106 protein-coding genes, 2 tRNA genes, 2 pseudogenes and 1 riboswitch (2 of these 111 cut by a window edge) are annotated in these 111636 nt (G+C 62.8%); of the genes and pseudogenes, 59 read left to right on the top strand and 51 right to left on the bottom strand.

The genetic code is table 11. The features are described 5' to 3' along the window. Positions 1-312, bottom strand: the start of a protein-coding gene (gene glyA, locus ACIP1G_RS06600; RefSeq protein WP_400734838.1) for a serine hydroxymethyltransferase. Its footprint begins 942 nt before the window's first position; the window shows 312 of its 1254 coding nt (coding positions 1-312); it begins with the start codon at positions 310-312; its stop codon lies beyond the left edge, outside the window. Between the two features lie 295 nt (positions 313-607). After that, positions 608-4438 carry an EAL domain-containing protein gene (locus tag ACIP1G_RS06595; protein ID WP_400734836.1) on the bottom strand — a complete coding sequence of 1277 codons (3831 nt, stop codon included), beginning with the start codon at positions 4436-4438 and terminating at the stop codon, positions 608-610. A 248-nt stretch (positions 4439-4686) separates the two neighbouring features. Here ACIP1G_RS06595 and ACIP1G_RS06590 point away from each other — a divergent pair, with 248 nt between their 5' ends. The 3 genes from ACIP1G_RS06590 (at position 4687) to gdhA (ending at position 8698) form a co-directional block, all read left to right on the top strand. Beyond that, positions 4687-5091 (top strand): hypothetical protein, encoded by a 405-nt coding sequence (locus tag ACIP1G_RS06590; RefSeq protein ID WP_400734834.1) that lies wholly within the window; start codon positions 4687-4689, stop codon positions 5089-5091. A gap of 284 nt (positions 5092-5375) precedes the next feature. Further along, positions 5376-7043 (top strand): energy-dependent translational throttle protein EttA, encoded by a 1668-nt coding sequence (gene ettA / locus ACIP1G_RS06585; RefSeq protein ID WP_016392862.1) that lies wholly within the window; start codon positions 5376-5378, stop codon positions 7041-7043. A gap of 314 nt (positions 7044-7357) precedes the next feature. Then, positions 7358-8698 (top strand): NADP-specific glutamate dehydrogenase, encoded by a 1341-nt coding sequence (gene gdhA / locus ACIP1G_RS06580; RefSeq protein WP_400734832.1) that lies wholly within the window; start codon positions 7358-7360, stop codon positions 8696-8698. Positions 8699-8839: 141 nt separating this feature from the next. Here gdhA and ACIP1G_RS06575 read toward each other — a convergent pair whose 3' ends face one another. From ACIP1G_RS06575 to ACIP1G_RS06560, 4 genes are all read right to left on the bottom strand, one after another. Further along, positions 8840-9337: a GreA/GreB family elongation factor gene (locus ACIP1G_RS06575; protein ID WP_400734830.1), complete on the bottom strand. Its 498-nt coding sequence runs from the start codon at positions 9335-9337 to the stop codon at positions 8840-8842. A 67-nt stretch (positions 9338-9404) separates the two neighbouring features. Continuing rightward, a complete protein-coding gene (locus ACIP1G_RS06570; protein WP_400734828.1) occupies positions 9405-9761 on the bottom strand; it encodes a hypothetical protein in 357 nt (118 codons plus the stop codon). 251 nt (positions 9762-10012) lie between these two features. Next, positions 10013-11866 (bottom strand): DUF4105 domain-containing protein, encoded by a 1854-nt coding sequence (locus ACIP1G_RS06565; RefSeq protein ID WP_400734826.1) that lies wholly within the window; start codon positions 11864-11866, stop codon positions 10013-10015. A gap of 74 nt (positions 11867-11940) precedes the next feature. Beyond that, positions 11941-12429 (bottom strand): DUF3015 domain-containing protein, encoded by a 489-nt coding sequence (locus ACIP1G_RS06560; protein WP_012270426.1) that lies wholly within the window; start codon positions 12427-12429, stop codon positions 11941-11943. 263 nt (positions 12430-12692) lie between these two features. Here ACIP1G_RS06560 and ACIP1G_RS06555 point away from each other — a divergent pair, with 263 nt between their 5' ends. The 5 genes from ACIP1G_RS06555 (at position 12693) to ACIP1G_RS06535 (ending at position 17528) form a co-directional block, all read left to right on the top strand. Then, the gene (locus ACIP1G_RS06555) at positions 12693-15131 is read left to right on the top strand and encodes a Lon protease family protein (RefSeq protein WP_400734824.1); all 2439 of its coding nucleotides are present in this window, start codon (positions 12693-12695) and stop codon (positions 15129-15131) included. A gap of 160 nt (positions 15132-15291) precedes the next feature. Continuing rightward, a complete protein-coding gene (locus ACIP1G_RS06550; protein WP_400734822.1) occupies positions 15292-15630 on the top strand; it encodes a hypothetical protein in 339 nt (112 codons plus the stop codon). Between the two features lie 193 nt (positions 15631-15823). Continuing rightward, positions 15824-16312: a TIGR00645 family protein gene (locus ACIP1G_RS06545; protein ID WP_003247486.1), complete on the top strand. Its 489-nt coding sequence runs from the start codon at positions 15824-15826 to the stop codon at positions 16310-16312. A 207-nt stretch (positions 16313-16519) separates the two neighbouring features. Then, positions 16520-16825, top strand: coding sequence for a DUF6482 family protein (locus ACIP1G_RS06540; RefSeq protein ID WP_400734820.1), 306 nt, complete (start codon positions 16520-16522; stop codon positions 16823-16825). Positions 16826-16910: 85 nt separating this feature from the next. Beyond that, positions 16911-17528 carry an FKBP-type peptidyl-prolyl cis-trans isomerase gene (locus ACIP1G_RS06535; protein WP_201201723.1) on the top strand — a complete coding sequence of 206 codons (618 nt, stop codon included), beginning with the start codon at positions 16911-16913 and terminating at the stop codon, positions 17526-17528. Positions 17529-17670: 142 nt separating this feature from the next. On the opposite strand, the gene ACIP1G_RS06530 is transcribed toward ACIP1G_RS06535, so the two are convergent. The 3 genes from ACIP1G_RS06530 to ACIP1G_RS06520 form a co-directional block, all read right to left on the bottom strand. Beyond that, the gene (locus ACIP1G_RS06530; RefSeq protein WP_003256316.1) at positions 17671-17916 is read right to left on the bottom strand and encodes a hypothetical protein; all 246 of its coding nucleotides are present in this window, start codon (positions 17914-17916) and stop codon (positions 17671-17673) included. A gap of 84 nt (positions 17917-18000) precedes the next feature. Next, complete coding sequence (locus ACIP1G_RS06525) at positions 18001-18342, bottom strand: zinc ribbon domain-containing protein YjdM (protein ID WP_346643356.1); 342 nt, start codon at positions 18340-18342, stop codon at positions 18001-18003. Between the two features lie 188 nt (positions 18343-18530). After that, positions 18531-19499: a polyprenyl synthetase family protein gene (locus ACIP1G_RS06520; RefSeq protein ID WP_400734818.1), complete on the bottom strand. Its 969-nt coding sequence runs from the start codon at positions 19497-19499 to the stop codon at positions 18531-18533. Positions 19500-19743: 244 nt separating this feature from the next. Between ACIP1G_RS06520 and rplU the strand changes: the two genes are divergently transcribed. The 5 genes from rplU to ACIP1G_RS06495 all read left to right on the top strand — a co-directional run bounded on the left by rplU (position 19744) and on the right by ACIP1G_RS06495 (position 23439). Beyond that, positions 19744-20058 (top strand): 50S ribosomal protein L21, encoded by a 315-nt coding sequence (rplU, locus tag ACIP1G_RS06515; RefSeq protein WP_003247466.1) that lies wholly within the window; start codon positions 19744-19746, stop codon positions 20056-20058. Positions 20059-20096: 38 nt separating this feature from the next. Next, entirely contained in the window at positions 20097-20354 is a 258-nt protein-coding gene (gene rpmA, locus ACIP1G_RS06510) for a 50S ribosomal protein L27 (RefSeq protein ID WP_003247464.1), read from the top strand. A gap of 188 nt (positions 20355-20542) precedes the next feature. Then, complete coding sequence (gene cgtA / locus ACIP1G_RS06505) at positions 20543-21769, top strand: Obg family GTPase CgtA (RefSeq protein ID WP_132846718.1); 1227 nt, start codon at positions 20543-20545, stop codon at positions 21767-21769. Positions 21770-21854: 85 nt separating this feature from the next. After that, positions 21855-22973 (top strand): glutamate 5-kinase, encoded by a 1119-nt coding sequence (gene proB, locus ACIP1G_RS06500; protein ID WP_400734816.1) that lies wholly within the window; start codon positions 21855-21857, stop codon positions 22971-22973. 22 nt (positions 22974-22995) lie between these two features. Beyond that, positions 22996-23439, top strand: coding sequence for a CreA family protein (locus tag ACIP1G_RS06495; RefSeq protein WP_085617292.1), 444 nt, complete (start codon positions 22996-22998; stop codon positions 23437-23439). Between the two features lie 130 nt (positions 23440-23569). Here ACIP1G_RS06495 and mksF read toward each other — a convergent pair whose 3' ends face one another. The 3 genes from mksF to mksB are packed head-to-tail and all read right to left on the bottom strand — an operon-like array spanning position 23570 to position 28387. Continuing rightward, positions 23570-26404 carry an Mks condensin complex protein MksF gene (gene mksF / locus ACIP1G_RS06490; protein WP_400734814.1) on the bottom strand — a complete coding sequence of 945 codons (2835 nt, stop codon included), beginning with the start codon at positions 26402-26404 and terminating at the stop codon, positions 23570-23572. Continuing rightward, positions 26401-27108 carry an Mks condensin complex protein MksE gene (gene mksE, locus ACIP1G_RS06485; protein ID WP_400734812.1) on the bottom strand — a complete coding sequence of 236 codons (708 nt, stop codon included), beginning with the start codon at positions 27106-27108 and terminating at the stop codon, positions 26401-26403. The genes mksF and mksE overlap by 4 nt, the downstream gene beginning before the upstream one ends. Continuing rightward, positions 27098-28387, bottom strand: coding sequence for an Mks condensin complex protein MksB (gene mksB / locus ACIP1G_RS06480; RefSeq protein WP_400734811.1), 1290 nt, complete (start codon positions 28385-28387; stop codon positions 27098-27100). Before mksB ends, mksE begins: the two co-directional genes overlap by 11 nt. A 285-nt stretch (positions 28388-28672) precedes the next feature. Between mksB and ACIP1G_RS06475 the strand changes: the two genes are divergently transcribed. Genes ACIP1G_RS06475 through can form a run of 3 tightly spaced genes read left to right on the top strand, consistent with a single transcriptional unit; the run spans position 28673 to position 30595 of the window. Further along, positions 28673-29452 (top strand): energy transducer TonB, encoded by a 780-nt coding sequence (locus ACIP1G_RS06475; RefSeq protein ID WP_400734809.1) that lies wholly within the window; start codon positions 28673-28675, stop codon positions 29450-29452. After that, on the top strand, positions 29449-29904 hold the full coding sequence (gene rimI, locus ACIP1G_RS06470) for a ribosomal protein S18-alanine N-acetyltransferase (protein WP_400734807.1): 456 nt from the start codon (positions 29449-29451) through the stop codon (positions 29902-29904). The genes ACIP1G_RS06475 and rimI overlap by 4 nt, the downstream gene beginning before the upstream one ends. A 52-nt stretch (positions 29905-29956) precedes the next feature. Further along, positions 29957-30595, top strand: coding sequence for a carbonate dehydratase (gene can, locus ACIP1G_RS06465; protein ID WP_400734806.1), 639 nt, complete (start codon positions 29957-29959; stop codon positions 30593-30595). 55 nt (positions 30596-30650) lie between these two features. Here the strand turns inward: can and ACIP1G_RS06460 are convergent, their stop codons facing one another. Next, positions 30651-31340 (bottom strand): NYN domain-containing protein, encoded by a 690-nt coding sequence (locus ACIP1G_RS06460; RefSeq protein ID WP_400734805.1) that lies wholly within the window; start codon positions 31338-31340, stop codon positions 30651-30653. 281 nt (positions 31341-31621) lie between these two features. Here ACIP1G_RS06460 and ACIP1G_RS06455 point away from each other — a divergent pair, with 281 nt between their 5' ends. Continuing rightward, the gene (locus ACIP1G_RS06455) at positions 31622-32206 is read left to right on the top strand and encodes a D-Ala-D-Ala carboxypeptidase family metallohydrolase (RefSeq protein ID WP_400734803.1); all 585 of its coding nucleotides are present in this window, start codon (positions 31622-31624) and stop codon (positions 32204-32206) included. Here the strand turns inward: ACIP1G_RS06455 and ACIP1G_RS06450 are convergent. Next, complete coding sequence (locus ACIP1G_RS06450) at positions 32146-33063, bottom strand: LysR substrate-binding domain-containing protein (protein WP_400734802.1); 918 nt, start codon at positions 33061-33063, stop codon at positions 32146-32148. The two genes, ACIP1G_RS06455 and ACIP1G_RS06450, sit on opposite strands and share 61 nt — an antisense overlap. A 246-nt stretch (positions 33064-33309) precedes the next feature. Between ACIP1G_RS06450 and ACIP1G_RS06445 the strand changes: the two genes are divergently transcribed. Both ACIP1G_RS06445 and ACIP1G_RS06440 read left to right on the top strand, forming a co-directional pair. Continuing rightward, positions 33310-33924: a LysE family translocator gene (locus ACIP1G_RS06445; protein WP_400734800.1), complete on the top strand. Its 615-nt coding sequence runs from the start codon at positions 33310-33312 to the stop codon at positions 33922-33924. A 628-nt stretch (positions 33925-34552) separates the two neighbouring features. Beyond that, complete coding sequence (locus ACIP1G_RS06440; RefSeq protein ID WP_400734799.1) at positions 34553-35011, top strand: hypothetical protein; 459 nt, start codon at positions 34553-34555, stop codon at positions 35009-35011. Positions 35012-35212: 201 nt separating this feature from the next. Here the strand turns inward: ACIP1G_RS06440 and ACIP1G_RS06435 are convergent, their stop codons facing one another. From ACIP1G_RS06435 to ACIP1G_RS06420, 4 genes are all read right to left on the bottom strand, one after another. Then, entirely contained in the window at positions 35213-35980 is a 768-nt protein-coding gene (locus ACIP1G_RS06435; protein WP_400734797.1) for a TorF family putative porin, read from the bottom strand. A gap of 97 nt (positions 35981-36077) precedes the next feature. Continuing rightward, entirely contained in the window at positions 36078-37820 is a 1743-nt protein-coding gene (locus ACIP1G_RS06430; RefSeq protein WP_400734796.1) for an amidohydrolase, read from the bottom strand. A 79-nt stretch (positions 37821-37899) separates the two neighbouring features. Next, entirely contained in the window at positions 37900-39117 is a 1218-nt protein-coding gene (mhpT, locus tag ACIP1G_RS06425; protein WP_400734794.1) for a 3-(3-hydroxy-phenyl)propionate transporter MhpT, read from the bottom strand. Positions 39118-39420: 303 nt separating this feature from the next. Then, positions 39421-39873, bottom strand: a complete 453-nt coding sequence (locus ACIP1G_RS06420) for a MarR family winged helix-turn-helix transcriptional regulator (RefSeq protein WP_400734792.1) — start codon at positions 39871-39873, stop codon at positions 39421-39423. 186 nt (positions 39874-40059) lie between these two features. Here ACIP1G_RS06420 and ACIP1G_RS06415 point away from each other — a divergent pair, with 186 nt between their 5' ends. The 4 genes from ACIP1G_RS06415 (at position 40060) to ACIP1G_RS06400 (ending at position 45474) form a co-directional block, all read left to right on the top strand. Next, a complete protein-coding gene (locus ACIP1G_RS06415; protein WP_400734790.1) occupies positions 40060-40890 on the top strand; it encodes a p-hydroxycinnamoyl CoA hydratase/lyase in 831 nt (276 codons plus the stop codon). Positions 40891-41013: 123 nt separating this feature from the next. Continuing rightward, complete coding sequence (locus ACIP1G_RS06410; RefSeq protein ID WP_400734788.1) at positions 41014-42462, top strand: aldehyde dehydrogenase; 1449 nt, start codon at positions 41014-41016, stop codon at positions 42460-42462. A 154-nt stretch (positions 42463-42616) separates the two neighbouring features. Next, positions 42617-44497: a feruloyl-CoA synthase gene (locus ACIP1G_RS06405; RefSeq protein ID WP_400734786.1), complete on the top strand. Its 1881-nt coding sequence runs from the start codon at positions 42617-42619 to the stop codon at positions 44495-44497. 113 nt (positions 44498-44610) lie between these two features. Continuing rightward, the gene (locus ACIP1G_RS06400; protein WP_400734784.1) at positions 44611-45474 is read left to right on the top strand and encodes an amidohydrolase family protein; all 864 of its coding nucleotides are present in this window, start codon (positions 44611-44613) and stop codon (positions 45472-45474) included. Between the two features lie 242 nt (positions 45475-45716). Here the strand turns inward: ACIP1G_RS06400 and ACIP1G_RS06395 are convergent. From ACIP1G_RS06395 to ACIP1G_RS06385, 3 genes and pseudogenes are all read right to left on the bottom strand, one after another. Next, positions 45717-45854, bottom strand: a pseudogene (locus ACIP1G_RS06395) (integrase); the annotation flags it as partial. A 129-nt stretch (positions 45855-45983) separates the two neighbouring features. Further along, positions 45984-46060 (bottom strand) — tRNA-Met (locus ACIP1G_RS06390). Positions 46061-46193: 133 nt separating this feature from the next. Continuing rightward, a pseudogene (locus ACIP1G_RS06385) lies at positions 46194-46889 on the bottom strand (FecR domain-containing protein); the annotation flags it as partial. A gap of 191 nt (positions 46890-47080) precedes the next feature. Between ACIP1G_RS06385 and ACIP1G_RS06380 the strand changes: the two are divergent. The 3 genes from ACIP1G_RS06380 to ACIP1G_RS06370 all read left to right on the top strand — a co-directional run bounded on the left by ACIP1G_RS06380 (position 47081) and on the right by ACIP1G_RS06370 (position 49861). Further along, complete coding sequence (locus ACIP1G_RS06380) at positions 47081-48295, top strand: MFS transporter (RefSeq protein ID WP_400734782.1); 1215 nt, start codon at positions 47081-47083, stop codon at positions 48293-48295. A 187-nt stretch (positions 48296-48482) separates the two neighbouring features. Continuing rightward, positions 48483-48620, top strand: coding sequence for a hypothetical protein (locus ACIP1G_RS06375; RefSeq protein ID WP_400734780.1), 138 nt, complete (start codon positions 48483-48485; stop codon positions 48618-48620). Positions 48621-48703: 83 nt separating this feature from the next. After that, a complete protein-coding gene (locus ACIP1G_RS06370) occupies positions 48704-49861 on the top strand; it encodes an MFS transporter (protein WP_400734778.1) in 1158 nt (385 codons plus the stop codon). 151 nt (positions 49862-50012) lie between these two features. On the opposite strand, the gene ACIP1G_RS06365 is transcribed toward ACIP1G_RS06370, so the two are convergent. Both ACIP1G_RS06365 and ACIP1G_RS06360 read right to left on the bottom strand, forming a co-directional pair. After that, the gene (locus ACIP1G_RS06365) at positions 50013-50969 is read right to left on the bottom strand and encodes a FecR domain-containing protein (protein ID WP_400734776.1); all 957 of its coding nucleotides are present in this window, start codon (positions 50967-50969) and stop codon (positions 50013-50015) included. Then, entirely contained in the window at positions 50956-51471 is a 516-nt protein-coding gene (locus ACIP1G_RS06360; protein WP_400734931.1) for a sigma-70 family RNA polymerase sigma factor, read from the bottom strand. Before ACIP1G_RS06360 ends, ACIP1G_RS06365 begins: the two co-directional genes overlap by 14 nt. A 168-nt stretch (positions 51472-51639) precedes the next feature. On the opposite strand from ACIP1G_RS06360, the gene ACIP1G_RS06355 reads away from it, so the two are divergent. The 3 genes from ACIP1G_RS06355 (at position 51640) to ACIP1G_RS06345 (ending at position 56012) form a co-directional block, all read left to right on the top strand. After that, positions 51640-52266 (top strand): DNA-3-methyladenine glycosylase family protein, encoded by a 627-nt coding sequence (locus ACIP1G_RS06355; protein WP_400734774.1) that lies wholly within the window; start codon positions 51640-51642, stop codon positions 52264-52266. A gap of 219 nt (positions 52267-52485) precedes the next feature. Further along, a complete protein-coding gene (gene ada / locus ACIP1G_RS06350; protein ID WP_400734773.1) occupies positions 52486-53544 on the top strand; it encodes a bifunctional DNA-binding transcriptional regulator/O6-methylguanine-DNA methyltransferase Ada in 1059 nt (352 codons plus the stop codon). Positions 53545-53600: 56 nt separating this feature from the next. Continuing rightward, positions 53601-56012 (top strand): DUF3772 domain-containing protein, encoded by a 2412-nt coding sequence (locus tag ACIP1G_RS06345; RefSeq protein WP_400734772.1) that lies wholly within the window; start codon positions 53601-53603, stop codon positions 56010-56012. Positions 56013-56117: 105 nt separating this feature from the next. Here the strand turns inward: ACIP1G_RS06345 and ACIP1G_RS06340 are convergent, their stop codons facing one another. After that, positions 56118-57335 (bottom strand): DUF3422 domain-containing protein, encoded by a 1218-nt coding sequence (locus ACIP1G_RS06340; RefSeq protein WP_400734770.1) that lies wholly within the window; start codon positions 57333-57335, stop codon positions 56118-56120. Between the two features lie 336 nt (positions 57336-57671). On the opposite strand from ACIP1G_RS06340, the gene ACIP1G_RS06335 reads away from it, so the two are divergent. Then, positions 57672-57962: a DUF1778 domain-containing protein gene (locus tag ACIP1G_RS06335; RefSeq protein ID WP_400734768.1), complete on the top strand. Its 291-nt coding sequence runs from the start codon at positions 57672-57674 to the stop codon at positions 57960-57962. Beyond that, the gene (locus tag ACIP1G_RS06330) at positions 57920-58438 is read left to right on the top strand and encodes a GNAT family N-acetyltransferase (RefSeq protein WP_400734766.1); all 519 of its coding nucleotides are present in this window, start codon (positions 57920-57922) and stop codon (positions 58436-58438) included. The genes ACIP1G_RS06335 and ACIP1G_RS06330 overlap by 43 nt, the downstream gene beginning before the upstream one ends. A 60-nt stretch (positions 58439-58498) precedes the next feature. Here the strand turns inward: ACIP1G_RS06330 and ACIP1G_RS06325 are convergent, their stop codons facing one another. The 3 genes from ACIP1G_RS06325 to ACIP1G_RS06315 form a co-directional block, all read right to left on the bottom strand. Continuing rightward, the gene (locus tag ACIP1G_RS06325) at positions 58499-59929 is read right to left on the bottom strand and encodes an aldehyde dehydrogenase family protein (RefSeq protein WP_400734764.1); all 1431 of its coding nucleotides are present in this window, start codon (positions 59927-59929) and stop codon (positions 58499-58501) included. A gap of 13 nt (positions 59930-59942) precedes the next feature. After that, complete coding sequence (locus ACIP1G_RS06320; protein ID WP_400734762.1) at positions 59943-61442, bottom strand: purine-cytosine permease family protein; 1500 nt, start codon at positions 61440-61442, stop codon at positions 59943-59945. A 94-nt stretch (positions 61443-61536) separates the two neighbouring features. After that, complete coding sequence (locus tag ACIP1G_RS06315; protein ID WP_400734760.1) at positions 61537-61926, bottom strand: YybH family protein; 390 nt, start codon at positions 61924-61926, stop codon at positions 61537-61539. 692 nt (positions 61927-62618) lie between these two features. Between ACIP1G_RS06315 and ACIP1G_RS06310 the strand changes: the two genes are divergently transcribed. The 8 genes from ACIP1G_RS06310 to ACIP1G_RS06275 all read left to right on the top strand — a co-directional run bounded on the left by ACIP1G_RS06310 (position 62619) and on the right by ACIP1G_RS06275 (position 71387). Next, on the top strand, positions 62619-63638 hold the full coding sequence (locus ACIP1G_RS06310; RefSeq protein ID WP_400734758.1) for a transporter: 1020 nt from the start codon (positions 62619-62621) through the stop codon (positions 63636-63638). A 113-nt stretch (positions 63639-63751) separates the two neighbouring features. Then, positions 63752-64372 carry an isochorismate family cysteine hydrolase YcaC gene (gene ycaC / locus ACIP1G_RS06305; RefSeq protein WP_010951959.1) on the top strand — a complete coding sequence of 207 codons (621 nt, stop codon included), beginning with the start codon at positions 63752-63754 and terminating at the stop codon, positions 64370-64372. A 209-nt stretch (positions 64373-64581) separates the two neighbouring features. Next, a complete protein-coding gene (gene ppk2, locus ACIP1G_RS06300; protein WP_400734756.1) occupies positions 64582-65400 on the top strand; it encodes a polyphosphate kinase 2 in 819 nt (272 codons plus the stop codon). A gap of 36 nt (positions 65401-65436) precedes the next feature. Next, positions 65437-66633, top strand: coding sequence for a monovalent cation:proton antiporter-2 (CPA2) family protein (locus ACIP1G_RS06295; protein WP_400734755.1), 1197 nt, complete (start codon positions 65437-65439; stop codon positions 66631-66633). 40 nt (positions 66634-66673) lie between these two features. Further along, complete coding sequence (locus tag ACIP1G_RS06290) at positions 66674-67771, top strand: AI-2E family transporter (protein ID WP_400734754.1); 1098 nt, start codon at positions 66674-66676, stop codon at positions 67769-67771. Between the two features lie 13 nt (positions 67772-67784). After that, positions 67785-69299: an efflux transporter outer membrane subunit gene (locus ACIP1G_RS06285; protein WP_400734752.1), complete on the top strand. Its 1515-nt coding sequence runs from the start codon at positions 67785-67787 to the stop codon at positions 69297-69299. Then, on the top strand, positions 69296-70387 hold the full coding sequence (locus ACIP1G_RS06280; protein WP_400734750.1) for an HlyD family secretion protein: 1092 nt from the start codon (positions 69296-69298) through the stop codon (positions 70385-70387). Before ACIP1G_RS06285 ends, ACIP1G_RS06280 begins: the two co-directional genes overlap by 4 nt. Further along, entirely contained in the window at positions 70377-71387 is a 1011-nt protein-coding gene (locus ACIP1G_RS06275) for a DUF2955 domain-containing protein (RefSeq protein ID WP_400734748.1), read from the top strand. Before ACIP1G_RS06280 ends, ACIP1G_RS06275 begins: the two co-directional genes overlap by 11 nt. Positions 71388-71534: 147 nt before the next feature. Here ACIP1G_RS06275 and ACIP1G_RS06270 read toward each other — a convergent pair whose 3' ends face one another. The 10 genes from ACIP1G_RS06270 to ACIP1G_RS06225 form a co-directional block, all read right to left on the bottom strand. Continuing rightward, complete coding sequence (locus tag ACIP1G_RS06270) at positions 71535-73247, bottom strand: SulP family inorganic anion transporter (RefSeq protein ID WP_400734746.1); 1713 nt, start codon at positions 73245-73247, stop codon at positions 71535-71537. Positions 73248-73559: 312 nt separating this feature from the next. Continuing rightward, on the bottom strand, positions 73560-74030 hold the full coding sequence (locus tag ACIP1G_RS06265; RefSeq protein WP_400734744.1) for an OsmC family protein: 471 nt from the start codon (positions 74028-74030) through the stop codon (positions 73560-73562). 266 nt (positions 74031-74296) lie between these two features. Then, a complete protein-coding gene (ychF, locus tag ACIP1G_RS06260) occupies positions 74297-75397 on the bottom strand; it encodes a redox-regulated ATPase YchF (protein WP_400734743.1) in 1101 nt (366 codons plus the stop codon). A 24-nt stretch (positions 75398-75421) separates the two neighbouring features. Continuing rightward, positions 75422-76006 carry an aminoacyl-tRNA hydrolase gene (pth, locus tag ACIP1G_RS06255; protein ID WP_012270476.1) on the bottom strand — a complete coding sequence of 195 codons (585 nt, stop codon included), beginning with the start codon at positions 76004-76006 and terminating at the stop codon, positions 75422-75424. A 79-nt stretch (positions 76007-76085) separates the two neighbouring features. Continuing rightward, on the bottom strand, positions 76086-76679 hold the full coding sequence (locus tag ACIP1G_RS06250; RefSeq protein WP_400734742.1) for a 50S ribosomal protein L25/general stress protein Ctc: 594 nt from the start codon (positions 76677-76679) through the stop codon (positions 76086-76088). 120 nt (positions 76680-76799) lie between these two features. Continuing rightward, complete coding sequence (locus tag ACIP1G_RS06245; RefSeq protein WP_003247410.1) at positions 76800-77741, bottom strand: ribose-phosphate pyrophosphokinase; 942 nt, start codon at positions 77739-77741, stop codon at positions 76800-76802. Positions 77742-77789: 48 nt separating this feature from the next. After that, positions 77790-77864, bottom strand: a tRNA-Gln gene (locus ACIP1G_RS06240). 21 nt (positions 77865-77885) lie between these two features. Further along, on the bottom strand, positions 77886-78746 hold the full coding sequence (ispE, locus tag ACIP1G_RS06235) for a 4-(cytidine 5'-diphospho)-2-C-methyl-D-erythritol kinase (protein WP_400734741.1): 861 nt from the start codon (positions 78744-78746) through the stop codon (positions 77886-77888). A 4-nt stretch (positions 78747-78750) separates the two neighbouring features. Further along, positions 78751-79368 (bottom strand): lipoprotein insertase outer membrane protein LolB, encoded by a 618-nt coding sequence (lolB, locus tag ACIP1G_RS06230; RefSeq protein ID WP_012270479.1) that lies wholly within the window; start codon positions 79366-79368, stop codon positions 78751-78753. 4 nt (positions 79369-79372) lie between these two features. Then, positions 79373-81094: a tetratricopeptide repeat protein gene (locus tag ACIP1G_RS06225; RefSeq protein ID WP_400734740.1), complete on the bottom strand. Its 1722-nt coding sequence runs from the start codon at positions 81092-81094 to the stop codon at positions 79373-79375. A 682-nt stretch (positions 81095-81776) separates the two neighbouring features. Between ACIP1G_RS06225 and hemA the strand changes: the two genes are divergently transcribed. The 6 genes from hemA (at position 81777) to ACIP1G_RS06195 (ending at position 87127) form a co-directional block, all read left to right on the top strand. Then, positions 81777-83054, top strand: a complete 1278-nt coding sequence (hemA, locus tag ACIP1G_RS06220; protein ID WP_400734739.1) for a glutamyl-tRNA reductase — start codon at positions 81777-81779, stop codon at positions 83052-83054. Beyond that, complete coding sequence (gene prfA, locus ACIP1G_RS06215) at positions 83051-84133, top strand: peptide chain release factor 1 (RefSeq protein WP_400734738.1); 1083 nt, start codon at positions 83051-83053, stop codon at positions 84131-84133. Before hemA ends, prfA begins: the two co-directional genes overlap by 4 nt. Beyond that, the gene (gene prmC / locus ACIP1G_RS06210) at positions 84133-84963 is read left to right on the top strand and encodes a peptide chain release factor N(5)-glutamine methyltransferase (RefSeq protein WP_400734737.1); all 831 of its coding nucleotides are present in this window, start codon (positions 84133-84135) and stop codon (positions 84961-84963) included. The genes prfA and prmC overlap by 1 nt, the downstream gene beginning before the upstream one ends. After that, positions 84957-85712 (top strand): molybdopterin-synthase adenylyltransferase MoeB, encoded by a 756-nt coding sequence (locus tag ACIP1G_RS06205; RefSeq protein WP_400734736.1) that lies wholly within the window; start codon positions 84957-84959, stop codon positions 85710-85712. Before prmC ends, ACIP1G_RS06205 begins: the two co-directional genes overlap by 7 nt. Next, positions 85705-86502: a glutamate racemase gene (gene murI, locus ACIP1G_RS06200; RefSeq protein ID WP_400734735.1), complete on the top strand. Its 798-nt coding sequence runs from the start codon at positions 85705-85707 to the stop codon at positions 86500-86502. Before ACIP1G_RS06205 ends, murI begins: the two co-directional genes overlap by 8 nt. Before the next feature lie 106 nt (positions 86503-86608). Beyond that, positions 86609-87127 carry an acyloxyacyl hydrolase gene (locus ACIP1G_RS06195; RefSeq protein WP_400734734.1) on the top strand — a complete coding sequence of 173 codons (519 nt, stop codon included), beginning with the start codon at positions 86609-86611 and terminating at the stop codon, positions 87125-87127. Between the two features lie 138 nt (positions 87128-87265). Here the strand turns inward: ACIP1G_RS06195 and ACIP1G_RS06190 are convergent, their stop codons facing one another. From ACIP1G_RS06190 to ACIP1G_RS06170, 5 genes are all read right to left on the bottom strand, one after another. Further along, complete coding sequence (locus tag ACIP1G_RS06190; RefSeq protein WP_400734733.1) at positions 87266-87964, bottom strand: SDR family oxidoreductase; 699 nt, start codon at positions 87962-87964, stop codon at positions 87266-87268. Then, a complete protein-coding gene (gene phrB / locus ACIP1G_RS06185) occupies positions 87961-89403 on the bottom strand; it encodes a deoxyribodipyrimidine photo-lyase (RefSeq protein WP_400734732.1) in 1443 nt (480 codons plus the stop codon). Before phrB ends, ACIP1G_RS06190 begins: the two co-directional genes overlap by 4 nt. Continuing rightward, complete coding sequence (locus ACIP1G_RS06180; RefSeq protein WP_400734731.1) at positions 89394-90293, bottom strand: MerR family transcriptional regulator; 900 nt, start codon at positions 90291-90293, stop codon at positions 89394-89396. Before ACIP1G_RS06180 ends, phrB begins: the two co-directional genes overlap by 10 nt. After that, on the bottom strand, positions 90283-91251 hold the full coding sequence (locus tag ACIP1G_RS06175; RefSeq protein ID WP_400734730.1) for a YbgA family protein: 969 nt from the start codon (positions 91249-91251) through the stop codon (positions 90283-90285). Before ACIP1G_RS06175 ends, ACIP1G_RS06180 begins: the two co-directional genes overlap by 11 nt. A 100-nt stretch (positions 91252-91351) precedes the next feature. Next, positions 91352-92338, bottom strand: coding sequence for an NAD(P)/FAD-dependent oxidoreductase (locus ACIP1G_RS06170; RefSeq protein WP_400734728.1), 987 nt, complete (start codon positions 92336-92338; stop codon positions 91352-91354). Positions 92339-92525: 187 nt separating this feature from the next. Between ACIP1G_RS06170 and ACIP1G_RS06165 the strand changes: the two genes are divergently transcribed. Continuing rightward, entirely contained in the window at positions 92526-93431 is a 906-nt protein-coding gene (locus ACIP1G_RS06165; protein WP_400734727.1) for a TIGR01777 family oxidoreductase, read from the top strand. A 13-nt stretch (positions 93432-93444) separates the two neighbouring features. After that, positions 93445-94458, top strand: a complete 1014-nt coding sequence (gene hemH, locus ACIP1G_RS06160; RefSeq protein ID WP_400734725.1) for a ferrochelatase — start codon at positions 93445-93447, stop codon at positions 94456-94458. Between the two features lie 114 nt (positions 94459-94572). Here hemH and ACIP1G_RS06155 read toward each other — a convergent pair whose 3' ends face one another. Together ACIP1G_RS06155 and upp are read right to left on the bottom strand one after the other, a co-directional pair. Next, positions 94573-95847: a uracil-xanthine permease family protein gene (locus ACIP1G_RS06155; RefSeq protein ID WP_400734724.1), complete on the bottom strand. Its 1275-nt coding sequence runs from the start codon at positions 95845-95847 to the stop codon at positions 94573-94575. 2 nt (positions 95848-95849) lie between these two features. Beyond that, complete coding sequence (gene upp / locus ACIP1G_RS06150; RefSeq protein ID WP_400734722.1) at positions 95850-96488, bottom strand: uracil phosphoribosyltransferase; 639 nt, start codon at positions 96486-96488, stop codon at positions 95850-95852. Positions 96489-96650: 162 nt separating this feature from the next. Here upp and ACIP1G_RS06145 point away from each other — a divergent pair, with 162 nt between their 5' ends. From ACIP1G_RS06145 to ACIP1G_RS06130, 4 genes are all read left to right on the top strand, one after another. Next, entirely contained in the window at positions 96651-97208 is a 558-nt protein-coding gene (locus ACIP1G_RS06145) for a hypoxanthine-guanine phosphoribosyltransferase (protein WP_400734721.1), read from the top strand. 2 nt (positions 97209-97210) lie between these two features. Beyond that, positions 97211-97684, top strand: coding sequence for a WbuC family cupin fold metalloprotein (locus ACIP1G_RS06140; protein ID WP_400734720.1), 474 nt, complete (start codon positions 97211-97213; stop codon positions 97682-97684). A gap of 60 nt (positions 97685-97744) precedes the next feature. Further along, positions 97745-98215, top strand: coding sequence for a hypothetical protein (locus tag ACIP1G_RS06135; RefSeq protein ID WP_400734718.1), 471 nt, complete (start codon positions 97745-97747; stop codon positions 98213-98215). Positions 98216-98283: 68 nt separating this feature from the next. Beyond that, a complete protein-coding gene (locus ACIP1G_RS06130; protein WP_201207385.1) occupies positions 98284-98574 on the top strand; it encodes a PA4642 family protein in 291 nt (96 codons plus the stop codon). 160 nt (positions 98575-98734) lie between these two features. Here the strand turns inward: ACIP1G_RS06130 and mqo are convergent, their stop codons facing one another. Both mqo and ACIP1G_RS06120 read right to left on the bottom strand, forming a co-directional pair. Next, complete coding sequence (gene mqo, locus ACIP1G_RS06125; RefSeq protein ID WP_400734717.1) at positions 98735-100243, bottom strand: malate dehydrogenase (quinone); 1509 nt, start codon at positions 100241-100243, stop codon at positions 98735-98737. A gap of 599 nt (positions 100244-100842) precedes the next feature. Beyond that, positions 100843-101076 carry a hypothetical protein gene (locus ACIP1G_RS06120; protein ID WP_400734715.1) on the bottom strand — a complete coding sequence of 78 codons (234 nt, stop codon included), beginning with the start codon at positions 101074-101076 and terminating at the stop codon, positions 100843-100845. A gap of 219 nt (positions 101077-101295) precedes the next feature. Between ACIP1G_RS06120 and ACIP1G_RS06115 the strand changes: the two genes are divergently transcribed. Next, on the top strand, positions 101296-101880 hold the full coding sequence (locus ACIP1G_RS06115) for a YajG family lipoprotein (RefSeq protein WP_400734713.1): 585 nt from the start codon (positions 101296-101298) through the stop codon (positions 101878-101880). A gap of 170 nt (positions 101881-102050) precedes the next feature. Here the strand turns inward: ACIP1G_RS06115 and ACIP1G_RS06110 are convergent, their stop codons facing one another. Next, a complete protein-coding gene (locus tag ACIP1G_RS06110; RefSeq protein WP_400734711.1) occupies positions 102051-102257 on the bottom strand; it encodes a hypothetical protein in 207 nt (68 codons plus the stop codon). Positions 102258-102417: 160 nt separating this feature from the next. On the opposite strand from ACIP1G_RS06110, the gene ACIP1G_RS06105 reads away from it, so the two are divergent. After that, entirely contained in the window at positions 102418-102678 is a 261-nt protein-coding gene (locus tag ACIP1G_RS06105) for a hypothetical protein (RefSeq protein ID WP_400734710.1), read from the top strand. Positions 102679-102797: 119 nt separating this feature from the next. On the opposite strand, the gene ACIP1G_RS06100 is transcribed toward ACIP1G_RS06105, so the two are convergent. After that, a complete protein-coding gene (locus ACIP1G_RS06100) occupies positions 102798-103967 on the bottom strand; it encodes a 1-acyl-sn-glycerol-3-phosphate acyltransferase (protein WP_400734708.1) in 1170 nt (389 codons plus the stop codon). A gap of 122 nt (positions 103968-104089) precedes the next feature. Between ACIP1G_RS06100 and ACIP1G_RS06095 the strand changes: the two genes are divergently transcribed. From ACIP1G_RS06095 to ACIP1G_RS06080, 4 genes are all read left to right on the top strand, one after another. Continuing rightward, complete coding sequence (locus tag ACIP1G_RS06095; RefSeq protein ID WP_400734706.1) at positions 104090-104272, top strand: CPXCG motif-containing cysteine-rich protein; 183 nt, start codon at positions 104090-104092, stop codon at positions 104270-104272. After that, entirely contained in the window at positions 104272-104532 is a 261-nt protein-coding gene (locus ACIP1G_RS06090; protein WP_172220030.1) for a putative signal transducing protein, read from the top strand. The genes ACIP1G_RS06095 and ACIP1G_RS06090 overlap by 1 nt, the downstream gene beginning before the upstream one ends. 15 nt (positions 104533-104547) lie before the next feature. Then, entirely contained in the window at positions 104548-105168 is a 621-nt protein-coding gene (locus ACIP1G_RS06085; protein WP_400734704.1) for an SOS response-associated peptidase, read from the top strand. Between the two features lie 179 nt (positions 105169-105347). Continuing rightward, positions 105348-106166 carry a M48 family metallopeptidase gene (locus ACIP1G_RS06080; RefSeq protein ID WP_400734702.1) on the top strand — a complete coding sequence of 273 codons (819 nt, stop codon included), beginning with the start codon at positions 105348-105350 and terminating at the stop codon, positions 106164-106166. A 144-nt stretch (positions 106167-106310) separates the two neighbouring features. On the opposite strand, the gene ACIP1G_RS06075 is transcribed toward ACIP1G_RS06080, so the two are convergent. From ACIP1G_RS06075 to ACIP1G_RS06065, 3 genes are all read right to left on the bottom strand, one after another. After that, positions 106311-106892: a TMEM165/GDT1 family protein gene (locus ACIP1G_RS06075; protein ID WP_400734929.1), complete on the bottom strand. Its 582-nt coding sequence runs from the start codon at positions 106890-106892 to the stop codon at positions 106311-106313. A gap of 91 nt (positions 106893-106983) precedes the next feature. Beyond that, positions 106984-107121: riboswitch (yybP-ykoY riboswitch) on the bottom strand. 39 nt (positions 107122-107160) lie between these two features. Then, positions 107161-108159 (bottom strand): methyltransferase, encoded by a 999-nt coding sequence (locus ACIP1G_RS06070; protein ID WP_400734700.1) that lies wholly within the window; start codon positions 108157-108159, stop codon positions 107161-107163. Between the two features lie 53 nt (positions 108160-108212). Then, on the bottom strand, positions 108213-109178 hold the full coding sequence (locus ACIP1G_RS06065) for a 2-hydroxyacid dehydrogenase (RefSeq protein WP_400734698.1): 966 nt from the start codon (positions 109176-109178) through the stop codon (positions 108213-108215). Positions 109179-109489: 311 nt separating this feature from the next. On the opposite strand from ACIP1G_RS06065, the gene ACIP1G_RS06060 reads away from it, so the two are divergent. Beyond that, on the top strand, positions 109490-111172 hold the full coding sequence (locus ACIP1G_RS06060; RefSeq protein ID WP_400734697.1) for a fatty acid--CoA ligase: 1683 nt from the start codon (positions 109490-109492) through the stop codon (positions 111170-111172). Positions 111173-111502: 330 nt separating this feature from the next. After that, positions 111503-111636, top strand: the 5' portion of a protein-coding gene (locus ACIP1G_RS06055; protein ID WP_400734695.1) for a DUF1302 domain-containing protein. It continues 1786 nt past the right edge of the window; 134 of the gene's 1920 nt are visible here — the first part of the coding sequence; its start codon is at positions 111503-111505; the stop codon falls past the right edge of the window.

The raw sequence follows: 111636 nt of genomic DNA, 5'->3' as shown, positions 1-111636 counted from the left end.
GGCAGCGTTGGCCTGGGAGCCAGCGTGCGGCTGGACGTTGGCGTAGTCGGCGCCGAACAGCTCTTTGGCACGGTCGATGGCCAGTTGCTCGACGACGTCGACGTACTCGCAACCACCGTAGTAGCGCTTGCCTGGGTAGCCTTCGGCGTACTTGTTGGTCAGCACCGAGCCCTGGGCTTCCATGACTGCCGGGCTGGTGTAGTTTTCCGAAGCGATCAGCTCGATATGCTCTTCCTGGCGCAGGGCTTCTTGCTGCATGGCTTCGAAGAGCTCGGCGTCGTACTTGGCAATGGTCAAATCACGGCTGAACATGGCGGTCCTCAAGGATCGGGGGTGAGTTAGGCGGGCATTCTAACCGATTGATTCGCGGCTGGCATATGAAGTGGCATCAAGTCGCGGACCAATGGGCCTCATGTTGCATCCCGCGCCGTGTCTGGGCTGGGCGGGCATGGTAGTTGACTCAAAGGTCCGTTTTTAGTGCCGGATTTTGCCGCAACACCGTCCCTGTGGGAGCGGGTTCACCCGCGAACACCGGCAAAGCCGGTGCCATCCACCGTGTTGCCTTCTTCGCGGGTGAACCCGCTCCCACAGGGACGGTGTTGCGGCATCAATGGAACATGAACAATGTCTCGTTGGCGAACTGCGCCTCGAACTGATGCGCCGGCATCGGCCGCCCGAACAGGTAGCCCTGCACTTCGTCACAACCGTGCTCGCGCAGAAACTCCAGCTGTTCGTGGGTTTCCACGCCCTCGGCGATTACCGCCAGGTTCAGGCTGTGGGCCATGGCGATGATCGCCCGGGCAATCTGCGCGTCCTGCTCACCTTCGGGCAGGCCGTCGACGAAGGTGCGGTCGATCTTCAACACGTCGATGGGGAACTGCTTGAGGTAGTTGAGCGACGAGTAGCCGGTGCCAAAGTCGTCCACTGCAATGCTCAGGCCGAGGTTTTTCAAGCTGGCCAGAATCTGCAGCGCCTCGTTCACCTCGCGCATCAGGATACTCTCGGTCAGCTCCAGTTCCAGGCAGGCCGGCGGCAGGCCGCTTTCTTCCAGAATGGTGGCGATGCGTGTGCCCAACTGGCCATCGGAGAACTGCCGCGCCGAGATATTCACCGACACCTTCGGCACGCGCACCTTGGCCTTGTGCCAGGCCTTGAGCTGGCGGCTGGCCTCGCGCAGCACCCAGTCGCCCACGTCCACCACCAGGCCCAGTTCTTCGATTACCGGGATAAAGTCACCCGGCGGCACCAGGCCGCGGCTCGGGTGGCGCCAGCGCAGCAGCGCTTCGGCGCCGGTCAGGCGCTTGCCGTCGCCACTGAACTGCGGCTGGTAGTAGAGGATGAACTCGTTCTGCTCCATGGCATGGCGCAGGTCGCTTTCCAGCTCCAGGCGTTCCAGGGCGCTGGCGTTCATCTCGGCCTGGTAGAACTGGAAGTTGTTCTTGCCGCGCTCCTTGGCGTGGTACATGGCGGTGTCGGCGTTTTTCATCAACTGGCTCAACTCGCCGCCATCCTGCGGGCTGAGGGCGATGCCGATACTGGCGGTGACGAAGAACTCGCGGTTTTCCAGCACGAACGGCCGCACCAGGCTGCCGAGGATGTTCTCGGCCACATGGATGGCGCGGTTAAGGGCCATTTCGCGGGTGGGGCGCGGTTGCAGCAGCAGGGTGAACTCGTCACCCCCCATGCGCGCCACGGTGTCGTCGTCATCCACGCAGGCCAGCAGGCGCAGGGCCATGTCCTTGAGCATGCGGTCGCCGGCGGCATGGCCGAGGGAGTCGTTGATCGGCTTGAAGCGGTCCAGGTCGAGGAACATCAGCACCACCCAGGCCTTTTGCCGTTCGGCCTGCTGCAGGGCGTTGTACAGGCGGTCCTGGAACAGCGTGCGGTTGGGCAGGTGGGTGAGGGCGTCGTAGTAGGCCAGGCGGTGAATGCGCTGTTCGCTGGCCTTGCGTTCGCTGATATCAGTAAAGAAGCAGACGTAGCTGGCCAGGTCGCCTTCGTCGTCCAGCACCGCGGTAATGCCAACCCAGGCCGGGTAGTGGTCGCCGTCGCGGCGCTTGAGCCACACCTCGCCCTCCCAGCTGCCGCGCTGGTGCAGTTGCTTGACCACGTAGCGCAGGTGACCTTCCTGCTGATGGTCGACCGTGAGCATGCCGGGCAACTGGTCGAGCACTTCGCTGACGGCATAGCCACTGACCCGGCTGAACGCCTCGTTGGCCTGGACGATATAGCCGGCCGGGTCGGTGATGAGGATCGCCGAGGTGGAGTGCTCGAATACCGTTGCCGCCATGCGCAGGTCTTTTTCGGCGCGGCGTTGCTGGCTGATGTCGCGGCCCACCCCGAGCACGCCTTCAAAGCGTTCTTCATCGTCCCACACCAGCACCAGGCGCAGTTCGATGGGGATCTTGCGGCCGTCGGCGCGCAGGCAGTCGAACAGGAACAGCTGGCTGGGCAACTGGCCGCGCAGTTGGGTAAGTTGGGCTGGGTCGCCGATGGCCTTGCTGACGCGCTCCATCAGGCTGTAGATGCCGGTGAGCTGGGCCGGGTTGGCGACGATCGATTGCCAGCCGTTGGCGAAAATCCAATCGGCCTGGTAGCCCAGCACACTCTGCACCGAGGGGCTGACATAGTTGAGCTTGAGCAGGTTGTCGGTGGAGAAGATCACGTCGCTGATGCTTTCGGCGAGCATGCGGTAGCGCTGTTCGCTGTCGCGCAGCGACTGGCTGGCCTCGATCTGCACCGTTACGTCCTTGCCCACGCCGATGATGCGCGTCACCAGGCCATCGGCGTCGCGGGTCAGCACCTGTTCGCGGATGTCATAGCAGCACCAGTTGCCATCGCGGTGGTGGAAGCGCAACTGGCAGTGCAGTGGCTGGTCATGGCCGCTGTCGCGCTGCTGCTGGCGCAGTGCCTGGTAGTGCGCTGCGTCTTCGGGGTGCAGCAGCAGCTCCCAGAAGCGGTCGCCCATCTGCGCCAGTTCGGTACGGTCGTAGCCCAGGGTCTGGCCGAGGTGGCGGTTGCTGAAGATCATCCGCTGGCTGAGCACATCCTGCACGTACAGTTGGTCGGGCACGGTGCGCACCACATCCGACCAGAAGCTTTCGCGCTCCAGCAGCGACAGTTCCACCTGCTTGCGGCTGGTGATGTCGCTGATGCTGAGGATCACCGCCTGGTAGTCGCGGCGCTGTTGCGGCAGGCGTGCCATCAGCCACAGGTGCAGTTCGCCGCCCAGCGGTGCTGGCAGGCGCACTTCCAGCTCCAGCAGCGGGCGCTGTTCGATCAGCGCGTCGATCAGTTGCATGCCAACGCTGTCGCGGCCATCGCCAGTGCCGTCGATCAGGCGCTGCCAGGCACCTTCGTGGCTGTCGATGTTCAGCAACTGGCGCGCCACCTGGTTGACCTCGGTGATCTTCAGTTCCAGCAGCAACGAGCGGCGCAGGTTCGAGTCCAGGGCCAGGCTGTGCTTGAGCGCGGCGCGGTTGCGCAGGTGGTAGCGGTCGAGTTGGCCGGGCAGGCTGGACAGGTCGAGCACGCACAAGGCCACGCCGGTGCCTTCGAAAATTTCATGGTAGCGCCGGCGGTCTTCCTGCAGCGCACGCTGGCGCCGGCGCATGTTGATCAGGGCCAGCACCGGCAGCAGGGCGCAGACCAGCACCAGCAGGCATTTGCCGAGCAGTGCTGGCAGCAGCTTCTGCTGGGCCAGCTTGGCGTCGAACAGGCCACGCAGCTGCCAGGTGCTGTTTTCGATGAAGGCCAGCATCACGCTTTGCAGCGGATCGTTGCTGGTGTTGGTCGGCGCATGGCGCTGCAGTACTTCGCCGCTGCGGCTGTTTTCCAGCAGCCACAGCGGGTGGCCGGCGCCATCCAGGTGGGCGGTGAGGGTGCTGTAGTAGCTGGGTGACAGGCGCAGCAGCCAGAAGCCGCGGTCCTGTTCGGTGGCCTGGCGCAGCAACAGGTACAGGGTGCTGTTGTCGGCCGAGTTGCTGAAGAAGTACGGGCGGCCCTGGTTCAGGGTAAGCAGCTCTTCAAGCAACTGGCGGTCGGGGCTGCCGGCCAGGCTGTCGGCCCGCACCTGCCCGGCGCTGTCCAGCCAGGCCACGCTTTGCAGGGCCGGCAGGCGCTCGCGCAACGTGCCCAGCAGGTTGGGCAAGGCTGTGGGCGCTGGCGCATTGACGTAGGGCTGCACCACATTCACTGCCTGCTGTGCCTTGAACGCCATGTTCAGGCTCAGGTGGTCGGCCAGTTCGGCGGTGGCGTCCAGGCTCTGCTTGCGCTGGTCGGTCTGGGTATGGTTGAACTGGGCGAACAGCTGCCACAGCAGCAGGCCCAGCAGGATCAGGGCCAACAGCGCCAGTGCACCCTTGATAGACCCGCGCAGGGCAGCAGCGGGCGCCGGTGCCGGGGAACGCAATGACGACGGATGAGTTAGGTTGGTCAAGCGTTGATCCTGCGATTGGGCTGGCGATGGCAGGGATGGATCATGCACGGTGTGTGCCGATGCCTGGCGGCTGGACCGCGGTGGCGCACTATAAGGCCGGACACCCGAAACGGGCTAGCATGCCTAGGATTATGGCAAAGTGCCAGTCGTGATGACCGATGGCGCCTGCCCGGTGGTTCGGCAAGCCCCTGCAACCTGTGCGAGAATAGCGCCCGCTTCACATGACAACGCATCGGAGATGTTCGCTTTTGGTTACTCACTTTTCCTCCAATGGCCTCGATTCCGCCTGCGGGCGCAGCAGTCAGACCCTTGTCAGCACTGCCGTGACCGAGGACGTATCCTGCAAGTCTTGCCAGCGTTCGCTGAGCAAACCCGAGGCGGCCGCTGCCGCCAAAAGCAAGACCCCATCGCTGGCTGAACTGCGCAAGACCGCCAAGGCGGCAGCAGAGCCGGCAGTTGCCGTGGCTGCGAGCAAGCCTGCTGCCAAGGTTGTCAGTACTGTGCCTGCGGCTGCCAAGCCGGCCAAGGTTGCCGAGCAGCAGCCTGCCCGCAGTGGCGGCTTCAGTGTGAAGGCCGCCTGGGCCGCGCGCCTGGCCGAGCAGGGTGACCAGTGCCGGTTGCCACGGGGCAAGGCCAGGCAGCGTCACGTCTGAGTCATCCCGTTTGCTGTGCTGGCCTCTTCGCGGCTAAAGCCGCTCCTACATGGGTACGCGATCCCCTGTAGGAGCGGGTTCACCCGCGAAGAGGCCGGTACAGGCCATAAATTTCCCCCAGGGATCACCCCGATCCCACCCCACCATCGACCCCTCCTATGCAACGCCGCGCGTTGGCGTAGAATGGTCGACTTTGTTCAATGACACCCCGTAAACACATCCCCCTGGCCAGCGTGCCGGGGCGATCGTCGATGTCTTTACCTATCTGATTAGAGGGCTTGGTTTTGGCTCAATACGTCTACACCATGCATCGGCTGAGCAAGGTCGTGCCGCCGAAGCGGGAAATTCTCAAGAACATTTCCCTGTCGTTCTTCCCTGGCGCCAAGATTGGCGTGCTCGGCCTGAACGGCGCCGGTAAATCGACCCTGCTGCGGATCATGGCGGGCGTCGACAAGGAATTCGACGGCGAAGCCCGTCCGATGCCCGACATCAACGTTGGCTACCTGCCACAGGAACCACAACTGGACCCGAACAAGTCGGTTCGCGAAGTGGTCGAGGAAGCGGTCAGCGTCATCAAGGACGCCCAGGCCCGCCTGGACGAGGTCTACGCCGCCTACGCCGACCCGGATGCCGACTTCGACAAGCTGGCCGCCGAGCAGGCCAAGCTGGAAGCCATCCTGCAGGCCGCCGATGGCCATAACCTGGAGCGTCAGCTGGACGTGGCCGCCGACGCCCTGCGCCTGCCGGCCTGGGACGCGCGCATCGAGCACCTGTCTGGTGGTGAAAAGCGCCGTGTGGCCCTGTGCCGCCTGCTGCTGTCGGCCCCCGACATGCTGCTGCTCGACGAACCAACCAACCACCTGGACGCCGACTCGGTGGCCTGGCTGGAGCGCTTCCTGCACGACTTCCCGGGCACCGTGGTAGCGATTACCCACGACCGTTACTTCCTCGACAACGTCGCCGGCTGGATCCTGGAACTGGACCGCGGCGCCGGCATCCCGTACGAAGGCAACTACTCGGGCTGGCTGGAAGCCAAGTCGGACCGCTTGGCGCAGGAATCCAAGCAGCAGAGCGCCCACGAAAAGGCCATGAAAGAGGAACTGGAGTGGGTGCGTAAAGGCGCCAAGGCTCGTCAGTCCAAATCCAAGGCCCGTCTGCAGCGCTTCGAAGAAATGCAGTCGCAGGAATTCCAGAAACGCAGCGAAACCAACGAGATCTACATCCCGGCCGGTCCGCGTCTGGGCGACAAGGTCATCGAGTTCAAGAACGTCACCAAGGGCTACGGCGACCGCGTGCTGATCGACAACCTGTCGTTCGCCATGCCGAAAGGCGCCATCGTTGGCGTAATCGGCGGTAACGGTGCCGGTAAATCGACCCTGTTCCGCATGCTGATGGGCAAGGAACAGCCGGACTCGGGCAGCATCGAGATCGGTGAAACCGTGCAGCTGGCCTGCGTGGACCAGAGCCGTGAAGACCTGGACGGTGGCAAGACCGTGTTCCAGCAGGTTTCCGACGGTTCCGACATGATCCGCATCGGCAACTACGAGATCCCGTCGCGTACCTACGTTGGCCGCTTCAACTTCAAGGGTGGCGACCAGCAGAAGTTCGTCAAGGACCTGTCCGGTGGTGAGCGTGGCCGCCTGCACCTGGCCCTGACCCTGAAGGAGGGCGGTAACGTCCTGCTGCTCGACGAACCGTCCAACGACCTCGACGTCGAAACCCTGCGTTCGCTGGAAGAAGCCCTGCTGGACTTCCCAGGCGCCGCGATCGTGATTTCCCACGACCGTTGGTTCCTGGACCGTGTGGCTACCCACATCCTGGCGTACGAAGACGACTCGAACGTGGTGTTCTTCGAGGGTAACTACACCGAGTACGAAGCTGACCGCAAGAAGCGCCTGGGTGATGCTGCTGCCCAGCCGCACCGGGTACGGCACAAGAAGCTGGCCCAGTAAGCTAGCTGTTTGATGCACAAGAATGGGGCCCCTGGTGGCCCCATTTTTGTGCCTGGCTGAAAACGGCGCTGGCTTCTTCGCGGGTGAACCCGCTCCTACAGGGAAACCTGCTGCCTCAAGCCCTGTACAAGGCCCTTGTAGGAGCGGGTTTACCCGCGAAGAAGCCACCAGCGAAGCTTGATTTTGTATACATTTATAGAAACGCACCAAATAATTTCAAAAAAACGACATTTCGCCCTATTCCGGTGCGATTGCTTCTTGGTACATTCCTGAAAAAAACCAATAAGTCCAAACCCTTCGGTGAGATGTCTACCATGATCGAATCTGTCGACAATTTCCTTGCGCGCCTTCAACAGCGTGACCCAGGCCAACCAGAGTTCCACCAGGCGGTGGAAGAGGTGCTGCGTACCCTGTGGCCGTTCCTTGAAGCCAACCCTCACTACCTGCAGTCCGGCATCCTCGAACGTATGGTCGAGCCGGAGCGTGCCGTGCTGTTCCGCGTGTCCTGGGTCGATGACCAAGGCAAGGTGCAGGTCAACCGCGGCTACCGCATCCAGATGAGCAGCGCCATCGGCCCATACAAGGGCGGCCTGCGCTTCCACCCGTCGGTGAACCTCAGCGTGCTGAAGTTCCTGGCCTTCGAGCAGGTATTCAAGAACTCCCTGACCTCGCTGCCCATGGGCGGCGGCAAGGGCGGCTCGGACTTCGACCCGAAAGGCAAGAGCGACGCCGAAGTCATGCGCTTCTGCCAGGCGTTCATGAGCGAGCTGTACCGCCACATTGGCGCCGACTGCGACGTACCGGCCGGTGACATCGGCGTGGGCGCCCGCGAAATCGGCTTCATGTTCGGCCAGTACAAGCGCCTGGCCAACCAGTTCACGTCGGTGCTGACAGGCAAGGGCATGACCTACGGCGGCAGCTTGATTCGCCCGGAAGCCACCGGCTACGGCTGCGTGTACTTCGCCGAAGAAATGCTCAAGCGCCAGGACAAGCGCATTGATGGCCGCCGCGTAGCGGTGTCCGGTTCGGGCAACGTTGCCCAGTATGCCGCGCGCAAGGTCATGGACCTGGGTGGCAAGGTGATCTCGCTGTCTGACTCCGAAGGCACCCTGTACGCTGAAGCCGGCCTGACCGACGCCCAGTGGGACGCGCTGATGGAGCTGAAGAACGTCAAGCGTGGCCGCATCAGCGAGCTGGCCGAGCAGTTCGGCCTGGAGTTCCGCAAGGGCCAGACCCCGTGGAGCCTGCCGTGCGACATCGCCCTGCCGTGCGCCACGCAGAACGAACTGGGCGCCGAAGACGCCCGTACGCTGCTGCGCAATGGCTGCATCTGCGTGGCCGAAGGCGCCAACATGCCGACCACCCTTGAGGCTGTGGATATCTTCCTGGACGCCGGTATCCTGTACGCCCCAGGCAAGGCCTCCAACGCCGGCGGCGTGGCCGTGTCGGGCCTGGAAATGTCGCAGAACGCCATGCGCCTGCTGTGGACTGCCGGTGAAGTGGACAGCAAGCTGCACAACATCATGCAGTCGATTCACCATGCCTGCGTGCATTACGGTGAAGAGGCCGATGGCCGCGTCAACTACGTCAAAGGTGCGAACATCGCCGGCTTCGTGAAAGTGGCTGATGCGATGCTGGCGCAGGGCGTGGTCTGATCTGACATCGCCGGGGCCGCTTTGCGGCCCATTCGCGGCGCAAGGCCGCTCCTACAAGGGACCGCGACAGCTTGACTGATCGCGGTCCCCTGTAGGAGCGGCCTTGTGTCGCGATGGGCTGCAAAGCAGCCCTCAGGGCCCTCAACCCTCACCCAAAATCTCAACCACTTCGATCACCTGCTCCCCCACCGGCCGCCGCCAAACCACTTCATCCCCAACTCCAGCGCCCAGCAAAGCCCGCCCCAACGGCGACCCCCAGTTGATCAACCCCCGCGCCGCATCCGCCTCATCCTCGCCCACCAGCCGCACCTCATGCTCCTGGTCCTGCGCATCGGCAAACCGCACCCGGCTACCAATCTGCACCTTGCTCTGCGAGGTCGCCGCCGGCACCACCTGTGCACTCTGCACCCGCGCGCTAAAGTAGCGCAGGTCGCGCTCGGTATCGGCCAGCCGCTGCTTGTCGCCACGCTCGCCCTGAGCCTGCAGCTCACTGCGCAGGGCATGCAGTTCGGCCACGCGCGCTTGCAGCTGGCGCAGGCCACTGGCGGTGACGTAGTTGGGTTGTTCGCTGACACGTCGCTCAACCGGTTGGTCGGCCTGGGCGGCGGCCTGGTCTTCGTTGACGAATGCTCGGCTCATGCTGGGCCTCCTTGTGCAGGAGACCATGATGGCAGGCCGCCGGTTTCAAGGGATGTCCGTTTGCGACTCAGTTGTGGCGATAGGCCTTGGCGGCGCCGCGGTCCTTTTCCTGTTCCCATTCGCGGTCGCGCTGGTCCCAGAAGCGCTCGTGGTACTGGCGCTGTTCTTCGCTGTTCTGCATGGCCTGGCATTGGCGGAAGCCATCGTCCCAGCCGGTTTCGTACTGGCGCTCGTGCAGGTAGCGCGGCACGTCCTTGCGGAAGTTGCCGACCATCATGGCGGCCGCCTGGTGGCCGCTGCTGCAGCCGTCCTGGTAGCCATCGGCATAGGCGGGGGGATAACCATGGTTGACCATCTGCTCGTGGGTGGTTTCGCAACCTGACAGCAACAACGCAATGCACACGCCGAACCAGTACCGCGACATAACCACAAAACCCTCCAGTTGATAGTGGAAAGTCTAGGTGGCGATTTGTCGAGGAGGCGTCAAAACAGTGTCAAAGAGTTGCTTGGGTCACATTTGCTGAGCCTCGGCGCGGTCGGTGTAGGAGCGGCCTTGTGTCGCGATAGGGCCGCGAAAGCGGCCCCGGCAATCTCTGTATGATTGCTGAGATCCGGGGGCGCTTCGCACCCCTTTCGCGACACAAGGCCGCTCCTACAAAGTACGCGTGAGCCTGATTAGTAGTGATACCACTTCAACTCCAGCATCACCTCGTTCTGCGCCGTAGCCAGGTGGCTGAACTCCCGAGAAGCACTCAACCTCACCCCCAGGTTCTGGCTGATTTCCCACTGCTGATTAAGGCTCACACTACGGCGCACCTCACCATTGGTGAAATAATCGCCCTTGGCCTCCAGCGTCATGTTGCCCAGCCCGTTACGCCAAAGCAGCCCGCCATTGAAGCCCGCTGCCGGGGCGATGAACTGGGCGAAGTCATTGTGATGCTCGACCCGCACCGTGCCCAGGGCAAAGCCCAGCAAGCCATCGGCCAATTGCCAGGTACCGCCGGCCCCGCCATTCACATGGCTCACCAGCACTTCGTCATCATGCTTGCCCGGCACCCGCTCCAGCCCGCCAGCCACTTGCCACGACCAGGGCTTGAGCAGGTCGTTGCGTGGCGTCAACGAGCGGATGGTGGCCAGGTCCAGGCGCTGCACCTGCCAGTCGTTGCCCTCGTACTGGCGCACCTTCAGTTGCAGGATCTCGATCTGCGCACCCAGCGGGAAGCCATAGGCGTTGTCATTCAGGTCGTGGTAGGCCATGCGCAGCCCGTACTCGGCGTAGGCGCGGTCTTCGCGGGTGCCCACGCCCAATTGCCAGGTGCGGGAGTCATGGCCGTCCTCGGGCAGGCCAGGGCGTTCGATCTGCAGGGGCGGCGGTGGGTTGCTGTTGATCGCCCGCAGCAGCTCGAAGCTGCGTTTGGCCTGCCCTGGGTCGCGTTCCTGGCCATTGGCCCGGTAACGCTCCAGGCGATACGCGGCATCCTGCACCAACGCCTGGCGTTCGCGGGGCAGGGCCTTGAACTCGGGGCTTTGTAATTGCGTGGTGTCGGCGCTCACTGCCAGTACTTGGCGCTTTTCGCTGTGGTCCAGTGGCTCGGCCCGGGCCAGCAATTCACGTTCGCGAGAAGGGCGGTAGGTCTCGCTGGCGACCATGCCGGACTGCTTCACGGCTTTTACCGTGTCGGTGGGGATGGCAGTCAGCGGGAACTGCGAGGTCAGGTCCAGGCTCGGCCGGGCCACCTGCAGCAGTTCCAGCAGGCGATACGAGCAGTTTTCGTCGAAGAAGAAGTAATCGAACTGGATCTGCTTCAGCTCCCACACATGTTCGACCATGCGCCCGGTTTCTTCCGGGGTCAGGTCCAGTTCGTATTCCCACAGGTCGCGGTTTTCCAGGCTGCGGTATTCGGACAGTTTTTCCTGGTAGGGCATCAGCGCGAACAGGCCCGGGTAGCCGCCCATCAGGCCTTTCCAGGCGTACAGGATGCTGTTGTCGCTGCCTTCGATGTAGGCACCGAAGTTGATCGCGTAGCTTAGCAGCGTAGTGTTGTCGCTGCGGGTGTTGGACTGGTCGATGCGCAGCAGGGTGTGGCCGAACATTGACGACGGGCTGTTCAGGTAGGCCGCCGGGAAGATCAACGCCGCGCTGTGCGGGTCGATCGACTGGTACCAGGTCTTGAATTCCTGGCAGTCGGGTTGCGGCAGGTCCTGCAGGTCGAGTTGTTCGCGCAGCCAGCGGGTGCGCGCCGGGAACACGCATTGGGCGTGCTTGTCGCCAAGGCTGGCCGGGGCATACAGCGCATCGACCGTGGCTTGCAGCTCCTGGTCCGGGTGGTGCGCGCCGTCCTTGGCAAGGAAAAACGCATCATCGTCCACATAGCTTCGCCAGCCGCCAAGCTTGGCGGTTTCGTAGTGACCAATGGCAATCCAGTAGGGGGTGTTGGCCAGTTGCTGGAGACGGCCTTGATCCAGCACGGGCGCGGCATGAACAGGGGCGCAGGCACATAGCGCCAGGGCAGCGAGGCGTTTGAGCATATCGGGCAACTACTTCTTAACGATGCCGGAAAAAGGCGAAACCCGCCCCAGGGGTGGGGCGGGAGCAGCAGTACTTAGGCCTCGGTAGCGTATTTGGCCAGGCGTGGGTCGCTCTTCAGAACGGCCAGGGTGTTGCTGTGGACAGTTTCGGCAGTGACGTCGGCACTGCTGAAGATCTGGTTGAAGTGCTGGTGGGTGACCGAGTTGAAGTAGCCGCGGTCTTCCGGGGCCACACCGAGAACCACGGCATAGGTGGTCAGTGCTTCGCCCTGGCCCATGGCCATGTCTTCGGACAGCTCGTTCATCATGCCGTTCATGGCGAACCAGGACTTGCCGCCATAGGTCAGCGAAGCCTTGGTGGAGCAGCCGTTGGTGCCGGAAGTCATGCCGAAGGTGGCGTTACCGGAGGTGCCGTTGGTGGTAGAAGCCAGGAAGTGTGCCGGAGTGCCGCGCTGGCCTTCGAATAGCATGTTGCCCCAGCCGCAGTTCGGGCCGCCTGGCGCTTCAGCCATGGCGTTCAGCGAGACCACGGTGAACAGAGTACCCAGAAGAATCCGTTTCATAGCATTTGTTCTCTATTTGACTTAACCAAGGGTCAGGGTTTCTGGCAACTCGGTTGCCAGGTCGGGAAAGCATTTCACCCACCCGCGCAGCTTGGAGTTTAGGCACGATCTAAAGGTTGCGTTGTTGATTGCGAAAAATTTGCTGCTACATGACTTGCACTGCCTGCGACCGGCTGCGACATAAAGTCCCGTGGAGCCTTGCAAGGCGCGCGCGGGCAGCGCCAGAATGCTGCGTATCTGCCCCGCCGAAGTAAGGAAACCCAATGCCCGATCCTGTCGCTGCGCGCCTGCGTCTCGCGCCTGAAGCCCTGACCCGGCGTTTCTCCCCCGAGCAGTTTGCCTTTACCCATACCGACGATCTGGAGCCGTTTCGCGGAGTCCTGGGCCAGGAACGTGCTGTCGAGGCCCTGCAGTTCGGCGTGGCCATGCCGCGCCCCGGTTACAACGTATACGTGATGGGCGAGCCCGGTACCGGGCGCTTCTCGTTCGTCAAGCGCTACCTCAAGGCCGAGGGCAAGCGCCAGCACACCCCGGCCGACTGGGTTTACGTCAACCACTTCGACGACACCCGCGAGCCGCGTGCACTGGAGCTGCCGTCCGGTAGCGCTGCCGAGTTCATCGCAGACATGGGCGGGTTGATCGATAACCTGCTGGCGACGTTCCCGGCGGTGTTCGAACACCCGTCTTACCAGCAGAAGAAGGGCGCCATCGACCGCGCCTTCAACCAGCGCTACGACCGCGCCCTGGATGTGATCGAGCGGGCTTCGCTGGAGAAGGACGTGGCCTTGTACCGCGACGCCAGCAACGTCGCATTCACCCCGATGGCCGAAGGCAAGGCGCTGGATGAGGCCGAGTTCGCCCAGTTGCCGGAAGAGGTGCGCGAGCAGTTCCACGAGGACATCGCCCTGCTTGAGGAGCGCCTCAACGAAGAGCTGGCCAGCCTGCCGCAATGGAAGCGCGAGTCGAACAACCAGTTGCGTCAGCTCAACGAAGAAACCATCACCCTGGTCCTGCAGCCGTTGCTGGCGCCGCTGTCGGAAAAGTACGCGGAAAACGCGGCGGTCTGCGCCTACCTGCAATCGGTTCAGCTGAACCTGCTGCGCACTGTGGTCGAGCAACTGGTCGATGACAGCAAGACCGACGCCGCCGCGCGCAAGCTGCTGGAAGAGCAGTACGCCCCAAGCCTGGTGGTTGGCCACCACGTTGACGGCGGCGCGCCGGTGGTGTTTGAGCCGCACCCGACCTACGACAACCTGTTCGGCCGCATCGAGTACAGCACCGACCAGGGCGCGCTGTATACCTCGTACCGCCAGCTGCGCCCGGGCGCGCTGCACCGTGCCAACGGCGGCTTCCTGATTCTTGAAGCCGAAAAAATGCTCGGCGAGCCATTCGTGTGGGATGCACTGAAGCGCGCCCTGCAGTCGCGCAAGCTGAAGATGGAGTCGCCGATCGGTGAACTGGGCCGCGTCGCCACCGTCAGCCTGCAGCCGCAAATGATCCCGCTCAACGTCAAACTGGTGATCATCGGCTCGCGTCAGCTGTACTACGCGCTGCAGGACCACGACCCGGACTTCCAGGAGATGTTCCGGGTGCTGGTGGACTTTGACGAAGACATGCCCATGGTCGACGAGAACCTGGAGCAGTTTGCCCAGTTGTTGCGTACCCGCACCAACGAAGAGGGCATGGCGCCGCTGACCAGTGATGCGGTGGCACGCCTGGCAACCTACAGCGCCCGCCTGGCAGAGAACCAGTCGCGCCTGTCGGCGCGTATCGGCGACCTGTTCCAGTTGGTCAGCGAGGCCGATTTCATCCGCCAGCTGGCCAGTGACGAAATGACTGACGCCGGGCACATCGAACGTGCGCTCAAGGCCAAGGCCACCCGTACCGGGCGTGTCTCGCAGCGGGTGCTGGACGACATGCTCGCCGGCATCATCCTGATCGACACCGAAGGTGCTGCCATCGGCAAGTGCAACGGCCTGACCGTGCTGGAGGTGGGTGACTCGGCGTTCGGTATGCCGGCGCGTATCTCCGCCACCGTGTACCCAGGCGGCAGCGGTATCGTCGACATCGAGCGCGAGGTCAACCTTGGCCAGCCGATCCACTCCAAGGGCGTGATGATCCTCACCGGCTACCTTGGCAGCCGCTATGCCCAGGAGTTCCCGCTGGCGATTTCCGCCAGCATCGCCCTGGAGCAGTCCTACGGCTACGTGGACGGTGACAGCGCTTCGCTGGGCGAGGCCTGCACCCTGATCTCGGCGTTGTCGCGCACGCCGCTCAAGCAGTGCTTCGCCATTACCGGTTCGATCAACCAGTTCGGCGAAGTGCAGGCGGTGGGCGGGGTCAACGAGAAAATCGAGGGCTTCTTCCGCTTGTGCGAGGCGCGTGGCCTGACCGGCGAGCAGGGGGTGATCATTCCGCGTGCCAACGTCGCCACCCTGATGCTCGACGAGCGTGTGTTGCAAGCGGTGGAGAACGGCCAGTTCCATGTTTATGCCGTCAGCCAGGCTGACGAGGCGCTGAGCCTGCTGGTAGGCGAGGAGGCCGGGGTGCTCGACGACAAGGGGCTGTTCACCGAGGGCAGCGTCAATGCGCGGGTGGTGGAGCGCCTGCGTGAGATCGCCGAGATGATCAGCGAAGAAGACATCGAGAAGGCAGAAAAGGAACACCTGGAAGAGGTGATTGCCCAGGCCAAACACGCCTGAGTCAATAAATCGGCGCTGGCGGCGATGTGCTACCGTTCAGCGCCGGTTTTCCATCTTTCTGTGCTGTTCTTCTATGCTGGAACTTAAGGACGGTACAGCGTTCAGGATGGAAACAGCCTGATGTTCAGGCTGAACAAGGCTCTTTGGAGGGGACGCGGCCATGCGCAACCTCAGCCTCACACGCCAGTGCCTGGGCCTGGTGACCCGCATCGAATGCAGCATCCGCCCACTGGCCGGGGACAACGGCATGTGGACGCTGCTGTTTGCCGCTGGCATGGCCGGTGAGCAACCCTCCGCAATCAAGGCCCAAGGGCCGTTCCATGGGCCGCTGGTGGCCGAGTCGGTGCTCAATGCCATTGTCGATAGCCTGACTTTGCATGGTTATCAGGTGACCGAGGACCCGCAGATCTGGTGTTTGCATTTGCAGGCGCAGTTGCGGCGGATCAATGGCGAGCGGTGCAGGAATCTGGGGGATTACCAGTTTCATCCTGAGACTTGAACGATTGTTGGGGCCGCTTTGCGGCCCATCGCGACGCAAGGCCGCTCCTACAGGGGACCGCGATCTCTTGTAGGAGCGGCCTTGCGTCGCGATGGGCTGCACAGCAGCCCCCATTCACCGGGCTTTTGCTGTAACAGGTGGCTGGCTATACTCGCCGTCGTTTTTCAGTCACCTGACGAGTCCCAAACCCTCCATGGAACGTATTCTCGAAAACGCGATGTATGCCTCGCGCTGGCTGCTCGCTCCGATCTACTTCGGCCTGTCCCTGGGCCTGCTGGCCCTGGCGCTGAAATTCTTCCAGGAAGTGGTCCACGTCCTGCCCAACGTCTTTGCCCTGAGCGAAGCCGACCTGATCCTGGTGATCCTGTCGCTGATCGACATGTCGCTGGTGGGCGGCCTGCTGGTGATGGTGATGATTTCCGGCTACGAGAACTTCGTCTCGCAACTGGACATCGACGAGAGCAAGGAAAAGCTCAACTGGCTGGGTAAGATGGACTCTTCGTCGCTGAAGATGAAGGTTGCTGCGTCGATCGTGGCAATTTCGTCCATCCACCTGCTGCGGGTGTTCATGGATGCCCAGAACATCTCCACCGATTACCTGATGTGGTACGTGATCATCCACATGACCTTCGTGGTCTCGGCATTCTGCATGGGTTACCTGGACAAGCTGACCAAGCACTGAGTCCTGTTCGGGCCCTTTCGCGGGTAAACCCGCTCCCACAGGCATTGCGCAGGGTTAAAGGCTTGTGCAGTACCTGTGGGAGCGGGTTTACCCGCGAAGCAGGCGACGCGGTCCAACTGACGAGCGGCGTCAGTAATGTCTTGTGCAATCACCCGATCCGTACAAAAAATGAGCTCTCATGCGTGGTTCCACCAGCGAGGTGCTCTCATGAACCTGCATCAGCTCAACACCGAGGCCAGGGCTGGCCATGTCGAAGAACTGAACCTGATCGCCATCGAAGGCGGTGACTACCTGCTCGAGGCCCGGGTCAAAGGCCACGCCCACCCCTTGTCTGACCCCCGCGGTCAGCGCCTGCGCGTGCACTCGGTGGAGGATGCGCGCAAGTTGCTGCAAACCATCCCCATGGTCTCGATGAACCTGGTGCATTGGTCGGTGCAGGACGAGATGTGCGGTATGGGCACGCACCCCGAAGAAGACCTGAAGGTGCCGATTTCCCAGCGTTCGGCCTGGTAGCTGCTCGCAGCGCCCCAGTGTGCTAGGCTGCTCGCCCTTTTCATCAAGGGCGCGGCTGCACTGCGCCCTGCAGTGGAGCACGACAATGTCCGAACTCAACCTGTCCACCGACGAAACCCGCGTCAGCTACGGCATCGGCCGTCAGCTGGGCGGCCAACTGCGCGACAACCCACCACCAGGCGTCAGCCTGGAAGCCATCCTGGCTGGCCTGACCGACGCCTTCAACGGCGCCGACAGCCGCGTCAGCGAAGCCGACCTGTCGGCCAGCTTCAAGGTCATCCGTGACGTGATGCAAGCTGAAGCTGCTGCCAAGGCCGAAGCCGCTGCCGGTGCTGGCAAGGAATTCCTGGCCGAAAACGCCAAGCGTGAAGGCATCACCACCCTGGCTTCGGGCCTGCAGTTCGAAGTACTGACCGCCGGTGAAGGCGCCAAGCCGACCCGCGAAGACAACGTGCGCACGCACTACCACGGCACCCTGATCGACGGTACCGTGTTCGACAGCTCCTACGAGCGTGGCCAGCCGGCTGAATTCCCGGTTGGTGGCGTGATTGCTGGCTGGACCGAAGCCCTGCAGCTGATGAACGCTGGCAGCAAATGGCGCCTGTACGTGCCGAGCGAGCTGGCCTACGGCGCCCAAGGCGTTGGCAGCATCCCGCCGCACAGCGTACTGGTGTTCGACGTCGAGCTGCTCGACGTTCTGTAATGCCCCCGGGGCCGCTTTGCGGCCCATTCGCGGCGGTTCGACGCCTCGATAAACCCGCTCCTACAACGAGACGCGTTGCCCAATGGGTATGCGTACCCCTGTAGGAGCGGGTTTACCCGCGAAGAGGCCGGCCCTGCTGGCCTCAATTCCAATCCGTTCCCCCAGGGCGCAACGCCCGCGCATAGCAGAACAGAAACAGGTTCCGTACCAGCTCCTTGAGCACCCCCGGTTCACTCGAATTCAGCCCGCTCATGTCCAGGTCACCCTGGTCACGCAGCTCGTCGAGCGCTTCTTCTTCAAGCACCGCGCACACTTCACCGGTTTCGCGATGAAGGATGCGCAGGTAGGGGTGAGGGCGGTCCAGCCAGGCGTCGATCAGATAAGTCATGGCTATTCTCCTTGGATAGCAGTTCCAATGAGAATAATTCTTATTACCAGAATAGCAAGCGCCAATTGCCGGATTTTTGTGTAATCAGACTTTGCGTACGAACTCGGACTTCAGCTTCATGGCGCCGATGCCGTCGATTTTGCAGTCGATGTCGTGGTCGCCGTCGCACAGGCGGATGTTCTTGACCTTGGTGCCCACCTTGACCACCAGGGACGAACCCTTGACCTTGAGGTCCTTGATTACAGTGACGGTGTCGCCGTCCTGCAGGATGTTGCCGACCGAGTCCTTCTTCACCAGCTCATCGCTGGCCGCCTCGGCGTCGCCGCTGGCCGACCACTCATGGGCGCACTCAGGGCAGATCAGCTGAGTGCCATCCTCATAGGTGTATTCGGAGTTGCATTTTGGGCAGGGTGGCAGAGTGCTCACTTCGGTTCCTCAAACAAACAGACGGGCGGTTAAGAGCCCACATTGTAAAAGGTATTTTTCCTGAAGGGATTATGTCCGGACAAAAAGCTTCGCGGGTAAACCCGCTCCTACAGGCTTCGCGCTACCTTTGCGGATTGCGCTAGCCCTGTAGGAGCGGGTTTACCCGCGAATGAAGGCGACTCGGTCTGTCAGTGCGTACGCGCCACCGCAAACTCGCTCAGCTCAACCAGCGCATCGCGGTATTCGCTGGCCGGCAGCACTTCCAGGCAGGCAATGGCCCGTTTCACATAGTCACGCGCCAGCTCTGCGGTGTACTTCAGCGCCCCCGACTCTTCGACCGCCACGCGAATCTGCTCCAGGTCCTCCAGGCCACCCTTCTGGATCGCCTGGCGCACCAGCGCAGCCTGTTCGGCGGTGCCTTCGCGCATGGTGTAGATCAGTGGCAGGGTAGGCTTGCCTTCGGCCAGGTCGTCACCGACGTTCTTGCCCAGGGTCTGCGAGTCGCCCTTGTAGTCCAGCAGGTCGTCGACCAGCTGGAAGGCCACGCCCAGGTGGTCACCAAAGGTGCGCAGGGCTTCACGCTGCTCTTCGCTGGCTTCGGCCAGCGCGGCGGCGCTGTGGGTCGAAGCTTCGAACAGCATTGCGGTCTTGCCGCGGATGACCTCCATGTAGATTTCCTCGGTGGTGCTGGCATCGCGTACCCGCGACAGCTGCAGCACTTCACCCTCGGCAATCACGCGGGTGGCCTTGGACAGAATCTGCATGACCGGCATCGAACCCAGTTCGACCATCATTTCGAACGAGCGCGAATAAAGGAAGTCGCCCACCAGCACGCTCGGCGCGTTGCCCCACAGGGCATTGGCGGTGGAGCGGCCACGGCGCATGCCGGACATGTCGACCACGTCGTCGTGCAGCAGGGTGGCGGTGTGCAGGAATTCGATGGTGGCGGCCAGCAGGCGCAGGTCGTCGCCTTCGCGGCCCAGGGCCTTGCCACACAGCAGTACCAGCAGGGGGCGCAGGCGCTTGCCACCGGCGGACGTGATATAGTCGCCGATCTTCGATACCAGCGGCACGCGCGAGGTCAGCTGCTTCTTGATGATCTCGTCGACGGCGCTGAAATCATCAGCCACCGCGCGGTAGAAGGTTTGGGGTTGCATCGGCTGCTCCAGTGAGGTTGCGCGGCATGCTAGGTCGCAGGTCCCGGTGTGTCAAGGCGCGGTGCCGGCTGGCCGGGGGCGGTACTTGCAAGCAAAACCGCGGTTGCGTACAATCGCGCACCCTAACTTCCTGGGCAGCACCTGCCTTACGCAATTGCACCGGGCCGTTCCAGCCCTGTGCAGCCATGCCAGCCAATACTCATCATATAAAGCGCTGGGTGAGCAGGATTATCGGAGAAATACCATGTCTTACGCAGTAATCGTTACCGGCGGCAAGCAGTACAAAGTCGCTGAAGGTGAATTCCTCAAGATCGAAAAACTGGAAGTCGCCACTGGCGAATCCGTGACCTTCGATCGCGTTCTGCTGGTCGCCAACGGTGAAGAAGTCACCATCGGTGCTCCAGTTGTTGCTGGCGCTAAAGTAGTGGCCGAAGTCGTTTCGCAAGGCCGCCACGACAAGGTTCGCATCATCAAGTTCCGTCGTCGTAAGCACCACATGAAGCGTATGGGCCACCGCCAGTGGTTCACCGAGATCAAAATCACCGGCATCCAGGCTTAATCCCCTAGATCCCCTGAATTTATTTGGAGAATTGAACCATGGCTCACAAGAAGGCTGGTGGTAGTACTCGTAACGGTCGCGACTCAGAATCTAAACGCCTTGGCGTGAAGATGTATGGCGGCCAGGTTATCAAGCCAGGCAACATCATCGTCCGTCAGCGCGGCACCGAGTTCCACGCTGGCTACGGCGTTGGCATGGGCAAGGACCACACCTTGTTCGCCAAGATCGAAGGCGTGATCAAGTTCGAGAAGAAAGGCGAGTTCATGCGCCGTTACGTGAGCATCGTCGCCGCTTAATCGCGACGTCGCTCCAGAAGCCCCGTCATGCGACGGGGCTTTTTCGTTTGTGGTGAGCCTCTTGCAAAGCTGTTTGTCTGGGTTGCCGGCGTTGGTTTCTACGGTCGTACGGGGCCGCCGCGCTCATTTTTGCAAGAGCCTCATGTTTTTGAGTCATTCAGCTCGTCTACCGACGAGAGGCGGTTTTAATGAAGTTTGTTGACGAAGTATCGATTCGGGTCAAGGCCGGTGACGGCGGCAACGGTTGCATGAGCTTCCGTCGCGAAAAATTCATCGAGAACGGTGGCCCCAACGGCGGTGACGGTGGTGACGGCGGCTCGGTGTACATGGTCGCCGACGAAAACCTGAACACCCTGGTCGACTACCGCTACACCCGTCACCACGAAGCCCAGCGCGGCTCCAATGGCGGCAGCACCGACTGCACCGGCAAGAAGGGTGAAGACCTGTTCCTGCGCGTACCGGTCGGCACCACCGTGATCGATGCTTCCACCCAGGAAGTGATCGGTGACCTGGTCACCCCGGGCCAGAAGCTGATGGTCGCCCAAGGCGGCTGGCACGGCCTGGGCAACACCCGTTTCAAGTCCAGCACCAACCGTGCGCCGCGCCAGACCACCCCAGGCAAGCCGGGTGACCAGCGCGACCTGAAGATGGAAATGAAAGTGCTGGCCGACGTTGGCCTGCTGGGCCTGCCAAACGCCGGCAAGAGCACCTTCATCCGCTCGGTCTCGGCCGCCAAGCCGAAAGTGGCCGACTACCCGTTCACCACCCTGGTGCCAAACCTGGGCGTGGTCAGTGTCGACCGTTGGAAAAGCTTCGTCATCGCCGACATCCCTGGCCTGATCGAAGGTGCATCCGACGGTGCCGGCCTGGGTATCCGCTTCCTCAAGCACCTGGCGCGTACCCGCGTACTGCTGCACCTGGTGGACATCGCGCCGCTGGACGAAAGCAGCCCGGCCGATGCCGCCGAAGTGATCGTCAACGAGCTGACCCGCTTCAGCCCGTCGCTGGCCGAGCGTGAGCGCTGGCTGGTGCTGAACAAGTCGGATATGGTCATGGACGACGAGCGCGATGAGCGCGTTCAGGAAGTGATCGACCGCCTGGAGTGGGAAGGCCCGGTCTACGTGATTTCGGCTATCTCCAAGCAGGGTACCGACAAGCTCAGCCACGACCTGATGCGCTACCTTGAAGACCGCGCCGACCGCCTGGCCAACGACCCGGCCTATGCCGAAGAGCTGGCCGACCTCGACCAGCGCATCGAAGACGAAGCCCGTGCCCAGCTGCAGGCCCTGGACGACGCGCGTACCCTGCGTCGCACCGGCGTCAAGAGCGTGCACGACATCGGCGACGATGACGGTTGGGACGATGATTTCGAGGACGACGAAGACGGCCCGGAAATCATTTACGTGCGCGACTGATCGGTTGCAGTACACTAAACGCCGCTCTTTGGAGCGGCGTTTTTGTATCCACGGTATCTATAGATTCGACATAGGTTGGAAGAAGATGCGAAGCAAGGTGACGGGCGCCAAGCGCTGGGTCGTGAAGATTGGCAGTGCTCTGCTGACCGCCGATGGCAAGGGCCTCGACCGCGGTGCCATGGCCGTTTGGGTCGAGCAGATGGTCGCGCTGCGTGAGGCTGGCGTGGAGTTGGTACTGGTCTCTTCCGGGGCTGTGGCTGCCGGCATGAGCCAGCTGGGCTGGACGTCGCGACCGAGCGCGATGAACGAGCTGCAGGCGGCTGCTTCGATCGGCCAGATGCGCCTGGTGCAGGCCTGGGAATCGAGCTTTGGTGAGCACGGCAAGCACACCGCGCAGATCCTGCTGACCCATGACGACCTGTCCGACCGCAAGCGTTACCTGAATGCCCGCAGCACCCTGCGTACCCTGGTCGACCTGGGCGTGGTGCCGGTGATCAACGAAAACGACACCGTGGTCACCGACGAAATCCGCTTCGGCGACAACGACACCCTGGCGGCGCTGGTGGCCAACCTGGTCGAGGCCGACCTGCTGGTGATCCTTACCGACCGCGATGGCATGTTCGACGCCGACCCGCGCAACAACCCCGAAGCCCAGCTGATCTACGAAGCCCGTGCCGACGACCCGGCGCTGGATGCCGTGGCCGGTGGTACCGGTGGTGCACTGGGCCGTGGCGGCATGCAGACCAAGCTGCGCGCCGCACGCCTGGCCGCCCGTTCCGGCGCCCACACCATCATCATCGGTGGCCGTATCGAGCGTGTGCTGGACCGCCTGAAGGCGGGCGAGCGCCTGGGTACCCTGTTGTCGCCCGAGCGCGGCATGCTCGCTGCGCGCAAGCAGTGGCTGGCCGGCCACCTGCAAACCCGTGGCACCCTGGTGCTGGACGCAGGTGCCGTACAGGCCCTGCGCCAGGCCAACAAGAGCCTGCTGCCGGTGGGCGTGAAGACCGTGCAGGGCAGCTTCCGCCGTGGCGAGATGGTGGTGTGCGTCGGCCCGGACGGTGTTGAAGTGGCACGCGGCCTGGCCAACTACAGCGCCCTGGAGGCGCAGAAGATCATCGGCCAGCCGTCGGATGCCATCGAAAGCACCCTGGGCTACATCGCGGAGCCAGAGCTGGTGCACCGCGACAACCTGGTTCTGGTCTGAGGGCGCACTTGTGTTGAAAAGGATGATTGCCGTAGCAGCATTGGCCTTGCCGATGCTGGCCGGGGCCGAGGAAATCGGCCAGGTGTCCACCGTGTTCAAGTTCCTCGGGCCGAACGACCGTATTGTGGTCGAGGCGTTCGACGACCCCAAGGTCGAGGGGGTGACCTGCTACCTGTCGCGGGCGAAGACTGGCGGCGTGAAGGGTGGGTTGGGGTTGGCGGAAGATCGGGCGGAGGCGTCGATTGCCTGCCGTCAGGTCGGGCCGATCAACTTCAAGGGTGAGCTGAAGGATGGCGAGGAAGTGTTCAAGGAGCGCACCTCGCTGGTGTTCAAGACCATGCAGGTGGTGCGTTTCCTCGACAAGAAGCGCAATACGCTGGTGTACCTGGTGTACAGCGACCGCATGATCGAAGGCAGCCCGCAGAATGCGGTGACGGCGATTCCGATTTTGCCTTGGGCTCACTGATAGCCTGGTAGATCGCCGGGAGGCCTTCGGCCTCCATTCGCGGGTGAACCCGCTCCTACACTGTTACGCAATTCCTTGTAGGAGCGGGTTTACCCGCGAAGGGCCGCAAAGCGGCCCCATTACACCGATATCAGGCCAGTTCCTCGGCCTGATGATCCTCACGCACAACCGCCTTCACCTCATCCAGCCGGCTGATGAACTTCCAGTCCGCCTCGTCGATGTAGATGCCATTCGGCCCGCTACCACCTTCCAGGTCGATCGCCACACGCGCCGATACCTGCGGCTTCACGCTCGCCAGAATCGGCACGAAGCCCAGCTGCAAGCTGGTTTCCAGCAGTGCAGCCTGGTTGCGTTCGTCGATGTCAGCCGCTTCGTCCAGGTAGTACGGCAGGCGAATGCGCCCGGCCAGGTCACGGTCCATCAGGTGCAGCAACAAGTACATGTTGGTCAGCGCCTTGATGGTCATGGTGGTACCGTTGGACGCCGCGCCGTCGATGTCGGCGTGGATGATCGGCTGGCCGTTGACCTTGGTAATCTCGAACGCCAGCTCGAACAGGTCCTTCAGGCCCAGCTGGTTGTGGTTGGCCGCCACCAGCCGCGCCAGGTACTCCTTGGCCTCTTCGTTCTTGTTGTCCTGATCGGCGCTCTGGGTCAGGTCGAACACCGACAGGGTTTCGCCTTCTTCATACTGGCCGGCACTGTGGATGATCTGGTCGATGTGCTTGAGCGCTTCCTTGTTCGGCGCCAGCACCACACGGAAGCTTTCCAGGTTGGACACCTGGCGCTTGTTGATCTCGCGGTTGAACAGGGCCAGCTGGTGTTCGAGGCTGTCATAGTCGCTGCGGATGTTGCGCAGGGTACGGGCGATGTCGGTGACCGCGGCGCGGCGGGCCTTGGCCAGGGTCAGGGCTTCGTCGGTGCGGTGCGCGTAGGCGTTTACCAGCAGCTGCAGGCGGCGCTCCATGTCGTCTTCGCTGTCGAACTTGGCCACGCCTTTCAGGCGTACCTGGGCGTACAGCGCCTCGATCTGGTTGTCGACGCGCTGCAGGCCTTGCCAGCTGTCCTGGTAGTCGTTGAGCAGCGGCAGCAGGTTGTCCATCGAGTCGTCGATGGCTTCCATGAACGGCGTACCGTAGGGCAGGTCGGTCGGCAACAGCTGACGACGGCGCAGGGCATCTTCCAGGGTGCGCTGCTTGGACTCGAGGTCGCCGATCTGGCGGCCGACCAACTGCAGCTTGGCCGACAGTTGCTGGACGCGCTCGGTGAAGGCGTCGCTGGAGCGTTTGAGTTCGTCCTGGGCGGCTTCCAGTTGCGACAGCTGCTCCAGCTTCTCAGGCTCTTCGGCGGCCAGGGTTTCGCTGCGGCGGAAGTCTTCCAGTGCCTTTTGCGCATCCAGCACCTGCTGGTACAGGGTTTCGGTCTGCGCCTTGGAGGCGGAGCGGTCGGCCGCTACGGCTTGTTGGGTCTTGAGCTGCTTCAGCTCTTTTTCCAGGCGCTCTTTCTGGTCGCGCAGGGCGGCGCGGTCGGCCAGCGCCTGCAGTGCCGGCGGGTCGATGTTGGTCAGGTCGATGGCCAGGCCCGGGGCTTCGAAACGCTCGCCCTTGAAGCCGTCGAGCACCGCTTCCAGCGATTTTACCCACAGGTCGCTGTCTTCCAGCTCGATGCCGCGGTCGCCCAGCGGCAGGCTGAACAGCGCGCCGTTGAACAGGCGCATCAGGCGGTCGACATCCTGCTGCGAGAATTCTTCGCGCAGGCGGGCGTAGCTGTTGTTGTCGGCGTGGTCGAGCTGCTGCTTGACCTGCTTCAGGCGTTTTTCCAGGTCGCGTACGCGCTCGTCGAGGTCTTCGGCGCTGAACTGCCGCGACTGGGCCAGGGCACCGGCCAGTTCGTCGTGGGCGTCTTTGGCTGCCAGCAGTTGCTGCTCCAGCACCTTGACGTCATCGACCAGGGCAAAGCGGTGCTTGAGCACCGACAGCTCGCCCAGCCAGCGCTGGATGCCGGTGATTTCACGCTCCAGGCGCATCAGCTCCTGGGTGCCGCCGCGCTGGTCGTTCTGCAGGCGGTCTTGCTCGCCACGGTAGTGCTCGGACTGGATGACCAGCTCTTCCTTGCGCGCCATGGCGTATTCCTGCCAGGTGCCCAGCAGGGTGTCGAGCACCGGCGAAATGCGGTGCAGCTTGCCGCGCAGGATGTCGCGCTGGGCCACACCACCGGCCAGGGCTTCGACCAGCGGGCCGGCAGCGACCAGGGCGTTGTAGTCCTGCTCCATGCGGCGCACGTCGCGGAAGGCTTCTTCGCAGGCGGCGATGTAGTCGACGCTGCCCGAGCGCAGGCTGTGCTCGAAGGCATCGAGGAACAGCTGTTTGAGCTTGGCTGCGGTGATTTCGCGCATGTGCAGCAGGTTGATGAACAGTGCGCGGAAGGTTTTAAGGCTTTGCTCGCTGGTGGAGCGCAGCGGGATCATGGTCAGGTCAAGCGGCACCGAGGTGTGGCCGCCAACCAGCAACCGGCGCAGTTCATCCGGCTTCAGCTCGTAGGCCTTGATCCCCAGGCGTTCAAGATTGGTGAACAGCTCTTTCTGGCGCAGGCAGGTGTCGTTCTTCTGGTAGTGGGCCAGGTCCAGTTCGCCTTTGTAGGCGAAGAACTGGTGGCCAAAACCGCCGCCCGGGCCGCGGCCGACCACACCGATTACGTGTGGGCCGTGGGGCAGGCTCAGTTCACAGAGAATGTACGAAGTGTCGCTGGCGAAGTAGAAGCGGCGCGACTGCTCCAGGCTGTACTTGCCGAAGCTCATGTCCGACATGCGCGCCAGGATCGGGAACTGCAGGGCGTTGATCGACGCCGATTTACCCAGGTTGTTTGCGCCGTACACCGACAGCGGGTGCTCCAGCGGGAACAGGCCAAGGCTGTAGCCGGCGGTGTTGAGCAATGCAAAGCGGCGGATGCCGTAGCGTTCCTGGCTCATGCGTCAATCTCCTGTTGCTCTTCGCGGATAGCCCGGGCCAGGGCATCCTCTTCGCTTTCCTCACCGTCGAAGGGCGTGAGGTCGAGCGGGTCGTCGGTGCGGTTGAGTTCTTCCGGGCTTTCTTCCACGACCAGTACCGGGGTTGGCAGCGGCAGGTCGCTGTGCAGGGTGGCGGCCAGGTCGCGGTCCTGCTGCACCGAAAGGCATACGTCGAGGAAGCGGTGCATCGGCGGCAGGAAGCGGTAGATGCCGCCTTCCTCATGGGCGAAGCCGAGCTGGGTCATACGGCGCAGGATTTTTTCTTCCAGCTCGTCCACGGTCTGCACTTCGGCCTGCAGGAACAGGTCGCGGTACTTGTCCAGCAACGAAGGCAGTTCATCGCGGCCGATGCTGCCGCCATCGAGCACGGCCATCGGGTCGCGGCCCTGGTCGGCCAGGTGCTCGACCAGGATGAAGGTGAACAGCGACAGGCGCTGCGCAGTCTTGTTGACCTGCGCGGCGGTCATGTCCGGCACGAAGTAGTAGAAACCACGGGTGTCGCACACCAACTCGAAGCCCAGGGCCTTGAACAGGGTGCGGTACTGGTCCTGGAAGTTCGACAGCTGCGCGTACAGTTCAGGGTCGCGGCGGCTGACGTGGAAGCCTTTGAACAGCTCGCGGAAGATCGGCGCGAGCTGGGACAGTTCGGAAAGATCAAGATGCATTGGCTGGGCTCGCGTTGGATTCTGGAGGCGTGCTGGCGGCGGCTTCGCGGCTGGAAGTCAGGCCGAACGAGCGCAGGCTGACCAGGTGCTCCTGGGTGGTGTATTCGCGGCGGTCGAGGCGTTCGCGCTTGAAGCGCTTTTCTCGAGACAGGCGCGAGAACCAGTACAGCAGTTCGTCGGTGGCGCCTTCGGGCTCCTGCTCCAGTAGCCAGCCCATCAGGTCGGGCAGCGGCAGGGCCTGCTCGCAGCGTTCGAGCATTTCCTTGACTGTGCGTGGCGCGCGCGGCGCTTCGCCGCCTTGCGGCTTATGCGCCTTGGGGAAGCGCGCCGGCTTGGGCTCGAAGCGGGCCAGGGCGTAAACGTAGGCTTCGACCTGGCTGGCACTGCCGAGGAAGGTGCTTTGCGGGCGGGTGAACATTGGCATGGCCGCTTGCGGTACGGCATCGATGCCTTTGCGCCGGATCACCGACAGGGCCAGCGCGGCGCCTCGGGTCACGGCGTTGTGCCGGCGGGCTTCTTCACGCAGCGGCAGCAGCAGTTCACGGGCGTGGCGCAAGGTCAGCTGGGCGCTGGTCTGCATTTCCAGGATGCGCGCGTGGGTGCGCAGCAACATGTCGTCGTCGACCAGGTGGCCCAGGCGTGCCTGCTCGCCGAGCAGCTTCAGCAGCACGGTCTCGACCTTGCGCACACCTTGTTCGAAGGCGCCGTCGGCGTTGACCAGCTGGATCATCGGCTCGACGTATTCGTCCCAGGTTGCCAGTACTTCGGCATAACGCTGGCGCAGCGGGATCTGGCGGTTGCTGGTCTTGGCCCGTTCGGCCACGGCCACCAGCGCCTGCTCGTCGTTGTCGAGCTTTTTCAGCACATCGCGCACGCGCATGTCGAGCAGGCGCAGCTGGCGTGCCAGGTCGTCACTGTCGCGGTTGTCGAAGGCGTCCTGGATGTGCCCGGCCAGGCGTTCCAGGTGGCGCAGGTAGGCCTCGATCTCCAGGCACAGGCCCAGCCGGTGTTCGCGGCGCAGGTAGGCGAGGAAGTCGTGGATCTGCGCGTTGAGCTCGAAACGGTTCGGGCTCTTGGCCACCGGGACCAGGATATCCAGGCGGATCCAGACGTCGAGCAGCTGGGTGATGTCCTGCGGGGTGCTCTCGACCTGCTGGCGGGCCACATGCTGGCGCAATTCGACCAGGCTCAGGGTGCCCTGGTCGAAACGCTCGCACAGCGGCTCGAGCAGGGCCCAGTGTTCGGCTAGGGCGCGCAGGACGCGCTTGGGTTCGATCATTGGCTTCGACTCGTTGCCAAGAAAAAGGGGGCGATTGTACTGCATCCGGGGGGGAGGATTTCACCCCTTGGTCTGTAATGAGAGATAACCTTTATTCCTGTAGGGGATTCACTGGCCTCTTCGCGGGTGAACCCGCTCCCACAGGTACTGCACAACGCCTTGTGGGAGCGGGTTCACCCGCGAAAGGGCCGGCACAGGCAACAAAAAACCGCCGACCAGTTGCGGCACTCGAATGCCAACAGCGTTAGAATGCCCAATTGCCTCCACCCCTCGGGACACCGCACCTTGCTCACCGAACCCCGTCGCCGCGCCTTCCTTTCCGCCATGCAAGTGGTGCATTGGCTGCCGCGCGCCGAACTGCCGTTCGCCGCACCGTCGCGGCCCGAGTTGCTGCTGCCGGTGGCGCCGGTCGAAGACATCGACTTCGACGTCCGCCCGGCACCCGCTGCCAACGACGCGCCAGCCGCCCCCCAGGCGCGCTCTGGCGAGCGACCGAAAATCGAAATCCCGCGCCCGGGCAGTGTGCCCAAACCCGCTGCCAAGCCCGTCGAAGCCGAGGAGCAGCCAGCGCCACCGCGCCCGGTCCCGCCGCCGCGCTTCTCGCTGCAACTGCTGCGCGCCGGCAGCTGCCTGCTGCTGGTGGAGCTGGCCACCGGCCAGCCGTTCCAGAGCCGCGACCCGTCCTACTTGCTGCTCAAGGACATGCTGCGCGCCGCAGGCCTGCCTGATGCCCCGCAGATTATCGGCGAGCCCGTGCGCTGGCCGCTGCTGGTGCGCGGCAACATGGACCAGGGCCCAGGGGCCGCGCGCGATTTTGTCCAGGGCTTTGTCCAGGCGCGCCTGGAAGACGCCCCGTGCACCTGCCTGTGGCTGGTCGGCCTGCCGGCGCTGCGCTTTGCCGCCAATGCCGACGGCGATGCTTATTACCAAACCCTGAAGCTCGATGGCCTGGGCGATGCCTGGGCCTTGCCGGGCCTTGAACTGTTGATGGACGAGCCGCAGCGCAAGGCGGACGTCTGGAAAGCCATGCGCCAGCTGATGGCGCGCTGGAAGAGCGTTGAATGAGTAACTCGATCAGCTTCCGCCCGATGACCGAGGCGGATCTGGATGCCGTGCTTAAGATCGAATACGCCGCGTTCAGTCATCCCTGGACCCGCGGGATCTTTCAGGATGCGCTCAAATCGTACGAAGTGTGGCTGATGTTCGACGGCCAGCAGCAGGTGGGCCATGGCGTGATCAACGTGATCATTGATGAGGCGCACCTGCTCAACATCACCGTCAAACCGGAAAACCAAGGCTGCGGCATGGGTCTGCGCCTGCTCGAGCACCTGATGGCCCGGGCCTACCAGCTCAATGGTCGCGAGTGCTTCCTGGAGGTGCGCGCCAGCAACCAGTCGGCCTATCGTTTGTACGAGCGCTACGGTTTCAACGAAATCGGCCGCCGCCGCGACTATTATCCGGTTGCCGGCGGCCGCGAAGATGCCCTGGTGATGGCCTGCACCCTGCTTGAGGATTGACCTTGCAGGGGCTGGCCCTGTCACGCAGGCAAACCCTGATGAGGCAATGACCATGCACGACCTGCAAGAGCTGATCGACAACAACGCCCGCTGGGCCGACGCGATCAACCAGCGCGACCCCGACTTTTTCGCCAAGCTGGCCCGCCAGCAAACGCCGGAGTTCCTCTGGATCGGCTGCTCCGATGCGCGCGTGCCGGCCAATGAAATCGTCGGCATGTTGCCGGGTGACCTGTTCGTCCACCGCAACGTTGCCAACGTGGTGCTGCACACCGACCTCAACTGCCTGTCGGTGATCCAGTACGCGGTGGAAGTGCTGAAAGTGCGGCACATCCTGGTGACCGGCCACTACGGTTGCGGTGGGGTGCGCGCCGCCATGCAGGACCGCCAGCTGGGCCTTATCGACGGCTGGCTGCGTTCGATTCGTGACCTGTATTACGAAAAGCGCGGCGAGCTGACCAAGCTGGACAGCGAAGAGGCCAGGGTCGACCGCCTGTGCGAGCTGAACGTCATCCAGCAGGTGGCCAACGTGGCCCATACCAGCATCGTGCAGAACGCCTGGCACCGTGGGCAGGAGCTGTCAGTGCATGGCTGCATCTATGGCATCAAGGATGGGCGTTGGAAGAGCCTGGATACCACCATCAGCGGCTTTGCCCAGTTGCCACCGCAGTACCGCTTGCGGGCCTTGGAGTAGTAGCTGTTCTGCTGGCATCTTCGCGATAGATCGGATTGCTCAGCGGCCCGCGCCATCACCAGTACGATGGTTTCAATGCTGGTCTTTTCTGGGTGGGCACCCGATCCGGAAACTGGTTGGAAGCCAGTTCTTCCTCGGTTACGACCTGGCGCATCCAGTGCGCTGTGTTTCTCAGCGAGCCCGGTAGCGTTCGCTTCATTCCTTCGCGATGCGGCAGGATCACGCCTAGCCGCAGATCCGGGAAATCTTCCTGTATGGCTCTCAAGGCGGGCGTCAGATCGGTATCAGCAGAGACCAGGACCAGTTGCTGGATACGCTCAGCCGCTGGAAGCTGAGCTTGTCGGGCTGCAAGCCGATACATGCTGATGGCAATGTGTACGTCCGTTTCCTTTTTTTCGAGTTTCCAGATGGGCACCTGGTCTAGCCTGGACGGTGGCGTTTCCTTGTTCACGAAGCGAGGCGCACAACGCGGCTCTAGTTGGTGCCGCCCGTAGTGCACGGTTACACCTTGCGCAATCAGTGCGCGCAGGTAGGTGTCCTGGGCTTCTTTGGAAAGGTTGCCGCGGCTGGCGAGTGATGGCTTTACGCCCGAGGTGAAAAAACTGATGGCCTTCAGTTCAGTGTCGGGTTGTTCGACGCGAATGATGTGCTTCAGTAAGGCAGGTAGGTTCAGCCACTTGTATCTTGTGCCTGCCACCAAGCCATAGAACACGTTGTAGCCATCTACAAAGCAGGCAGTACGCAAGGTTTTCTTTTCCCTGAAAACGAAAAAACCGGCACTAGGCCGGTTTTCTCACCCCAACAGCCAACGAATTTAATCATCGCGTACGGGGCTGAGTAGTGATTGGGATTATGCCACCATGGCTGGATCAGTCAATGAGCAGCAGGTGCCGACGAGCAGTGCAGGGCAATGATGGCTGACAATGGCCGGTCGTGGGGGGCTAATTGCTATGCAGTGTGTTTCCCGAGGTTGCACATGAAATGACCTGAAACATCAGTATCGATCCGTTGGACAGGAGCGCCGATATGAGCTGTGCAAGGTGGTGGTGGCTGATACTGAGTTTGGCGTTAGGCAAGGTGGCCCACGCCGACGAACGCGACCTGTGGATGTTCGCCCAGTGGGCTGGCGATCACCAAACGCGGCCCTTCCGTGAAATGCTGGTGGATGCCCGCCTTTATGGCGTGGTGCCGATTCACCAGCTGCTGCGCTCGGCCTCGGACTGGAAGCTGTGCCACGCGTCTCCCTTCGCCGTGCCTCCTGCAGCCAACTGGCCAGACGTACGCTCGACCCTCTCGCTGATCAAGACGCTCGACGACCAAGGCATCCTGCGCCAGTTCGAGGTGGTTTCGGCCTACCGCGACCCGCGCCTGAACGTCTGCGCCGGCGGGGCAGCCAACAGCGCCCATACCCGTGCCTTCGCCGTGGATATCCTGCTGCCGGCCTGGGCCGACCCCAACCCGCTGTGCCGCTTCTGGCAGCAGCATGGCCAGGCCTGGAACATGGGGCTGGGCCGCTATCCGTCAGGGCGGATTCATGTGGATACTGCCGGCTACCGCACCTGGGGTGGCGATGGCGGCGCCGGCTCGTCGTTTTGTATCAAGCCCAAATGAGCCAGGCAGCCTTGGCATTCGCTGATCACCCACTCGGCAAAACGCTGGCGCTTGCCGTCGTCATCCAGCGGTTGCGGGCTGAGCAGGTGATAGGCCGAGCCGTCGCGCACAAAGCCGAACGGCGCCTGCAACTGGCCGCTGTCGAGTTCGTCGCGCACCATCAGGGCTGAAGCCATGGCCAAGCCGAGGCCGGCACTGGCGGCCTGGATCGACAGGTAGAAGTGCTCGTAGTCGCTGCGTTCGCTGTGCCGGGCCTGTCGGCCGTTCAGGCGCAGCCAGGTGGGCCAGGCGCCGGGGCGGGTGGTGCTGTGTAGCAGGCGTTGGCCGTCAAGCTGGGCAGGGGAGGTGGGGTGGCACACCGGGCCGATCCATTCGTCGCAGACCTTCTGGTTGTAGAGCTGGCGGTCCCAGTGAAAATCGTCGCGGCGTATGGCCAGGTCGACACCGCTGCGGGCGAAGTCCAGCGGCCCACCTGCGGCCACCAGGTGCAACTGCAGGCCGGGGTGGGCAGCGTGGAAGCCGGGCAGGCGCGGGATTAACCAGCGCATGGCGATGGTCGGCTCGCAGGACAGCACCAGCACGTTGTCGTGGGCCTGCTGCTGCAAACTCTGCACGGCGTCTTCGAGCTGTTCGAAGATCGCCTGGGTGGTGCCCTGCAAGGCACGGCCGGCCGGAGTGAGGAAAATGGCCCGATTGCGGCGTTCGAACAGTTCCACGCCAAGGCTTTCTTCTAGCAGGCGCACCTGACGGCTGACCGCGCCGTGGGTGACGTGCAGGTGTTCGGCGGCGCGCACGAAACTTTCCGTTTGCGCGGCGATGTCGAAGTAGCGGAAGGCGTTCAGTGGCGGCAGTTTCATGGCATCCCTGTTTGTCTGTTCCGGCCTCTTCGCGGGTAAACCCGCTCCTACAGGTACAGCGCTGGCCAGGAGGCGTGTGATATCCCTGTAGGAGCGGGTTTACCCGCGAAGAGGCCAGCCCTGGCAATGCACATCTGTGAAAAAAACTAGCAGATATGCCTCACTATAAATCGATTTTTCCCAACCAATAAGCTCTCGATAATCACCAGGTCTGTGCATTTTCATCGCCTATCGAGAGCCTTCACCATGACCGAACTCATCGCCGTCGCCCTGTTCACCCTCCTGGCTGTCATCAGCCCCGGCGCCGACTTCGCCATGGTCACCCGCAGCAGTTATGCGCAGGGCCGCAAGGCCGGGCTGGCCGCGGCCGTGGGCATCGCCCTGGGCGTGCAGGTGCATGTGCTGTACACAGTGCTCGGCATCGCGGTAATCATCAGCCAGAACCCGGCGCTGTTCCTGGTCATGAAAGTACTGGGAGCGGGTTACCTGATCTACCTGGGCTACAAGTCGCTGACCAATACCCGGCGCATCAGCCTTGATGGAATTGACCAATCGGCTGCCGGCGTGCTGCAGGCACTGCGCACCGGCTTTTTGACCAATGCCCTCAACCCCAAGACCATGTTGTTCGTCATCAGTGCCTTCACCCAGGTGGTACAGCCCGGCAGCCCGCTGGCACTGGATTTTGCCTACGGCGCCTTCATGTCCTTCGCCCATTGGCTGTGGTTCAGCCTGGTCGCGGTGTTTTTCTCCAGCCCGGCATTGCGCAAGGCGATGATCGAACGGCAAATGCTGGTGGACCGGTTGATCGGCCTGGCGTTGATCGGGCTTGGCCTGGCAGTGGCGGTGACCGGTATCCGTTGAGGAGCGGGGGGCGCGCTTTCAAAGTGGCGTTGATGGGGCAATTACAGGCAGCGCATTTTTCGTTGGTATATAGATGAAATCGACGCTTTCCTGATTCAGTCCGGAAACTAATCAACCCCAATCATTGAGCCTGCGAAACGGCGGGTCAGGCATCGGCTTGCCTGCAAAAGATGATCTGGACGAATAAGTCCGTCGGGAGTATTTCGATGAAACCGATAGATAAGCTGCTACCACGACTGGCCAAGGTGCGCGAAGTCGCATCGTCGCAATGGGTTGCGCGTTGCCCTGCTCAAAGTCCGTCCGAAACGGAGGATCCCCCTAAAGGGGAGCCTCCGTTTCGGACGGACTCCATCGATAAAAAACATGCGGCAAGTCAACTCGCAGGGCCCCTCGATGGACCAAAGCACCTGGTCGGGTTTGTTCATCAGTCGATCCCCAACCGCCGTCTAGCCTGCTCGTAGCGAGCCCTATCCTCCGTGCTTAGCTCCATCTTAGAGGAGGCGACGGGCAGTGAGCGACCGTCAGCAAGTGTTGGCAACTGCCGATCAGGCACAGCAGTTGTCTTGCGACTAGCTTTAACTCGAACACTAAATTCTCCGTCCACAGCTCAATCAGGTAAAGGTTCGTTATGACTAAAAAAATCGATCTGACGATTACCCGCGATTACCTCAATCCGTTTGCCTCGCCGGACAACCCCAAGTTAAGCCCCGAGCTGGTGGACTACCTGTCAGATAGCGCCTGGTACCACCCCGAGCTGTGTCTGCACATTCGCTGCCCCGAAGATGAGCGAGAACGCCTGCAACAAGCCATCAGCAATACCTTTGCGGAAAAGAGGGAGCAACTCAGAGGGGATATTCGCACCCAACGACTGGTAGCATTGACACTCCTGGGCCTGGCACTGGCCTTGGTGCTGGCAGGTACAGCGCTGGGCATTGAAGGCACCATCCCCGTGGGAGTCGTTACCGTCACCGCGTGGATGCTGCTCTGGCGTAGCGCAGAGATATTTTTTCTGGATATCCGCAGCATTAACCGACAGCAGCGTAAGTACCAGCGCATCGCCAGCGCATCAAAGCAGTTTTATGCCTGAGTTCTGGCGAGCCGAAAATCCGAATTTTTCAACTGCATCGACCCATTGCTACCCTGTATGAAGGGCACCAATGGGTCGGAAGCTGGCAGATGTAGAGGACGGCTATCGATCCCTATTGGTGATAGGTAATACAGAAAAGCCGAGTGTCGCTGCTGTCAAAACTAGCAATCGGCCATAGGTCTTTTCTAGATGAAAGTCCCGTCAGAATGCCTTGCTTACGCCAACGACTACGGTTGCGCTGCAAGAGTCGGTATAGCCGTACCACAGGGCACATTCACTCTGTGACAAGTCGGTATCGATGTAGCTCAGCTCCCAGGTCAACCCCACGAACTCGCGGCTCAGGCGCACTTGCCATTCGCGGTAGCCATCGCGGGTATTGCCGTCGCCTGCAAAGAAGGCCGGGTCCTTCATGTCATTGCGCCCGTAGCGCATATCCAGGCCGACCTCCGCTGGCAGCAGGGTCTTGTAGCCCAGGTAGGTATAAAGAGTGTCCTGATGCTTGCCGAAGTAGTTTTCGACATCGCTGGAGTAGTTGACGCCTAGTTGCGCGCCGTAAGCGCCGAAGATGGCGTAGGCCTCGCTCATGTTGAACTCGCTGTTCTTGGGGTAGCTGTACTTCATGTACCCCATGTCGAGGCTGATCGCATCACTGATCTGCCAGTAATAGCCGGCGTAGTAGTCAAGCTCTTGGCGTGTGTCGAGCCGTTGTTGTTGCCCTTGGGCATCGACGGCGGAGCCGAAGTCGACGTTGGAGGTCCAGACGCCGGCGTACAGGCCGTTGTTATGGATCAAGATGATTTCGAGTTGTGCGGCCGGGTCGCCGAGCGTCTGGCTGATACCGCGGCTGCGGTACTCGCTCAGGGCGCTGAGTTTGACCTGAAGGTTCATGTCTTCAGTCAGGGGGACGGCGTGCGAGGCTTGGGACAGCAAGGCAAGGCCGAAAAAAAGGTGTGGGTGTGCAGCGCGCATGCGGTTTTCCTTATTGTTATCGAAGCACGTTTTACGGTCATGGCTCCGCCGTTCCCCCCGCTGTGGAGCGGGGAGTCAGGCGTATTTCGTGTAGGGGTCAGGAGGCGGGGGCGTATACCTGCTTGCCGGCAAAGAAGGTCCGCAAGACCTGGGTGTCGAACAGCGCCTGGTCGCTGACGTTGAATACATCGCGGTCCAGGACGATCATGTCAGCCTGTTTGCCGGGTGCCAGGGAGCCGATCTGCCGTTCCAGACGCAGCGTCTTGGCGGCATTGAGGGTATAGGCGTAGAACATGCTTTCGCGATCCATGCTCTCGGCACTGTTGAGTACGCCGAAGGGGCCTTTGCGAGTAGAGGCCTGGGCAATGGCGTTCCAAGGGTTGGGGCTCGATACAGGCCAGTCGCTGGCCCCGGCGATGGTCGCCCCGGCCTTGAGCAGTGAGTGCGCCGGGTACTGGCGCTGGTAGGCGGATGCGCTGATGTAGGGCTTGACCAGCTCCTCGGTGTAGCTCTCGGCGGTGGCCCACAGCAGTTGCATCGAGGCGATGACGCCCAGTTGCTTGAACCTCGGGAAGTCCGAGGCCTCGACCAACTGCAGGTGGGTGATGCTGTGCGCCGTCGGCGTCGGGTTGACCTTGCGGGCATAGTCGAAGCCATTCAACGCTTCGTGCACGGCGCGGTCACCTACGGCATGCACATGCACGATCCAGTCGTATTGCTCGGCTGCCACGACCAGTTGGCCGAAGCTGGCCGGGTCGATCAGCAGTTGTCCGCGCTTCTGGCTGTTCTTGTAGGGCTCGATGACCGCGGCCGTCTGGCCGGGAAACTCCATCACGCCGTCAGCGAAGATCTTGATGCCCGGGAAGGTCAGGTTGGGGATGCCCTGGTATTTGTGCATGACCTTGCCGAGCACTTCCAGGTCGGCAGGTTTGCTTTTGGGGTAGGCGACCAGCAGGGCCGCGACATGGGCATTGAGTTCGCCATTCTGTGCCAGCTTGCTGTAGAGCGGCAGCACGCCGAGGTCCTTTTCGGTGGGGCGCATCTCGAACGTCGAATCGCTATGACCCGCATTGGCGGCAGCGTCCATCCAGGCGGTCACACCGTACTGGTTGTTGATCTCTACGGCCTTGCGGGCCGCATCGAGCATTGTCGCTTCAGTGGGCGCGGGGAGCTGGTTGCGTACGCGGTCCCAGCCGCCTTCGGCCAGGAAGCCGGTGGGGGTGAAGTCGGCATCGTGGGCGATGAAGCTGCGGTCTTTTTCCGCCAGGCCCTTGACCAGCGTCGCATCGATCTTCAGGCGTTTGAGCATGGCACTGTTGGCCCAGCCGGTATGGCCATCGACACCGCTGAGGACCACTGGCTGCTCTGCCCAGCGGCCATGGTTGAAGATCTTGCCCAGTTCGCTGCTTTGTTCCCAATAGGCTGAGTTGATGCCGGCAACATTGACGATGTCAGCCTTGCGCGCACGCCCCGCCTGGTCCTCGGCCACCACCCATTGCTCGAGCTCTGGCAAGGGTTTTATTTCATCGTGGAGGTTGGCGCCCATGCTGTCGAATGCGCCCATCACCGGGTGGCTGTGGCTGTCGATCAGGCCAGGCATCAGCACCTTGCCAGCGAGATCTATGCGTTGCGTGGCGGTATCGGCAAGCCGCTGGATCTCTGCGTCGCTGCCGACCTTGAGGATCTTGCCGTCTTCCACTGCGACCGCCTGGGCCAGCGCCTGGCCAGGTTCGGCCGTGAACACTTTGCCATTGAACAGGATCAGGTCGGCGGCGGCCATGGACTGCGTCGAGGAAAGCGCCAGCGCCAGGGTCAGCAAGGTAGGAGTGAACCCTTTCATGTGTAAGCCTCTTGTTTTAGTCGAACAGGGAACAGTGCAAGGTGCCGCGCCGGTCGGTCGATGGCGGCGCGGCGTGTTTTTACGCAATGGGCGAGGGGTGGAGGCTTGTCTTGCGTTGGCGCAAGAGGACGATCACGCCAGCGGCGGCGATCACCACACCAGGCGAAACCGCCAGCATCAGCCCAGGGGTGCTGGTGCCGGTCGCCAACATCTGACCTGCGATCAATGGGCCGCTGATTGAGCCCAGCCGACCGATGGCCACCGCCGACCCGACACCGGTCGCGCGCACCTGGGCGGGGTAGAGCTGAGGTGCCAGCGCATACAGGATCAGCTGCGCCGCGAGAACGAAGAAACCTGCGCCGAAGCCTGCCAGCAGCATGCTGGTAAAGCCGCTGGAAAGGCCGAGCGCCAGAAGTGCTGCCAGGATGCCGGTATAGGTCAGGCCGACGAGCAGGCTGGCGCGCCAGCGGTCCAGCAGCAGCCCTGCGAGAATCGAGCCGGTCGCCATGCCGAGGTTCAGCAGCAGTTGGACCATGCCCGCCTGTGGGCGTGTGAAGCCTTGCCCGATCAGCAAGGATGGCAACCAGTTCAGCAGCATGTACACCACGGTGAGGGTGAAGAAGCAACTGACCCACAGCAGCAGCGTCACGAATGCTTGCCCTTCCCGAAATAGGCCATGCCACACGCCGATGCGGGCGGGCGCGTTCGATTGCCGGTGACTTTTGTAGGCCGCCGACTCTGGAAGCAGAAGGTACAAGAGCGGTGCGACCATCAGCGGCGCCCAGCCCCCCAGGTGAAACACCAGCTTCCAGTTCTCCATGCCCCCTAGCACGCTCACCAGCGACGCCAGGGCGCCCCCAAGCGGCACGCCGCAGTACATGAGGCTGACGGCGGTCGCCCTGGTCGAGTCGTCAGCGGACTCCGACGACAGGGCGATCAGGTTGGGCAGCGCGGCGCCGAGCCCCAGGCCGGTCAGAAAGCGCGCCGCCAGCAGACCGGTCAGGTCCGAGGTGGCAGTGGTGACCAGCGAGAAAACCCCAAACAGGATCACTGAACCGATCAGCACGTGTTTGCGGCCAACCCTGTCGGCCAGCAGCCCGCCGAGAAAAGCACCCGGTAGCAACCCCAGGATGCTCGCGCTGAACACCCAGCCCATCTGTGACTTGTCCAGGCCAAACGTAGCGGCGATGCCTGTACCCGCGATACCTGCGGACTGGATATCGATGCCCTCCAGCAGTGCCACCACAAAACACAGCAGGACGGTGATGAAGGTGAAGCGTTTGCGCGAAGGTTTCATCCGGCCACCTCATCGGTGGGCAATGGGGTGGCGTCAGGCGATGTGAGCCGGGCAGGCTGAGGCATGCGAGGAACAGCGGCTGCGTGCCTGAACGCAATGTAACGCTCGAGAGGCTTGGGCATGGAGGTTCTCGTTTTGTATTGTTGTTGTACGAAAATATAGTTATCAAAGTTAACTATTGTGGATCGTAGTTCTCAAGCGCGAACTCGTCAACGGCAAAATTCGATGGGTTTCGAGGCGGGTGCAGGGCGCCACCAAGCGGCAGGCTTGGGGCGTTGCATCAAGGGGTAGCCGAGGAGAGGGTCAGGGGGTGGCGTGCTGGTGATTGATTTTTTGCAGCAAGCCCAGTAGCTGTGCGCGCTCTGTGCTGTCGAGCGCTGCCGTGGAGGCTTCATCGCTGCGTTGCGCGACGGCTTTCAGCTCCTTGAGAAGCTGTTCGCCAGCCTTGCTCAGGAACAGGCCATAGGCACGTTTGTCAGGCTTGCAGCGAACGCGAACGGCCAGAGCCCGTGCCTCCAGCTTGTTAAGCAACGGCACCAATTGAGGAGGCTCGATGTCGAGTGCTCTGGCCAGTTCAGCCTGCGCCAGGCCTGGGTTCTGCTCGATGATGGCCAAGGCGGAAAACTGTGCGGGCCTGAGGTCGAACTTTTCAAGCTCGTTGACAAGATGCTGGAACACCTTCAATTGCGCCTTGCGCAGCGCATACCCGATCAAGGTCTCAAGTGAACCCGTGGGATTGTCGTTTTGAGGGGGCATTTGCTGAGCGATCTCGTCATTTAGGTGAGCCGGGGAACGGTTCCGATTATTGCATCATCCAGAGCCTCGCGGCCAGTGAGCGAGGGATTTGATTATTCAAGTAAATGATTAATTGACATAACTAATTGGCAGCGCTAATTTCACTTTCACAAAAAACGGCAGACAAGCCAGGAAGCGGGGTGTGAGATGAGCAGCTACGAAAATCGCTGGAAAACCGTCAACGTCGACGTGCAAGACGGCATCGCCTGGGTGACGTTGAACCGCCCGGAGAAGCGCAATGCCATGAGCCCGACCCTGAACCGGGAAATGCGCGACGTGCTGGAGACCGTTGAGCAGGATGCCAACGCCAAGGTGCTGGTGCTGACCGGGGCCGGTACTGCCTGGACCGCCGGGATGGACTTGAAGGAGTATTTCCGTGAAGTAGACGCAGGCCCCGAGATCCTGCAAGAGCGTATACGCCGCGATGCATCCGAGTGGCAGTGGAAACTGCTGCGCATGTACAGCAAACCGACCATCGCCATGGTCAACGGCTGGTGTTTTGGTGGTGGCTTCAGCCCGCTGGTCGCCTGCGACTTGGCAATTTGCGCTGATGAAGCGGTTTTTGGCTTGTCGGAAATCAACTGGGGCATCCCACCGGGGAACCTGGTCAGCAAGGCGATGGCGGACACCGTCGGTCACCGCGAGTCGCTCTACTACATCATGACGGGCAAGACATTCGACGGCCCGAAAGCCGCCCAGATGGGGCTGGTCAATCGCAGCGTGCCCTTGGCGCAACTGCGTGAAGAAGTGGTCCTGTTGGCCCAGGATCTGCTGGACAAGAACCCGGTGGTCCTGCGCGCGGCCAAGATCGGCTTCAAGCGTTGCCGCGAATTGACCTGGGAGCAGAACGAAGACTACCTGTATGCCAAGCTCGACCAGGCGCAATTGCGTGATCCGGAGCATGGGCGCGAACAGGGTCTGAAGCAGTTCCTGGACGACAAGAGCATCAAGCCGGGGCTTGAGGCCTACAAGCGCTAAGCCCCTTCAGGTCGGTGCCCCCCCAGCCTGTCAGGCCGCGGCATGCTCCTGCGCTGCGCCTGCCGTGCGCGCACTGATCTGAACAGGCCATTTCACCAGCCAAGAACAATCGAGGAATGATTCATGTTCGACGTGCCCTTGTTGATTGCCGGTCAAGCCCGTCCCAGTAGCGATGGGCGGACCTTCGAGCGTCGTCATCCCGTTACCAGCGAGGTCGTCTCGATCAGCGCCGCTGCCACGCTCGAGGATGCCGACGCAGCCGTGGCGGCGGCGAAGGCTGCGTTTCCCGCGTGGTCCGCGTTGCCTGCGAATGAGCGTCGGACACGTCTGTTGAAGGCGGCAGACCTGATGCAGGCGCGAAGCGCGTCGTTCATCGAGCGGGCGGGTGAAACCGGCGCCATGGCCAACTGGTACGGGTTGAACGTCAAGCTCGCGGTCAACATCCTGCGTGAAGCGGCGTCCCTGACCACCCAGATCACAGGCGAGGTCATCCCGTCCGACGTGCCGGGGAGCTTTTCCATGGCGCTTCGCCAGCCATGCGGTGTCGTGTTGGGGATAGCGCCCTGGAACGCCCCGGTGATTCTTGCAACACGCGCGATCGCGATGCCGCTGGCATGCGGGAACACTGTGGTGCTCAAATCATCGGAGGTGAGCCCGGCCGTTCACTGCCTGATCGGGCAGGTCATGCAGGACGCAGGCCTGGGCGAGGGCGTGGTCAATGTGATCAGCAATGCGCCGCAGGACGCGGCGGCGGTCGTCGAGCGACTGATCGCCAACCCTGCCGTGCGGCGGGTGAATTTCACAGGCTCCACCCATGTGGGCCGGATCGTCGGCGAGCTGTGCGCACGCCACCTGAAGCCAGCATTGCTGGAGCTCGGTGGCAAGGCGCCCTTTATAGTGCTGGCCGATGCGGACCTCGATGCGGCGGTCGACGCGGCAGCCTTCGGCGCCTATTTCAACCAAGGCCAGATCTGCATGTCGACGGAGCGTCTGATCGTCGATACGTCGGTTGCCGATGCCTTCATCGAAAAGCTGGCAGCCAAGATCGCCACGCTGCAAGCTGGCAGTCCGGACGATGAGCGATCGGTGCTGGGATCGCTGATCGATGTGAGCGCCGGGCAACGCATCAGGCAATTGGTCGATGATGCGTTGGGCAAGGGGGCAAGATTGGTTGGGGGTGGCCAGTTGGAAGGCAGCATCATGCAGCCGACCTTGCTCGACAACGTTGACGACAGCATGCGCCTGTACCGCGAGGAGTCGTTTGGCCCGGTGGCGGTGGTTATCCGGGGAAGCGGTGATGAGCAGTTGCTGGCGTTGGCCAACGACTCGGAGTTCGGCCTTGCCGCCGCGCTGTTCAGCCGGGACACCGCGCGCGCCCTGGCACTGGCACAGCGATTGGAGTCGGGCATTTGTCATATCAACGGGCCCACGGTTCATGATGAGGCACAGATGCCGTTCGGTGGTGTCAAGGCCAGTGGTTATGGGAGTTTCGGCGGCAAGACCGCCATCGATCAATTCACCCAGTTGCGTTGGGTGACCCTGCACCATGGGGCGCGGCATTACCCTATCTGATCGTGAGCTTCAGGTCGCATGCCCTCGTTACCGCAGCTACGGATAACAACAACACAGAGCGCCTTTAGCCTGGCGCTCGCCCCTGCAGCTGATGTCCACGGCCAAAACTCCTTGGCCAGGCGTTGCGTTGCAACCTTTTACAGAGGTTCAACACGTGAATAGCGATTTTGTTGACTGCGATGAGCGACCGGCCCTGGTTACGCCCCTGCGCGCCGTCGCGATCGGGCGACCCGGTGTTGCCATTGAGCAAATCGGCAACGTCACCTACCTGCGCTCCACCGAGCCACTGGGGCCTTATCCTCGTCGGTTGATGGAGCGATTGGTTCATTGGGCACAGGTCAAGCCTGACCAGACATTCGTTGCCCAGCGTGATGCCGCCGGGTGCTGGCAACACATTACCTATGCACAGATGCTCGGGCGCGTACGCTCCATCGCGCAGCACCTGACGGGGCTGGGGCTCAGCCAGCAACGCCCCTTGGTCATCCTGTCAGGCAATGACCTGGAGCACCTGCAACTGTCTTTTGCGGCGTTGTACTGTGGCATTCCCTATTGCCCGGTCTCTCCCGCCTACTCGACGGTTTCCCAGGATTTCGAGAAGCTGCGGCATATCATTTCGATCCTCGAGCCCGGGCTGGTCTTTGCCGCCAAGGGGGAGGCCTACACCCGCGCCATCGAAGCCGTCGTGCCGGCGGATACGCCGGTATTGCTGACCTCAGGTCAGTTGCCCGGGCGGCGGCACAGGGTTTTCAGCGACCTGTTGGGGCAAACTCCGTGCGCCGAGGCCGACGCGGCGTTCGAGGCGGTGCAGCCCTCGACGATTGCCAAGTTCCTGTTCACCTCTGGCTCGACCAAACTGCCAAAAGCCGTGATAACCACGCAGCAAATGCTGTGCGCCAACCAACAGATGCTCCTGCAGACCTTCCCTGAGTTCGGTGTCGAGCCGCCGGTGTTGGTGGACTGGTTGCCCTGGAACCATACCTTTGGCGGGAGCCATAACGTCGGCATCGTGTTGTACAACGGGGGCAGTTTCTACATCGACGATGGCAAGCCCACGCCCCAGTACTTCGCAGAGACGCTGCGCAACCTTGGTGAAATCTCGCCGACCGCCTACCTGACGGTGCCCAAGGGGTGGGAGGAGCTCGTATCGGCCCTGGAGGCCGACCCCGAGCTCAGGACACGTTTCTTTGCGCGCATGAAGCTGTTCTTCTTCGCCGGTGCGGGTTTGTCCCAGGCGGTCTGGAATCGTCTGGACAACGTGGCGATGGACCATTGCGCAGAGCGCATCCAGATCATGGCCAGCCTGGGCATGACCGAAACGGCGCCTAGCTGTACCTTCACCACTGGGCCACTTTCGGTTTCGGGTTACATCGGACTGCCAGCCCCGGGGTGCGAAGTGAAGATGGTGCCCGCGGATGGGAAGTTCGAGGTGCGCTTCCGCGGGCCTCATGTGATGCCCGGATACTGGCGCTCGCCAGAGCAGACCGCGCAGGCGTTCGATGAAGAAGGTTTCTACCGTACGGGCGATGCCGTCAGGTTTGCGGACGCCGATTGCCCGCAATTGGGGCTGATGTTCGATGGTCGCATCGCCGAAGATTTCAAGCTGACCTCGGGCGGGTTCGTGAGTGTGGGGCCTTTGCGAGCACGTGTGATCGCGCAGGGGACTCCCTACATCCATGATGTGGTGGTCACCGGGCCTGATCGAGAGCGCATAGGCTTGTTGATTTTTCCGTGTGCTGCCGACATTCGCCGACTGGCCGGTGTCGAGGCCGGTACGCCCCTGCGCGAGGCGCTGAATGCCGCCAGTGTTAAGCAGTGGCTGCTCCAACTGATCGACGAACTCAACTGTATGGCGACGGGAGTGGCCACGCGGGTTGACTGGGCTGCCTTGCTCGATGAGCCCGCATCCTTGGATCGAGGCGAATTGACGGACAAAGGCTCGATCAATCAACGAGCAGTGATGACGCATCGGGCTGAAAAAATCGAGGCGCTGTATAGCGGCCGTGACCCGGATCGGCAATTGGCGAGTGTCCGATAGTTCGGCTTTTGCACCCCACGCCCGTTTTATCCAACTTTGCCTGAAGCCGCCGTCCACCTGGCATGTGCCTGTGACGGCGGCTTGCCCCCTGCCTGACCGTTTGAGGAAGTGACATGAAGACCGCCGACCTGGTTGCCATCGATGTTCATACCCATGCCGAGTTCTCGTGCCATGAACCGGACGATGACTACCGCATCGAGTTCGAAGACGCCAAACGTAAATACTTCAAATCCGGCTCACCGCCTTCCATCGCCGAGACCATCGCCTATTACCGCGAGCGAAGGATCGGTCTGGTGATGTTCACCGTGGACTGGGAGTTCGAAATCGGACGCAGACGGGTTCCCAACGAGGAAGTTGCCCGCGCGGCCCAGGACAACGCGGACATGATGCTCGCGTTCGCCAGTGTGGACCCGCACAAAGGAAAAATGGGCGTTCGGGAAATGCGCCGGTTGATCGAGGACTTCGGCATCAAGGGGTTCAAGTTCCACCCGACATGCCAGGGGTTCTTTCCGAATGACCGTATGGCCTATCAACTGTACGAGGTCATTGCGGAATATGGCTTGCCGGCCATTTTTCACAGTGGCCATTCCGGGGTTGGCAGCGGCATGCCGGGCGGTGGTGGGTTGCGCTTGAAGTACTCCAATCCCATGCACCTGGACGATGTCGCGGCGGACTTTCCCGACATGAAGATCATCCTGGCCCACCCTTCGTGGCCTTGGCAGGATGAGGCGCTTTCGGTGTGCCTGCACAAGCCCAATGTCTATATCGACCTGTCAGGATGGTCGCCCAAATACTTCCCACCGCAGTTGGTGCAGTACGCGAATACTTTGCTGAAACATAAAATGCTGTTTGGCTCCGACTACCCACTGATTACGCCGGACCGGTGGATGAAGGATTTCACGCAGGCCGGTTTCAAAGAAGAGGTCCATGCATTGATTTTGAAAGAAAATGCGATCGAAGTGCTCGGTCTCAGGTAAGGCTATTGAGTCGATAGCTCACAAAGTGTAATACGAATTGCCGCTAAAATGGTTATAGCCAGCTGTACCACTGCGCCTCAGGTGGGGTGCCGTTCCATTCTCCTTAGCGCTTGTATCTGTGGTGGAACCGTTTGACCTAAATGGCCGCTATGGATAGCGACGGTCATACCTCGACCGTCGCTGTGCGCTTTCAGACCTCTGTCTGCTCCGCCATCTCCAATGCGTCATCGACTTCAATACCTAGGTATCGCACCGTGCTTTTCGGTGAGTGCGTGCAGCTCCTCTAGTGCTTGGATGGCCTGCCGACTCAAGGGCACGACATGTTCACGGCGTTTTTTCATGCGTTCAGGCGGTATCGTCCAAAGTTTCTTGACGAGGTCGAACACGAAGGCGAGGGCTGTCCGGGTACATGGAGCGACAAAATGAATGCCCCAGACACAAGAAAGCCCGCACTAGGCGGGCTTCTTGGTATGTTTATGGACTTCAGAAGAAGTCTGTAAACAAGTATTTGGTGGCTACACAGGGACTTGAACCCCGGACCCCAGCATTATGAATGCTATGCTCTAACCAACTGAGCTATGTAGCCGATGGCGCGCATTATTCCCTTGTACGCCCCCCCTGTCAACACTCATTTCAAAAAAATTTTGCACGCTTTCAAAAACTTAGCGGCCGAGCCCGGCTTCAGCGCACTACAAGCCAGCGCCTGAGCATCCCTTGCAGCTTTCGGTGCTGTTAAGGCCAGCTTTTTGTACCGGGCCGATACGGGTGTTATCGAAGGCTACCCGCTCACCCGCCGAAACCATGCGCTGCTCGCCACCCTGAATGACCATGGCCTTGCCGCTGACTACCAGCAGTTCGTCATGCCCCGCATGGCGGGCCAGTTGCAGGCGGGTACCGAATACTTGAATGCGCGCATCGCCCACTGCTACTTCCATGGCGCGGCCGTCGAGCATCACTTCCAGGTTCACCTGGCCCTGCACCAGGTGCAGTTGGCGAGTGCGGCCGCGCAGGTCGACATTCATCGCGCTGGCACCGCCCAGGTGCAACGTGCTGCCATCGGCCAGCCGTATGCTGCGGCGTTCACCTACGTCGGTGTGCAATTCGCTGGCCAGGCGCTGCATCAATGGCCAGTACAGGTAGGCGGCAGCGCCCAGCCCCAGCAGAAATAGCAACGCCAGCCATTTGCCCAGGTTGCTGCGACGCGCGCCGACTGGCCGTGGGCGAGGGCGAGCGGGTGGCGGCTGCAACTGTTGCCAGAAGGTTTCCAGTTCGGCATAGGCTTGGGCGTTCTGTTGCAGCTGACACCAGGCCGCGAATGCCTGGCGCTGGGTTTCGTCGCAACCGGGCTGACGCAACAGCGCAAACCACTCCAGCGCTTCTTGCTGTGGGTCGGGCTGCAGCTGCTTGGCGGGCATCGGGCTCATGGGGTCGGTCTGCTCGCGATAGGGGCCGTTTCGCCCAACGATGACAGGGGGATTAGCCGAAGATGCTAATTATATTGAGAACCATTTTCAAGTACGTCGCGACAGAGGGATAAAAAAGGTAGCTATGTATCTATTTGTTTCCCGATAATCGGATCCCAAACTGCGGACGGAGATTCAGGCACATGGCCACCAGTAGCGCCTCCACGGCGTCCACCAGCGCAGCGGCGAGCCAAGCCACGCCGCTGGTGATGCGCATCATCGGTTTTTGCGCCCTGGCGCACCTGATCAATGACTTGATCCAATCGGTGCTGCCGGCGATCTACCCAATGCTCAAGGCCAACTACGACCTGAGCTTCGCCCAGATCGGCATGATCACCCTGACGTTCCAGATTACTGCTTCGCTGCTGCAGCCCTGGGTCGGTTTCTTCACCGACCGCCGGCCAGCGCCAAACCTGCTGCCGCTGGGCACCCTGTGCACCTTGGTGGGCATCGTGATGCTGGCCTTTGTCGGCAGCTTCCCCATGATCTTGCTGGCGTCGGCGCTGGTGGGTATCGGCTCGTCGACCTTCCACCCGGAGACCTCGCGCATCGCCCGCCTGGCTTCAGGTGGACGTTTCGGCCTGGCCCAGTCGACCTTCCAGGTCGGCGGCAACACAGGTTCCGCGCTGGGCCCGCTGCTGGCGGCGGCCATCGTCATTCCGTTCGGCCAGACCCACGTGGCCTGGTTCGGCCTGGCCGCGCTGTTCTTCCTCGGCGTCACCCTGATGCTGCGTGGCTGGTACAAGGAACACCTCAACCAGGCCAAGGCGCGCAAGGCGGTGCAGGCCACCCATGGTATCTCGCGCAATCGGGTAATCGCGGCGCTGATCGTGCTGGGCCTGCTGGTGTTCTCCAAGTACTTCTACATGGCCAGTTTCACCAGCTACTTCACCTTCTACCTGATCGAGAAGTTCGGTGTATCGGTGGCCAGTTCGCAGTTGCACCTGTTCCTGTTCCTGGGCGCGGTGGCGGCGGGTACCTTCTTTGGCGGGCCGATCGGTGACCGCATCGGGCGCAAGGCGGTGATCTGGTTCTCGATCCTGGGCGTGGCGCCGTTCACCCTGGCGCTGCCGTATGCCGACCTGTTCTGGACCACAGTATTGAGTGTGGTGATCGGCTTTATCCTGGCTTCGGCGTTTTCTGCCATTGTGGTGTACGCACAAGAGCTGGTGCCGGGCAGCGTGGGCATGATTGCCGGGATCTTCTTCGGCCTGATGTTCGGCTTCGGCGGCATTGGCGCGGCGCTGCTGGGGTATGTGGCGGACCTGCGTGGCATCGAATATGTGTATGGGCTGTGCTCATTCCTGCCGTTGTTCGGGTTGTTGGCGGTGTTGCTGCCGAGTACCGGTAAGCGCTGATATTGCCGGGGCTGCTTTGCAGCCCATTCGCAGCGCAAGGCTGCTCCTACATGGCGTACGCGGCCCCTGTGGGAGCAGCCTTGTGCTGCGAATGGGCCTCGCAGAGGCCCCCAGGCAATTGACGACCCCACATGCCGTAACCTAGAGTGCCGCCTCTTTTTCAGCCCCCCACAAAGTAGCCAAAGTAATGCGCCGTACCCATTCCCTGCCAAACGCCCGCCAGCCTGCCCTCCAGGCCCTGCGTCATGCGTGGCCGAGCGACACGGTACTCAAGCGCCGCCGCAGCGTGCTGTTTGCCTTCACCTTCTCGCCACACCTCGCCTGAACTGATCTGCGCTTTTGCGTCGCTCGCCGCCCCGGCGTGCGCGCCTGTGTCTGCACGTCTTTTCGGTTTGCAAGGAGTGGTACATGAACATGCGTTTATTGGCGGGCCTGTTGTTCGCCGTTTCGGTCGTGGGTTTCAGTTTGGGGGCCAGCCTGCCGCTGGTGTCGTTGCGCCTGCATGAAGCGGGGGCGAGCACCCTGGAAATCGGCATCATCTCGGCCATCCCTGCCGCGGGGATGATGCTTTCGGCCTTCCTGGTCGACGCCTGCTGCCGCCACCTCACCCGGCGCACCATTTATCTGCTGTGTTTCAGCCTGTGCACGGTCAGCATTGCCTTGCTCGAGTCGGCGTTCGGCTCGATGTGGCTGCTGGCGCTGCTGCGCCTGGGCCTGGGGCTTGGCATGGGTATCGCCATCATCCTCGGCGAGTCGTGGGTCAACGAACTGTGCCCCGAGCACAACCGCGGCAAGATTATGGCCCTGTACGCCACCAGCTTCACCGGCTTCCAGGTGCTTGGCCCGGCCATGCTGGCGGTACTGGGCGCAGACAGCCCGTGGATCACCGGGGTGGTCACCGCCTGCTATGGCCTGGCGCTGCTGTGCATCGTGCTGACTGTGCCCAATGATCATGTCGAACATGAAGAGGGCGAAAAGAGCTTTGGCCTGGCCGGGTTCTTCCGCGTGGCGCCGGCGTTGTGCGTGGCGGTGCTGTTCTTCTCGTTCTTCGATGCCGTGGTGCTGTCGCTGTTGCCGGTGTATGCCACCAGCCATGGCTTTGCCGTGGGCGTGGCGGCATTGATGGTGACGGTGGTGTTTGCGGGCGACATGCTGTTCCAGCTGCCGCTGGGCTGGCTGGCCGACCGGGTGGAACGAACCGGGCTGCACCTGGTGTGCGGGTTGGTGGCGATGGCGATCGGCATCGGCCTGCCTTGGTTACTGAACATGACCTGGCTGCTGTGGTCGCTGCTGGTCGTGTTGGGCGCGGTGGCGGGGGGCATCTATACCCTGGCGCTGGTGCTGATCGGGCAGCGTTTCAAGGGCCAGGACCTGGTTACCGCCAATGCCAGTGTGGGCTTGCTGTGGGGTGTGGGTAGCCTGATCGGGCCGCTGGTCAGCGGCGCGGCAATGGATGTGGCGCCGCATGGATTGCCCATGGCGCTGGCGCTGATGGCCGGGTTGTTCGTGTGCTTTGCCCGTCAGTCGTATCGCGCAACGGGGCGCTTGCGAGCGTTGGCGGACTGACCTCAAGCCTGCGCGGGCCCTGTAGGAGCGGCCTTGTGTCGCGATAGGGCCGCAAAGCGGCCCCGGCGATATCTGCGGCGAAGCTGAAATCGTGGGGCCGCTGCGCGCCCCATCGCGACACAAGGCCGCTCCTACAGGGATCGCATTGCCTTCAAGCCGCGCCGATACTCACCCAGTACCGAGTACGGTACTCAACCCGCACCGGCAGGCTATGGCTGAGCAGATGCAGGATCTCCCCGGTGTCGGCCAACTGGTAGGTGCCAGACACCTTCAGGTTCGCCACTTCAGGCGCACAGCGCAGCAGGCCGGGGCGATAGCGGGCAAGCTCGGTAACAAACTCGCCAAGCGGCATCTGCTGCACGCTCAACACGCCGTCAGTCCAGCCCCAGGGGTCGCTGTGCAGCGTCACTGCCTGGACGCTGCCGTTGGCCCACACTTGCAAGGTTTCGCCTGGCAGCACCTGCCGTGGGGCGGCCGAGGCGGGGAACAGGGTGGCTTCACCGCGACGCACGGCCAGCAGCAGGCCCTGGCGGTTTTCGCGCAACAGCAGTTGGCCGTCGAGGGTGACCAGCGGGCCGACGCGCGTATCGATGCGGAACGGGCGGTTGTCGTCGGCGTTGCTCTCCAGGCTCACTTCACCGCGTAGCAGTTCCAGTCGGCGCTGTTCGGCACTGTAGCGCAGCTCGATGGCGCTGGCGGTGTTGAGCTGGATGCGGCTGCCATCGCTGCCTTGCAGCTGGCGGCGCTCGCCAGTAGCGGTGCTGCTGTCAGCCAGCAGTTGTGGCAGGCCCAACGGTTCGCGCGCCGCCCAGCCCAGGCTGCCGCCCACAGCCAGCAGGCTCAGCAGCTTGAGGTGATCGCGACGGCTGATGCGCTGGCGCTGGCTGCTGTCCAGGGTGCGCCGGCTCAGGTCCTTGGGTAGCCCTGCCAGTTCGTCGCTGAGGTTGCTGACTCGCTGCCAGGCCAAGGGGTTGTGCGGGTGGCTGGCCAGCCAATGCTGGAACTGCTGCTCGGTACGTGGGCTGGGGCTGTCGAAACGCAGCTTCACCAGCCAGTCGATGGCCTGGTCGACCTGTGCTTGCGCGGGCGCGCCGTCAGGCTTCGGCATAACGTAACCGGTAGCAGAGGCCCAGGGCCTTGGCGAGGTCGCGCTCGACGGTTGCCCGCGACACGTCCAGGCGCTGGGCGATCTGCACGATGCTCATGCCATCAAGCTGGGCCAGCAGGAATGCCTGGCGGGCACGCGGCTTCAGTTGCTGCAGGGCACGGTCGAGGCGTTCCAGGGTGTCGAGGATGATCAGCCGGTGTTCTTCGCTGGGCACTTCGGCTTCGGGCAGGTGAACCAGGCTTTCCTGGTAGGCCCTTTCCAGTGCGCGGCGACGGAACTGGTCGATCATCAGGCCACGAGCGATGCTGCTGAGATAGGCTCGCGGCTCCTTCAGCGGCGACACCTGGCGCGCCCGCAACAACCGCACGAAGGTATCCTGGGCCAGGTCCGCAGCGTGCTCGCTGCAGCCGACCCGGCCGCGCAGCCAGCCGCGAAGCCAGGAATGGTGAGCCTGATAGAGCAGAGCGACCTCGGTTGGCTTGAGCGTGTCGTTGGTCTGCATCGTGGCCAAGGCCCGGTCCCGTGATGTGTGATTGTGAATAGTTCTCAATTCTATGCGGGACAACTACGTTGAGCAATGGTATGCCAGGAATTAGCCGCGCAAGAACCGGCGTTTGCCCGACGAGCGGCTGAGCTAAGCTGGACCTGCAATCGACTCGCTGGAGGTGTCATGATTTTGGCCGACCTTTCACCTGAAGCCTATCGTGAGGCTACCGAACACCTGGCCTCACTGGACCCGGACTGGTCGCGGCACATCGCGGCGATAGGGCCCTGCCTGCACCAGGCCACGCCAGGGCGCGAGCCTTACGAGTCGTTGGTGCGGGCGATTGCCTACCAGCAGCTGCATGCCCGCGCTGCCGAGGCGATTCTTGGGCGGTTGCTGGCACTGTTCCCGGAAGATGCGTTCCCGCAGCCGCAGCAATTGTTGGCGGTCACTCCGGAAACCATGCGTGCCTGTGGTTTCTCGGCGAGCAAGATGGCCACTATTCAAGGCATCGCCCAGGCCCGCCTGGAGGGTTTGGTGCCCACTCGGCAAGAGGCGTTGGCCATGGCCGACGAGGCCTTGATCGAGCGCTTGGTGACGCTGCGCGGGGTAGGGCGTTGGACGGTGGAAATGTTGCTGATCTATTGCCTGGAGCGTTCGGACATTCTCCCTGTGGATGATTTTGCCGTGCGCGAGGGTTACCGGCGGCTCAAAGGGCTGGACAAGGCGCCGACACCCGCGCAGATGCGCTCGCTGGGCGGCGGCTGGCGACCGTACCGCACCGTGGCGGCCTGGTACCTGTGGCGGGCCTGAAGTTTTGTACTGCCTGCACCGGCCCTTTCGCGGGTGAACCCGCTCCCACAGGGGAACTGTGTGCTTCTTGAGCCATATGTGGGCCTGCACCGGCCTCTTCGCGGGTAAACCCGCTCCTACAAAGTACAGCGCAAGTCTCGAAACCGACACGGTCCCTGTAGGAGCGGGTTTACCCGCGAAGAGGCCGGCACAGGCAGCAACCTATCCGGACACTTACCCATGAACTGCTACACAACCCCCGAGCAACGCTGGCAAGCCGTAGAGGCCCGTGACACCGCCGCCATCGGCCACTTCGTCTACGCCGTGCGCACTACCGGCATCTACTGCACCCCCGGCTGCAAATCACGCCTGGCCAAGCGCAGCAACGTCGCGTTCTACGACACCCCAGACGCCGCCGAAGCCGCCGGTTACCGCGCCTGCAAACGTTGCTCGGCCACCACCAAAGCCAGCGCCACCCGCCATAGCCAACTGGTGACCCGCGCCTGCCGCCTGATCGAAGCCAGCGACCCCGCCCCCAGCCTCGACCAGCTAAGCACGCAACTGGCGGTCAGCCCCTTCCACCTGCACCGCCTGTTCAAGGCCGAAACCGGCGTAACCCCCAAGGCCTACGCCACAGCCTTCCGCGCGCGGCGCTTGCGCGCGCATCTGGAAGACGGCCAGCGTTCGGTCACCGACGCCATTTATGACGCTGGCTACAACTCCAATAGCCGGTTCTACGAAAGTGCCGACCAACGCCTGGGCATGCGCCCCCGGCAGTACCGCGCCGGCGGCGCCGGGGCAACCATCCACTTCGCCTTAGGTCAGTGTTCGCTGGGTGCAATCCTGGTAGCCCAGAGCCAGAAGGGCATTTGCGCAATCCTGCTGGGGGACGACCCCGAAACCCTGCTGCATGACCTGCAAGACCAGTTCCCCAAGGCTCACTTGATCGGCGGCGACAGCGCCTACGAACGGCTGGTGGCCGAGGTGGTCGGTTTCGTCGAAGCCCCGGCACTGGGCCTGGCCTTGCCGCTGGATGTGCAAGGCACAGCGTTTCAGGAACGAGTCTGGCAGGCCCTGCGCGAGGTGCCGGCCGGCAGCCGGGTCAGCTACACCGACATCGCCGAGCGCATTGGTGCGCCCAAGGCGGTGCGCGCGGTGGCCATGGCCTGCGCAGCCAACCACATCGCGGTGGCCATCCCCTGTCACCGCGTCGTGCGCCGCGACGGTGATATCAGCGGCTACCGCTGGGGTGTCGAGCGCAAACAGCAACTGCTGAAGCGAGAAACGGCACTCTCCTGATCGCCTGAAGCCGCGTAGAATCTCCCGCCAAATCGAATTGTAAAGAGGAATATTCGATGAGGCGTGTCAGCCTTGCCCGTTATTGCCCAGGCCTACTGGCCCTGCTGGCCCTGATGCTGGCGTTTGCCAGCCCGGCCTGGTCAGCCCAGGCCACCCCGTTGGCCAACCTGGCGACTGCCAAAACGCCGGTACTGGAGGAAAACGCCAGCATCGAGCAACTGAGCGACCGCCTGGACCAGATACGCCAGGGTGTCACCAGTGAAGCCAACGATGACCTGCTGTCGCAATTGCGCCTGGCGGCGGTGCAGGTGCAGCGCCAGGGCGATGCGTTGAGTGCGCTGCGCACCACTGAAGTGGAAAACCTCGACGACAAGCTCAAGGTCATTGGTCCGGTCCAGCCAGACGAGGCCGCCACCCTGACCCAGCAGCGCAAAGAGCTGGAGGCCGAGAAAAAGGCCCTGGTGGCGCAGCAGGAGCAGGCCATCAAGCTGACCCAGTCGGCCCGTGACCTGTCCACGCAAATCGTCAACCTGCGCCGCAGCCAGTTCAACTCGCAAATCACCAGCCGTGCGGCCACGCCGCTGAGCCCGGCGTTCTGGCAGAGCATCATTCGCCCCACCCAGGACGACGTGGCGCGCCTGCGTGACCTGCGCGGCGAGGCGGCCGATGCCATCGACAGTGCCTTCAGCGCCGAGCACCGCTGGCTGTTCATCACCAGCCTGGTGGCGGCCATCCTGGTCTGGACCCTGGTACGGCGCGTGCTCGAACGCTTGCTGGCCAGTGCCATGGTCCGCTGGTTGCCCGAAGGCCGCCTGCGCCGCAGCGCGTTGGCCCTGGGCGTGAGCCTGGCAACCCTGGGTACCATCGCCGGCTCGGTGTCGTTGCTGCGTTGGGGGCTGGAGAGCAGCGCCGAGCTGGGCTCCGATATCGCCAGCCTGGCCAACCATGTGCTCGCCCTGGTGGTGTTCAGTGCCTTCATCACCGGCCTTGGCCGCGCCATGCTGATGCTGCAGCGCCCGTCCTGGCGTTTGCCGCCGATCCACGACGAAGTGGCCAGCGCGCTGGGTTGGTTCCCCAAGGTACTGGCGTTGGCACTGATGGTCATGATGACCATGGAGCGTATCAACAGCGTGATCGGCGCCAGCCTGGCGTTGACCGTGGCGGTCAACGGCCTGACCGCGCTGGTGGTGGCGATCATCTTCGCCGGTGCGCTGCTGCGTTACCGCCGCACCTTGCGCAAACATGATCTTGAACGCCCCACAGGCCTGGCCGGGTTGATCCCGTTCATGATGGTCATCTGGCTGGCGGCGATCCTGCTGGCCATGCTCACCGGCTACCTGACGCTTGCCTACTTCCTCACCGCCAAGTTGCTGTGGGTCAGTTTGGTGGTCACCTGTGCCTACCTGCTCACCACCTTCCTTGGCGACCTGTGTGAAACCCTGCTGTCGCCACGCCAGCCCGGCGGCCTGGCGCTGGCTTCGACCCTGGGCCTGGCTCCACGCCACCAGGCGCAGGCCAGTACCATACTGGCCGGTATCGGCCGCACCGTGGTGCTGTTCCTGGCACTGTTGCTGGCGCTGATGCCATCGGGCACCAGCCCCAGCGAGCTGCTGCTCAGCCTGGGCGACTGGGACGGTACCGGCGGCAGGGTGCTCGGCAACATGAACATCGTCCCCCAGGACATCCTGCTGGCGGTGGCGATGTTCCTCGGTGGCCTGTTCGCCATTCGCGTGGTCAAGCGCTGGCTGAGTGACCGCTTGCTGCCGGAAACCGACATGGATGCCGGCATGCGGGCCTCGCTGGTGACCCTGGTGGGCTACCTGGGCTTTATCTTCCTGGCCATGCTGGTGATGTCGACCCTGCGCATCAACCTCACCAGCCTGACCTGGGTGGTCAGTGCCCTGTCGGTAGGTATCGGTTTCGGCTTGCAGCAGATCGTGCAGAACTTCATTTCCGGCCTGATCCTGCTGACCGAGCGCCCGGTGAAGGTGGGTGACTGGGTCAGCCTGGCGGGTGTGGAGGGCGATATCCGCCGCATCAACGTGCGCGCCACCGAAATCCAGATGTCTGACCGTTCGACGGTGATCGTGCCCAACTCGCAGTTCATCTCGCAGAACGTGCGCAACGTGACCATGGGCAACGCGCTGGGCGTGGTCGGCATTACCCTGACCCTGCCGCTGGAGACCGATGCCAACCACGTTCGTGAGCTGCTGCTGACGGCGTACCACGAGCATGAGGCAATTCTGGATGCGCCGGCTACGTCTGTGTCGTTCAAGGACCTGACTACCAGTGGCATGGTGATTGGTGTCAGTGGTTATGTAGCTGGGCCACGGCAGGTGTCGGGTACCCGGAGCGATCTGCTGTTCACCATTCTTGGCCGGTTGCGTGATGAAGGCATTGCGCTGTCGTCGCCGCAGAGCATGGTGTTGGTGCAAGAGAACGGGCGCCCGGCTGACGAGTCGGTGTAAATGCCGGAGGGCTGCTTTGCAGCCCATTCGCGGCACAAGGCCGCTCCCACACCCCTGTAGGAGCTGCCTTGTGTCGCGATAGGGGCGCAAAGCGCCCCCATGGCCTCAATGCTGCTTGGCCTGCCTGATCCGCAGCAATATCACCAACAACACCAGCAACACCGGCGGCGCCATGGCCAACAACCCATCCCGCGCCGTCAGCCCCAACCCCAGCACATTCAGCCCGCCATACAGCAGCTTGAACAAATTCAGCAGGTAGTAGGTGATGGCAATGATCGACAGCCCCTCCACCGCCCGCTGGATTTTCACCTGGGCATCGGCCCGGGCATTGAGGCTGCGCAAGATCCCGGCGTTCTGCTCTTCCATCTCCACCTGCACCCGCGCCTGCAGCAGGTCGCCCAGGTTGGCTACGTTCTTCGCCAACTGCTCCAGGCGCTGCTCGGTGGCCGCACAGTAACGCACCGTTGGCTTGAACCGACGCTCGATGAATACCCCCAGGCGCTGGCAATCACCTACGTGGCTTTCACGCAGTTCGCTCAACCGCTCGAACACCAGTTGCGCATAGGCTTGGGTGGCACCGAAGCGGTGGCGGGTTTTCACTGTGCGGCTGACCACCTGGCGTGACAGGTGGGCAATGGCTTCCAGCAACCCCTTGGAATCATGGCCATCGCCCCCGGCACTGCGCTCCGAGAGGCTGACCAGGGTCTTGTCGAAGGCGTCCAGCTCCTGGCTCAAGGCCTTGGCCGTGGTCAGGGTCAGCGAGGCCATCATGCGGTACGTTTCGATCTCCAGCAGGCGGCGGATCATGCGGCCCTGGCGGTAGGCATTGAGGCGGCGGTTGATGAACAGGAAGCGGTTGGTGCCATCCTCGGTCAGGCGGAAATCGCTCCACACCACCGCATCGCCACCGCCAACACACGAGCCGCACGGGTCCTTGAAACCATAGTGGGGCAGGTCCAGGCCCTGTTCGTCGCGTACCAGCACCTGTACCGCGTTGATCACCTGCGCCGCTTGCGGGGCGATGGCTTTGGCCAGCACTGGCGGCAGGGCTTGCCACTCGGTGTCGGCAGCCGTGCAGGGCACCACCAGGGTCAGGGTGAAGAACTCGGTGTGCCGCTCCCATTTGAACGGGTGGCCATCCAGGCGGGTGATGCCTTGGGCGGCTGTGGTGTCCAGGGCATCCGGGCAGCAACGTTGCAGCAGTGCCGCACAGGCAGCATCGCCGCCGAGCAGGGCCAAGTGGAAGACATGCGCCGGGCCGTCGAAATACAGCGACGGGCGGGCGTGCAGTTCGTTGTGCAAGGCGGTGCGTTGAGGGTGCATGGGTGGTCCGACCTGGTGTTGTGATTGTGGGGGTACCAGGAAGTGGGACTTTGCGGGCGGAGGGGAAAGTCACGCGAAGGAGAGTTTTGTGTCGCCTGTACCGGCCTCTTCGCGGGTAAACCCGCTCCTACAGGACGGCACCGCCCATCAGGCCTGCGCTATCCCAGTAGGAGCGGGTTCACCCGCGAAGAGGCCGGCGAGGCCAGCATCACTGTCAGACACGAATGACCGTTCGTAACGCAATCAGATTTACGTCTACACAAATGCGTTACAACCAGCTAGCCTTGTTCAATCCAGTTGATCATTTGCCCGCGTGGAACGGGCGAGGACTCATCCATGAGTGAAATACAATCGCGGGACCGCAGCAAAGCGGTGCCGTTGAACATGCGCGTTGCCGAGCACAGGCGCGACCTGATCGACGCAGCGGTAGAGATCGTAGGCGGTGACCGCACCAGTTTCGTCCTGGAGGCTGCATGCAAGCGAGCTGAGGAAGTGCTGATGGAGCGGCGTTTGTTCCTGCTCGATGACGAATCATTCGACACGTTCACCCAGGCACTGCAAGACAACCCGATCAGGAGCAACGAATGCGTGAAGAAGCTGTTGGCAAGGCCGAAGCGCTGGCGCTGAGTGCTCCGCAGGTATTGAACAAGCTTCATGATCTGAGCCAGTTCGATTGCGGCGAAGCGTCGATCAACAGCTACCTGTGGGACAAGGCACTAAAGGCCCAGCATGCCAAGCACGCTGTGGTTTATGTCACCTGTTTTGCAGGCAGCAATGTCGTTGTCGGCTTCTACACGCTATCGAACGGCTCCGTGGCGCGGGGGCATGGCGTATCGGCTCGCCTGCGCCGCAACGCGCCTGACCATCTGCCGGTGGTCGTATTGGGGCGCATGGGTGTGAGCCGCCAGGCTGCGGGGCAGGGCGTGGCAACTGATCTTCTGCAGGATGCGATCGAAAGAACGCTGGTTGCCTCGCAAGTTGTGGGCTGCGTTGCAATGATCGTGCATCCGCTGACCGAGCGCCTGGAGCAGTTCTACGCCAAATATGCCGGTTTCAGGCTTTGCCCTGAACTGTCGCCCAAGACGATGATGATGTCTCTGTAGGCGCGGCCTTGCCGGGGCGCCGGACCGGTCGGAAAGGGCCGCAGAGCGGCCCCAGAAATATCAGCCCAAACACCGCGTCACATGCTTCACCGACTGGTACGCCGACAACCCCCAAGGCCCCAGCTCTCGTCCGATCCCGCTGCCCTTGGTGCCGCCCCACGAAGTTTCGACGAACACCGCCTGCACCGAGTTGATCCACACATGCCCAACCTCCAGCGCATCGGCCACCCGCTCGGCGCGCGCCAGGTCCGCAGAACACACCGTCGCCACCAGCCCGAAGCGGCTGTCGTTGGCTTCGGCAATCGCCTGTTCCTCGGTGGCAAAGCGACGTGCGCACAGTACCGGGCCAAAGATTTCCTCGGTCCACAGGCGGCTGTCCTTCGGTACATCGGCATACAACGTCGGGCTGACGAACCAGCCATCACGGTCCAGCGCCTTGCCGCCGGCCAGGCACTGCAAACCTTCTTCCCGCGCCGTGGCAAAGTAGCTAGCCACTTTCAGCCACTGCGCCTGGCTGGTCAGCGGGCCCATGTCGACTTCTTCGGCCAACGGATTACCCACCCGCAGGTTTTCCAGTGCCGCCTGCAAACGCGGCAGCAATGCATCGGCAATGCCGTCCTGCACCAGCAGCCGCGAAGTGGCCGAACACATCTGCCCGGCGTTCCAGCTGATGCCAGCGACAATCCACTCCACCGCCTGGTCGACATCGCAATCATCGAACACCACGATCGCCGACTTGCCACCCAGCTCCAGCGTTACCGGCCGGCACTGCGCCGACGCGCTGCGCATTACCTGGCTGCCGACGCTGTTGCTACCGGTAAACGACAGCTTGTCCAGGCCGTTGTGGTTGCTCAGCGCAGCACCCGTCTCAGCCTTGCCGTTGACGATGTTCAGCACCCCGGCCGGCAGACCCAGGGCGTCGGCGATCTGGCCATAGGCTTGCTCGATCAGCGGGGTGACCTCCGAAGGCTTGAGCACCACGGTGCAGCCGGCGGCCAGGGCCGGGGCGAGCTTCCAGGCGCTGGTCACCAGCGGGAAGTTCCACGGCACGATCAGGCCGACCACGCCCACCGGCTCCAGGCGGGTACGGGCGCTGAAGCCCGGGGCCGCCAGCGGTACGTCACGGTTTTTCGACGGCAGTTGCTCGGCCAACTCGGCGTAGTAGCCGAAGGTAGCGATGGCGTCGTCCAGGTCGATTTCCGCCTCGTGACGCGGCTTGCCGTTGTTGCGCATCTGCAAGGTGATCAGTGCTTCACGGCGCTGGCCAAGCTGCTCGGCAAAGCCCCGCAGGTAGGTAGCACGCTTGCTGGCGCTGGTGGTTTTCCAGGCGGGCAGGGCGCCACGAGCAGCGGCCACAGCCTGGTCGACCTGGGCGATGCTGGCGGCCATCAGCTCGGCGAACGGTTGGCCCAGTGCAGGGTCGTTGACGCTGATGCAGTCGCTGCCCTGGCCTTCGACCCAGCGGCCGGCGATGTAGTGGGAGGTGGTCATGGTCGGTTTCCAGTCAGGCCATTTCGGCAGTTATCACCGGCGTGTGCGCAGTGCTTTTGCAACGCACCCAACGCGGGCCTTGTGGGCCATACACGCCAGCAGGTTCAGGGAACAGGTTGAGCAGCACCAGGTACAGCACGCCGGCCAGCCCCAGGGTTACCGGCAGGCTCAGGTCGATGCCGCCAGCCAGTTCACCCAGTGGGCCGACGAACTGCCCCGGCAAGTTGACGAAGCACAGGCCGACCGCCGCGCTAGGGATCCAGGCCCCCATGCCACGCCAGTTCCAGCCATGCAGGAACCAGTAATGTCCACCGCGCTGGCCGCGGGTGAACACCTGCAAATCATCAGCGTGGTAGAAGCCGCGACGGGTGATCAGGCCAAGGATCATGATCACCATCCAAGGGCTGGTGCAGGTGATGATCAGCACGGCGAAGGTCGACACGCTCTGCACCAGGTTGAAGGTGAAGCGGCCGATGAAGATGAAGCCGATCGCCAGCACGCCGATCAGCAATGTGGCGCCGGCGCGGCTGAGCAGGCGCGGGAACACGCTGGACATGTCCAGGCCGGTGCCATACAGCGCGGTGGTGCCGGTGGACATGCCGCCGATCACTGCAATCAGGCACACCGGCAGGAAGAACCAGCTCGGCGCCACCGCCAGCAGGCCACCCACATAGTTGTTGGTGGCGATGTAGTCCGGGGCGTGGGTCGCTACCAGGGTGGCAGTACACAGGCCGAACAGGAACGGGATCAGCGTCGCCCCCTGGGCCGCGATTACCGCCAGCATGATGCGCGCCTTGGGTGTTTCACGCGGGATATAGCGCGACCAGTCGCCAAGGAAGGCGCCGAACGACACCGGGTTGCTCATGGCCAGGATCGCCGCACCGACGAACGCCGCCCAGAAGCCCGCCTGGCCAAGGTTGACGCTGCCTGCGTAACCGGCATCGAACGGCCCGGCAAAGGCAACGATGCCCAGCAGGAACAGCAGGCTTGAGGCCCACACGGCAATCTTGTTGACCCACAGCATGAAGCGGAAGCCGAAGATGCACACCACCAGCACCAGCACCGCGAACAGGCCGTAGGCCAGGCCCAGGGTCAGGTTGGTTTCCGGCAGGCCGGCCAGGCGCTTGGCGCCGCCGACCAGGGCATCGCCCGAGCTCCACACCGACAGCGAGAAGAACGCCACGGCCGTGAGCAACGACAAGAACGAGCCGACGATGCGCCCGTGCACGCCAAAGTGCGCGCCTGACGACACGGCGTTGTTGGTGCCATTGAGCGCCCCGAACAGGCCCATCGGCGCGAGGATCAGCGCGCCCACGCCGACGCCGAGCAGGATCGCCCACATGCCTGCCTGGAACGACAGCCCGAACAGCACCGGGAAGCTGCCCAGCACGGCCGTGGCGAAGGTATTGGCACCGCCGAAAATCAGGCGGAACAGGTCTAGCGGGGAGGCGTTGCGTTGATCGGCGGGGATCTGTTCGACGCCGTTGGTCTCGATACCGGTCGAGTGGCTCATGGTGATGCTCCAGCGCGGTTGTTGTGGGCCGGCGCAGTGCGCGGGCCTTCTTTTGGGTGCGATGGCAGGGCGGCAGGGCCGCGTAAAAAGATGATCAGGCCGGCGATACGACCGACAGGTGCTCGTGGCAGGCCAGCCAATGCTCGCCGTGGCGGCGGAAGACAATGGTCTCGCGCTCGCTCAGTTGGTGCTCTTCACCGGCAATGCGGATATGCGTGGCCACATCGTGCATGAAGATCGCCACGTCACCTTGCAGGCTCACCTGGGCATTGCCCGACTCGCACGCGAGCACGGCAAACCCCTCGGTTTGCCACTGGGCCCAGAGCTCTTCGTAGGCGCGGCGCGACAGCAGCGGTTGCGGCAAGGTATGGAAAAGGAAGGTCGCGTCTTCGCTGAAGCAGGCGAAATAGCGGGCGGTGTCGTTGCTGGCAAAGGCGGCAACGAGGTCGACGGCGGCTTGCCGTACCTGGAGTGTCTGGTCCACGGGAGTGGCCTCACGGTTTTTGTGATTGTGGTCAGCGATTCTGGTGGCGCTTGGCGAGGGGAAAAATCGCTGGGGGCAAATAATCAGTTCAGGAATTTGTGAAGTGATTCCGTGAGCCCGTCGCACATCCTGTGGGAGCGGGTTTACCCGCGAAGCAGGCGACTCGGTGCATGGCACCGGCTTCGCCGGTGTTCGCGGGTAAACCCTAATGCCGGTCAGTCAAGAAAAGGCAAGGTGTTCTCCATGCCTTTAGCAGCGCCTATTCGATCGAGCGCCGCCCGCGCGGCGCTTCGCGGCACAAGGCCGCTCCTACATCTGTTTCGGGCCAGTTACTCCTATGCCTATGGCGCGCGCACCCTGGGTGCATGGCTGGAGATTGATGAAGAGCAACGGCGCCCCTTCAATATCGAAGGGAACAAACAAGGCGGACAGAGGTGACTTAACAGGATGGACTGGCCCGAAACAGACAGTGGGAGCGGCCTTGTGCCGCGAAGCGCCGCGCGGGCGGCGCTCGATCCAACAGGCAACCAAAATCCCAAGGCAAGCACCCGTCAGCCCTTACCGCTTGACTGACTGGCATTAGGGTAAACCCGTACCCACAGAGGTCCACAGCAGCTATCCATCTGTCATCTGAATGCAACGAATATTCAGCAACCTTTCTGCCATCTCCCCGTGCCTCATTGCGAGTTCGAATGGGCCATCCCGCACTGCACCTGCCACAGGAGCACGACCTGTTCGGCCTGCTCTATGCCTTCGTCTTCCGCCCCGGCCAGCCTGGGCGTGAAATCGATTCGGCGCAGCTACTGCGCACGCTCGACCAGCCGCTGGAACCCGGCGAATTTCTTTGGGTACACCTGAACTTGGCCCATGCCGCCTGCGAGCGCTGGCTGCATACCCACCTGCAGTTGCCCGACGCCTTCTATGAAACCCTGCGTGAAGGCTCCCGCTCGACCCGCATCGAGCACGCCGACTCGGCGCTTTTGGCGGTGGTCAACGACGTGGTGTTCAACTTCGGCCTGGTGTCGTCGGATATTTCCACGTTGTGGGCCTGTGCCAGCAGCCAATTACTGGTGAGCGCGCGCTTGCAGCCATTGCACTCGGTGGACAAGTTGCGTTCGTCGGTCAAGCGTGGCGAGCGCTTTCATTCACCCATCGAGTTGCTGGTCCACCTGCTGCGCGACCAGGGTGATGTGTTGACCCAGATCGTGCGCGAAACCACCACCAGCGTCGACCGCATCGAAGACCAGTTGCTGTCCCAGCGCCTCAGCGACAACCGTGCCGAACTGGGCAGCATGCGCCGGGTGCTGGTGCGCTTGCAGCGCCTGCTGGCGCTGGAGCCGGGGGCGCTGCTGCGCCTGCTCAACCGGCCGCCCGAATGGCTGCAAGAGCAGGATATACGCCAGCTGCGCGCGGCCACCGAAGAGTTCACCCTGGTGATCAGCGACCTCACCGCCCTGGGCGAGCGGATCAAGCTGCTGCAGGAAGAAATCGCTGCCAAACTCAACGAGCAGACCAACCGCACCCTGTTCACCCTGACTGTGGTGACCGTGCTGGCATTGCCCATCAACATCATCGCCGGCTTCTTCGGCATGAACGTCGGCGGTGTGCCCCTGGCGGAAAACCCCCATGGCTTCTGGGTGCTGGTGGCGCTGGTGGCGACCTTTACCGTGCTGGTGGGGCGCTGGGCGTTTCGCAAAAGGCGTGAATATTAAGACCGTGTCGGCTTCTTCGCGGGCAGCAATGGGCGAACCGACTGACGGTCCCTCCAGCCCTTCATCCTTGCCTACGCTGATACACCCAACCCGCTGAAGCAAGGAGAACCGCCATGGCCTTCCAATACAAGCGTCTGGACAAGAATAACGCTGCCGTACTGCTTGTCGACCACCAGACCGGCCTGCTCTCGCTGGTAAGGGACATCGACCCCGACCGCTTCAAGAACAACGTCCTGGCCCTGTCGGACCTGGCCAAGTACTTCAAGCTGCCGACCATTCTCACCACCAGCTTCGAAACCGGCCCCAACGGCCCGCTGGTGCCCGAACTGAAAGAACAGTTCCCCGACGCCCCGTACATCGCCCGCCCCGGCAACATCAATGCCTGGGATAACGAGGACTTCGTCAAAGCGGTAAAAGCCACCGGCAAGAAGCAGTTGCTGATCGCCGGCGTGGTCACCGAAGTGTGCGTGGCCTTCCCGGCGCTGTCAGCGCTGGAGGAGGGCTTCGAGGTGTTCGTCGTCACCGACGCCTCGGGCACCTTCAACGAGCTGACCCGTGACTCGGCCTGGCGGCGCATGGAGGCTGCCGGGGCGCAACTGATGACCTGGTTCGGCGTGGCCTGCGAGCTGCACCGTGACTGGCGCAATGACATCGAAGGGCTGGGGACGCTGTTCTCCAACCATATCCCGGACTACCGCAACCTGATGACCAGCTACAACAAGCTGGCCAAGTAACGCGTCCATAAAGGCGCCGCATACCTTGTAGGAGCGGGTTCACCCGCGAATGCGTCGGCCGCCTCAACGATGCCTTCGCGGGTAAACCCGCCCCTGCAGCACTCAGCAAAATCAACCCGTTAGAAGCAACAACTGGCAGAACAACAAGCGAAGCGGCAAACCGCCATGGATCTACCATACTGACTCTTCATTCGCCTAAGGAGAGTGCCATGTCCAAGTCGACCAGGAAGAAACCCAACCAGGACCCGCAGGAAAAACTGGGCGGCAAGGCCTACGAAAAAGAGCTCAAGCACCTGCATGTAGAACTGGTGAAACTGCAGGAATGGGTGGTGGCCAAGGGCCTAAAGGTTTGTATTGTCTTCGAAGGCCGCGATGGCGCCGGCAAGGGCGGCACCATCAAGGCTATTACCGAGCGCGTCAGCCCGCGGGTGTTCCGTGTAGTGGCACTGCCGGCGCCGACCGAGCGGGAAAAGACCCAGATGTACGTGCAACGCTACCTGCGCCACTTGCCCGCCGCAGGCGAGGTAGTGATCTTCGACCGCAGCTGGTACAACCGCGCAGGCGTCGAGCGGGTGATGGGCTTCTGCAGTGAAGAGCAAAGCACCAAGTTCCTCACCGTGGTGCCGCTGTTCGAAAAGATGATGGTCGAGTCGGGCATCATCGTCATCAAGTACTGGCTGGAGGTCAGCGCTGAAGAGCAGACCCGCCGCCTGCAGGACCGCATCAACGATGGCCGCAAGCTGTGGAAGCTGTCGCCGATGGACCTCAAGTCGTACACCCGCTGGGACGACTACACCCGCGCCCGCGACGACATGTTCGCCGCTTCCGATTCATCCTGGGCGCCGTGGTTCATGGCCCATTCCAACGACAAGCGCCGAGCCCGGTTGAACATCATCAGCCATATGCTCACCCGCATCCCCTACAAAGACATCACCCGCGACGAAGTGGTGAAACTGCCCAAGCGCGGCAAGATCGGCAAGTACCAGGCTGTGGCGTACCCATTCAAGGTCGTTGACGAACGTTTCTGATCCTCTCCCGGCAGGGGGCAGCGAGGGTGTGAGCCTATGCCACATGACGGCAGCCTGTTGCAGGCGACAGTGGTGTTCTTGCTGGCCGTAGTACTTTTGGTACCGCTGGCGCAGCGTTTGAAAATGGGGGCGGTACCGGGTTACCTGCTGGCAGGTATCCTGATCGGCCCTTCTGTGCTTGGCCTGCTCGACAACCCGGACAACGTGGCGCGGCTGTCGGAAATGGGCGTGGTCATGCTGCTGTTCGTCATTGGCCTGGAACTGTCACCACGGCGTCTGTGGACCATGCGCCGGGCGCTGTTTGGCGTCGGTTCGCTGCAGGTGGGGCTGACGGCAGTCGCACTGGGCCTGTTGGCGTACTTGCTGTTCGGCCAGTCGAAGTCGGCGGCAATCGTGCTGGGCCTGGGTCTGGCGTTGTCATCGACCGCGTTCGGCCTGCAGGTTCTGGCCGAGCGCAAGGATTTGGGCAAACCTCACGGCCGCCTGGCCGTGGCCATCCTGCTGTTTCAGGACATCGCCGCCATTCCATTGATTGCCGTGGTGCCACTGCTCGGTGGCAGCGTAAGCACTGCCGACGAAGGTAGCTGGCCGCTGCTGGCTGTGGCTGTCGGCATTGGTGTACTGATCATCTTTGGCCGCTACTTGCTAACCCCTGTGTTCAAGTGGACGGTGGGCTCTGGCCTGCCCGAACTGTCGACCGCAACAGCTTTGCTGGTGGTGCTGGGCACCGCCTGGCTGATGGAGCATGTTGGCGTGTCGATGGCGCTGGGGGCATTCCTGGCCGGCGTACTGATGGCCGAGTCGCCTTTTCGCCACGAACTGGAAAACCAGATCGAACCAATCAAGGGCCTGCTGCTGGGGCTGTTCTTCGTCGGGGTGGGCATGAGTGCCGACCTGCGCCTGCTGTTCGGCATGCCGCTGGTGGTACTGGGGCTGACCCTGCTGCTGGTGGTCATCAAGCTGCCCTTGCTGTATGGCCTGGGGCGCACGGTCGGCGGGCTCAACCAGGCTCAGGCGCTGTGCCTGGGGGTGGTGCTGGCCTCGGGCGGCGAGTTTGCTTTTGTGGTGTTCAAGCTGGCGCTGGACCATCAGGTGCTGACCCAGCAGGTACACGACCTGCTGGTGCTGGCCATTACCTTGTCGATGGCGGTAGTGCCCTTGGTAATGATGGCCCTGGCGCGGCAACTGAGAGACGACAAACCTGTGCAGGCAAGCCCTGAGAAGGGCCACTGAATCGCGCCCTCCTGGCGCATTGAACGTTCGGAGGTACAGTATGCAGCCGAGTTTCAAGCTGGACAGTGCCCTGTCGCGGGGCTTGCTCGACGTGCTGATCAAGGCAGGCCTGGTGGCTGTCCTGGTGATGTTCGCCTTCCAGGTGTTCCAGCCGTTTCTGGAATTGATGCTGTGGTCGGTCATTCTCGCTGTGACGCTGTATCCGCTGCATCGCCGCATCCAGCAGGGGGCAGGGTTGAAACATGGGTATGCGGCAACGCTGGTGGTGTTGCTGGTGCTGGTCGTGCTGCTGGTGCCGATCTACCTGGTGGTGATGTCCATCGGCGAGTCGGTGGACAGCCTGGTGACGCTGCTCAAAAGCGGTACCTGGAGCGTGCCGGCCCCGCCCGAGTCGGTGGCGACCTGGCCGCTGATCGGGCCGAGGTTGTATGCGTTGTGGCTGTCGGCATCGGAAAACATGGCCAGTGTGCTCAACCAGTGGATGCCCCAGCTCAAGGGCGCCGGGCTTACGGTGCTGGGCGCTGCGGCCAGTGCCGGTGGTGCATTTCTGCTGTTCGTCGGCGCAATCATCATTTCTGGCGTGATCATGGCCTTCGGCGAGCGCGGTGAACTCGCGGCGCAGCGCATCGCCATGCGGGTATCCGGCGAGGATCGCGGCAAGCCGCTGGCTCAACTGTGCACCGCGACCATTCGTGCCGTGGCCCAAGGCGTGATCGGCATCGCCTTCATCCAGATGCTGCTGATCGGCGTCGGTTTCGTGATCAAAGGGGTGCCAGGGGCCGGCATGCTGGCCATCGTCATCCTTATGCTGGGGATCGCCCAGGCACCCGCGACGTTGGTCACGGTGCCGGTGATCATCTATGTGTTCAACGTCGAAGGCTTTACCGCCGCGACCATCATCTTCGCCATCTACACCTTCGTTGCCGGCCTTGCCGACAACGTGCTCAAGCCCTTGCTGCTGGGGCGCGGCGTGGACGTACCGATGCCGGTGGTGCTGATCGGGGCGTTGGGCGGCATGGTGGTGAAGGGGATCATCGGGCTGTTCATCGGCCCGGTGATCCTCGGTGTGACCTACGTGCTTTTCTGGCAATGGGTCGCGCTGCAGGTGCCGGAGCAGCCGGCACCACCTGCAGCCTGAGCCAGGGCCTGCCATGCCCAAACGCTGCTATGGCCTGGGGCTGCTGATGGTACTGGCTGGCTGTACCCAGGTCGGCCCGGACTTCGTGAAGCCCCAGGCCCCTTGGCTGGACAGTTGGAGCACGCCACTGCTGGAGCAGGCCGGGCGCAGCGCTGCGGCACCGGACTTGCGCCAGTGGTGGGCGGTGTTCGCCGACCCGAGCCTGGATGCCCTGATCGCCGAAGCCGATGCCAACAACACCAACCTGCGCGTGGCCGGCCTGCGCATCGCCGAGGCGAGGGCACAACTGGCTATCGTGCAGACCGGCCGTTATCCACAGCTGCAGCAACTGCGCGCGCAAAGCCTGTACCTGAAGCAGGACCAGTCCGGCACCGCAACTGCCCGCGACTCGGTGTTCTGGCAATCCAGCGTGGGCTTCGACATCGGCTGGGAAATCGACTTCTGGGGGCGCTTCAGCCGCGCCATCGAAAGCGCCGATGCCGTCTACTTCGCCTCCCAGGCCAACTACGCCGATGCCATGCTGCTCATGCGCGCGCAGGTGGCCGACACCTACTTTGCGCTGCGCACCGCCGAAGCGCGGCTGGCTATCGCGCAAGAAAACGCCAAGCGCCAGGCGCGTAGCCTGGAGATTACCGAGCGGCTGTTCCGTCACGGCGAGAACGATGAGCTGGACTGGCAACAGGCGCGTACCCAGTACCTGGCCACCCAGGCCACCATCCCGGAGTTCGAGAACCAGCTCAATGCGTTGCGCAACGTATTGTGTTCGCTGCTTGGCAGGCCGCCTGGGCCACTGCCAGAGCTGGACGCACGCTACGGCCAGTTGCCGCTGCCGGACCGTGCAGTGTTGCAGGACGTGCCTGCCAGCCTGCTGCAAAGGCGCCCGGACATTCGCGTCGCCGAGCAGGCGGTGGCGGCGCAGTCGGCGTTGGTGGGCGTGGCCGAGGCGGACCTGTACCCACAGCTGAGTCTGCTCGGCAGCATTGGCTGGACCTTTTTATCGGCCAACCACCTGCCCAACACCTTCGACCTGGCTGCAGGCCCGAGCCTGATCTGGAACCCATTCGATTATGGGCGACGCAAGAATGCCGTGCGGGTCGAGGACGCCCGCTTGCAGCAACTGATCGAGCTCTATCACCAGAGCGTGCGCGAGGCCGCGCGCGAGGCCGACGACGCCGCCAGCGGCCTGGTGCACTCGCTGCAGAGCGCCAGCATTCGCCAGGACGCGTCCCAGGCCGCCCAGCGTTCGTTGAACCTGGCCAGTTCGCAATACCAGGAAGGCTTCGCCGACTTCCAGCGCGTGCTCGACGCCCAGCAGCTGTTGTTGCAGCAACAGGACGGTTACCTGGTCAGTCGCGGCAATGCGGTCAGCAGCCTGGTGACCCTGTACAAAGCGCTGGGCGGTGGTTGGGACAACAACCACAGGCCGATCGACCGCGCCACCCGCCAGCACATGCAAAACCGTACCGATTGGGGCGACCTGCTCGACGAGCCAGCACCCGCCGACCCTGAACAAGGTGAGCCGAAATGAGTAACGCCGCAGACACGCCGCCAGCCCCCGACCGCGGCATGCGCTGGGTGCTGATATTGATCATCGTCAGCCTGGTCTGGTACCTGCTGGCCGACCGCTTCACCCCTTACACCCAGCAGGCCCGCCTGCAGGCCTACGTGGTCCCGGTGGCCGCCGAAGTGGCCGGCCAGATCAAGCGCGTGGCGGTGGGCAACAACCAGGAAGTGCGTAAGGGCGATGTGCTGTTCGAGCTCGATCAGGAGCAGTACCGCATTGCCCTGGCCCGCGCCGAAGCCGACCTGGATACCGTGCGCAGGCAGATCGGTGCCAGTACCGCCGGCATCGACTCGGCCCAGGCGGCGCTGGTGGCGGCCCAGGCCAACGAGCGCAAGGCGCGCCAGGACGCCGAGCGGCTCAAGCGGTTGATCGACGAAGACCCTGGCACGGTATCGGTACGCCGCCTGGAAGGCGCGCAGGCGACCCGCGATCAGGCCATCAGCCAGGTAGCGGCCGCCCGTGCCGAAGTGGAGCGGGCGCGTGAGCAGCAAGGCGGGGGCGAAGCCGACAACGCACAACTGCGCAGCGCCGCAGCCAATGTGGAAAAGGCCCGCCTGGACCTGGCCCGCACCGTGGTGCGGGCCGATGCCAATGGGCTGATCACCGACTTGCGCACCGATGTCGGCCATTACGTCGGCGCCGGCAGCCCGATGATGACCCTGATTGCCATCCACGACGTGTGGATAACTGCCGACATGACCGAGAACAACCTTGGCCGCCTGCGCCCCGGCGCCCCGGTGCTGGTGGTGCTCGATGCCTTGCCCGGCATGGTGCTGAAAGGGCAGGTACGCAGCATCGGCTATGGCGTGAGCGTCGGCCAGCCCGCGCCACCGGGTAGCCTGCCGACCGTGCAGAACAGCCGCGACTGGTTGCGCTCGGCGCAGCGCTTCCCGGTGATCGTCGAACTTGACCGTGACCAGCTGGCAGACAAGTCCGGCTTGCGTGTCGGTGGCCAGGCCGAAGTGATGGCCCTGCCCAGTGAAGGCAACCCCTTGAACCTGCTGGGCCGCGCGTTCATGTGGCTGATGAGCTGGCTGTCGTATGCCTATTGAGCTGCGCCGCTTGCGTGCCTTGCGCCTGGCTTGGGGCGTGGCGCTGTGCCTGGCGGTAAGTTTCGGCATCGGCCTGCCGGTGCCGATCCTGGCGCCAGTGTTCGCGGTGCTGTTGCTGGCCATGCGCAGCCAGCCATTGCCACTGCGCGCCGCACCGGCCTTGGCGGTGCTGGTGCTGCTTGCTTGCGGCAGCGGGCTTTTGCTGATTCCGCTGTTGCGCCATGCCCCGGTGAGCGGGGTATTGCTGGTGGGCGTGGGCGTTTTCCTGACCTTGCGTTATGCGCTGAAGGGCGGCAACGGCCTGCTGGCCAACCTGCTGGTAATCGGCCTGACCATGATCGCTGCCGCCGGCACCAGCGACTTCACCCTGGCGCTTTCGGTGGTCGAAGCGCTGGCCAAAGGCATGCTGCTGGCGGTGCTAGGCACGGCCGTGGCGCATGTGCTGTTTCCCGAGCCGGCCGATGCGCCGGCACAACCGGTGCCGCCGCTGCTGGGCAGCGAACATGTCAGTTGGGTGGCGTTGCGCGCCACGTTGATCGTGATGCCGGCATTCCTGCTGGCGCTAATCGCCCCAGACCAGTACATGCCGCTGATCATGAAAGCCGTGAGCGTGGGGCAACAGGCCGGCGAGACCCGCGCGCGGCACGCCAGCCGCGAGCTGATTGGTTCGACCTTGCTTGCCGGGGTGTTGGCGATACTGCTGTGGGGGGCGCTGAGTCTGTTCGTGCACCTATGGATGTTCTTCCTGTGGGTGCTGCTGTTCGTCCTTTGGCAGGCGCGGCGGCTTTACCAGGCGGTGCCGAACCGGCAGAGCCCGGCGTATTGGGTCAGTTGCCTGACTACCATGCTGATCCTGCTGGGGCAGTCGGTGCAGGACAGTGCCGGCGGGCAGGATGTGTACAAGGCGTTTGCGGTGCGTATGGCGCTGTTTCTGGCGGTGTCGGTATATGCCAGTGCCATGTTGATCTGGATTGACCGGCGCCGGGTGCGGGTTGCCTAGTTCTCCGGTTCTGGCCTCTTCGCGGCGGTTCGACGCCTCGATAAACCCGCTCCTACAGGTCAGCGTGGTTCTCGGGATCATGCGATCCCCGTAGGAGCGGGTTCATCGAGGCGTCGAACCGCCGCGAAGAGGCCGGCACAGGAAGTCCTAGGGCTGCCAGTCAACCCCACTGTCTTCCAGGTAGGCATCCACTGCCGCACCAACAGTGGGATGAAAAGCCTTCTCGCCCATATGCTCAAACAACTCGAACCGGCGCATCTTGTCCTTCACCGGGTCCTTCATCTCGGCAAATTGCAATTCCACCCCGCGCGCCTCCAGTGCCCGGTCCAGCTCGGCCAGCATGTCCGCCGAGGTGATGTCGATGCTGGTCACCGGCTCGGCGGCAATCACCAGCCGCTGTACCGGCGTTGGCGACTCGTCCACCGCGGCCATCACCGTGCTCTGGAACTGTTCGGCATTGGCAAAGAACAGCGGTGCGTCCCAGCGCAGCAGCACCAGCCCTGGAATACGCCGGGCCTGTGGATAACGTTTCACATCATGGTAACCACGCAGGCCCTCGGCGCGACCGAGCACTGCGTAGTGCGGCCGCCAGCCGTCCCACAGGAACTCGATCACCGACACCGCCACGGCAATGCAGATACCAGGAATGGCGCCGAATACCGCCACGCCGACAAAGCAGGTGAACGACAGCCAGAACTCCCATTGCTGCATGCGGAAGATGCGCTTGAGGTCGGCGAACTCGAACAGGCCCAGCGCCGCGGCAATCACCACCGCAGCCAGGGCGCTGTTGGGCAGGTGTTGCATCAGGTTGGGTGCTACCAGCAGCAACAGGGTAACCGCCAGCGCACCGATGATACCGGTGAGCTGGGTCTGCGAGCCGGCTGCCTCGGCCACCGGTGTGCGTGACGAACTGCTGCTGATGGGGATGCCCTGGAACAGCCCCGCGGCGACGTTGGCCACGCCCAGGCCAAACATTTCCTGGTTGGGGTTGACCGGTGATTTCAGCCGGGCGGCGTAGGAGCGTGACAGCACACTGGTATCGGCGAACGACACCAACGCCACGGCAATTCCGCCCAGTATCACCTCGACCAGGTCGATGTCGCTCACCCAGGGGAAGACGAAACTGGGCAGGCCCTGGGGCAATTGGCCGAGTACCTTGACGCCCATCTGGTCGAGGTTGAACAGGCTCACTGCCAGCGTCGCCAGCACCACGGCGATCAAAATGCCCGGCAGGCGCTTGAAGGGTTTGAGCAGCAGAATCAGCACGAGGCTACCGGCACCGACGATAAAGCTTGGCCAGTGCCCTTGGCCGGCGATTAGCGCTTGGCCCAAGTGCCATAGGTCACGCAACGGCCCCTCGCTGTCGACCTTGATGCCAAACAGCTTGGGCAGCTGGCTGATTAATACAGTCAGGGCGATGCCGTTCATGTAGCCATAGCGGATTGGTTTGGACAGCAACTCGGTGATGAAGCCCAGCCGCAGCAGCCCGGCAATCACGCAGAACGCCCCGGCGACCAAGGCCATCATGCTGGCGATGGCGATCGCCCGTTGTGGGTCGCTGGCGGCGTACTGCACCACCACCGCCAAAATCGGCGCGGCCAGTGCCGAGTCCGGGCCCAGCACCAGGATACGGCTGGGGCCGAACAGGGCGTAGGCCAGCAGCGGGATGATCGTGGCGTAAAGGCCGTAGATGCCGGGTACGCCAGAGGCTTCGGCGTAGGCGATGCCCACGGGTACCAGCATGGTGGTGAGGACCAGGCCGGCGGCGATGTCCTTGGGTAGCCAGGCGGGCTGGTAGTGGAGCAGGGTGGCCAGGCCGGGTAACCAGCGCTGCCAGTTGACGCCGGGGGTTTCGGGCATGGTGCGGGCTTCCAAGGGGGGAGGGTGCTGAATCACAGCTTAGATGCTGAATTCCGGGGCCGCCTTGCGGGCCATTCGCGGCACAAGGCCGCTTCCACAGGTACCACGCTGGCTTCGAGTTGACGCTGTACCTGTGGGAGCGGCTTTAGCCGCGAACACCGGCGCAGCCGGTGCCATCCACCGTGTTGGATTTTTCGCGGGCAAGCCCGCTCCTGCATAGGCACTGTGCAGGTCTCGGGCTTACGCTGTACCTGTGTGGAGCGGCCTTGTGTCGCGATGGGCTGCAAAGCAGGCCCGGCAATCCCAAGCCACTCACCCAACCGTGACCACCGCCGCGCACTCAACCGGGAAATTCACCGAGTTGGCGATAAAGCACTCATGGTGCGCATCCTCATGCAAACGCAAGGCAACCTCACGGTCCGAACCCGCACTGATGCTCACCTGCGGGCGCAGCAGCACATGGGTAAAGCGGCCCTTGCCATGGGCGTCACCTTCCACCATGCGCCCCACCGGCCTGTCGACATACGCCAGCACATTCACATCGTTCACCGCGCACAAGTGCAGGTACCACAGCTTGTGACAGGCCGACAGCGATGCCACCAGCATGTCTTCCGGGTTCCAGCGCTGAGGGTCACCGCGAAATGTCGGGTCGGCCGAACCCGGCAGGGGCTCTTTACCTGGTGCTTCGACGTTGAAGTCTCGGCTGTAGGCGGTGTAGCTGGACGTGCCGTCACCCTTGTTACCGGTCCAGGTCACCTGAACTTCGTATTGATGCTCTTTCATCGTTCCTCCTTGGATTGATCAACGGTCTTGTAGTGCCTGGACGGGCCTCATCGCCGGCAAGCCAACTCCCGGTAATGCGCTGCCTTCAAGTTGGCGCTGTCCCTGTAGGAGCGGCTTTAGCCGCGAACACCGGCGTGGCCGGTGCCAGGCAACGCGTTGGATTCTTCGCGGCTAAAGCCGCTCCTACAGGGTGCCCCAAAGGCCAGAAAAAACAAAACCCCTTGAAGCGCAAGCCTCAAGGGGTTTGGGGTACTGCAGGCTGGCGCTTAGACGTTGAAGCGGAAGTGCATCACATCGCCGTCTTTGACGATGTAGTCCTTGCCTTCCAGGCGCCATTTACCGGCTTCCTTGGCACCGCCTTCACCCTTGAACTGGATGAAGTCGTCATAGGCCACCACTTCAGCGCGGATGAAGCCTTTTTCGAAGTCGGTATGGATAACCCCGGCTGCCTGCGGTGCGGTGGCACCGACGCGTACGGTCCAGGCGCGAACTTCCTGCACGCCGGCAGTGAAGTAGGTCTGCAGGTTCAGCAGTTCGTAACCGGCGCGGATTACGCGGTTCAGGCCAGGCTCTTCCAGCCCCAGGGCCTCGAGGAACATTTCTTTCTCTTCGCCATCATCCAGCTCGGCGATTTCCGCTTCGATCTTGTTGCACACCGGCACCACCACCGCGCCTTCTTCCTCGGCAATGGCCTTGACCACGTCCAGGTGCGGGTTGTTGTCGAAGCCGTCTTCGGCAACGTTGGCGATGTACATCACCGGCTTGCTGGTCAGCAGGTGGAAGCCGCGGATGACGGCCTTTTCGTCGTCAGCCATGTTCTTCATCAGGCTGCGCGCAGGCTTGCCTTCGGTGAAGTGCGGGATCAGCTTCTCCAGAATGGCCTTTTGCGCCAGGGCTTCCTTGTCGCCGCCCTTGGCGTTGCGGGCTACCTTCTGCAGTTGCTTCTCACAGCTGTCGAGGTCGGCGAAGATCAGTTCGAGGTCGATGATCTCGATGTCACGCTTGGGGTCGACGCTGTTGGAAACGTGGATCACGTTCTCGTCTTCGAAGCAGCGCACCACGTGGGCAATGGCGTCGGTCTCGCGGATGTTGGCGAGGAACTTGTTGCCCAGGCCTTCGCCTTTCGAGGCACCGGCAACCAGGCCGGCGATGTCGACGAATTCCATGGTGGTCGGCAGGATGCGGTTCGGCTTGACGATCTCAGCCAGCGCAGCCAGGCGCGCATCGGGCATCGGCACGATGCCGCTGTTCGGCTCGATGGTGCAGAAAGGGAAGTTCTCCGCCGCGATGCCAGACTTGGTCAGGGCGTTGAACAGGGTGGACTTGCCGACGTTGGGCAGGCCGACGATGCCGCAATTGAAACCCATGGGTATTCCCCTCTCTAAAGGAAATCAGGCCTTCTGGCTGTGCAGCTCACGCATCGCCTTGGCGAAGTCGCCGGCAAGCACGTCCGGCAGCACGCCGAGGGCAAAATCGATGCTGGCGTCGAGCTTCTCCTGCTCGGCGCGCGGCGCGCGACCCAGGACGAAGTTGGAGACCAGTTTGGCGTCACCCGGGTGGCCGATGCCAAGCCGCAGGCGGTGGAAGTCGTTCTGGTTGCCGAGCTGCGCGATGATGTCACGCAGGCCGTTGTGCCCCCCATGGCCGCCGCCGCGCTTGAGCTTGGCAACGCCCGGAGGCAGGTCGAGTTCGTCGTGTGCCACCAGGATCGCTTCCGGCTTGATGCGGAAGAAATTGGCCAAGGCCGCCACGGACTGGCCGCTACGGTTCATGTAGGTGGTGGGGATCAACAAACGAACGTCGTTGCCCTGATGGCTGAATTTAGCCGTCAGGCCGAAATATTTTTTGTCAGCGGTCAGCGAAACGCGCTGGGCGCTGGCAATGCGTTCAACGAAAAGAGCCCCTGCGTTATGCCGGGTCTGTTCGTATTCGGGGCCGGGGTTACCCAGGCCAACGATCAACTGGATGGCGGTCACGTCAGGGGCTCTTCCTTGGAGTTGGTGGGTTACAGGGCGCGCGGCACTGTAACCCGATCAACGCCGGCGTGCGAGTGGATTACTCGGCAGCGCCTTCTGCTTCTGGAGCAACGCGTGGAGCGTGAACGTTGGCAACAGCTTTGTCATCACCGTGGGCCAGAGCTACGAACTCTACGCCTTTCGGAGCTTTCAGGTCCGACAGGTGGATGATGGCGCCGATTTCAGCGTTGGTCAGGTCGACTTCGATGAACTCAGGCAGGTCTTTGGCTTCGCAGGAAACTTCGATCTCGGAAACAACGTGCGAGATTTCGCCGCCTTTCTTGACCGGAGCTTCTTCACCGACGAAGTGAACTGGAACCTTGGCGGTCAGCTTCTGGCCAGCAACGACGCGAACGAAGTCGGCGTGCATGATGAAGCCTTTGGCTGGGTGACGCTGCATGGCCTTGACCACGACGTTCTGCTTGGCGCCGTCGACGTTCAGTTCGATAACGTGGCTGAAGGCAGCTTCGTTTTCGAACAGCTTGGCGATTTCCTTGGCCACGATGGTCAGGGATTGGGCTTCTTTATCGCCACCGTAAACAACGGCAGGGATGCTGGCGGCGTGACGCAGGCGGCGGCTCGCACCTTTCCCCAGGTCAGTACGCGCTTGGGCGTTCAGGATGAAATCAGTCATTTTGCTTCTCCAAAATAGCCTCCCGAATGGCGTTTGCGACCAGCGCCAGACGGGGATGGCAAAAAAGCCCCGCCCCAACACAAGTTGGGGCGGGGCGCTTCACATCAACACGAGTCCCGCTTAGCGGAACATCGCGCTGATCGATTCTTCGTTGCTGATGCGGCGGACCGCTTCAGCGACAACCGGTGCGATATCCAGCTGGCGGATACGGTCACAGGCTTGAGCAGCGGCGGACAGCGGAACGGTGTTGGTCACCACCAGCTCGTCCAGTACCGACTTCTCGATGTTCTCGATCGCGCGGCCCGACAGGACAGGGTGCGTGCAGTAGGCGTAAACCTTGGCAGCGCCGTGTTCTTTCAGGGCTTTGGCCGCATGGCACAGGGTGCCGGCGGTGTCGACCATGTCGTCTACCAGGATGCAAGTGCGCCCTTCGACGTCGCCGATGATATGCATAACCTCGGAGTGGTTAGCCTTCTCGCGGCGTTTGTCGATGATACCCAGGTCGACGCCCAGGGACTTGGCGACGGCGCGTGCACGCACAACACCACCGATGTCCGGGGAGACGATCATCAGGTTCTCGAAACGCTGGTCTTCGATATCGTCAACCAGTACGGGCGAGCCGTAGATGTTGTCGACGGGGATATCGAAGAAGCCTTGGATCTGGTCAGCGTGCAGGTCGACGGTGAGAACACGGTCGATACCCACGACAGTGAGCATGTCAGCGACGACTTTGGCGCTGATGGCTACACGTGCCGAACGCGGACGGCGGTCCTGGCGGGCATATCCGAAGTAAGGAATCACGGCGGTGATTCGGGATGCTGAGGAGCGGCGGAAGGCGTCGGCCATCACTACCAGTTCCATCAGGTTATCGTTGGTCGGGGCACAGGTCGGCTGAATAATGAAAACGTCTTTACCGCGAACATTTTCATTGATCTCAGTACTGATCTCGCCGTCGGAGAATTTACCGACAGAGACGTCACCGAGAGGGATATGCAGCTGACGTACGACACGCCGAGCCAGATCGGGGTTAGCGTTCCCCGTAAAGACCATCATCTTGGACACGCGCAGTACCTGAAGGCTGAGGGTATACCTGGATGAGTATAAGGAAAATGGCAGGGGCGGCTGGATTCGAACCAACGCATGGCAGGATCAAAACCTGCTGCCTTACCGCTTGGCGACGCCCCTGTATCTGTTGCTTGCGAACGCTTATGCGCTCGACTTCTTGACCAGACTTTGCAGCTTGCGATGCAACATCGAAATATTGCTTCCTTTCGCCACAAACCCTGTTTGGGTCGCTGAAAGAAGGGCCAGAACTTTATCAGCTTCGGCTTTGCTTGGGAAGGCCCCAAACACACAACTTCCAGTGCCGGTTAGTCGAGCCTCAGTGAATTTTCCCAGTGAATTCAACGCATTGCGAACTTCTGGGTAACTCTGCTCTACCACCGGTTGGCAGTCATTTCGACTGTTTCCCTTGGGAACGGGGCGCATCTTAAGGGGGAGTGAATCACGTGTCAACTGTGGATGTGAAAAAATTTCTACTGTGCTGACAGACACTTGCGGCACCAGCACGACATACCAAGGCTCTTCCGGATCGACCGGGGTCAGTTGTTCGCCCACACCCTGGGCGAACGCCGCATGGCCGCGCACGAATACCGGCACATCGGCACCCAGGCTCAGGCCCAGCGCCGCCAGGCGGTCTTCGTCCCAGCCCAGCTGCCACAGGTGGGTGAGGGCCAGCAGTGTGGTGGCGGCGTTCGAGCTGCCGCCGCCAATGCCACCGCCCATGGGCAGCACCTTGGTCAGCCAGATGTCGGCGCCTAGCGTGGTGCCGGATTGTTCCTGCAACTTGTGCGCGGCGCGCACGATCAGGTTGCTGTCGTGCGGAACTGCCTCGATTTCGGTGTGCAGGCGGATCACGCCGTCGTCACGTACGGCAAAACTCAGTTCGTCGCCATGGTCGAGAAACTGGAACACGGTTTCCAGCTCGTGATAACCGTCTGGCCGGCGGCCGATGATGTGCAGCCACAGGTTGAGCTTGGCCGGAGCGGGCAGGGTAAGTGTTTGCATGAAATCAGTGCCCCAGCTGGCGTGGTTGCCAGTCCTTGACCACCAGGGTCACGTCCAGGTCCTTGCCGTGCAGCTTGAGGCGCTCGGGCAGCCAGTAACCGTTCTGTTCGGTGTAGCTCAAGTACTGCACCTGCCAGCCATCCTGATCAAGGCTGGCCAGGCGGCTATCGCCGTCCAGGGTCAGCTTGCTCTTGCTGTCGGGGGCGGGCAGGCCGCGTACCCACCAGACCAGGTGCGAGACCGGCAGTTGCCAGCCCAGCTGTTCTTCCAGCAGGGCTTCCGGGCTGGTGGCCTCGTAGCGGCCCTGGTTGGCCACTTCCAGTACCACGCCGCCGGGGCGGCCGGTCAGGCGTGCGGCACCACGGCCGAGCGGGCCGGCCAGGCGAATGTCGTAGTAGTCCTGGCGTTGCAGCCAGAACAGCGTGCCACTGCCGGAGTCGCGCGGGGCACGAATGCCGACCTTGCCGTTGATCTGCCAGCCATCGAGGCTGCTCAACTGCTCTTTATGGGCGCGCCACTGCTGCGGGTCGCCGTGGCCCTGCAGGGCCTCGCGGCTACCGAAGCCGGCACAGCCGGCCAGCAGGGCGATCAGGGTGAAGGTGATGCAATGGCGCAGGAACATGGCGTTAAAGGGTCTCGGATCCGGTCAGGCGCAGGAGGGTCTTGCGCAGGATGGGGCTGTCGGCCTGGGCTTGGAAGCCCTTGGCCCAAACCTGGCGGGCTTCGCGGCGCTTGCCGTTGGACCACAGCACTTCGCCCAGGTGGGCGGCCACTTCGTGGTCGGGGAAGCTGGTAAAGGCCTGGCGCAGGTAGGTTTCCGCCGCGTCGAGGTTGCCCAGGCGATAGTTGACCCAGCCCAGGCTGTCGAGTACGGCCGGGTCGTCGGGGGTCAACTGGTGGGCCTTGTCGATCAGCGCCTTGGCTTCGGCGTAACGGGTGGTGCGGTCGGCCAGGGTATAGCCCAAGGCGTTCAGGGCCATGGCGTTTTCCGGTTCGCGGGCGATGATGGTGCGCAGGTCTTTTTCCATCTGCGCCAGGTCGTCACGCTTCTCGGCCAGCATGGCGCGGGTGTACAGCAGGTTGAGGTCGTCCGGGTAGCGCTGGATGGCTTGCTGCAGCACCTGGTTGGCCTGGGCGTCCTTGTTGTTGTTGCTGTAGCTTTCCGATTCGATCAGGAACAGCTGGATGGCGAGGTCGGGCTGGGCCTCGCGGGCTTCGGCGAGCAGGCGCGAGGCCTCGTTGCCACGGCCGTTGGCAATCAGGATGTCGGCTTGGCGCAATTGCGCCGGCAGGTAGTCGGGGCCAGGGCCAACCAGGGCGTATTCACGCAGGGCCGCGGCGGGGTCGTGGCGCTCCTCGCGGATGCGGCCCAGGTTCAGGTGCGCGGCGTCGACGTTGCTGTCGCGCTCGATCAGCTCCTGCAGGTAGCCTTCGGCTTCATCCCAGTCTTTGTTTTCCAGGCACACCAGGGCCAGGGAATAGCGCAGCTCATCGTCCTCGGGGTATTGCTGGACCAGGCTGATGAACTCGGCCTTGGCATCGGCAATGCGGTCCTGTTCGACCAGGGTGCGGGCATAGGTCAGGCGCAGGCGCTTGTCGTCCGGATTATCGCGGATTGCCCCGCGCAGCAGTGGCAAGGCCTCCGGCCCGCGGTCCAGGGCCTGCAACAGGCGGGCGCGCAGCAGGATCGGGGCGATTTCGCCATTTTGCGGCGGGTGCGATTCGAGCAGTTCCAGGGCCTCTTCGGCCTTGCCGTCCTGGTTCAGCAGCAGGGCCTTGCCGAACACCAGCTGGCTGTTGTTCGGGTACTTCACCAGCAGGCGCTCGAAGCTTTGCAGCAGGCCGTCGCGGGTACTCTGGTCGGTTTCGGCGGCGGACAGGGCGAGGAAGTCGAAGTGGGTGTCGCCTTGGCCCTGCAGTACCTTTTCCATGTAGGTCATGGCGTCGTCATAGCGGCCGGCGCGGGCCAGCTGGATGGCGGCGGCGCGCTGGGCGTCGAGGTTCTGCGGGTCGTTGCGGGCCCAGACCAGCGCGTTGTCCAGCGCCGGCTCATCGGCGCCGAGGTATTCGGCAATGCGGTAGGCGCGCTCGGAAACCCCCGGGTCCTGGGTTTTGGCTGCCTGGTCGGTGTAGTTGGCCAGGGCGATGTCGAAGCGGTTGCGCTGGCCGGCCAGCTCCGCTACCAACAGGCTATAGAGCGTGTCCTGCTTGAACGAGCCATACACCACGGGTTTTTCCGCCTCACTCTTGCCGGCCTCGGCTACGGGAGGCTCGGCCGTTTGCGGGGCCAGGCTCTGGCAGCCCTGGAGCAGGGCGAAGGCAAGCAGCAATGCGTATGGTTTGTTCATAGAAGGCTTATAGAAAGACTCACCGGCGGTCGGAGCATGATGACACAAGCGCGGGGGCAAACCCACCTGTGCTGTGCCTGGTTAACTGCGACCTTGGCGGGGGGGAAGGGTTCCGGAGATGTTGGTTGTGCTGGGGGTATGGTTTGGTAGGGGGGGGCTGTGCCGGGGCCCGGTTTGGCAGGGTGTTGGCTGTGCCAGGTGCCCGGTTTGGCAGGTGTGGCGCCTGGGAGATCGAGCGCCGCCCGCGCGGCGCTTCGCGGCTAAAGCCGCTCCTACGTTTGTTTCGGGCCAGTTACGCCAGTGGCATTTGCGCGCGAACGCCTTGGCGCACGTCTCGATATCGTGTCGTACAAACAAGGCGGTCGCGCGCGCCTGGCACAGGAGGGACTGGCCCGAAACAAACGTAGGAGCGGCTTTAGCCGCGAAGCGCCGCGCGGGCGGCGCTCGATTTCACAGGCGCCACAAAGGCTGCGTCATACACGCGGCGCTCGATCTCACAGGCGCCGTAACTGTATCGGCATACACCTGCGGGCACCGGCAGATTCTATCGACATGGACCTTGTGCCTCCCCCAACGGCAAAGGCATCCACCATTTGCCATCACGACACTAGCGAACGGTGGTTGTTCTAAAACCTGCGAAAGAGGACAATTATCGGCTTCCCGTCACAACCAGCGACCTTGCATGGCCTTTCTTGCACTTGGTATCAACCATAAGACTGCCTCGGTAGACGTACGCGAGCGCGTGGCGTTTACCCCAGAGCAGCTGGTAGACGCCCTGCAGCAGCTCTGCCGACTGACGTCCAGCCGCGAAGCGGCGATTCTGTCGACCTGCAACCGCAGTGAGCTCTATATAGAGCAGGACCACCTGTCCGCCGATGCCGTGCTGCAGTGGCTGGCCGACTACCACCGCCTCAGCCTCGACGAACTGCGCGCCAGTGCCTACGTGCACGAAGAGCACGAGGCTGTGAAGCACATGATGCGCGTGGCCTCGGGCCTGGATTCGCTGGTGCTCGGCGAGCCGCAGATCCTCGGCCAGATGAAGTCCGCCTACGCCGTGGCGCGTGAGGCTGGCACCGTCGGCCCGTTGCTCGGGCGCCTGTTCCAGGCCACCTTCAGCGCCGCCAAGCAGGTGCGCACCGACACTGCCATCGGTGAAAACCCGGTGTCGGTGGCATTTGCCGCCGTCAGCCTGGCCAAGCAGATCTTCGCCGACCTGGGCCGCAGCCAGGCCCTGCTGATCGGCGCCGGCGAAACCATTACCCTGGTCGCCCGCCACCTGCATGAACAGGGCGTGCGCCGCATCGTCGTGGCCAACCGCACCCTGGAGCGCGCCAGCATCCTCGCCGAGCAGTTCGGCGCGCATGCCGTGCTGCTGGCCGATATCCCCCAGGAGCTGGCCAACAGCGACATCGTCATCAGCTCCACCGCCAGTCAGCTGCCGATCCTTGGCAAGGGCGCGGTCGAGAGCGCGCTGAAGCAGCGCCGGCACAAGCCGATCTTCATGGTCGATATCGCCGTGCCGCGCGACATCGAGCCCGAGGTGGGCGAACTGGACGACGTCTACCTGTACACCGTCGACGACCTGCACGACGTGGTGGCAGAAAACCTCAAGAGCCGCCAGGGCGCGGCCCAGGCCGCCGAAGAGCTGGTTTCGGTGGGCGCCGAAGACTTCATGCTGCGCCTGCGCGAGCTGGCTGCGGTGGACGTGCTCAAGGCCTATCGCCAGCAAAGCGAGCGCCTGCGCGACGAAGAACTGCAGAAGGCCCAGCGCTTGCTGGCCAACGGCGGCAACCCCGAGGACGTGTTGGCCCAATTGGCCCGGGGCCTGACCAACAAACTCCTGCATGCGCCTAGCGTGCAGTTGAAAAAGCTCTCGGCCGAGGGGCGCGTCGATGCGCTGGCCATGGCCCAGGAACTCTTTGCCCTCAACGAGGGCTCGACGGACAAATCCCTGCAATGAAAGCGTCGCTGCTGAACAAACTGGAAATCCTCCAGGACCGCTTCGAAGAACTCACCGCGTTGCTCGGTGATGCCGAGGTCATTTCCGACCAGACACGCTTCCGCGCTTACTCCCGCGAGTACGCCGAGGTCGAGCCGGTCTACGCTGCCTATAAAGAGTGGCGCAAGGTTCAGGACGACCTCGAAGGGGCCCAGGCGCTGCTCAAGGACAGTGACCCGGACCTGCGCGAAATGGCCGTGGAAGAAGTGCGTGAGGCCAAGGAGCAACTGCTGACGCTGGAGGCGGGGCTGCAACGCATGCTGCTGCCCAAAGACCCCAACGACGGCCGCAACGTGTTCCTTGAAATCCGCGCTGGCACCGGTGGCGACGAGGCGGCGATCTTCTCTGGCGACCTGTTCCGCATGTATTCGCGTTACGCCGAAAAACGCGGCTGGCGCCTGGAGATTCTCTCCGAGAACGAAGGCGAGCACGGCGGCTACAAGGAAGTCATCGCCCGCGTCGAGGGCGAAAACGTGTACGGCAAGCTCAAGTTCGAGTCTGGCGCGCACCGGGTACAGCGCGTGCCCGAGACCGAATCCCAGGGCCGCGTCCACACCTCCGCATGCACGGTGGCCGTGCTGCCCGAGCCGGACGAACAAGCCGCCATCGAAATCAACCCGGCTGACCTGCGCGTGGACACCTACCGCGCATCCGGTGCCGGCGGCCAGCACGTCAACAAGACCGACTCGGCGATCCGTATCACCCACTTGCCCACCGGTATCGTGGTGGAGTGCCAGGAAGAGCGTTCGCAGCACAAGAACCGCGCCCGTGCCATGTCCTGGCTGTCGGCCAAGCTTAACGACATGCAGACCAGCGCCGCGCAGAACGCCATTGCCAGCGAGCGCAAGCTGCTGGTGGGCTCCGGTGACCGCTCTGAACGCATCCGTACCTACAATTATCCTCAGGGCCGGGTGACCGATCACCGTATCAACCTGACCCTGTACTCGCTGGACGACATCCTCAGTGGTGGCGTGGACGCGGTGATCGAACCGCTGCTGGCCGAATACCAGGCCGATCAACTGGCCGCCCTGGGGGATTGATGACCATCATTGCCAGCCTGCTGCGCAACGCGCAGCTGCCCGACTCACCCACCGAGCGGCTGGATGCCGAGTTGCTGTTGGCTGCAGCCATCGGCAAGTCGCGCAGCTACCTGCACACCTGGCCCGAGCGTATCGTCAGCAGCGAAGATGCCGAGACCTATGCCGGTTACCTGCAGCGCCGCCGTGGCGGTGAGCCGGTTGCCTACATCCTGGGGCTGCAGGGCTTCTGGAAGATCGACCTGGAAGTGGCGCCGCATACCCTGATCCCGCGGCCGGATACCGAGCTGCTGGTCGAAGCAGCCCTCGAATTGCAACCTGCTACCCCGGCCAAGGTCCTCGACCTGGGCACCGGCACGGGTGCTATAGCGCTGGCCCTGGCCAGCGAGCGCCCGGCCTGGCAGGTAACGGCGGTAGACCGGGTGGAGGAGGCCGCCGCCCTGGCCGAGCGCAACCGCCAGCGCCTGGGCCTGGGCAACGCCCAGGTGCGGGTGAGCCACTGGTTCGACAGCCTGGCCGGCGAGCGTTTCAATCTGATTGTCAGCAACCCGCCGTACATCGCCGCCGAAGACCCGCACCTGGTGGCCGGTGATGTGCGCTTCGAGCCCAGCAGTGCGCTGGTGGCTGGCGCCGATGGCCTGGACGACTTGCGCGTGATCGCCGCCCAGGCCCCTGCGCACCTGTTGCCAGGTGGCTGGTTGCTGCTGGAACATGGCTACGATCAGGCAGCGGCAGTACGCGCCTTGCTGGCTGAACAAGGCTTTATCGAGGTGGCCAGCCGCACGGACCTGGGTGGCCATGAACGCATTACCCTGGGGCGCCTGCCATGCTGAGTGATCAGGAACTGCTGCGTTACAGCCGGCAGGTGCTGCTGGCCCAGATCGACATCGACGGCCAGCTGCGGCTCAAGCAGAGCAAGGCGCTGATTGTCGGGCTCGGTGGCCTGGGCTCGCCGGTTGCCTTGTACCTGGCCGCTGCCGGGGTAGGTGAGCTGCACCTGGCCGACTTCGACACCGTCGACCTGACCAACCTGCAACGCCAGGTGATCCACGACAGTGCCAGCGTCGGCATGAGCAAGGTCGATTCGGCCCTGCAACGGCTGGAGGCGATCAACCCGGAAATCAGCCTGGTTGCCCACCGCCAGGCACTGGACGAAGACTCGCTGGCGGCCGCCGTGGCAGCGGTCGACCTGGTGCTGGACTGCTCCGACAACTTCGGTACCCGCGAGGCGGTCAATGCCGCCTGTGTCGCCGCCGGCAAACCGTTGGTCAGCGGTGCGGCAATCCGCCTGGAAGGGCAGCTGTCGGTGTTCGACCCACGGCGTGACTACAGCCCCTGTTACCACTGCCTGTACGGCCATGGCAGCGAAGCCGAACTGACTTGTAGCGAGGCCGGTGTGATCGGCCCGCTGGTGGGTTTGGTGGGCAGCCTGCAGGCGCTGGAGGCGATGAAGCTGCTGGCCGGGTTCGGCGAGCCGCTGGTCGGCCGGCTGCTGCTGATCGATGCCCTTGGCACCCGCATCCGCGAATTGCGCGTCAAGCGCGACCCGGCCTGCGCGGTCTGTGGCAAGCGTGATGGCTGAGCGTTCAGCGCCGGTTGGCGTAATGGATTCGGGCGTCGGTGGCTTGTCGGTGCTCGCTGAAATCCAGCGCCTGCTGCCCAACGAGACGCTGCTGTATGTGGCCGATTGCGGCCACGTACCCTATGGCGAGAAGTCGCCGGACTATATCCGTGAGCGTCTGCGGCGCATTGCTGCTTTTTTGCATGAACAGGGCGCCAAGGCCATGGTGATGGCCTGTAATACCGCCACGGTGGCAGCGGCGGCCGACTTGCGCGAGTTGTATCCAGACTGGCCGCTGGTGGGCATGGAGCCAGCGGTGAAGCCCGCGGCGGCGGCCACGCGCTCGGGCGTGGTCGGTGTGCTGGCCACCACCGGCACTCTGCAAAGCGCCAAATTTGCAGCTTTGCTCGACCGCTTCGCCAATGATGTGCAGGTGATTACCCGGCCCTGCCCGGGGCTGGTCGAGCTGATCGAGGCCGGTGACCTGGGCAGCCCGGCGCTGCGCCAGCTGCTGTCAGGCTATGTGCAGCCGCTGTTGGCTGCGGGCTGCGACACGCTGATCCTCGGCTGCACCCATTACCCCTTCCTGCGCCCGTTGCTGGCCGGCATGGTGCCGGCGGATGTGGCCATTATCGACACCGGCGCTGCGGTAGCGCGCCAACTGCAGCGGCTGCTGAGCGCGCGCGACCTGCTGGCTGAAGGGCCAGCCCGGGATGCGCGCTTCTGGACCAGTGCCGACCCGCAATCCTTCAGAAAAATCCTGCCTTTGCTGTGGCATAAGTCCGACAGTGTGCAAAGCTTTTCATTGTAAAAAAAACGTGAAAAGAAGCTGAACTATCGTACTGCCGCCGTTCTCTACCGCTTTGCCTGACAGGGGGCGGACACTAATAACAGCATCAGGAAGAAGGATGTAGCTCATGAAGAAGCTGCTCGGCTTGGCGGCGGCTGCCGCTTTGATTCTGGGGCAAGCGATATCGGTGCAGGCGGCCGATGTTTCGTTTTCAGTGGGGCAGACCGGGGAATCGACCATGGTCTACCGGCTGGGGTTGCAATCGAACTGGGACGCGAGCTGGTGGCAGACCAGCGTGGGCCGCCTGACAGGTTATTGGGATGGGGCTTATACCTATTGGGATGGCGACACGACAGCGAGCAACCACAGCTTGTCGTTTGCGCCGGTGTTCGTTTATGAGTTTGCCGGGCAGTCGGTGAAACCCTACATAGAGGCGGGGATTGGGGTAGCGGCGTTTTCCAGTACCGAGCTGGAAGACAATGAGCTGGGCTCGGCATTCCAGTTCGAGGACCGCATCGGCTTTGGTCTGCGCTTTGCCGGCGGGCATGAGATCGGGGTGCGGGCGATTCACTATTCCAACGCGGGTATCAAGCAACCCAACGATGGGATAGAGAGCTACAGCCTGCATTACCGCATGGCGCTCTGAGTTCTCCTGTGCCGGCCTGTTCGCGGCGGTTCGGCGCCCCGATAAACCCGCTCCCACAGGACTCCCTGCATCTTGAGCCCGGTGTTGTACCTGTGGGAGCGGGTTCACCCGCGAAGAAGACGGTGCCGGTGTCAGATCCTAGCGCGGCAACGGCCATAGGCTACTCAGGTCCAGGGTCTCCAGCACCAGCTCCGGCTCCCCCTGCGGCCACCGCTGCAGCAGCTCTTCTGCCGCGCTCTGCGGCGTCCATTCTTCCGGTATCGCCAGCGCCGGTGTCACGGGGGTCTTCAGCGACTGCGGCCCCACCACCGTCAGCGCAACCCCTTGGGTCTTCAGCGCCTGACGCTGCTCGCGCATCCATTGCGGCATGTTGTTCCATCCCGCGGTCACCTGCGTCGGCGCATACAGCTGCAACGCCGAATAACGGTTGAAAACCGCCATCACTTGCGGCGAGTCGCCCTTCGCCAGCAAGGGCAGGGCACTGGCCAGGCACTGCTCGCCCGCCAACAGGTTGCTATTGACGATTGCCTCGAACAGCTCGTTGTCCGCTACATCGTCTGCCAGGTAATCGCTGGTGCCGGCGTTGATGATCAGGCCGTCGAGCGAACACCAGGCATGACATAGCTGTTGGCATGCGCTGGCGGCCTGCTGTTCTTCATGCAGCTGCCAGGGCAGGCGCAACAGCTGGCTGCCATAGCGTGCGGCCAAGGCATCCAGTGCCTCGCCATCCTTGCCACTCGCGGCTACACGGTGCCCTTGCTTGAGCAACCGCTCCACCAAGGCCAGGCCTAGTCCAGTGCCGGCACCTGTCACCCAGATACTGCGTGCGTTGTTCACGATACTGCCCTCTGATCCTGCCGGCGCGGGAGGCCCTTGAAGGCTTCCAGTGCACGCTGACGACTGCTGCCGAGATCGACAATTGGACTGTGATAGAAATTATTAGCAAAAAGATCGGCCGACTTCACGGGTAAATGAATGGCTTTTTCATCCAGGCTCTTCAATTCCGGCAGCCAGTGACGAATGAAGTGCCCCTGCGGGTCGAAGCGCTGCGACTGTGAAACCGGGTTGAAGATACGAAAATAAGGCACGGCGTCGGTGCCGGTGGACGCGCTCCACTGCCAGCCGCCGTTGTTGGCGGCCAGGTCGCCGTCTATCAGGTGACGCATGAAATGCCGCTCGCCCTTGCGCCAGTCGATCAGCAGGTTCTTGCTGAGGAACATGGCCACGACCATGCGCAGGCGGTTGTGCATCCAGCCGGTGTGCAGCAGCTGGCGCATGGCGGCGTCAATGAGCGGGAAGCCGGTGCGGCCTTGCTCCCAGGCTTCGAGGTCGGCCGGTGCGTTGCGCCAGGGCAGGGCTTCGGTCTGGGCGCGGAAAGCGCGGTGCCGCGAGACCTGTGGGTAACCGCTCAGGATGTGCTTGTAGAACTCACGCCAGAGCAGTTCGTTGATCCAGGTTTGCACGCCGCTGCTGCCACTGTCGAACTCGCCCCGGTTACTGGCCAGGGCGCCATGCAGGCACTGACGCGGCGAGATCACGCCAGCGGCCAGGTAGGCAGAAAGCTGGCTGGTGCCGGGCTTGGCCGGCAGGTCGCGCAACTGCTGGTAGTCATCGATAGTTTCGTCGAGAAAGCGCGACAGCCGACCCTGCGCTTCGGCCTCACCCGCAGGCCAGTGGTCACGCAGGGTGCGCGCAGGTTTTTCGAAACCGTCCACCTGTTGCGGAATCGGGTCGCTATGGATCTGCAGCGGCGCCTGGCGCTTCACCCGGTGGGCAAGGGCAGGCAGGCTGCGGTGCAGGTGTTCCAGGCAGTTTTTCTTGAACTGGCTGAACACCTGGAAGTAGTCGCCACTACGCGTAAGGATGGTGCCGGGGCGGAAGAACAGCTGGTCGAGATGGCTATGCGCCTGGATGGACGACTTTTCCAGCAGCGCCCGGGTGGCATCGTCGCGGCGCTGTTCGTTGAGGCCGTACTCCTCATTCCAGTGCACGCTTTGCACCTGATGTTGGCGGCAGGCGTCGAGCACGGCCTGGGGTGCCTGGTCCCAGGTGTCGACCTTGCGAATCAGCAAGGGGATGTTCAGGCGCTCCAGCGACTGGCGCAGGTCACGCAGGTTGCGCAACCAGAAGTCGACTTTGCAGGCAGCGTCATCATGGGCCTGCCATTGCCCAGGGCTGACCAGCCACAGGGCGATGGTCGGGCCGCGTTCGCTGGCGGCGCTGAGGGCCGTGTTGTCGTCGATGCGCAGGTCGCTGCGCAGCCAGGTCAAGTGCATGGGGTATTCATCTCTGCAGGCTGGCGGTCATGGGCTTGAAGCAAGCGCAATGCCGCTTGCGGGGTATCGAACAGGAAAAGATCGGGCAACGTGCAGGCCTTCAAGCGGGCTTCATGCAGAGCAACCGTGGTGCCGCCCAGCAACTTTGTGCCCGGCAAACCCTGCAAGGTGCGCAGCAGTGCCTTGTCGTCAATGCGTGGGCCCAGGTGCAGCAGCACGGCGCGGGGCTTGAGCGCATTGACGGCGTTATGCAGTTGCGGGCCGGCGATCGGGTGCTCGAACACCTCGACCGGCAAGCCGTTGCTGGTGAGCAGCCAGGCGCACAGCCACAGCCCGGGGCTGAAGCTGCGCTCGCTGTCCTCTACCAGTAAAACGGCGGGGCCCTGCAGCAACTGGTTGTCGTGGTATACGCGTGCACCGAGTTTGCTGCGCAGCCAGCTGTGGAAGAACACTTGCTCCAGCCGCGCATTGAAGTAGTTGCGCCAGCGCAGGTCGAGCAGGTCGAGCAGCGGCAGCAGCAATTGCTCGCACAGGGTGACGGCCGGGTACAGGGCCATGGCCTGGTTGAGCTGCTGGTCGAGAGCGCGCTGCGACAGGTTTGCGATGGCTTCGATCAGCTGGAATTGCCTGGCTTGCCAGTCGCCTTTGGGCGGCGTGCTGGTCGGCTTGTCGAGCAGTTCAGCCACTTGGCCGACCGATGCGCCCCGTTGCAGCCAGGCCAGGATCGCCTCAACCCGCTCCACCTGCTCAAGCGGATACAGGCGATGCCCCTTTGCGGTGCGTTGGGGTTTGAGCAACCCATAACGGCGCTCCCAGGCGCGCAGGGTGACCGGGTTTACCCCAGTGCGGCGGGCCAGCTCGCCGATGGGCAGCAAGTGCTCAGACCGCATTGCGCAGGCCCAGGCTTTCCGGGTGCGGCTGCAGGTAGGCCTGCTGCTGCAGATAGGGGTCGGGGTGCTTGCGCAAATGGTGCTTGAGCAGGGTCAGGGGTACCACCAGCGGCACCACACCTTGCTGATACTGGATGATGACGGCCTGCAGCTCGGCCTTGTCCTGCGGCGTGAGGGTATCCTTGAAATAGCCGCTGAGGTGCTGCAGCACGTTGCAGTGGGTACCGCGGCTGGCGCAGCGGCGCAGGGCCTGTATGAACTGGCTGAAGTAGCGCGGGCCGATGCTCTGTGGGTCGTCGCCCTTGCTCATGCTGCCGAGCAGGCGCCCGAGGCTGCGGTAGGCCTGAGGGTTGTTGGCCATGACCAGGTATTTGTAGCGCGAGTGGAAACGCACCAGGGCGCCACGGCTCAGGCCCCCGGCCAGCAGCCGCTGCCAGTCGGCGTAGGCGTACACGCGGCTGATAAAGTTTTCCCGCAGCACGGGGTCATGCAGGCGGCCTTCTTCTTCAACCGGCAGGTCCGGGCGCAGCGCACAGAAAGCCTGGGCATACACACCGCGGCCACCGAGCAACGCTGGGTGGCCATTGTCCTGATACACCTTGACCCGCTCCAGGCCGCATGAGGGGGATTTTTGCATGAAGATGTAGCCGCAGATGCCGTCGAGTTCGGCGGCCATCTGTTCGCCATAGCTGCGCAGCGGGCCGGTCAGGTCCATGCCTGGGTTACGGGTGCCAATCACTTCCGGTTGTTCGGGGTTGCCAACCAGGCGAATGGGGTCGCGCGGTACGCCCAGGCCGATGGCCACCTCCGGGCACACCGGCAACCAGTCAAAGTGCTCTTCGAGCTGAGTACGGCACAGGTCTGAGGCCTTGTGGCCGCCGTTGTAGCGCACGCTATGCCCGGTCAGGCAGGCGCTGATGGCGATACGCGGCTTGCTGTGGGCAGAAGGGTCGTGCATGGCTGGCTCCGGTAAACTTGTACGTGACTCTAAACTTGTACAGGTTTATTGCAGCACAGCCCTGAAGTTATGCAAACCAGTTTTTTTGTATAGTTCTACATCACTCGAGGTGTTCAAGCAGCCGTCGCGCCGCTTCCTGGCCACTGAGCCAGGCACCCTCGACGCGCCCGGTCAGGCACCAGTCGCCACAGGCATACAAGCCCTGGTCGGCATCGGCCAGCGCGCCCCATTCATGGTTGCTGCCAGGGCGAGCGTACAGCCAGCGGTGGGCAAGGGCGAAGGAGGGGGCAGGCACCACGCAGCCGACCAGTTCTGCGAATTCGCCCCACAGCTGTTCGATCACTTCTTCCTTGGGCAGGTCGATGTGCTGCCGGCTCCAGTCCGACGTGGCGTGCAGTACCCAAGTATCGAGGTGCTCGTCACGGCCTGGTTTGCTGCGGTTGCGGGCCAGCCAGTCGAGCGGGTTGTCCTGTACGAAGCAGCCTTGCATCGGTGTGTCCAGTGGAGCCTGGAAGGCCAAGGCGACAGCCCAGGTGGGCTCCATCTGCACACCCGCAGCCACCGCCGCCAGCTTTGGGGTAGCGGCCAGCAGTGGCGTGGCCTGCGGCGCCGGCACGGCGATGACCACGCGGCTATAGGGGCCGTGGCTGCAGCCTTCGGTGTCTTGCAGGTGCCAGTACTGCTTGCCACGGAACACCTCGGCGATGCGGCAGCCGAAGTTCACTGTCACATCCTTGAGCAGGCCGCGCGTGATGGCGCTCATGCGCGGCACGCCGACCCAGCGTGTCTGCTCGTCGGGTGACGGGCTGAGTTCGCCATCGCGGTAGTTGTACAGCTGCGGTTTCCACTGCTCGGCCCAGCCCGCGGCAACCCATTGCTGTACCTGCTCGACGAAACGCCGGTCACGGGCAGTGAAGTACTGGGCACCGAGGTCGAGCGCGCCAGCTTCGCTGCGCTTGCTGGCCATGCGCCCGCCACTGCCGTGGCCTTTATCGAACAAATGCACGGATTGCCCGGCCTTCTGCAAGGCCTGGGCGGCTGACAGGCCGGCGATACCGGCCCCGATGATGGCAATAGGTACTGTCATGATGGCCTCTTCAAACCTTGCTATGAGCAGACTACGCTGTCAGGCAAACCTGTACAATGCACAACTTTTGTATAAGGTTATTCCGCTTTAGCGGGCAGGTTGGCCTATGTTTATCCGAGAGCGTCGGGTCAAAAAAGTGCCTTGATGTTAAAAATAGACCACCGCCGCACTCTGCGAGGACACAGCCATGCATATATTGCTGACAGGTGGCACCGGGTTGATTGGCAAGCACCTGTGCCAGTACTGGCTAGGCCAGGGCCATCGGCTGACGGTGTGGAGCCGAAGGCCGGAGCAAGTGCCGAAAATCTGCGGTACTGGCGTGCGTGGTATCGCCCGCCTGGAGCAGCTGGAAGCGGACGATCAACTCGATGCAGTGGTCAACCTGGCTGGCGCGCCGATTGCTGACCGGCCGTGGACGGCAGCCCGGCGCAACGTGCTGTGGGCCAGCCGCGTCACCCTTACCGAGCAGCTGTTGGCCTGGCTGGGCACGCGCGAGCAGCGCCCGCAGGTGCTGATATCCGGTTCTGCGGTGGGTTGGTACGGTGACGGCGGCGAGCGCGAACTGACCGAGGCCTCGCCGCCGGTGCGCGAAGACTTCGCCAGCCAGCTGTGCATTGCCTGGGAAGAAACCGCCCAGCGCTCCCAGGCCCAGGGCATCCGCGTGGTACTGGTGCGTACCGGGTTGGTGCTGGCCAGCGACGGCGGCTTTTTGTCGCGCCTGCGTATGCCCTTCAAACTGGGGCTGGGCGGGCCTTTGGGCGATGGCAGGCAGTGGATGCCCTGGGTCCATATAGACGACCAGGTTGCCCTGATTGATTTTCTCTTGCAGCACAAGGATGCCAGCGGTCCTTATAATGCCTGCGCCCCGGAGCCGGTGCGCAACCGCGAGTTCGCCAAGTGCCTGGGCCGCACCTTGCACCGGCCGGCGCTGCTGCCGGTACCTGCCTTGGTGCTGAAGGCGGGCTTGGGCGAACTGTCGACCTTGCTGCTCGGCGGCCAGCGTGCGCGCCCGGTACGCTTGCTGGCGGCAGGCTTCACCTTCCGCTTCAACGATCTGCAATCGGCCCTGGACAACTTGTCCAGCCGCCTCTGACATAGGACGCTGCATGACCGATCACGCCCTGCTGCTGGTTAACCTGGGTTCCCCGGCCTCCACCTCGGTGGCCGATGTGCGCCGCTACCTCAACCAGTTCCTCATGGACCCGTACGTGATCGACCTGCCTTGGCCCGTGCGGCGTTTGCTGGTTTCGCTGATCCTGGTCAAGCGCCCGGAGCAGTCGGCGCATGCCTATGGCTCGATCTGGTGGGATGAGGGCTCGCCGCTGGTGGTGTTGACCCGTCGCCTGCAAGCGGCGATGGTCGAGCACTGGCCCCACGGCCCGGTGGAAATTGCCATGCGCTACGGTCAGCCGGCCTTGCCCGAGGTGCTGGAGCGCCTGGCAGCTCAAGGTGTGCGCAAGGTGACCTTGGCGCCGCTTTATCCACAGTTTGCCGACAGCACGGTGACCACCGTGGTGGAGCTGGCAAAACAGACAGTCAGTGAACGCCAGTTGCCGTTGCAGATGCGTGTGCTGCAGCCGTTCTACGAGCACCCGGACTATATCGAGGCACTGGCCGCCAGCGCCAAGCCGTACCTTGAACAAGATTATGACCACCTGCTGCTGAGCTTCCATGGGTTGCCGGAGCGCCACCTGAAGAAACTGGACCCGACCGGCAAGCATGATTTCCAGGCGACCGACTGCTGCAAGGATGCCAGTGCCGAGATGCGCGCGGTGTGCTACCGCGGGCAGTGCCTGGCCACGGCCAAGGCCTTTGCGCAAAAAATGGGCATTCCCGATGGCAAGTGGTCAGTGTCGTTCCAGTCGCGGCTGGGGCGGGCCAAGTGGATCGAGCCGTATACCGAGGCGCGGCTGGACGAACTGGCTAAGGCGGGGGTGAAGAAACTGATGGTGATGTGCCCGGCATTTGTCGCCGATTGCATCGAGACCCTGGAAGAGATCGGCATGCGCGGCAGCGAGCAGTTTGTCGAGGCCGGCGGGCGGGAGCTGGTGCTGGTACCGTGCCTGAATGATCACCCGGAGTGGGTGAGGGTGTTGGCCGGGATGTGTGAAAAGGCCTGATTCTTGGTAAGCCTGATCTGGCCTCTTCGCGGGTGAACCCGCTCCTACATAGTTCGCGCAGTCGTTGTAGGAGCGGGTTTACCCGCGAAGAGGCCGGTACAGGTTACAGTCGGCTCAAGGCAGCAGATCATCCTTCTGCTTGTGCTTCCAGCCATCATTGCCCGGCAAGATCAGGTTCAGCGCAATCGCCACGATGGCGCACAGGGCAATGCCCTTCAGGCCCCAGTCATCCGGGCCATCACCGCTGCCGATCAGCACACCACCGATACCGAACACCAAGGTCACCGAAACGATTACCAGGTTGCGTGCCTCGGCGAGGTCGATCTTGTGGCGGATCATGGTGTTCATGCCCACCGCCGCGATCGAACCGAACAACAGGCACAGAATGCCGCCCATCACCGGTACCGGGATGCTCTGCAGCAGCGCGCCGAACTTGCCGATGAACGCCAGGGTGATGGCGAATACCGCCGCCCAGGTCATGATCTTCGGGTTGTAGTTCTTGGTCAGCATCACCGCGCCGGTTACTTCGGCGTAGGTGGTGTTGGGCGGGCCGCCGAACAGGCCAGCTGCGGTGGTGGCCAGGCCGTCACCCAGCAGGGTGCGGTGCAGGCCAGGCTTTTTCAGGTAGTCACGGCCGGTCACGCTGCCGACGGCGATCACCCCACCGATGTGCTCGATCGCCGGTGCCAGGGCAACCGGGACGATGAACAGGATGGCCTGCCAGTTGAACGCCGGCGCGGTGAAGTTGGGGATTTCCAGCCACGGGGCGGCGGCGACCTTGGCGGTGTCGACCACGCCAAAGGCGAACGACAGTGCAAAGCCCACCAGCACGCCAGAGATGATCGGTACCAGGCGGAAAATGCCTTTGCCGAAGACTGCCACGATCAAGGTCGTCAGCAGGGCCGGCATGGAGATCAGCATGGCGGTCTTGTACGGCATCAGTGCTGCGCCGTCCCCACCTTTGCCCATCGCCATGTTGGCGGCGATCGGCGCCATGGCCAGGCCGATGGAGATGATCACCGGGCCGATCACCACCGGCGGCAGCATGCGGTCAATGAAGCCGGTGCCTTTGATTTTCACCATCAGGCCCATGAAGGTGTACACGAAGCCTGCGGCCATCACGCCGCCCATGGTCTCGGCCAAGCCAAATTGGCCCTTGGCGAGGATGATCGGGGTAATGAAGGCAAAGCTCGATGCCAGGAACACCGGTACCTGGCGGCCGGTGACCAGCTGGAACAGCAGGGTGCCGATGCCGGCCGTGAACAGCGCCACGTTCGGGTCGAGGCCGGTGATCAAGGGCATCAGCACCAGCGCGCCAAATGCCACGAAGAGCATCTGCGCGCCCGAAACGACCTGGCGCCATAGCGGGTCGTTGAAGCCGTCCTGCATGGTCAGGCGTCCTTTTGCTTGGTGCCGAAGATCTTGTCACCGGCATCGCCCAGGCCCGGCACGATGTAGCCGTGTTCATTCAGGCGCTGGTCGATCGAGGCGGTGTAGATCTGCACGTCCGGGTGGGCTTTTTCCACCACGGCGATGCCTTCTGGTGCGGCGACCAGGACCATGGCGCGGATCTCTTTGCAGCCGGCCTTTTTCAGCAGGTCGATGGTGGCGACCATCGAACCGCCGGTGGCCAGCATCGGGTCGATGATCAGGGCCAGGCGCTGGTTGATGTCCGGCGCGAGCTTTTCCAGGTAGGTATGGGCTTCGAGGGTTTCTTCGTTACGAGCAACGCCGACGGCGCTCACCTTGGCACCCGGGATCAGGCTGAGCACACCATCGAGCATGCCGATGCCGGCGCGCAGGATCGGTACTACAGTGATCTTCTTGCCGGCGATCTTTTCAACTTGCACCTTGCCACACCAGCCATCGATCTCGTAGCTTTCGAGTGGCAGGTCCTGAGTGGCTTCATAGGTCAGGAGCGCGCCGACTTCCTGGGCGAGTTCGCGAAAATTCTTGGTGCTGATATCGGCACGGCGCATCAGGCCGAGCTTGTGGCGGATCAGCGGATGGCGGATCTCACGAGTGGGCATAGGGGGGCTCCGAAAGGCGGGCAAAAAAACCGCGCTAGATTAATCTATTCAGCCTGTGCTGTCGTCTGGTCATTCTGGACGTTAGTCCATAAATGCTTGATCTGTGACGAGCGGATGCGTACCTTTGCCCGCTTTTCCAAAATGCACCCCCCGGAGAGCGCCATGTCCGCCGATCTCGAGCATATCCGTCAAGTCATGCGTGAAGCTGACTGCCTGTACAACGAAGCCGAAGTCGAAGCGGCCATCGCCAACGTCGGCGAGCAGATCTGCAAGGACCTGCATGACAAGAACCCGGTGGTGTTCTGCGTGATGAACGGCGGCCTGATCTTCGCTGGCAAACTGCTGACTCACCTGCAGTTCCCGCTGGAAGCCAGCTACCTGCACGCCACCCGCTACCGCAACCAGACCAGCGGTGGTGAGCTGTTCTGGAAGGCCAAGCCGGAAGTGTCGTTCATCGACCGTCATGTGCTGATCGTCGACGACATCCTCGACGAAGGCCATACCCTCAGCGCCATCATCGAGTTCTGCAAGCATGCTGGCGCGCGTTCGGTGCACACCGCCGTGCTGATCGACAAGGACCACGACCGCAAGGCCAGCCCGGAGCTCAAGGCCAACTACGTGGGCCTGCCGTGCGTCGACCGTTACATCTTTGGTTACGGCATGGATTACAAAGGCTACTGGCGTAATGCCAACGGCATTTTCGCCGTAAAGGGGCTGTGACCATGCGCCAGCCTGCGTTCATCGACCAATCGCTGTTCGCCGGGCTGGCCGAAAAGGCTGCCGCCAACCCGCGCGGGCGGCAGCACCATAACTTCCATGAAATGGAAGAGCCCTGCCACCGCATGGCGGTCGGGCTGCAGCCCAGCACCTACATCCCGCCGCACCGGCACCTGAACGACGACAAGGCCGAAGCGCTGATCGTGCTCAAGGGGCGCCTGGGCCTGCTGATCTTCGATGAGAAGGGCGCGGTGACCGACAAGCGGGTGCTGCAGGCAGGTGGCGACTGCCTGGGTGTCGACCTGGCGCCCGGTACTTACCATGGTTTGGTGGTGCTGGAACCGGACAGCATCCTGTTCGAGTGCAAGGCCGGCCCGTACCGGCCGGTGGGCGAGGGCGAGCATGCACACTGGGCGCCGCGTGAGGGAGAGCAGGGCGTGGCCGAGTACCAGGCCTGGATGCGCGCGCAGTTCGATTGATGAGGCCGGTACAGCCCAGACACAGCGTGCTAGAGTGCCCCTTCACTCAAGGAGCCTCACATGCGTGCGATTCTTCCCTTGCTGCTGGCAGTCAGCCTGCCTCTCGCCGCCGCACCGCTGCACAGCCAGTTCCTGCCACCCGACGACCAGTCCCTGCGCCAGGAAGCGCCGACCGGCCAGCAACTGCTGCAAGTGACCGACTATTCGGTGGTGGTGGGTGCCCAGCGCCAGTCCGACCAGCAGCCAATCCCGATCACATCGTCGTTGCAGGTGCGCCTCAAGGGTAAGCCGCTGAGCAAGGGCGCAACCATCGCCCAGGTGCTGCTGACCTTCGACGGTGAGGCCGCCAAGAGCCTGAAGAAGCCCGTGTATGACGAGAAAACCCGTACCCTGAGCCTGAATTACCCGGTCAGCGACTACCGGGTGATCATGGACCTGCTGCGCAACGAAACGCTTTACGTGCAGTTCCTCACCTACAGCAACGGCCACATCTGGGCCGACCTGCACACCGGTACCGTACGTACGCGTTGAGGCGCGCAGCCTGCGGGGGGTAAACTGCCGGCCTTCGAAATTCCGTGATGGTCCAGTTGGAGTCGGCAATGCGTAAAGACAAGAAACAGGTAATCGGTGACGAAATCAGCGACGACTACATCAAGTCGTTCCTTCAGTTCGAACCGGCTGATGGCGTGACCTCGCCGTCGCTGCACAAGCTGGTCAAGGCTTACCGCGGCCTGCGCGTTGACGATTTCGAGCGCTTTGTTGGCTTCTTCGTCGAAGCCGGCCTGGACCTGGATGGCAAGGACGAGCACGGCAAGACCTTTGTCGAGCAGATTGCTGACCAGCGTAATGCGCCTGAGTATGTCGAGATTATCGCTAACGCCCGTGGCTGATTGGTAAGCCTGTTCCGGCCTCTTCGCGGGTAAACCCGCTCCTACAAAGGGTATGCGGTCCTTGTAGGAGCGGGTTTACCCGCGAAGAGGCCGGCACAGGCTGACAAAGATCCAGGCACAAAAAAACGCCCCGAGGGGCGTTTTTTCGTTACTGGCCGGTTCAGGCGTAATGCTTGGCCGCCGGGCTGCTTTCTACCAGGTCCAGCGCCACATCGTTGTCGGCACTGATTTTCTGGTACAGGGCAGCATCGGTCGCCAGGGTCTTCTCGCGAGCCGGGAAGATTTCCTTGAGCTTGGCAGCCCAGGCACCTTTGGCCTGCTCGGGGAAGCAGCGCTCGATCAGTTCCAGCATGATCGACACGGTTACCGATGCACCTGGCGAAGCGCCAAGCAGTGCAGCCAAGCTGCCGTCCTGGGCCGAGACCAGCTCGGTGCCGAACTGCAGCACGCCGCCCTTTTTCGGGTCTTTCTTGATGATCTGCACGCGCTGACCGGCCACTTCCAGGCGCCAGTCTTCGGCTTTGGCCTGCGGGTAGAAGCGACGCAGGGCTTCCAGGCGCTGCTCCATCGACTGCCGCACTTCGCTGACCAGGTACTTGGTCAGGTCCATGTTGTCGCGGGCCACGGCCAGCATCGGGCCGATATTGCCCAAGCGCACCGACAGTGGCAGGTCCATCAGAGAACCGTGCTTTAGGAACTTGGTGGTGAAGCCGGCATAGGGGCCGAACAGCAGCGAAGTCTTGCCGTCCACCACGCGGGTGTCCAGGTGCGGTACCGACATCGGTGGGGCGCCAACGGCGGCCTGGCTGTACACCTTGGCCTGGTGCTGCTTGACGATTTCCGGGTTGTCGCAGCGCAGCCACTGGCCGCTGACCGGGAAGCCGCCGAAGCCTTTGCTTTCCGGGATGCCAGACAACTGCAGCAGCGGCAGGGCCGCGCCACCGGCGCCAAGGAAGACAAAGCGCGCGTCGACTTCACGGCTGCCGCCGCTGTTGACGTCCTTGATGCTCACGGTCCAGCCGCTGCCGTTACGGCGCAGGCCGACGACCTTCTTGCTGTACTTCACCTGCGAATCCGGCGAATCGCCCAGCAGTTTGAGCAGCTTGTTGGTCAGGGCGCCGAAGTTGACGTCGGTGCCTTTGGCCACGCGGGTTGCGGCGATGTGCTGGTCGGCCGGGCGGCCTGGCATCATCAGCGGCATCCAGTCCTTCATCACAGCCTTGTCTTCGGTGTATTCCATGTCGGCGAAGGCATGGTGCTGCTTAAGCAGCTCGAAGCGCTTCTTGAGGAAGGAAACACCCTTGTCACCCTCGACGTAGCTCAGGTGCGGGACAGGGTTGATGAAAGCACGCGCCGAGCCGAAGTTGCCCTTCTTGCTCAGGTAAGCCCAGAACTGGCGCGAAACCTCGAACTGGGTATTGATGTGCACGGCCTTCTTGATGTCGATGCTGCCATCGGCGGCCTGGGGCGTGTAGTTAAGCTCGCACAGGCCAGCGTGGCCGGTGCCTGCGTTGTTCCAGGGGTTGGAGCTTTCCGCGGCTCCGGAGTCCATCGCCTCCACGACCTCAAGCTTCAGGGTCGGGTCGAGCTCCTTGAGCAGTACGGCCAGGGTGGCACTCATGATGCCCGCGCCTACCAGTACCACATCAACCGATTCGTTCTGCGCCATTTAACGCGTCTCCACAATCTACAGCTACCTAATTGACAGCATAGGACCTGGGTTGCCAGGGTCGCCATGTCCGACTTTTCGCAGTTATTGCAACTTCCGCGGACACCGCCAATCAGTCTTCGGGTTCGGGTATTGAACGCCGTTTGCCACAGGTGCGGCAATTCGACTTATGGTCAAGATGTCGTGCGTGCGTTATGGAACGGCTCAGGCACTCATACGGAATGAGCGCATTTGCCGCCTGTTCAGGGCTGTTCGGGACACATCTGCCGCTTTTGCACATGCCAGACTGTTCATTTGCTCGCCACACTCTTGTGAAGTTGTGAAAACCGTTTTTTCACGCTCTTTTGGAGACGTGAACCTCAAAAGGGGACTGCGCGATGGCAACCCGCAGGTTCATGCAGTGTGAAGGGCCGGAAAAGCAGGCACGACAGCCGATGCAAGACCTGAGTGGAAGGCTCTCTGTGGGCTAAGCGATGAAGTTGCCGGGGTCAATCGGCGAATGCGGGGCCCGATCAGGAGACGTCCTTATAATCGGGGGGAGATTATAGCGATGTCGCGGGCAGAAATGTCGCCATTTATGCTTTTTATTGCAGCGTTTGTCAGGCCGCGAGGATGCGTTGGTGCCATCGGCGGCTTGCGCGGGGGCAAACCCGGGCACTGGCGGGCAGTTCGTGGCCCAGCCAGGCAAGCTGGATTTCACCGATCTGGACCCAGCCGCTGCCGCCTGGCACCTGGCGGCACTGCTTGAAGGCCAGGCACTTGCCTTCGCCATCAAGGCGGGCGTAAGAGTTGTGGCGCGGGCGTTGGAAGAGCAGAGTCCAGAGCGAGGCCATGGCGGCGAGTCCTTTGCGTTAGGGCTTGGCGCAAGGATAAGGGCGTGGCCATGAAACGATTGTGACAACGAGCTTTAAGCGACAAGCTGCAAGCTGCAAGCTGCAAGCAAATGCCTGCTGCCCGCGCGATCTGCTTTTTCTTGCCGCTTGCCGCTTGCCGCTTACAGCTTGCCGCTAGGTATACTGTGGGCCTTTGCCGCATTTTCTGGAGAAACGCGCATGTTGCAACGTCTGTTGTTCGGTTTGCTTGCCGTGGCCAGCCTCAGCCTGGTCGGTTGTGCCCACAGCCCGCAACAACTCAACCCGCAACCCACGCTCAAGGCCCAGCTCGCCCCGGTCGGCCATGGCCAGCCGGTCGTGGTGCGGGTGGTTGATGGCCGGCCTTCGCAGTCCCTGGGTACGCGCGGTGGCATGTACCCCGAAACCAGCACCATCAGTGTCAGCGGTAACGACGTACTGCCCAAGCTGCAGGCTCAAGCTGAAGCCGCTGTGCGCCTGCTCGGTTTCACCCCGACGCCCAACGCCTATAACGCGCCGCAGCTGACCGTGACCCTGGCCGAGCTGAAGTACCAGTCGCCGAAAGACAACCTGTACGTGACCGAGGCCACCATTGGCGCCACGTTCCGTGCCGACGTGAAAAACGCCGGTCGCAGCTACAGCGGCCGTTACGGTGCGTCGCTGGACCAGCGTTTCGGCATGGCGCCGAACCAGGAGACCAACACCCAGCTGGTGGGCGATGTGCTGAGCGATGCGCTGACCCGCCTGTTCAAGGACCCGACCATTGGTCAGGTGCTGGGGCAGTAAGCTTTTAGCTGCATGAAGAAAACCCGCTGCCTGTGTACCAGGTAGCGGGTTTTTTGTTGTCTGTACCGGCCTCTTCGCGGGTGAACCCGCTCCCACAGTTATTACACAGCGCTCAGGTTCGTTGCGGTCCCTGTGGGAGCGGGTTTACCCGCGAAGAGGCCGTCACAGGCTTAAGCAGCCTCTATCTGGAAATCCAGCAAGCTCAGGCCGGTTTGGGTATCGATATCCGGCAAATCCTCATGCACATGCCCACCCAGTGCACAGTAGACCAGCCACTGGCGGTCCTGCACATTGATGGCGAAACCATCGATCAGCGCCTGCTGTTCATCGCTCTGGGCCACGAGGTAGAGGCGGTCCTGGTTTTCGGCGTGCAGCATGAACAAGCTCCGGGTCATGAAAAGGCCGACAGGGTGGCCTGTTCTGATGACGAGCGCATGATAGATGAAATTTAATGACAGTTTGTCGCCCAGGCCGGGCGCCAAGGCGCGACTTGGGTAAAATGCGGGGCTTTGCCGTCGCTTACACCGAGGTTGCGTGATGTCCTTGCAAGTGCTCTGGGGGTTCCTGGCCGCCCATCCCACCAAGCTGATCAACCTGCTGGCACTGCTGCTGACCTGCCCAGGCGGGTTGCTGCTGCACAGCGCACGGCGGCGCGAGGCCGATACCCGCGAAAGCCTGGCGGTGGAGGAAGGGGTGGTGGATGCATTCGACCTGCGGGTGCCCAAGTACTTCTACATTCTCGGGTTTTCTTGCCTGGCGATGGCCCTGCTGCTTTCCTGGTTCAGCACCTGGGTTTGAGATTTTGGGGCCGCTTTGCGGCCCATCGCGACGCAAGGCCGCTCCTACAGGAGGATTGTGGTCTCTTGTAGGAGCGGCCTTGTGTCGCGATAGGGCTGCAAAGCAGCCCCGGCAATCCATCAGGCTACCGGCGCTTGCTGCCTGACCTGATACTGGTTACGCACCGGCGTCGCATACTGCAACACCAGGTACGGCCGCTGCTCCTCAGGGCAGGCATCCAGGCGGCGCTGCCATTCTTCCTTGGCCTTGGCCAATTCATCCGCCGGGAACACCTTCTCGGCGCCAGGCACCTGCAGGGCCTCGTCCTTGCCATCCCACATCGCATACGCCAGGTAATGCACCGGGAACAGCCGGTAGCCACCCAGGATCTGCCGGTCAATTTCCGCCGCCAGCTGCTTGGTGTCCTCGTGGTACTCGGTCACCGGCGGGGCGAAGTTGATGTGCACCCGGCCCTTGTAACCGGTAATGCCCTTGGCGATGCTGTTGTCGTCCTCGCCCGGCGCCTTCTTGTAGGTGCCGGTGGTGGCGCGGATGTACAGCTCGCGGGCTTTGGCCTGGTCGCACGGGTCGTATTCGTAGCTGATCGATACCGGCGTCAGGTTCAGGCTCTGGATCACCGCGCCGAACGGCTCGTCCTTGCGGCTCATGTGGAACATCTTGAGAATCGCCGAGTCGGTGCGGTCGTCACCGTCCTTGGCCCGCCCTTCGGCCTGGGCAATCCAGATCGACGTGGCATCGTTGCGGATCGAGTGGTTGATGTACGCCGAGAGCAACTGGTAGGCGGCCAGCTTCTCGCGGCGCCCGCTGATCGAACGGTGCACGATGAAACTCTTGTTCAGGCGCATCATGTCGCTGACAAAGGGCTTTTGCAGCAGGTTGTCGCCAATGGCGATGCGCGGGGTCGGCAAGCCGGCGTGGTACACCGCGTAGTTGACGAAGGCCGGGTCCATGACGATGTCACGGTGGTTGGCCAGGAACAGGTAGGCCGTGCCAGCCTTGAGCTGTTCCACGCCCGAATAAGTGACGCCGTCGGTGGCGCGGTCGATGGTCTGGTCGACGTAGTACTCGACTTTGTCCTGCAAGGTCGAGACGCAGGTAACGCCGGCAAATTCCTTGCGCAGGCGGCGGGCAATCAGGGGCTTGAGCAACCAGCCGAGAGCACCGGCCGCACGCGGAAAGCGGAAGTGGGTGAGGATATCGAGGAATGCCGGGTCGCTGAGCAGGCGTGCCAGAACGGCAGGGACCTCAGCGTCGTCGTACGGTCGGATGGCATCGAATTCGCCCATCATGCTCTCTTGTTGGAAACGGCTAGGGTAATAAGGTAGGGGCGGGCTCCGAAAAACGGCTCGGACACACACAGGCCCTGTAAATAGACCGGTAATTATACGCATAAGTCACCCCGGAGGCCGCGATGCTGGAAACTGCGATCTACGATTGCCCTTATTGTGGCGAAGAAGTCGAAACCTCGGTGGACCTTTCCGGTGGTGATCAGGAGTACATCGAGGACTGCCAGGTGTGCTGCAAACCTATCCGCTTTGTGCTGCAGGTTCATGGCGAAGAGTGGATGCTGGATGTCTATGGTGAGAATGATTGATGCGGCGGATCTACGAACCGGAAAACCTGCTTGAAGCCGAAATGCTGGCCGGCATGCTGGCCAGTGAGGGCATCGACGTGCACCTGGCAGGTCGTGACCTGGTGGGCGGCGTGGGCGAGCTGCCGCTGCAAGGGCTGCTCGGGCTTGCGGTGCCGGATGAGCAGGCCGAGTACGCACGGCAATTGATCGACGCGTACAATGGTGCCCAGCCGCTTGCCGGCGACGAACCGGAGAGTCTTCCCGGTACCTTGATCTGCTAGGTTCTGAATTCGCCCATGTGTGGACGTTACGCCCTGTTTCGCTGGCCCCAGGCTCTAGCCAGTCTGCCGGGCTTTCCTGTCGGCCAGCCGGCCCAATGGAACATTTCGCCTGGGGCTTCGGTGCTGATCCAGCGCCAGCTCGACGGCCAGCAGCAACTGGCCAAGGCGCGCTGGGGGCTGACCCCGGCCTGGCTTACTGACCTATCCCGTACCCCCGCCCATGCCCGCGCGGAAACCCTGGCCGAGCAGCCCATGTTCCGTGACGCGTTTCGCCAGCGCCGCTGCCTGATGCCGGCCAACGGCTTTTACGAGTGGCGTGGCAGCGTGCGCAAACGCCCGTACTGGCTGACCCCGGGGGAGGGGGCGTCGTTGTACTTTGCAGCGGTGTGGGAGGCCTACCCGGTGCAGGACCAGGTGTGGCTGAGTTGCGCGGTGGTGACCCAGGCGGCCATGAACCAGCGCCGACCGTTGATACTGGACGAGGCCGGGCAGGCGGCCTGGCTTGACCCGGACACGCCGGTTACCCGCTTGCATGAACTGCTGGCCAGCCCGCCGGCCCAGTTGCGCGAGCGGGCCTTGGCGAATTTCGTCAATGATCCGAAGCTGGATGCGCCGGAGTGCCTTACCCCTGCTTGATGGGTTGCCTGTGCCGGCCCTTTCGCGGGTAAACCCGCTCCTACAACGAACGCGTTCCCCTGTAGGAGCGGGTTTACCCGCGAAGAGGCCGGTACAGGCAAAGAAAATCTTCCCTGCGGCTATGGCGGCCCCAGGCGACTCGGCCTAGGATACGGCGCATGTAAAAAGGGAGTGTTTTCATGCGTAAGTCTTTTGCCGTCAGCCTGTTGAGTGCTGGCATCCTGCTGGCTGGCTGCCAGGCGGTGAACACCACCAGCGGTGGTGCTGTTGGCGTCGAACGCCAGCAGTACATGTTCAGCATGCTCTCGACCGATGAGGTCAACCAGATGTACGCCCAGTCGTACCAGCAGACCTTGGGTGAAGCATCGAACAAAGGCGTGCTCGACAAGTCCAGCGCTGATGCCAAGCGTGTGCAGGTGATTGCCAACCGCCTGATCGCCCAGGCCCCCAAGTTCCGCCCGGATGCCGCGCAGTGGAAATGGGAGGTCAACGTGATCAAGAGCGATGAACTCAATGCCAACTGCGGCCCAGGCGGCAAGATCATCGTCTACACCGGTCTGATCGATCAGCTCAAGCTCACCGATGCGGAAATTGCCGCGGTAGTGGGGCACGAAATTGCCCACGCCTTGCGTGAGCACAGCCGTGAGGCGATGTCCAAGGCGTATGGCGTGGAAATGGCCCGCCAGGGTGCCGGCGCCATCTTCGGCCTTGGCCAGGGCAGCATGGCCATGGCCGATGCCGTGGTGAACTACGCCATGACCCTGCCCAACAGCCGGGCCAACGAAAACGAGGCCGACCTGATTGGCCTGGAGCTGTCGGCGCGTGCCGGTTACGACCCGAACGCCGCGATCACCTTGTGGAACAAGATGAGCAAGGCTTCCGAAGGTGCGCCGCCTGAGTTCATGAGCACTCACCCGGCGTCTGCGAGCCGCATTGCTTCGCTGCAGGCGGCGATTCCGAAGGTTATGCCGCTGTATCAGGCTGCTGCCAAGCAGTAAGGCCCTGCTTTGCGCGATCCCTTGTAGGAGCAGCCTTGTGCTGCGAAAGGGCCGGTAAGAGCACCACATTTTCGGGTGCCTGTACCATCCTCTTCGCAGCGCAAGGCTGCTCCTACAGGGTTTGCTTCAGCCTGTGACCCTTAATTACCCAATCCAGCCACTGGCCTTCATCGCCGAATAAACGGCCACGATCGCCAGCACGAAGAACGCCGTGGCCGCCAGGCGACGAATCAGCGTCAGCGGCAGTTTGTCCGCCGCGAAGTTACCCGCCAATACCACCGGCACGTTGGCAATCAGCATGCCCAGGGTGGTACCGATGATGACCATGATCAGGTGCGGATACTGCGCAGCCAGCATCACCGTGGCGACCTGGGTCTTGTCACCGATTTCGGCCAGGAAGAACGCGATCAGCGTGGTCAGGAACGGCCCGAAGCGGCGTGCCGGGTTCTCGTCGTCATCCATCTTGTCCGGTACCAGGGTCCACAGCGCAGTGGCAGTGAAGCTTGCGGCCAGGATCCAGTGCAGTGCCGAGTTGCTGAAGAAGCTACCGACCCACGCGCCCACGGCACCGGCCGCAGCATGGTTGGCCAGGGTGGCGGCGATGATGCCGGCGATGATCGGCCAAGGCTTGCGGAAGCGGGCAGCGAGAATGAGCGCGAGCAGTTGGGTCTTGTCGCCGATTTCGGCGAGGGCCACGATGGCGGTGGGAACTAGCAGAGATTCCAGCATCAGGTTTCCTACGGGGGCGGGTCGACACGGCTATGACACGTACAGCCTCCCCGCCCCGGGTAAGGTGTGCGTGTCATAGGTCTTGTCAAACCCTGGATCCGTCTATGCGGATCTCCATGCAGGCTGGCATGGCGGGTCGCACGCGCCATGGTCTGTGGACCAAGTATGTTGACGCGTACCGGGCGAGCTGGGTGCTCGCGGGAGACTACTCCCCTAGGACGGTGCGGATTCTGCCTAGGCAAAACGCTTTCGGCAAGCGGTGATTTTATCCGCGCGTTGCCTGGTAGATGCGGAAACCGTCGGCCTCATCGCGGATCTGGCAGTTGCCCAACGCGGTTTCGATCAGCGGCCGGTAGCGCAGGAAGCTGTTCGCCACCAGGCGTATTTCGCCGCCTTTTCGCAGGTGGATGGCAGATTTTTTCAGCAAAGTTTCCGATGCCTGGTAGTGGGTGTGCACGCCCGTATGGAACGGTGGGTTGCTTAGGATCACGCTCAGGTCGGTGGGTGCTGCGTCAATGCCATCGCCGATGATCACGTCGCCTTCCAGGCCGTTAGCGGCCAATGTCAGGCGGCTGGCCGCTGCCGCGAAGGCGTCAACGTCCAGCAGGGTCACGCGGCTTTGCGGGTAACGGCGTTTGACCGTGGCGCCCAGTACCCCGGCACCGCAACCGAAGTCCAGCACATGCCCGTTCGGCAGGCCGTCGAGGTGCTTGAGCAGCAGGGCGGTACCGCGATCGAGGCGGCCATGGCTGAACACGCCGGGCAGGCTGACCACTTGCAGCGGGCCGTCTTCCAGGGCGAGCTCGAAGCGTTCGGCCAGGCTTTCCAGGGGTTTGACCTCTGGCGCGTGTTCGATGGTCACTTGCCACAGTTGGCAATGGCGGGCGCTGTCGAGCTTGCGTGGTTTGCCAAAGGCCTGCAGCTGCTTGGCCGCGCCTTCGATGCCGCCGCGCTTTTCACCCACCAGGTACAGCTCGCGGCCGGCCAGGCGCGAGGCCAGGGCGTTGAGCAGGTAGGCAGCCAGTTCGCGGGACTTGGGCAGGAACAGCACGGCGCTGTCGAAGGCTGCATCAGGGGCCTCGACGCCGAAATGGCTGCGGCCGGCGAAGCGGCTGTCGAGCATGGCCTGATCGCCGGCGTGCCAGGTCCAGGCCTGGGCCTGGGGCAACTGGCCGAGCAGGTCGTCGGCGGGGGCGCCGGCAATCAGCAGCGGCCCCTGGAACAGCTCTGCCTGGCGGAGCAACACTTCACTGCGCGGGTCCATGGACGACGCCTCCTGAAAAAAGTGGCGCAGTGTAGCAGAGGCGGGCGCCGGGCTCAGCAGACCACGCGGCGCGGTTGGCCGGCGAAGAAGGCCTGGGCATTTTCGCTGAGCTGGCCGACGATGCGCTGGCGCGACTCCACCGCGCCCCAGGCGCTGTGCGGGGTGATGATCAGGCGCGGAATACCGGGGTCGAGCAGCGGGTTGCCGTTGACCGGTGGCTCCACGCTCAACACGTCAGTGGCGGCGCCGCCCAGGTGGCCGCTGCGCAGGGCGTTGGCCAGCGCCTGTTCGTCGATCAGGCCGCCACGGGCGGTATTGACCACCAGCGCATTGGGCTTGAGCAGGGCCAGCTCGCGGGCGCCGAGCATGTGCCGGGTGTGTTCGTTCAGTGGGCAGTGCAAGGTCAGGGCGTCGACTTGTGGCAGTAGTTCGTCCAGTGGCAGCCGGTCGGCCCGCTCCGGGCGACCGGGGATCTGCCCGCTCAGCACGCGCATGCCAAAGGCTTCGGCCAGCCGCGCCACCGCGCCGCCCAGCTCGCCGTGGCCGAGCAGGCCGAGGGTTTTGCCCTCCAGTTCGACAATGGGGAAGTCCAGCAGGCAGAATTGGCTGGCCTTGGCCCACTGGCCGTCGGCCACCGCCTGGTTGTAGTCGCACAGGCGTGTAGCCAGGGCCAGCAGCAGGGCGAGGGTGTGTTGGGCGACGGAGGGGGTGCCGTAGCCCTGGCAGTTGCACACGGTGATGCCCTGGGCGCGCGCCGCCGCCAGGTCGACATTGTTGGTACCGGTGGCGGCCACCAGGATCAGCTTGAGCTGCGGGTTGGCGGCCAGGGTCGCGGCGTCCAGCATGACTTTGTTGCTGACCACCGCGACGGCGCCCTGCAGGCGTTCGGCAACCTGCTCCGGGCGGGTGGCGGCGAACAGCTCGAACTCGTCGAACTGCTGCTGCAGGGGCGAGAGGTCGAGATCGCCAAGGTCCAGGGACTGGTGATCGAGAAACACGGCGCGACGCGGGCTGGGCATGAAGTTCTCCGGTGCAGGGCGGGGTATCGGTGTTGTAGCCATTCGCGGGTGAACCCGCTCCCACAGGTACACCACAGGCCTCAGGGGCGGTGAAGGCCTTGTAGGAGCGGGTTTACCCGCGAAGAGGCCCTCAGCTTCACCACATAACCTGAAGCTGCCGCCGCAGTGTCTAGCTCAACCTTGCCGCCCGTCAACGCCCGCCACTCATACCTTTGCCACGCAAATCATTCCTTCGGCTGATTTAGCCGTCACATTGGCGAACTACAGTAGTTACCAAACTTGTCCAGCCCGCTTTTCAGAAAGGGATACCCATGCTGCAGACCCGCATCATCAAGCCCGCCGAGGGCGCCTACGCCTACCCCCTGCTGATCAAGCGCCTGCTGATGTCTGGCAGCCGCTATGAAAAGACCCGCGAAATCGTCTATCGCGACCAGTTGCGGCTGACTTATCTACAGCTCAACGAGCGCATCGCGCGCCTGGCCAATGTGCTGACCGAAGCCGGGGTAAAGGCCGGGGACACCGTGGCGGTAATGGACTGGGACAGCCACCGCTACCTGGAATGCATGTTCGCCATCCCGATGATCGGTGCGGTGGTGCACACCATCAACGTGCGCCTGTCGCCCGAGCAGATCCTCTACACCATGAACCACGCCGAAGACCGCGTGGTGCTGGTCAACAGCGACTTCGTCGGCCTGTACCAGGCCATCGCCGGGCAACTGACGACCGTCGACAAGACCCTGCTGCTGACCGATGGCCCGGACAAGACCGCCGAGTTGCCCAACCTGCTTGGCGAGTACGAGCAACTGCTGGCAGCAGCCAGCCCGCGCTACGACTTCCCGGACTTCGACGAGAACTCGGTGGCCACCACCTTCTACACCACCGGCACCACCGGCAACCCGAAGGGCGTGTACTTCACCCACCGGCAACTGGTGCTGCATACCCTGGCCGAAGCCTCGGTGACCGGCAGCATCGACAGCGTGCGCCTGCTGGGCAGCAACGACGTGTACATGCCCATCACCCCGATGTTCCATGTGCACGCCTGGGGTATACCCTACGCCGCCACAATGCTTGGCATGAAGCAGGTGTACCCAGGGCGCTACGAGCCGGACATGCTGGTCAAATTGTGGCGCGAAGAGAAAGTCACTTTCTCTCATTGCGTGCCGACCATCCTGCAGATGCTGCTCAACTGCCCGACTGCCCAAGGCCAGGATTTCGGCGGCTGGAAGATCATCATCGGTGGCAGCGCGCTCAACCGTTCGCTGTACCAGGCAGCCTTGGCGCGCGGCATCCAGCTGACCGCGGCATACGGCATGTCCGAGACCTGCCCGCTGATCTCCGCCGCGCACCTGAACGACGAACTGCAAGCCGGCAGCGAGGATGAGCGCGTTACCTACCGCATCAAGGCCGGCGTGCCGGTGCCGCTGGTCGAGGCGGCCATCGTCGATGGTGACGGCAACTTCCTGCCCGCCGATGGCGAAACCCAGGGCGAGCTGGTGCTGCGTGCACCGTGGTTGACCATGGGCTACTTCAAGGAGCCGGAAAAGAGCGAGGAGCTGTGGCAGGGCGGCTGGCTGCACACCGGTGACGTCGCCACCCTCGACGGCATGGGCTACATCGACATACGCGACCGCATCAAGGACGTGATCAAGACCGGTGGCGAGTGGATTTCTTCGCTCGACCTGGAAGACCTGATCAGCCGTCACCCGGCCGTACGCGAGGTGGCGGTGGTTGGGGTGGCCGACCCGCAATGGGGCGAGCGCCCGTTTGCCCTGCTGGTGGTGCGTGACGGCCAGGCCATCGACGCCAAGGCGCTCAAGGAGCACCTCAAGCCGTTTGTCGAACAGGGGCACATCAACAAATGGGCGATTCCTAGCCAGATCGCTGTTGTTACTGAAATTCCCAAGACCAGCGTCGGCAAGCTCGACAAGAAGCGCATCCGCCAGGACATCGTCCAATGGCAGGCCAGCAACAGCGCGTTCCTTTCCACGCTGTAACCGCCATGCGGGTCGCGTATGTCAGTACGCGACCCGCATGCTAGACGGATCGGCGCCTTGCCAAATGGCAGAAATGCGCCATCCTTGAGCTCTGCCAGCGCGCATTCAAAGCACCCTGCAGCGGGTTGGCGGCATGGAGCGCAAATCACACTTTAGAGGGATCAAGCGCCTGTGCCTTGCTGGCTATAGTCGGGGCCAGGGGATTTTCAGGAAGGGGGAGGGCGACATGCGCAACACATGTCGCTGCGGGCGCAAGCCCGCACACCGGTCGCACGGGCCGTTCTTGAAAGGACTCACTGCCATAACAAAAAAGTACATGGAGTAGCGTCGATGAAATCTGCACACCTGTTCTGGCGCCGGGCCAAATTGCCCTTGGCCGTCAGCCTTGCTTCCACGCTCGCAAGTCCAGCTTTCGCAGTCAGTTTCAACATTGGTGAAATCGAAGGCCAGTTCGACTCGTCGCT

The sequence above is a fragment of the Pseudomonas sp. NPDC089392 genome (genome assembly GCF_044749595.1).
Lineage (GTDB): Bacteria > Pseudomonadota > Gammaproteobacteria > Pseudomonadales > Pseudomonadaceae > Aquipseudomonas.
Note: the sequence above shows the minus strand (reverse complement) of the source record. Positions and strands in the feature narration are given on the sequence as shown.

Excerpts from the sequence above, each read along its gene's own strand:
- gdhA (WP_400734832.1), top strand. The coding sequence starts at position 7,358 with ATGATCGAATCTGTCGACAATTTCCTTGCGCGCCTTCAACAGCGTGAC.
- ACIP1G_RS06575 (WP_400734830.1), bottom strand. The coding sequence starts at position 9,337 with ATGAGCCGAGCATTCGTCAACGAAGACCAGGCCGCCGCCCAGGCCGAC.
- ACIP1G_RS06570 (WP_400734828.1), bottom strand. The coding sequence starts at position 9,761 with ATGTCGCGGTACTGGTTCGGCGTGTGCATTGCGTTGTTGCTGTCAGGT.
- ACIP1G_RS06565 (WP_400734826.1), bottom strand. The coding sequence starts at position 11,866 with ATGCTCAAACGCCTCGCTGCCCTGGCGCTATGTGCCTGCGCCCCTGTT.
- ACIP1G_RS06560 (WP_012270426.1), bottom strand. The coding sequence starts at position 12,429 with ATGAAACGGATTCTTCTGGGTACTCTGTTCACCGTGGTCTCGCTGAAC.
- ACIP1G_RS06555 (WP_400734824.1), top strand. The coding sequence starts at position 12,693 with ATGCCCGATCCTGTCGCTGCGCGCCTGCGTCTCGCGCCTGAAGCCCTG.
- ACIP1G_RS06550 (WP_400734822.1), top strand. The coding sequence starts at position 15,292 with ATGCGCAACCTCAGCCTCACACGCCAGTGCCTGGGCCTGGTGACCCGC.
- ACIP1G_RS06545 (WP_003247486.1), top strand. The coding sequence starts at position 15,824 with ATGGAACGTATTCTCGAAAACGCGATGTATGCCTCGCGCTGGCTGCTC.
- ACIP1G_RS06540 (WP_400734820.1), top strand. The coding sequence starts at position 16,520 with ATGAACCTGCATCAGCTCAACACCGAGGCCAGGGCTGGCCATGTCGAA.
- ACIP1G_RS06535 (WP_201201723.1), top strand. The coding sequence starts at position 16,911 with ATGTCCGAACTCAACCTGTCCACCGACGAAACCCGCGTCAGCTACGGC.
- ACIP1G_RS06530 (WP_003256316.1), bottom strand. The coding sequence starts at position 17,916 with ATGACTTATCTGATCGACGCCTGGCTGGACCGCCCTCACCCCTACCTG.
- ACIP1G_RS06520 (WP_400734818.1), bottom strand. The coding sequence starts at position 19,499 with ATGCAACCCCAAACCTTCTACCGCGCGGTGGCTGATGATTTCAGCGCC.
- rplU (WP_003247466.1), top strand. The coding sequence starts at position 19,744 with ATGTCTTACGCAGTAATCGTTACCGGCGGCAAGCAGTACAAAGTCGCT.
- rpmA (WP_003247464.1), top strand. The coding sequence starts at position 20,097 with ATGGCTCACAAGAAGGCTGGTGGTAGTACTCGTAACGGTCGCGACTCA.
- cgtA (WP_132846718.1), top strand. The coding sequence starts at position 20,543 with ATGAAGTTTGTTGACGAAGTATCGATTCGGGTCAAGGCCGGTGACGGC.
- proB (WP_400734816.1), top strand. The coding sequence starts at position 21,855 with ATGCGAAGCAAGGTGACGGGCGCCAAGCGCTGGGTCGTGAAGATTGGC.
- ACIP1G_RS06495 (WP_085617292.1), top strand. The coding sequence starts at position 22,996 with ATGATTGCCGTAGCAGCATTGGCCTTGCCGATGCTGGCCGGGGCCGAG.
- mksF (WP_400734814.1), bottom strand. The coding sequence starts at position 26,404 with ATGAGCCAGGAACGCTACGGCATCCGCCGCTTTGCATTGCTCAACACC.
- mksE (WP_400734812.1), bottom strand. The coding sequence starts at position 27,108 with ATGCATCTTGATCTTTCCGAACTGTCCCAGCTCGCGCCGATCTTCCGC.
- mksB (WP_400734811.1), bottom strand. The coding sequence starts at position 28,387 with ATGATCGAACCCAAGCGCGTCCTGCGCGCCCTAGCCGAACACTGGGCC.
- rimI (WP_400734807.1), top strand. The coding sequence starts at position 29,449 with ATGAGTAACTCGATCAGCTTCCGCCCGATGACCGAGGCGGATCTGGAT.
- can (WP_400734806.1), top strand. The coding sequence starts at position 29,957 with ATGCACGACCTGCAAGAGCTGATCGACAACAACGCCCGCTGGGCCGAC.
- ACIP1G_RS06455 (WP_400734803.1), top strand. The coding sequence starts at position 31,622 with ATGAGCTGTGCAAGGTGGTGGTGGCTGATACTGAGTTTGGCGTTAGGC.
- ACIP1G_RS06450 (WP_400734802.1), bottom strand. The coding sequence starts at position 33,063 with ATGAAACTGCCGCCACTGAACGCCTTCCGCTACTTCGACATCGCCGCG.
- ACIP1G_RS06445 (WP_400734800.1), top strand. The coding sequence starts at position 33,310 with ATGACCGAACTCATCGCCGTCGCCCTGTTCACCCTCCTGGCTGTCATC.
- ACIP1G_RS06440 (WP_400734799.1), top strand. The coding sequence starts at position 34,553 with ATGACTAAAAAAATCGATCTGACGATTACCCGCGATTACCTCAATCCG.
- ACIP1G_RS06435 (WP_400734797.1), bottom strand. The coding sequence starts at position 35,980 with ATGCGCGCTGCACACCCACACCTTTTTTTCGGCCTTGCCTTGCTGTCC.
- ACIP1G_RS06430 (WP_400734796.1), bottom strand. The coding sequence starts at position 37,820 with ATGAAAGGGTTCACTCCTACCTTGCTGACCCTGGCGCTGGCGCTTTCC.
- mhpT (WP_400734794.1), bottom strand. The coding sequence starts at position 39,117 with ATGAAACCTTCGCGCAAACGCTTCACCTTCATCACCGTCCTGCTGTGT.
- ACIP1G_RS06420 (WP_400734792.1), bottom strand. The coding sequence starts at position 39,873 with ATGCCCCCTCAAAACGACAATCCCACGGGTTCACTTGAGACCTTGATC.
- ACIP1G_RS06415 (WP_400734790.1), top strand. The coding sequence starts at position 40,060 with ATGAGCAGCTACGAAAATCGCTGGAAAACCGTCAACGTCGACGTGCAA.
- ACIP1G_RS06410 (WP_400734788.1), top strand. The coding sequence starts at position 41,014 with ATGTTCGACGTGCCCTTGTTGATTGCCGGTCAAGCCCGTCCCAGTAGC.
- ACIP1G_RS06400 (WP_400734784.1), top strand. The coding sequence starts at position 44,611 with ATGAAGACCGCCGACCTGGTTGCCATCGATGTTCATACCCATGCCGAG.
- ACIP1G_RS06380 (WP_400734782.1), top strand. The coding sequence starts at position 47,081 with ATGGCCACCAGTAGCGCCTCCACGGCGTCCACCAGCGCAGCGGCGAGC.
- ACIP1G_RS06375 (WP_400734780.1), top strand. The coding sequence starts at position 48,483 with ATGCGCCGTACCCATTCCCTGCCAAACGCCCGCCAGCCTGCCCTCCAG.
- ACIP1G_RS06370 (WP_400734778.1), top strand. The coding sequence starts at position 48,704 with ATGAACATGCGTTTATTGGCGGGCCTGTTGTTCGCCGTTTCGGTCGTG.
- ACIP1G_RS06365 (WP_400734776.1), bottom strand. The coding sequence starts at position 50,969 with ATGCCGAAGCCTGACGGCGCGCCCGCGCAAGCACAGGTCGACCAGGCC.
- ACIP1G_RS06360 (WP_400734931.1), bottom strand. The coding sequence starts at position 51,471 with ATGCAGACCAACGACACGCTCAAGCCAACCGAGGTCGCTCTGCTCTAT.
- ACIP1G_RS06355 (WP_400734774.1), top strand. The coding sequence starts at position 51,640 with ATGATTTTGGCCGACCTTTCACCTGAAGCCTATCGTGAGGCTACCGAA.
- ada (WP_400734773.1), top strand. The coding sequence starts at position 52,486 with ATGAACTGCTACACAACCCCCGAGCAACGCTGGCAAGCCGTAGAGGCC.
- ACIP1G_RS06345 (WP_400734772.1), top strand. The coding sequence starts at position 53,601 with ATGAGGCGTGTCAGCCTTGCCCGTTATTGCCCAGGCCTACTGGCCCTG.
- ACIP1G_RS06340 (WP_400734770.1), bottom strand. The coding sequence starts at position 57,335 with ATGCACCCTCAACGCACCGCCTTGCACAACGAACTGCACGCCCGCCCG.
- ACIP1G_RS06335 (WP_400734768.1), top strand. The coding sequence starts at position 57,672 with ATGAGTGAAATACAATCGCGGGACCGCAGCAAAGCGGTGCCGTTGAAC.
- ACIP1G_RS06330 (WP_400734766.1), top strand. The coding sequence starts at position 57,920 with ATGCGTGAAGAAGCTGTTGGCAAGGCCGAAGCGCTGGCGCTGAGTGCT.
- ACIP1G_RS06325 (WP_400734764.1), bottom strand. The coding sequence starts at position 59,929 with ATGACCACCTCCCACTACATCGCCGGCCGCTGGGTCGAAGGCCAGGGC.
- ACIP1G_RS06320 (WP_400734762.1), bottom strand. The coding sequence starts at position 61,442 with ATGAGCCACTCGACCGGTATCGAGACCAACGGCGTCGAACAGATCCCC.
- ACIP1G_RS06310 (WP_400734758.1), top strand. The coding sequence starts at position 62,619 with ATGGGCCATCCCGCACTGCACCTGCCACAGGAGCACGACCTGTTCGGC.
- ycaC (WP_010951959.1), top strand. The coding sequence starts at position 63,752 with ATGGCCTTCCAATACAAGCGTCTGGACAAGAATAACGCTGCCGTACTG.
- ppk2 (WP_400734756.1), top strand. The coding sequence starts at position 64,582 with ATGTCCAAGTCGACCAGGAAGAAACCCAACCAGGACCCGCAGGAAAAA.
- ACIP1G_RS06295 (WP_400734755.1), top strand. The coding sequence starts at position 65,437 with ATGCCACATGACGGCAGCCTGTTGCAGGCGACAGTGGTGTTCTTGCTG.
- ACIP1G_RS06290 (WP_400734754.1), top strand. The coding sequence starts at position 66,674 with ATGCAGCCGAGTTTCAAGCTGGACAGTGCCCTGTCGCGGGGCTTGCTC.
- ACIP1G_RS06285 (WP_400734752.1), top strand. The coding sequence starts at position 67,785 with ATGCCCAAACGCTGCTATGGCCTGGGGCTGCTGATGGTACTGGCTGGC.
- ACIP1G_RS06280 (WP_400734750.1), top strand. The coding sequence starts at position 69,296 with ATGAGTAACGCCGCAGACACGCCGCCAGCCCCCGACCGCGGCATGCGC.
- ACIP1G_RS06275 (WP_400734748.1), top strand. The coding sequence starts at position 70,377 with ATGCCTATTGAGCTGCGCCGCTTGCGTGCCTTGCGCCTGGCTTGGGGC.
- ACIP1G_RS06270 (WP_400734746.1), bottom strand. The coding sequence starts at position 73,247 with ATGCCCGAAACCCCCGGCGTCAACTGGCAGCGCTGGTTACCCGGCCTG.
- ACIP1G_RS06265 (WP_400734744.1), bottom strand. The coding sequence starts at position 74,030 with ATGAAAGAGCATCAATACGAAGTTCAGGTGACCTGGACCGGTAACAAG.
- ychF (WP_400734743.1), bottom strand. The coding sequence starts at position 75,397 with ATGGGTTTCAATTGCGGCATCGTCGGCCTGCCCAACGTCGGCAAGTCC.
- ACIP1G_RS06250 (WP_400734742.1), bottom strand. The coding sequence starts at position 76,679 with ATGACTGATTTCATCCTGAACGCCCAAGCGCGTACTGACCTGGGGAAA.
- ispE (WP_400734741.1), bottom strand. The coding sequence starts at position 78,746 with ATGCAAACACTTACCCTGCCCGCTCCGGCCAAGCTCAACCTGTGGCTG.
- lolB (WP_012270479.1), bottom strand. The coding sequence starts at position 79,368 with ATGTTCCTGCGCCATTGCATCACCTTCACCCTGATCGCCCTGCTGGCC.
- ACIP1G_RS06225 (WP_400734740.1), bottom strand. The coding sequence starts at position 81,094 with ATGAACAAACCATACGCATTGCTGCTTGCCTTCGCCCTGCTCCAGGGC.
- hemA (WP_400734739.1), top strand. The coding sequence starts at position 81,777 with ATGGCCTTTCTTGCACTTGGTATCAACCATAAGACTGCCTCGGTAGAC.
- prfA (WP_400734738.1), top strand. The coding sequence starts at position 83,051 with ATGAAAGCGTCGCTGCTGAACAAACTGGAAATCCTCCAGGACCGCTTC.
- prmC (WP_400734737.1), top strand. The coding sequence starts at position 84,133 with ATGACCATCATTGCCAGCCTGCTGCGCAACGCGCAGCTGCCCGACTCA.
- ACIP1G_RS06205 (WP_400734736.1), top strand. The coding sequence starts at position 84,957 with ATGCTGAGTGATCAGGAACTGCTGCGTTACAGCCGGCAGGTGCTGCTG.
- murI (WP_400734735.1), top strand. The coding sequence starts at position 85,705 with ATGGCTGAGCGTTCAGCGCCGGTTGGCGTAATGGATTCGGGCGTCGGT.
- ACIP1G_RS06195 (WP_400734734.1), top strand. The coding sequence starts at position 86,609 with ATGAAGAAGCTGCTCGGCTTGGCGGCGGCTGCCGCTTTGATTCTGGGG.
- phrB (WP_400734732.1), bottom strand. The coding sequence starts at position 89,403 with ATGCACTTGACCTGGCTGCGCAGCGACCTGCGCATCGACGACAACACG.
- ACIP1G_RS06180 (WP_400734731.1), bottom strand. The coding sequence starts at position 90,293 with ATGCGGTCTGAGCACTTGCTGCCCATCGGCGAGCTGGCCCGCCGCACT.
- ACIP1G_RS06175 (WP_400734730.1), bottom strand. The coding sequence starts at position 91,251 with ATGCACGACCCTTCTGCCCACAGCAAGCCGCGTATCGCCATCAGCGCC.
- ACIP1G_RS06170 (WP_400734728.1), bottom strand. The coding sequence starts at position 92,338 with ATGACAGTACCTATTGCCATCATCGGGGCCGGTATCGCCGGCCTGTCA.
- ACIP1G_RS06165 (WP_400734727.1), top strand. The coding sequence starts at position 92,526 with ATGCATATATTGCTGACAGGTGGCACCGGGTTGATTGGCAAGCACCTG.
- hemH (WP_400734725.1), top strand. The coding sequence starts at position 93,445 with ATGACCGATCACGCCCTGCTGCTGGTTAACCTGGGTTCCCCGGCCTCC.
- ACIP1G_RS06155 (WP_400734724.1), bottom strand. The coding sequence starts at position 95,847 with ATGCAGGACGGCTTCAACGACCCGCTATGGCGCCAGGTCGTTTCGGGC.
- upp (WP_400734722.1), bottom strand. The coding sequence starts at position 96,488 with ATGCCCACTCGTGAGATCCGCCATCCGCTGATCCGCCACAAGCTCGGC.
- ACIP1G_RS06145 (WP_400734721.1), top strand. The coding sequence starts at position 96,651 with ATGTCCGCCGATCTCGAGCATATCCGTCAAGTCATGCGTGAAGCTGAC.
- ACIP1G_RS06140 (WP_400734720.1), top strand. The coding sequence starts at position 97,211 with ATGCGCCAGCCTGCGTTCATCGACCAATCGCTGTTCGCCGGGCTGGCC.
- ACIP1G_RS06135 (WP_400734718.1), top strand. The coding sequence starts at position 97,745 with ATGCGTGCGATTCTTCCCTTGCTGCTGGCAGTCAGCCTGCCTCTCGCC.
- ACIP1G_RS06130 (WP_201207385.1), top strand. The coding sequence starts at position 98,284 with ATGCGTAAAGACAAGAAACAGGTAATCGGTGACGAAATCAGCGACGAC.
- mqo (WP_400734717.1), bottom strand. The coding sequence starts at position 100,243 with ATGGCGCAGAACGAATCGGTTGATGTGGTACTGGTAGGCGCGGGCATC.
- ACIP1G_RS06120 (WP_400734715.1), bottom strand. The coding sequence starts at position 101,076 with ATGGCCTCGCTCTGGACTCTGCTCTTCCAACGCCCGCGCCACAACTCT.
- ACIP1G_RS06115 (WP_400734713.1), top strand. The coding sequence starts at position 101,296 with ATGTTGCAACGTCTGTTGTTCGGTTTGCTTGCCGTGGCCAGCCTCAGC.
- ACIP1G_RS06110 (WP_400734711.1), bottom strand. The coding sequence starts at position 102,257 with ATGCTGCACGCCGAAAACCAGGACCGCCTCTACCTCGTGGCCCAGAGC.
- ACIP1G_RS06105 (WP_400734710.1), top strand. The coding sequence starts at position 102,418 with ATGTCCTTGCAAGTGCTCTGGGGGTTCCTGGCCGCCCATCCCACCAAG.
- ACIP1G_RS06100 (WP_400734708.1), bottom strand. The coding sequence starts at position 103,967 with ATGATGGGCGAATTCGATGCCATCCGACCGTACGACGACGCTGAGGTC.
- ACIP1G_RS06095 (WP_400734706.1), top strand. The coding sequence starts at position 104,090 with ATGCTGGAAACTGCGATCTACGATTGCCCTTATTGTGGCGAAGAAGTC.
- ACIP1G_RS06090 (WP_172220030.1), top strand. The coding sequence starts at position 104,272 with ATGCGGCGGATCTACGAACCGGAAAACCTGCTTGAAGCCGAAATGCTG.
- ACIP1G_RS06085 (WP_400734704.1), top strand. The coding sequence starts at position 104,548 with ATGTGTGGACGTTACGCCCTGTTTCGCTGGCCCCAGGCTCTAGCCAGT.
- ACIP1G_RS06080 (WP_400734702.1), top strand. The coding sequence starts at position 105,348 with ATGCGTAAGTCTTTTGCCGTCAGCCTGTTGAGTGCTGGCATCCTGCTG.
- ACIP1G_RS06070 (WP_400734700.1), bottom strand. The coding sequence starts at position 108,159 with ATGGACCCGCGCAGTGAAGTGTTGCTCCGCCAGGCAGAGCTGTTCCAG.
- ACIP1G_RS06065 (WP_400734698.1), bottom strand. The coding sequence starts at position 109,178 with ATGCCCAGCCCGCGTCGCGCCGTGTTTCTCGATCACCAGTCCCTGGAC.
- ACIP1G_RS06060 (WP_400734697.1), top strand. The coding sequence starts at position 109,490 with ATGCTGCAGACCCGCATCATCAAGCCCGCCGAGGGCGCCTACGCCTAC.